The sequence below is a fragment of the Rheinheimera sp. 1928-s genome (assembly GCF_029269265.1).
In the GTDB taxonomy this organism is placed as follows: domain Bacteria; phylum Pseudomonadota; class Gammaproteobacteria; order Enterobacterales; family Alteromonadaceae; genus Pararheinheimera.
Window position 1 is genome coordinate 57,672 of record NZ_JARIXP010000006.1, and the last position, 115,343, is coordinate 173,014.

The 115,343-nt window shown below is 46.9% G+C and carries 93 protein-coding genes and 2 tRNA genes (2 of these 95 cut by a window edge); 74 read left to right on the forward strand and 21 right to left on the reverse strand.

All coding sequences use genetic code 11. The features are described 5' to 3' along the window. A protein-coding gene (gene metG, locus P3C17_RS16045) for a methionine--tRNA ligase (protein WP_300930382.1) crosses the window boundary here: on the reverse strand, positions 1 to 207 show its start. It extends 1,854 nt beyond the left edge of the window; only the first 207 of its 2,061 coding nucleotides appear in the window; its start codon is at positions 205 to 207; its stop codon lies beyond the left edge, outside the window. A gap of 144 nt (positions 208 to 351) precedes the next feature. Here metG and apbC point away from each other — a divergent pair, with 144 nt between their 5' ends. From apbC to P3C17_RS16075, 6 genes are all read left to right on the forward strand, one after another. Continuing rightward, the gene (apbC, locus tag P3C17_RS16050; RefSeq protein WP_300930501.1) at positions 352 to 1,443 is read left to right on the forward strand and encodes an iron-sulfur cluster carrier protein ApbC; all 1,092 of its coding nucleotides are present in this window, start codon (positions 352 to 354) and stop codon (positions 1,441 to 1,443) included. Between the two features lie 2 nt (positions 1,444 to 1,445). Beyond that, positions 1,446 to 2,036, forward strand: a complete 591-nt coding sequence (dcd, locus tag P3C17_RS16055; protein WP_300930383.1) for a dCTP deaminase — start codon at positions 1,446 to 1,448, stop codon at positions 2,034 to 2,036. Positions 2,037 to 2,377: 341 nt separating this feature from the next. Beyond that, positions 2,378 to 3,265: a DMT family transporter gene (locus P3C17_RS16060; RefSeq protein ID WP_300930384.1), complete on the forward strand. Its 888-nt coding sequence runs from the start codon at positions 2,378 to 2,380 to the stop codon at positions 3,263 to 3,265. 230 nt (positions 3,266 to 3,495) lie between these two features. After that, on the forward strand, positions 3,496 to 5,022 hold the full coding sequence (locus P3C17_RS16065; protein WP_300930385.1) for a DUF3300 domain-containing protein: 1,527 nt from the start codon (positions 3,496 to 3,498) through the stop codon (positions 5,020 to 5,022). Between the two features lie 78 nt (positions 5,023 to 5,100). Then, complete coding sequence (gene bla, locus P3C17_RS16070) at positions 5,101 to 6,027, forward strand: class A beta-lactamase, subclass A2 (RefSeq protein WP_300930386.1); 927 nt, start codon at positions 5,101 to 5,103, stop codon at positions 6,025 to 6,027. Positions 6,028 to 6,100: 73 nt separating this feature from the next. Further along, on the forward strand, positions 6,101 to 6,676 hold the full coding sequence (locus P3C17_RS16075; protein ID WP_300930387.1) for a glutathione S-transferase family protein: 576 nt from the start codon (positions 6,101 to 6,103) through the stop codon (positions 6,674 to 6,676). A gap of 35 nt (positions 6,677 to 6,711) precedes the next feature. Here P3C17_RS16075 and P3C17_RS16080 read toward each other — a convergent pair whose 3' ends face one another. Beyond that, positions 6,712 to 8,553: an ABC transporter ATP-binding protein gene (locus tag P3C17_RS16080; protein WP_300930388.1), complete on the reverse strand. Its 1,842-nt coding sequence runs from the start codon at positions 8,551 to 8,553 to the stop codon at positions 6,712 to 6,714. A 369-nt stretch (positions 8,554 to 8,922) separates the two neighbouring features. On the opposite strand from P3C17_RS16080, the gene P3C17_RS16085 reads away from it, so the two are divergent. After that, a complete protein-coding gene (locus P3C17_RS16085; RefSeq protein WP_300930389.1) occupies positions 8,923 to 9,552 on the forward strand; it encodes a hypothetical protein in 630 nt (209 codons plus the stop codon). A gap of 36 nt (positions 9,553 to 9,588) precedes the next feature. Here the strand turns inward: P3C17_RS16085 and P3C17_RS16090 are convergent, their stop codons facing one another. Genes P3C17_RS16090 through P3C17_RS16100 form a run of 3 tightly spaced genes read right to left on the reverse strand, consistent with a single transcriptional unit; the run spans position 9,589 to position 10,708 of the window. Continuing rightward, entirely contained in the window at positions 9,589 to 9,915 is a 327-nt protein-coding gene (locus P3C17_RS16090) for a hypothetical protein (RefSeq protein ID WP_300930390.1), read from the reverse strand. Further along, a complete protein-coding gene (locus tag P3C17_RS16095) occupies positions 9,912 to 10,403 on the reverse strand; it encodes a hypothetical protein (protein ID WP_233079877.1) in 492 nt (163 codons plus the stop codon). The genes P3C17_RS16090 and P3C17_RS16095 overlap by 4 nt, the downstream gene beginning before the upstream one ends. 2 nt (positions 10,404 to 10,405) lie before the next feature. Next, entirely contained in the window at positions 10,406 to 10,708 is a 303-nt protein-coding gene (locus P3C17_RS16100; RefSeq protein WP_300930391.1) for a hypothetical protein, read from the reverse strand. A gap of 511 nt (positions 10,709 to 11,219) precedes the next feature. On the opposite strand from P3C17_RS16100, the gene P3C17_RS16105 reads away from it, so the two are divergent. The 22 genes from P3C17_RS16105 (at position 11,220) to P3C17_RS16210 (ending at position 44,517) form a co-directional block, all read left to right on the forward strand. Then, a complete protein-coding gene (locus P3C17_RS16105) occupies positions 11,220 to 11,786 on the forward strand; it encodes a DUF4255 domain-containing protein (RefSeq protein WP_300930392.1) in 567 nt (188 codons plus the stop codon). Next, positions 11,783 to 12,616 carry a hypothetical protein gene (locus P3C17_RS16110; RefSeq protein ID WP_300930393.1) on the forward strand — a complete coding sequence of 278 codons (834 nt, stop codon included), beginning with the start codon at positions 11,783 to 11,785 and terminating at the stop codon, positions 12,614 to 12,616. Before P3C17_RS16105 ends, P3C17_RS16110 begins: the two co-directional genes overlap by 4 nt. 249 nt (positions 12,617 to 12,865) lie before the next feature. After that, positions 12,866 to 14,257 (forward strand): phage tail sheath C-terminal domain-containing protein, encoded by a 1,392-nt coding sequence (locus P3C17_RS16115; protein WP_300930394.1) that lies wholly within the window; start codon positions 12,866 to 12,868, stop codon positions 14,255 to 14,257. Between the two features lie 72 nt (positions 14,258 to 14,329). Further along, on the forward strand, positions 14,330 to 14,800 hold the full coding sequence (locus tag P3C17_RS16120) for a phage tail protein (protein WP_127023245.1): 471 nt from the start codon (positions 14,330 to 14,332) through the stop codon (positions 14,798 to 14,800). Beyond that, positions 14,793 to 15,251 carry a phage tail protein gene (locus P3C17_RS16125; RefSeq protein ID WP_300930395.1) on the forward strand — a complete coding sequence of 153 codons (459 nt, stop codon included), beginning with the start codon at positions 14,793 to 14,795 and terminating at the stop codon, positions 15,249 to 15,251. The genes P3C17_RS16120 and P3C17_RS16125 overlap by 8 nt, the downstream gene beginning before the upstream one ends. 47 nt (positions 15,252 to 15,298) lie before the next feature. Further along, the gene (locus P3C17_RS16130; RefSeq protein WP_300930396.1) at positions 15,299 to 15,466 is read left to right on the forward strand and encodes a DUF5908 family protein; all 168 of its coding nucleotides are present in this window, start codon (positions 15,299 to 15,301) and stop codon (positions 15,464 to 15,466) included. Positions 15,467 to 15,484: 18 nt separating this feature from the next. After that, positions 15,485 to 16,162, forward strand: coding sequence for a peptidoglycan-binding protein (locus P3C17_RS16135; protein ID WP_300930397.1), 678 nt, complete (start codon positions 15,485 to 15,487; stop codon positions 16,160 to 16,162). Next, a complete protein-coding gene (gene vgrG, locus P3C17_RS16140; protein WP_300930398.1) occupies positions 16,155 to 17,942 on the forward strand; it encodes a type VI secretion system tip protein VgrG in 1,788 nt (595 codons plus the stop codon). The genes P3C17_RS16135 and vgrG overlap by 8 nt, the downstream gene beginning before the upstream one ends. A 16-nt stretch (positions 17,943 to 17,958) precedes the next feature. After that, positions 17,959 to 18,258, forward strand: coding sequence for a PAAR domain-containing protein (locus P3C17_RS16145; RefSeq protein WP_300930399.1), 300 nt, complete (start codon positions 17,959 to 17,961; stop codon positions 18,256 to 18,258). A gap of 10 nt (positions 18,259 to 18,268) precedes the next feature. Continuing rightward, positions 18,269 to 18,688 (forward strand): GPW/gp25 family protein, encoded by a 420-nt coding sequence (locus P3C17_RS16150; protein ID WP_300930400.1) that lies wholly within the window; start codon positions 18,269 to 18,271, stop codon positions 18,686 to 18,688. Beyond that, complete coding sequence (locus P3C17_RS16155; protein ID WP_300930401.1) at positions 18,685 to 22,941, forward strand: hypothetical protein; 4,257 nt, start codon at positions 18,685 to 18,687, stop codon at positions 22,939 to 22,941. Before P3C17_RS16150 ends, P3C17_RS16155 begins: the two co-directional genes overlap by 4 nt. Beyond that, the gene (locus tag P3C17_RS16160; RefSeq protein WP_300930402.1) at positions 22,938 to 25,634 is read left to right on the forward strand and encodes a hypothetical protein; all 2,697 of its coding nucleotides are present in this window, start codon (positions 22,938 to 22,940) and stop codon (positions 25,632 to 25,634) included. Before P3C17_RS16155 ends, P3C17_RS16160 begins: the two co-directional genes overlap by 4 nt. Then, complete coding sequence (locus tag P3C17_RS16165) at positions 25,631 to 29,713, forward strand: contractile injection system tape measure protein (RefSeq protein WP_300930403.1); 4,083 nt, start codon at positions 25,631 to 25,633, stop codon at positions 29,711 to 29,713. Before P3C17_RS16160 ends, P3C17_RS16165 begins: the two co-directional genes overlap by 4 nt. Before the next feature lie 147 nt (positions 29,714 to 29,860). Further along, complete coding sequence (locus P3C17_RS16170; RefSeq protein ID WP_300930404.1) at positions 29,861 to 31,564, forward strand: hypothetical protein; 1,704 nt, start codon at positions 29,861 to 29,863, stop codon at positions 31,562 to 31,564. 27 nt (positions 31,565 to 31,591) lie between these two features. Beyond that, the gene (locus P3C17_RS16175; RefSeq protein ID WP_300930405.1) at positions 31,592 to 32,458 is read left to right on the forward strand and encodes a hypothetical protein; all 867 of its coding nucleotides are present in this window, start codon (positions 31,592 to 31,594) and stop codon (positions 32,456 to 32,458) included. A gap of 20 nt (positions 32,459 to 32,478) precedes the next feature. Then, positions 32,479 to 33,354 (forward strand): hypothetical protein, encoded by an 876-nt coding sequence (locus tag P3C17_RS16180; RefSeq protein WP_300930406.1) that lies wholly within the window; start codon positions 32,479 to 32,481, stop codon positions 33,352 to 33,354. Positions 33,355 to 33,358: 4 nt separating this feature from the next. Continuing rightward, a complete protein-coding gene (locus P3C17_RS16185; protein WP_300930407.1) occupies positions 33,359 to 34,714 on the forward strand; it encodes an ATP-binding protein in 1,356 nt (451 codons plus the stop codon). Between the two features lie 9 nt (positions 34,715 to 34,723). Beyond that, positions 34,724 to 35,833 (forward strand): hypothetical protein, encoded by a 1,110-nt coding sequence (locus P3C17_RS16190; protein ID WP_300930408.1) that lies wholly within the window; start codon positions 34,724 to 34,726, stop codon positions 35,831 to 35,833. A gap of 97 nt (positions 35,834 to 35,930) precedes the next feature. After that, complete coding sequence (locus tag P3C17_RS16195; RefSeq protein ID WP_300930409.1) at positions 35,931 to 39,443, forward strand: DUF4157 domain-containing protein; 3,513 nt, start codon at positions 35,931 to 35,933, stop codon at positions 39,441 to 39,443. Further along, positions 39,433 to 40,986 (forward strand): DUF4157 domain-containing protein, encoded by a 1,554-nt coding sequence (locus tag P3C17_RS16200; protein WP_300930410.1) that lies wholly within the window; start codon positions 39,433 to 39,435, stop codon positions 40,984 to 40,986. The genes P3C17_RS16195 and P3C17_RS16200 overlap by 11 nt, the downstream gene beginning before the upstream one ends. Positions 40,987 to 41,057: 71 nt before the next feature. Continuing rightward, on the forward strand, positions 41,058 to 42,227 hold the full coding sequence (locus P3C17_RS16205; protein ID WP_300930411.1) for a hypothetical protein: 1,170 nt from the start codon (positions 41,058 to 41,060) through the stop codon (positions 42,225 to 42,227). A 22-nt stretch (positions 42,228 to 42,249) separates the two neighbouring features. Beyond that, positions 42,250 to 44,517, forward strand: a complete 2,268-nt coding sequence (locus P3C17_RS16210; RefSeq protein ID WP_300930412.1) for a DUF4157 domain-containing protein — start codon at positions 42,250 to 42,252, stop codon at positions 44,515 to 44,517. A gap of 379 nt (positions 44,518 to 44,896) precedes the next feature. Here P3C17_RS16210 and P3C17_RS16215 read toward each other — a convergent pair whose 3' ends face one another. From P3C17_RS16215 to P3C17_RS16225, 3 genes are all read right to left on the reverse strand, one after another. Next, entirely contained in the window at positions 44,897 to 45,757 is an 861-nt protein-coding gene (locus P3C17_RS16215; RefSeq protein WP_300930413.1) for a hypothetical protein, read from the reverse strand. A gap of 458 nt (positions 45,758 to 46,215) precedes the next feature. Continuing rightward, a tRNA-Pro gene (locus tag P3C17_RS16220) sits at positions 46,216 to 46,292 on the reverse strand. 91 nt (positions 46,293 to 46,383) lie between these two features. Next, on the reverse strand, positions 46,384 to 47,319 hold the full coding sequence (locus P3C17_RS16225; protein ID WP_300930414.1) for a sodium-dependent bicarbonate transport family permease: 936 nt from the start codon (positions 47,317 to 47,319) through the stop codon (positions 46,384 to 46,386). Positions 47,320 to 47,415: 96 nt separating this feature from the next. Between P3C17_RS16225 and P3C17_RS16230 the strand changes: the two genes are divergently transcribed. Further along, the gene (locus P3C17_RS16230) at positions 47,416 to 48,390 is read left to right on the forward strand and encodes a LysR family transcriptional regulator (RefSeq protein ID WP_300930415.1); all 975 of its coding nucleotides are present in this window, start codon (positions 47,416 to 47,418) and stop codon (positions 48,388 to 48,390) included. A 55-nt stretch (positions 48,391 to 48,445) separates the two neighbouring features. On the opposite strand, the gene P3C17_RS16235 is transcribed toward P3C17_RS16230, so the two are convergent. Next, positions 48,446 to 49,429, reverse strand: a complete 984-nt coding sequence (locus P3C17_RS16235; RefSeq protein WP_300930416.1) for a catalase family peroxidase — start codon at positions 49,427 to 49,429, stop codon at positions 48,446 to 48,448. Positions 49,430 to 49,699: 270 nt separating this feature from the next. Here P3C17_RS16235 and P3C17_RS16240 point away from each other — a divergent pair, with 270 nt between their 5' ends. The 26 genes from P3C17_RS16240 (at position 49,700) to P3C17_RS16365 (ending at position 86,885) form a co-directional block, all read left to right on the forward strand. Continuing rightward, on the forward strand, positions 49,700 to 50,578 hold the full coding sequence (locus P3C17_RS16240; protein WP_300930417.1) for a DMT family transporter: 879 nt from the start codon (positions 49,700 to 49,702) through the stop codon (positions 50,576 to 50,578). A 153-nt stretch (positions 50,579 to 50,731) separates the two neighbouring features. Further along, positions 50,732 to 52,000, forward strand: a complete 1,269-nt coding sequence (locus P3C17_RS16245; RefSeq protein WP_300930418.1) for an endonuclease — start codon at positions 50,732 to 50,734, stop codon at positions 51,998 to 52,000. A 134-nt stretch (positions 52,001 to 52,134) separates the two neighbouring features. Then, positions 52,135 to 53,187 (forward strand): succinylglutamate desuccinylase, encoded by a 1,053-nt coding sequence (gene astE / locus P3C17_RS16250; RefSeq protein ID WP_300930419.1) that lies wholly within the window; start codon positions 52,135 to 52,137, stop codon positions 53,185 to 53,187. Between the two features lie 290 nt (positions 53,188 to 53,477). After that, entirely contained in the window at positions 53,478 to 54,662 is a 1,185-nt protein-coding gene (locus tag P3C17_RS16255) for a thiamine pyrophosphate-dependent dehydrogenase E1 component subunit alpha (RefSeq protein ID WP_300930420.1), read from the forward strand. Continuing rightward, on the forward strand, positions 54,662 to 55,639 hold the full coding sequence (locus P3C17_RS16260; RefSeq protein WP_300930421.1) for a transketolase C-terminal domain-containing protein: 978 nt from the start codon (positions 54,662 to 54,664) through the stop codon (positions 55,637 to 55,639). The genes P3C17_RS16255 and P3C17_RS16260 overlap by 1 nt, the downstream gene beginning before the upstream one ends. A gap of 10 nt (positions 55,640 to 55,649) precedes the next feature. Further along, entirely contained in the window at positions 55,650 to 57,209 is a 1,560-nt protein-coding gene (locus P3C17_RS16265) for a dihydrolipoyllysine-residue acetyltransferase (protein ID WP_300930422.1), read from the forward strand. Positions 57,210 to 57,315: 106 nt separating this feature from the next. Next, positions 57,316 to 59,142: a protein kinase gene (locus P3C17_RS16270; protein WP_300930423.1), complete on the forward strand. Its 1,827-nt coding sequence runs from the start codon at positions 57,316 to 57,318 to the stop codon at positions 59,140 to 59,142. 15 nt (positions 59,143 to 59,157) lie between these two features. Further along, positions 59,158 to 60,984, forward strand: a complete 1,827-nt coding sequence (locus tag P3C17_RS16275; protein WP_300930424.1) for a M1 family metallopeptidase — start codon at positions 59,158 to 59,160, stop codon at positions 60,982 to 60,984. Between the two features lie 69 nt (positions 60,985 to 61,053). Then, positions 61,054 to 61,734, forward strand: coding sequence for an SIMPL domain-containing protein (locus P3C17_RS16280; protein WP_300930425.1), 681 nt, complete (start codon positions 61,054 to 61,056; stop codon positions 61,732 to 61,734). A gap of 107 nt (positions 61,735 to 61,841) precedes the next feature. Continuing rightward, a complete protein-coding gene (locus P3C17_RS16285; RefSeq protein WP_233079909.1) occupies positions 61,842 to 62,315 on the forward strand; it encodes a GAF domain-containing protein in 474 nt (157 codons plus the stop codon). Next, positions 62,312 to 62,620 carry a hypothetical protein gene (locus P3C17_RS16290; protein ID WP_300930426.1) on the forward strand — a complete coding sequence of 103 codons (309 nt, stop codon included), beginning with the start codon at positions 62,312 to 62,314 and terminating at the stop codon, positions 62,618 to 62,620. The genes P3C17_RS16285 and P3C17_RS16290 overlap by 4 nt, the downstream gene beginning before the upstream one ends. Before the next feature lie 6 nt (positions 62,621 to 62,626). Then, complete coding sequence (gene proQ / locus P3C17_RS16295) at positions 62,627 to 63,349, forward strand: RNA chaperone ProQ (protein WP_300930427.1); 723 nt, start codon at positions 62,627 to 62,629, stop codon at positions 63,347 to 63,349. Positions 63,350 to 63,365: 16 nt separating this feature from the next. Next, positions 63,366 to 65,384, forward strand: a complete 2,019-nt coding sequence (gene prc / locus P3C17_RS16300; RefSeq protein ID WP_300930428.1) for a carboxy terminal-processing peptidase — start codon at positions 63,366 to 63,368, stop codon at positions 65,382 to 65,384. Between the two features lie 105 nt (positions 65,385 to 65,489). Beyond that, positions 65,490 to 66,980 carry a Na+/H+ antiporter NhaC gene (nhaC, locus tag P3C17_RS16305; protein WP_300930429.1) on the forward strand — a complete coding sequence of 497 codons (1,491 nt, stop codon included), beginning with the start codon at positions 65,490 to 65,492 and terminating at the stop codon, positions 66,978 to 66,980. A 186-nt stretch (positions 66,981 to 67,166) separates the two neighbouring features. Continuing rightward, positions 67,167 to 69,749 (forward strand): aminopeptidase N, encoded by a 2,583-nt coding sequence (gene pepN, locus P3C17_RS16310; protein ID WP_300930430.1) that lies wholly within the window; start codon positions 67,167 to 67,169, stop codon positions 69,747 to 69,749. Between the two features lies 1 nt (position 69,750). Beyond that, positions 69,751 to 69,972: a DUF2835 family protein gene (locus P3C17_RS16315; protein WP_300930431.1), complete on the forward strand. Its 222-nt coding sequence runs from the start codon at positions 69,751 to 69,753 to the stop codon at positions 69,970 to 69,972. A gap of 302 nt (positions 69,973 to 70,274) precedes the next feature. Continuing rightward, a complete protein-coding gene (locus P3C17_RS16320) occupies positions 70,275 to 72,425 on the forward strand; it encodes a DUF1302 domain-containing protein (protein ID WP_300930432.1) in 2,151 nt (716 codons plus the stop codon). A 20-nt stretch (positions 72,426 to 72,445) separates the two neighbouring features. After that, positions 72,446 to 73,807 (forward strand): DUF1329 domain-containing protein, encoded by a 1,362-nt coding sequence (locus tag P3C17_RS16325; protein WP_300930433.1) that lies wholly within the window; start codon positions 72,446 to 72,448, stop codon positions 73,805 to 73,807. A 76-nt stretch (positions 73,808 to 73,883) separates the two neighbouring features. Continuing rightward, positions 73,884 to 74,909, forward strand: coding sequence for a YCF48-related protein (locus tag P3C17_RS16330; protein ID WP_300930434.1), 1,026 nt, complete (start codon positions 73,884 to 73,886; stop codon positions 74,907 to 74,909). A gap of 1 nt (position 74,910) precedes the next feature. After that, on the forward strand, positions 74,911 to 77,229 hold the full coding sequence (locus tag P3C17_RS16335; protein ID WP_300930435.1) for an MMPL family transporter: 2,319 nt from the start codon (positions 74,911 to 74,913) through the stop codon (positions 77,227 to 77,229). A gap of 227 nt (positions 77,230 to 77,456) precedes the next feature. Beyond that, positions 77,457 to 82,292, forward strand: coding sequence for an NAD-glutamate dehydrogenase (locus P3C17_RS16340; protein WP_300930436.1), 4,836 nt, complete (start codon positions 77,457 to 77,459; stop codon positions 82,290 to 82,292). A gap of 101 nt (positions 82,293 to 82,393) precedes the next feature. Continuing rightward, positions 82,394 to 83,407, forward strand: a complete 1,014-nt coding sequence (gene pyrD, locus P3C17_RS16345) for a quinone-dependent dihydroorotate dehydrogenase (protein ID WP_300930437.1) — start codon at positions 82,394 to 82,396, stop codon at positions 83,405 to 83,407. A gap of 88 nt (positions 83,408 to 83,495) precedes the next feature. Further along, positions 83,496 to 84,035, forward strand: coding sequence for a cell division protein ZapC domain-containing protein (locus tag P3C17_RS16350; protein ID WP_300930438.1), 540 nt, complete (start codon positions 83,496 to 83,498; stop codon positions 84,033 to 84,035). 117 nt (positions 84,036 to 84,152) lie between these two features. Continuing rightward, a complete protein-coding gene (locus tag P3C17_RS16355) occupies positions 84,153 to 85,331 on the forward strand; it encodes a 1-acyl-sn-glycerol-3-phosphate acyltransferase (RefSeq protein WP_300930439.1) in 1,179 nt (392 codons plus the stop codon). Further along, positions 85,309 to 85,569 carry a DUF2960 domain-containing protein gene (locus tag P3C17_RS16360; protein WP_300930440.1) on the forward strand — a complete coding sequence of 87 codons (261 nt, stop codon included), beginning with the start codon at positions 85,309 to 85,311 and terminating at the stop codon, positions 85,567 to 85,569. The genes P3C17_RS16355 and P3C17_RS16360 overlap by 23 nt, the downstream gene beginning before the upstream one ends. Before the next feature lie 152 nt (positions 85,570 to 85,721). Then, positions 85,722 to 86,885, forward strand: a complete 1,164-nt coding sequence (locus P3C17_RS16365) for an acyltransferase (protein ID WP_300930441.1) — start codon at positions 85,722 to 85,724, stop codon at positions 86,883 to 86,885. A gap of 144 nt (positions 86,886 to 87,029) precedes the next feature. Here P3C17_RS16365 and P3C17_RS16370 read toward each other — a convergent pair whose 3' ends face one another. Beyond that, positions 87,030 to 87,458: a DUF192 domain-containing protein gene (locus tag P3C17_RS16370; RefSeq protein WP_300930442.1), complete on the reverse strand. Its 429-nt coding sequence runs from the start codon at positions 87,456 to 87,458 to the stop codon at positions 87,030 to 87,032. A gap of 100 nt (positions 87,459 to 87,558) precedes the next feature. Further along, complete coding sequence (ald, locus tag P3C17_RS16375; protein WP_233079927.1) at positions 87,559 to 88,680, reverse strand: alanine dehydrogenase; 1,122 nt, start codon at positions 88,678 to 88,680, stop codon at positions 87,559 to 87,561. Between the two features lie 135 nt (positions 88,681 to 88,815). On the opposite strand from ald, the gene lrp reads away from it, so the two are divergent. The 7 genes from lrp (at position 88,816) to P3C17_RS16415 (ending at position 96,084) form a co-directional block, all read left to right on the forward strand. Beyond that, on the forward strand, positions 88,816 to 89,301 hold the full coding sequence (gene lrp, locus P3C17_RS16380; protein ID WP_046521198.1) for a leucine-responsive transcriptional regulator Lrp: 486 nt from the start codon (positions 88,816 to 88,818) through the stop codon (positions 89,299 to 89,301). Positions 89,302 to 89,525: 224 nt separating this feature from the next. Beyond that, positions 89,526 to 92,189 (forward strand): DNA translocase FtsK 4TM domain-containing protein, encoded by a 2,664-nt coding sequence (locus P3C17_RS16390; protein ID WP_346015673.1) that lies wholly within the window; start codon positions 89,526 to 89,528, stop codon positions 92,187 to 92,189. 11 nt (positions 92,190 to 92,200) lie between these two features. Next, on the forward strand, positions 92,201 to 92,827 hold the full coding sequence (gene lolA, locus P3C17_RS16395) for an outer membrane lipoprotein chaperone LolA (RefSeq protein ID WP_300930443.1): 627 nt from the start codon (positions 92,201 to 92,203) through the stop codon (positions 92,825 to 92,827). Beyond that, entirely contained in the window at positions 92,824 to 94,149 is a 1,326-nt protein-coding gene (locus P3C17_RS16400; protein WP_300930444.1) for a replication-associated recombination protein A, read from the forward strand. Before lolA ends, P3C17_RS16400 begins: the two co-directional genes overlap by 4 nt. Next, positions 94,149 to 94,523, forward strand: a complete 375-nt coding sequence (gene crcB / locus P3C17_RS16405) for a fluoride efflux transporter CrcB (protein ID WP_233079931.1) — start codon at positions 94,149 to 94,151, stop codon at positions 94,521 to 94,523. Before P3C17_RS16400 ends, crcB begins: the two co-directional genes overlap by 1 nt. Positions 94,524 to 94,528: 5 nt before the next feature. Next, a complete protein-coding gene (serS, locus tag P3C17_RS16410; RefSeq protein ID WP_300930445.1) occupies positions 94,529 to 95,821 on the forward strand; it encodes a serine--tRNA ligase in 1,293 nt (430 codons plus the stop codon). Between the two features lie 65 nt (positions 95,822 to 95,886). Beyond that, positions 95,887 to 96,084 (forward strand): hypothetical protein, encoded by a 198-nt coding sequence (locus P3C17_RS16415; RefSeq protein ID WP_300930446.1) that lies wholly within the window; start codon positions 95,887 to 95,889, stop codon positions 96,082 to 96,084. A 29-nt stretch (positions 96,085 to 96,113) separates the two neighbouring features. On the opposite strand, the gene P3C17_RS16420 is transcribed toward P3C17_RS16415, so the two are convergent. The 5 genes from P3C17_RS16420 to P3C17_RS16440 form a co-directional block, all read right to left on the reverse strand. Further along, positions 96,114 to 96,449: a TusE/DsrC/DsvC family sulfur relay protein gene (locus tag P3C17_RS16420; protein ID WP_300930447.1), complete on the reverse strand. Its 336-nt coding sequence runs from the start codon at positions 96,447 to 96,449 to the stop codon at positions 96,114 to 96,116. Then, positions 96,449 to 96,700, reverse strand: coding sequence for a DsrH/TusB family sulfur metabolism protein (locus P3C17_RS16425; protein WP_300930448.1), 252 nt, complete (start codon positions 96,698 to 96,700; stop codon positions 96,449 to 96,451). The genes P3C17_RS16420 and P3C17_RS16425 overlap by 1 nt, the downstream gene beginning before the upstream one ends. Before the next feature lies 1 nt (position 96,701). Further along, on the reverse strand, positions 96,702 to 97,055 hold the full coding sequence (gene tusC / locus P3C17_RS16430; protein ID WP_300930449.1) for a sulfurtransferase complex subunit TusC: 354 nt from the start codon (positions 97,053 to 97,055) through the stop codon (positions 96,702 to 96,704). Next, positions 97,052 to 97,417 carry a sulfurtransferase complex subunit TusD gene (gene tusD, locus P3C17_RS16435; protein WP_300930450.1) on the reverse strand — a complete coding sequence of 122 codons (366 nt, stop codon included), beginning with the start codon at positions 97,415 to 97,417 and terminating at the stop codon, positions 97,052 to 97,054. The genes tusC and tusD overlap by 4 nt, the downstream gene beginning before the upstream one ends. Positions 97,418 to 97,517: 100 nt before the next feature. After that, on the reverse strand, positions 97,518 to 98,186 hold the full coding sequence (locus P3C17_RS16440; RefSeq protein WP_233079938.1) for a Bax inhibitor-1/YccA family protein: 669 nt from the start codon (positions 98,184 to 98,186) through the stop codon (positions 97,518 to 97,520). A 168-nt stretch (positions 98,187 to 98,354) separates the two neighbouring features. Between P3C17_RS16440 and P3C17_RS16445 the strand changes: the two genes are divergently transcribed. After that, positions 98,355 to 98,445, forward strand: a tRNA-Ser gene (locus P3C17_RS16445). A 117-nt stretch (positions 98,446 to 98,562) separates the two neighbouring features. Here P3C17_RS16445 and sppA read toward each other — a convergent pair. After that, positions 98,563 to 100,446 carry a signal peptide peptidase SppA gene (gene sppA, locus P3C17_RS16450; RefSeq protein WP_300930451.1) on the reverse strand — a complete coding sequence of 628 codons (1,884 nt, stop codon included), beginning with the start codon at positions 100,444 to 100,446 and terminating at the stop codon, positions 98,563 to 98,565. A 235-nt stretch (positions 100,447 to 100,681) separates the two neighbouring features. Here sppA and P3C17_RS16455 point away from each other — a divergent pair, with 235 nt between their 5' ends. The 4 genes from P3C17_RS16455 (at position 100,682) to P3C17_RS16470 (ending at position 106,491) form a co-directional block, all read left to right on the forward strand. Next, a complete protein-coding gene (locus tag P3C17_RS16455; protein ID WP_346015674.1) occupies positions 100,682 to 102,703 on the forward strand; it encodes an NADPH-dependent 2,4-dienoyl-CoA reductase in 2,022 nt (673 codons plus the stop codon). A gap of 393 nt (positions 102,704 to 103,096) precedes the next feature. Further along, the gene (glgC, locus tag P3C17_RS16460) at positions 103,097 to 104,329 is read left to right on the forward strand and encodes a glucose-1-phosphate adenylyltransferase (RefSeq protein ID WP_300930453.1); all 1,233 of its coding nucleotides are present in this window, start codon (positions 103,097 to 103,099) and stop codon (positions 104,327 to 104,329) included. Between the two features lie 55 nt (positions 104,330 to 104,384). Then, positions 104,385 to 105,788: a glycogen synthase gene (locus P3C17_RS16465; RefSeq protein ID WP_300930454.1), complete on the forward strand. Its 1,404-nt coding sequence runs from the start codon at positions 104,385 to 104,387 to the stop codon at positions 105,786 to 105,788. A gap of 142 nt (positions 105,789 to 105,930) precedes the next feature. Next, positions 105,931 to 106,491, forward strand: coding sequence for an NAD(P)H nitroreductase (locus P3C17_RS16470; protein ID WP_300930455.1), 561 nt, complete (start codon positions 105,931 to 105,933; stop codon positions 106,489 to 106,491). Between the two features lie 47 nt (positions 106,492 to 106,538). Here P3C17_RS16470 and P3C17_RS16475 read toward each other — a convergent pair whose 3' ends face one another. Then, complete coding sequence (locus P3C17_RS16475; RefSeq protein WP_300930456.1) at positions 106,539 to 107,582, reverse strand: MBL fold metallo-hydrolase; 1,044 nt, start codon at positions 107,580 to 107,582, stop codon at positions 106,539 to 106,541. Between the two features lie 162 nt (positions 107,583 to 107,744). Here P3C17_RS16475 and P3C17_RS16480 point away from each other — a divergent pair, with 162 nt between their 5' ends. Next, complete coding sequence (locus tag P3C17_RS16480; protein ID WP_300930457.1) at positions 107,745 to 108,359, forward strand: TetR/AcrR family transcriptional regulator; 615 nt, start codon at positions 107,745 to 107,747, stop codon at positions 108,357 to 108,359. 44 nt (positions 108,360 to 108,403) lie between these two features. On the opposite strand, the gene P3C17_RS16485 is transcribed toward P3C17_RS16480, so the two are convergent. After that, positions 108,404 to 108,763, reverse strand: coding sequence for a hypothetical protein (locus P3C17_RS16485; RefSeq protein WP_300930458.1), 360 nt, complete (start codon positions 108,761 to 108,763; stop codon positions 108,404 to 108,406). Between the two features lie 199 nt (positions 108,764 to 108,962). Beyond that, positions 108,963 to 110,363: an asparagine--tRNA ligase gene (asnS, locus tag P3C17_RS16490; RefSeq protein WP_300930459.1), complete on the reverse strand. Its 1,401-nt coding sequence runs from the start codon at positions 110,361 to 110,363 to the stop codon at positions 108,963 to 108,965. A 101-nt stretch (positions 110,364 to 110,464) separates the two neighbouring features. On the opposite strand from asnS, the gene P3C17_RS16495 reads away from it, so the two are divergent. Further along, a complete protein-coding gene (locus P3C17_RS16495; RefSeq protein WP_300930460.1) occupies positions 110,465 to 110,839 on the forward strand; it encodes a hypothetical protein in 375 nt (124 codons plus the stop codon). A 5-nt stretch (positions 110,840 to 110,844) separates the two neighbouring features. On the opposite strand, the gene bioA is transcribed toward P3C17_RS16495, so the two are convergent. Beyond that, positions 110,845 to 112,152: an adenosylmethionine--8-amino-7-oxononanoate transaminase gene (gene bioA / locus P3C17_RS16500; RefSeq protein WP_300930461.1), complete on the reverse strand. Its 1,308-nt coding sequence runs from the start codon at positions 112,150 to 112,152 to the stop codon at positions 110,845 to 110,847. 119 nt (positions 112,153 to 112,271) lie between these two features. Here bioA and bioB point away from each other — a divergent pair, with 119 nt between their 5' ends. The 4 genes in view from bioB to bioD are tightly spaced (at most 17 nt apart) and all read left to right on the forward strand, a layout consistent with a single transcriptional unit that may run on beyond the window. Next, a complete protein-coding gene (bioB, locus tag P3C17_RS16505) occupies positions 112,272 to 113,318 on the forward strand; it encodes a biotin synthase BioB (protein WP_300930462.1) in 1,047 nt (348 codons plus the stop codon). Between the two features lie 8 nt (positions 113,319 to 113,326). Beyond that, a complete protein-coding gene (locus P3C17_RS16510; RefSeq protein ID WP_300930463.1) occupies positions 113,327 to 114,478 on the forward strand; it encodes an 8-amino-7-oxononanoate synthase in 1,152 nt (383 codons plus the stop codon). Beyond that, positions 114,475 to 115,254 carry a methyltransferase domain-containing protein gene (locus P3C17_RS16515; RefSeq protein ID WP_300930464.1) on the forward strand — a complete coding sequence of 260 codons (780 nt, stop codon included), beginning with the start codon at positions 114,475 to 114,477 and terminating at the stop codon, positions 115,252 to 115,254. Before P3C17_RS16510 ends, P3C17_RS16515 begins: the two co-directional genes overlap by 4 nt. A gap of 17 nt (positions 115,255 to 115,271) precedes the next feature. Then, positions 115,272 to 115,343 carry the 5' portion of a dethiobiotin synthase gene (gene bioD, locus P3C17_RS16520; protein WP_300930465.1) on the forward strand. It continues 600 nt past the right edge of the window, so only the first 72 of its 672 coding nucleotides appear in the window; the start codon lies at positions 115,272 to 115,274; its stop codon lies beyond the right edge, outside the window.

A 115,343-nucleotide genomic window follows, 5' to 3' on the forward strand; every position in this document is an offset into this window, starting at 1 on the left:
CTCCGGGCTCATACCCAGCTGTTGGGCCTTGAGCATAATAGGGGTGCCATGAGCATCGTCTGCACATACGTAATAACACTGATGACCACGGGCTTTTTGGAAACGGGACCAGATATCAGTCTGAATATATTCCAGCATATGGCCTAAGTGAATGGGGCCATTGGCATAAGGTAAAGCACTGGTGATAAGAATTTTGCGTTGTGTCATCGATAACTCATAGATATATCACTGAAAAAAGTGGCTTAATGATACAATAGCGCGCGTTAAAGCGCACCAGTTCAAAAGCAGCAAAGTGCCGGATCGGTAGCAAAAAACAGAGTTTTTACCCTGTACAGCAGATTGAGTGACATGATGTGGTTTAAATGGTTTAAAAAAGCGGCAGAACAGCAATCAGCAGCAGATGATATGCCAGAAGCTTTAGCCAAAACTTTGGCTGAATTTCAAAGTAACGAATTTCCTATGCCGCTGGATAGCTTGATCCAGCAGGCCAGTTTTAACACTAAACAAAATAGCCTGAGCTTAACACTGAAGTTCCCATGGGCCTCTTTGGCTGATGAATTATTACCTGTACTTCAGCAGGTGCAGCCAGACCTCAGGCTTGAGTTAAACAGCGAAAATACGGCAGAACCGGCCTATCGCAACATCAAACAAGTGATTTTGGTGGCATCGGGTAAAGGTGGTGTCGGCAAAAGTACCACTGCTGTTAATCTGGCGGTGGCTTTAGGTTTAGAAGGCGCCAAAGTAGGGCTGTTAGATGCCGATATTTATGGTCCTTCTATTCCTACCATGCTGGGTTTAAAAGACGCCAAAGCTGAATCACCTGATGATAAGCATTTATTACCTAAAGAAGCCGCTGGTATTTATCTGCAATCGATAGGTTTTTTAGTTGACCCGGAAAAAGCCTCGGTCTGGCGTGGTCCTATGGCAAGCCAGGCGTTGTTGCAGCTATTAAACGAAACCTTGTGGCCTGATTTAGATTATTTAATTGTCGATATGCCACCAGGCACAGGCGATATTCAGTTGACGATGTCACAAAAATTGCCGGTGACAGGGGCTTTGATAGTGACAACACCGCAGGATGTGGCATTGGCCGATGCACAAAAAGCCATTGCTATGTTTCGCAGCGTGAATATTCCTGTGCTCGGACTGGTAGAGAACATGAGTTTTTACCAGTGCAGCCACTGCGGTGAAATCGATGATATTTTTGGTACCAACGGCGGCTTAGACTTAGCAGAACGCTATCAGGTGCCTGTGTTGGGGCAGTTACCCTTACAAAAACAAATACGCCAGTCCTGTGATGCCGGAACGCCACTAGTGCTGAACCCAGCCGAAAGCGGTACTGGTTTTTACCGGGCTATAGCACGACAACTGAGCTTTGCTTTATATTGGAACTCCCAACATCAGCAAGCGCAGCAACCCGAAATTATTTTTACGGATGATTAACCATGAGATTGTGTGACCGCGACATTGAAGCCTATATAGACGCAGGCAAGATCCAAATTACGCCACGGCCAACACCAGACATGATCAGCGGTGTCAGTGTGGATATTCGCTTAGGCCATAAATTCCGCACTTTTCGTGCTTATGCCGCTGCATTTATTGATTTAAGTGGTCCACGTGAAGAAGTGGACCATGCATTAAATTCAGTGATGAGTGATGAAATTGTACTGACGGACGATGAAGCCTTTTTTCTGCACCCGGGCGAATTGGCGTTGGCTATTACGCTCGAATCCGTCACTTTGCCTGCGGACATAGTCGGTTGGTTAGATGGCCGTTCTTCATTAGCCCGTTTGGGTTTAATGGTGCATGTGACGGCACACCGTATCGATCCGGGTTGGTCTGGCAATATAGTGCTGGAATTCTACAACAGTGGTCGTTTACCGCTGGCGCTTCGGCCTAATATGAAAATTGGTGCTTTGAATTTTGAAACCATGACTGGTGAAGCAGCACGTCCATACAACAAAAGACTGGACGCCAAGTATCAACAGCAGACAGGTGCTGTGGCAAGCCGTATCAGCCAGGATGATCATAGCTAAACGGCTTCATGGTTGTGGCATGGCTTGTATGTTAGACGGGCGCGGATAAACCGAGCCCCTACACTCAGGCCTAGCCACAACATCAACTACTTTGGAGTTGATGTTTTAGGTGCGGTGGAGTTTTAAGCCCAGAAATGAAAAAGCCCATACAAAAGTGGTATGGGCTGAAGCAATAAAGCAAAAATGAAGCGGGGTAATTATGCAATATATCTGCATAGCTTCGCAACCCGGCTTTTTTAGATTTTTTCATTTTTTTTGCGGTTTCACTGCATATTTAACTAAAAAACCAGAAAGTTTTTTCAATTCAAACTTTGATACCCCATGACTTACAGGAGTTTTTGATGCAGCCCGCCAGTTTTATCCGCCTGTTCAGTTTGGCCGCGATTTGGGGTTCCTCGTTTTTATTTATGCGTATTGCAGTCGGAACCTTAGGTCCGGCAGCCTTGATGACGGGCAGGGTATTGTTTGCTGCGTTGTTTTTAGGCTTGATGGGCTGGTTGCTTAAGAAACATCAGCTGGATTTAAAAAATAACTGGAAACATTTTTTTATTCTGGGCTTTTTTAACTCGGCGTTACCGTTTTTACTTTTTGCTTATGCCGCTCAAAGCTTAACGGCGTCAGTGTTGTCTGTGCTTAATGCGACAGCTCCTATCTGGGGCGCTTTGATTGGTATAGTGATTTTCCGGCAAGCTTTAACTCTGCGCATAGCGACTGGCTTAGTTCTTGGTATTAGCGGTGTTGCCATTTTGGTGGGTTTTGATCCTGTGGTGCTGGAACCTGGTGCTTTAGTTGCTGTGTTTTGTGCCGCGGGCGCTGCCTTTTGTTATGGCATTGCCACTCATTATACCCGGCTGGCAAAAACTGTGGCTCCCTACACCAATGCACATGGCAGCATGTGGACTTCCACTTTAATGCTGGCTCCGGTGATGCTGTTGTTTCCTGTACAAGCCGATATCAGCCTCCATGTAGCTCTGGCTGTGCTGGCGCTTGGTGTGATTTGTACTGGTGTGGCTTATTTATTGTATTTCCGTTTAGTTCAGGATGAAGGTGCTACTCCGGCCTTAACTGTCACCTTTTTAATCCCGGTATTTGGCGTATTCTGGGGCCATGTATTTTTAAATGAAGCTTTAGGCTGGCACACTTTTGTCGGTGTGGCCGTAGTGATCACAGGCACCTCATTAGTCACGGGTTTTAAACCTTCGGCTCTTTTCAGGGTCAAAGCTTCATAACCTGATAGTCAGTACAAGTCTGGAATCAGTTTTACATTGTTCGCCTGCATATAAAGAGGCAAACCTCATTCAGAAGCTGTTCAGGCTTTTATTGCTATAACTTCAGGCAAGCTGGTGATAAAAGCATCAGGCTAAAACGAGTTTTTAGAGTGTGGCGTCGGATCTCGCGACACTTTTATCCGTAGATCCGAATTGTGGTGGCCATGGTTGTAACGTGGCAGGAGCGTACTATGCATGCCTTGATGAAATGCTTACCTTTGCTTTCAGTGGCTTTATTTCCGGCCTTGTTGGTTGCTCCTGTTGCAGCACAACAAACCGCCAGTGCCGGCAGCACTGTGCAAAGTTTTAGTCAGGCTGAGCTGGACGCTATGCTGGCACCTATTGCTTTGTATCCGGACACTGTGTTGTCGCATGTCCTCATTGCGTCCACCTATCCGCTGGAAATTATTAAAGCCAATAGGTGGGTGGAAGAACACCCTGGTTACAGTGCAGAAAAAGCCCTGAACGAAGTGGAAGATATGGATTGGGATCCAAGTGTAAAAGCTTTGGTACCTTTCCCGCAGTTGCTTGAACGTATGAGCGATGATATCGACTGGACTCAACGTTTAGGCGATGCGTTTTTAGGTCAGGAAGCGCAAGTGATGACCAGTATCCAGACTCTACGCACCAAAGCTTATGCTTCTGGTAATCTGGATAAACAACAACATATTAAAGTGGTGAGGGAAGAAAAAACCATCATCATTGAATCAGCATCGCCGAAAGTGGTGTATCTGCCTTATTACGACCCACAAATTGTCTATGGACCTTGGTGGTGGCATAGCTATCCGCCTGTCTATTGGCATGTTCCGGTAGGTTATGCCGTGCATCGTGGTTTTTCCTGGGGCGTGGGTATTCATATTTCGCCGGGATTTTACTTTAGTAGTTTCCACTGGCCGCGCCGGCAAATAGTGGTGATCGATCATCGCCATCACTGGCGTGATCCTTACTACTATCGCAGTCATCAGATAGTGCATCATAAAAAGTCGCATCACTGGCGCCATAACCCGCATCACAGACGTGGTGTGAGCTATCACGCTGGCTATCAGCCAACCCGTGAGTTTAGCGGCAACCGTAGCTATCAGAACAGAGAACAGCAACGTGAATGGGCAGCTCAAACCCGTGAAAATAAAGGGTATGCGCCGGATCGCAAGTTTAATAGTGAAAAAGCTCAGCGATTTGATGAAAAAGAACGTAAGTTTGCTGCTGAACGCCCGACAGACAGGTCTGTAACTAAGGATAGAAATGGACCTCAGCCATTGGATCATGAGCAGCGCAGGCGTATGGAGTTGACTCGTGATAAAGCAGGCGAGCCGGTTTTTAATGCTGACAAAAGAGCGCAAAGGCAAGAAGTGCAACCTCGTGTTGACAGACCCTATAGCGGGGATATTAAACAAAGGCCTGAGTCTGCAGTGGTAAGAGAAAGAATTAAAGAGCAAGGCGGGCAGAGTGATGCTACGAGGAAAGATCGTGTGTACCAAGCTCCTCGTATTGAGCAACCACGCGCCGAGCAGCGCAGCTATCAGACACCTCGTGTCGAGCAACAGCGCATTGAACAGCGCAGTTACCAAGCACCTCGTGTTGAGCAACCACGTATTGAACAGCGTAGTTACCAGGCACCTCGTGTTGAGCAACCAAGGATGGAAAGGCCTCGCTCTGAACAAGCCAGACCCCAGGCTCGTGAAATGCGTAGTGCGGAAAACCGCAGACAAGTTGATTAGTTAGCCAAAGATAAGAATAAAAAGGCAGCTGCGGCTGCCTTTTCTATAATTAACATAAAACATAACAAGGATAGCCCTATGAACTTCATAGCAAAATCTGGTCTGAAGGTCACAGCTGTGCTGATGTTGACCCTGAGTTCATTTATAACATCTGCGCAATCTCCTTTGCTTAAAGAGCAAATTGAAACCATAGTGACCGGCAAAAAGGCCACTGTAGGGGTTGCGGTGTGGGGGCCTGATGATCTGGAACCTTTACTGGTCAATCCTTTTGAAAAATTCCCAATGCAAAGTGTATTCAAGCTGCATTTAGCCATGTTGGTTTTACATCAGGTGGATCAAGGCAAACTGCAATTAAGCCAGTCAGTGGCTGTAAAACGAGCTGAAGTATTACAAAATACCTGGGCTCCAATGATGAAAGACCATCAGGGCGACGAATTTACCGTCACAGTGGAGCAATTGCTGCAGTATTCAGTGTCACACAGCGACAACGTGGCCTGTGATCTGTTGTTTGAACTGGTAGGCGGGCCGCAAACTTTGCATGCTTATCTGCAGTCTTCTGGTATTCAGGAAATTGCTGTGGTAGCGAATGAAGCACAAATGCATGCGGACGATCAGGTTCAGTATCAAAACTGGACTTCAATGAAAGCTGCTGCTCAGGTACTGCAACTGTTTGAACAAAAAAAGTTGCTGTCTGAAACCTCGCAAGCCTTGTTGTGGAAATGGATGGTGGAAACCACCACAGGACCTCAGCGTTTAAAAGGCTTGTTGCCCGCAGATGTTGTCGTAGCGCATAAAACTGGTACCTCAGGTGTCAGAGTTGGAAAAACAGCGGCAACCAATGATATTKGTGTCATCATGCTGCCTGATGGACGGCCTTTGCTCGTAGCTGTTTTTGTGAAAGATTCAGCTGAGTCAGCCAGAACCAATGAAGCCATTATTGCTCAGGTCGCGCAAGCCGCTTATCAGTTTGAACTGAAAAAACTTTCAGCCCTAAGTCCAAATTAAGCCTTGATCAGGGCTATCGAAGCCACTTGTTATGGTTGTAAACTAAACTCCTGATCTGAAAATGGAGTAGGTTATGCAGTTATTAGGTTCTGTGGCTTCACCCTTTGTGCGTCGGTTACGTTTAGTCCTGGCTGGTCAGCCTTATCAGTTTATGGCTTTAAATATTTTTGAATCTGAAGGACGTTCTGTGCTGGTGAAACACAATCCGGCCCGCAAAGTACCTGTGCTGGTCGACGGTGAACAGGTTGTTTTTGATTCAGGTGTGATCTATCGCTATTTAGCACAAAAATTAAACCTAACGCCATTAAGCTGGGATCAGGAAAATAGTCTGACCACCATTAACGCTTGTACTGATTCATTAGTTGAGCTGTTACTTTGCACACGCTCTGGTTTTGATGTGAGTGAAGATAAGCTGTTTTTTAATCTGCAGCATGAGCGTATTCAGGCGACACTGGAAGCGCTGGAACAGCAAATCAAGGCAGGGCAGTTTGGACAGTGGGACTATACAGCTATGAGCTTGTATACCTTGGTCGACTGGATACTGTTCCGGGACTTAGTGGATTTAAAACCTTTTCCAGTGTTACTGCAGTTTAGAAGCGAACATTTAAAACAACCCATGGTAGCTGAAACCGACCCACGTTTAAGCTAAAACCCTGGGTCAGAGCCGAGGCTCTGACCCAGCCGTTATTCCACACCAATAAAACCACCGGTTTGATGCGCCCATAACTGAGCGTAAATACCCCCTTTGGCGATCAATTCCTGATGGCTACCTTGTTCAACAATACGGCCTTGATCCAGCACTATCAGTCTGTCCATCGCTGCAATAGTGGATAAACGGTGCGCTATAGCTATCACAGTTTTGCCTATCATTAACTGAGTCAGGCTGTGCTGAATAGCGGCTTCTACTTCTGAATCCAGTGCCGAAGTTGCCTCGTCCAGAATAAGGATAGGGGCGTTTTTCAGTAGCACACGGGCAATAGCAATACGCTGACGCTGACCGCCGGATAACTTCACTCCACGCTCACCGACCTGAGCATCATAACCACTGTTGCCTTTAGGATCGGTCAGTTCCTGAATAAAGGTATCAGCTTCAGCTAAACGCGCTGCCGCAATCATTTCTGCCTCGGTAGCGCCAGGGCGGCCATACAGAATGTTTTCCCTTACTGTGCGATGCAATAACGAGGTGTCCTGAGTCACCATAGCTATATGAGCTCGCAGGCTTTCCTGCGACACCGTTTTGATGTCCTGACCATCTATTAAAATCTGGCCTGAATTGACATCGTAAAAACGCAGCAGCAAGTTCACTAAGGTGGATTTACCTGCACCGGACCGGCCAACCAAACCTACTTTTTCACCTGGTTTAATCGACAATTCCAGACCATCAATGACAGGACCATGTTCGCCAGCCACTTTACCGTAGTTAAAGTTCAGTTGTTTAAACTCGATCTGCCCTTGTGGCACATGAATGGGTTTCGCATCAGCGATGTCGACTATCTGCTGAGGCTGCGACAAGGTTGCAATGCCATCAGCCACAGTACCAATATTTTCAAACAAGGCACTGACTTCCCACATGATCCACTGCGACATGCCATTTAAGCGCAGAGCCAGACTGACTGCGATAGCAATAGAACCTACTGTGACGGCGTTTACAGTCCACAGCCATATCGCCAGCGCAGCAATAGAAAACACCAGTAAATAGTTAAGGCCTTGTACACAAATATTCAGCCAGGTAGCCAGCCGCATTTGTTTATACACAGGGACCAGAAACAGCTGCATGCTGTCCCGGGCATATTGTGACTCCCGGCTGGTATGAGAAAACAGTTTGATTGTGCTGATATTGGTATAGCTGTCGACAATACGGCCTGTCATTTCTGAACGAGCGTCAGCTTGTTCTGTAGCCACTTGCTTCAAACGAGGCACAAAGTAAAACTGCAGGCCAGTGTAGATCACTAACCAAACCAGCATAGGCAGAACCAAACGCCAGTCTGCATCTGCAATCAGATACAACATGGCGCCAAAATACACCACCACATACACCATCACATCCAGCAGCTTGGTGGCTGTTTCACGCACGGCCAAAGCGGTTTGCATCACTTTAGTGGCAATACGGCCCGCAAATTCATTCTGGTAAAAGCCTAAACTTTGCTTCAGTAAATAGCGGTGTGCCAGCCAGCGGATAGACATAGGGTAGTTACCCAGAATGGTCTGGTGAATCAGCGCAGAATGTACAAAGACTAAACCAGGCAAGACCAGTAACATCACCACAGCCATAGTGATTAACGTGTCTTTTTCTTCTTGCCAGAAGGTTTCAGGGTTTTTATTGACCAGCCAGTCAACCAGCTGTCCCATATAACCGAATAAAGATACTTCCAGCGCGGCCAGTAAAGCGGTCGCTATAGACATCAGGATCAGAGGCAGCACCATACCTTTGCTGTAATGCAGACAAAATGCAAACAAACTTTTAGGAGGTTGTGTGGGCTCGTCATCAGGGAAAGGTTTGGTTAGTCGTTCAAAAAAGCCCAGCATAAAAATCCTCAGAGGCGACGAAAAAGGCCGTTATTGTACGTCAAAGTTTAAGCTACAGATGTAACTATTTGATGAAAACCGGATTTACAGCGGTGGCTTTTTCAACCTTGCAGTTTGCCGCTCGGGCTTTATAACGACTGAACAGATTATTTGTAGAAAATATATACAAAAAAATATGAAAAAACCAAAAGGCTTGATCTCACATGAACTCAGCAGCTTAGATTTACAATAAAACCCAATATAGGTAAATATCGAAAAATCTATAACTTAGCCTGTATTCTACTGGCTTGCAAAGGCACATAAGCTTTCTACACTCAAGGTACAGAGTACCCAAATACGGGTGTTGTCTCGTTTCAAAGGAGTGCTGAAATGGATGCCAAAGAAATACTTCTCTATATGAAGCAAGCGGAATTGCAATCTGAGTTCATTGTGGAAGCTGGCCATGAACTGGACAGAGCTATTAAACAATTACAGGACTGGTCTGAAGACTGGGACTGCCAACGTCGTGCGTGTGAAGATATGTACGACGCAGTGCACTTGATCCTGATCCACAGCTATCAGCTATCCAGAATTTTCTGGCCAGCTAAATGCTGCGGAGAATTAGGACTGGACATCTGTCACAGAGCTATGGCGTTGCGCAATGAAATTAACTTGCCTGATCTGAATCATCCCCTGCGTAATGAAGCCCTTTGGCGTCATGCAGATGAACTGGACCACTCTGTGCGCGATACAGGCTCGATGCGCCGTTATAATGCTCACCACTTAACCAGCTTCAATCAGGTGATCACCTGGATGGATAACGAAGCTATGTTTTGCTGGCTTGAACCTGCCAGTAAAACTTTTGTATTCCATACCGAAGAATTTGCTCTGAAGGAACTGGTGGAGGTCGTACATCAGGTTCAGCAGGAGATCCAGCATTACCTAAAAAAGCAGCAACAGCCCAACTTAAGTCTGGCAAAACGAGCTGCTTATCAGTATGAAAAACGGTGGGCTAATTGAGAGAGTGTGGCCAAATAGTGTTCCGACAAGTGCAGACTATTTAGTGATCTTGATAAAGCCATACCCTTGAACATTTTGTACTTTGTTCTGTTGTAAGCTTTGTGCAACTTCTGCCTGAAAATCTTCAATATACAGATGCAAGTCATCCTGAAACTGTTCATCAAGCTTGCTGCGTTCATTCGCTTCGCTGGTATGTTGCACATCAAAAGCCTGCATACAAAGTTTGTGTGCTCTTTGCTCCATCTGTTGCGACACTCTTTGCTCTATTTGACTGATGGTTAAGTTGCGGCAGGTTTTCTTATAAAAGAAAATTCCGCTGAGAAGCAACAGAGCTAGTGTGAGTAGCGATAATAATTCGATCATAAGAAAGCTCCTTTTCTGATAGCTACAATTTCCTTTGCAAACCAAAGTGCGGTAAAGGGTACAACAGAGATATTGATAGCAACTATCACATATTTATACATGACATAAAGCAAGTCGGTTTCAAAAATTAATCTGTCTGCGTAACGGATCAGTTGCATTGTGCATAAAGCTAACAAGCAGACCATGATATAGCGCGTTAGCTTGCTGGCAGGGAGGTCATGTACTACGTGAACTTTATAGATGCACCAGACGCATAGTATCTCAATCGCTGCCCACGTCACATACCAAAAGGAGGAACCTAACATTGCATTGTTGGTAGATACCGCCATGACAAAAGGTTGAATCAAGTCCATAAACAAGTTGCCTACAACCCAAACTGTTAAGGCAACCCTAGAAGAGATATCCAACTTGTAGACTACGGATACAATCAGTAATAAAAAACTACCAACCCAGAACAACTTATCTACAGTGTATCCGAATTCACCCACTGTTACTGTTCCTGGCCTTTATCTTTGTCCTTGTCACCGATAGGTGGCTCGTTACCAGAGCCGCTACCAAAAGTACCAATAGGTGGTTCGTTTCCAGAACCGCTACCTAATGTACCAATAGGTGGCTCGTTGCCAGAACCACTGCCTAATGTCTCAGCAGCAAATTTAGCTTTGGCCTCTTCTGACAAGGTTACGGTATCAGCTGTGGAAGGTGCTGCTACCGTTGTGGTTTTTGCCTGACTTACAGGAACCACCGGAGTAGCTGTTGCTGTTCCTGCTGTTGGGGTATTTAAATTGATTTGCATAACGGTTCCTTTTGGTTGTCACTAAATCAGAAAACAACTGTACACGAACTGTTTATTAAAAAGCCAATATTTTTTCACAAAAAATGCAATCACTGACTGCCTGATGTGATGGTGATTGAAAAGCTCCCCAACCATCAGTGAGAGGTACGCTTTGGATAGGCAAACGCTTCTTCTACGTTCAGTGAATGGCGGGGGGATTATCGCGGAAGCACTGAATAAACTCTCGGAATCCAATGGGGGAGCAGATCATACCGTAACATCTTATCGCTGTTACCTCTTTGATACTTATCTCTGAATCGATACGCCACTACTCTTAAATTCGCGATCACACAGCTATTTTGCGTCAGTGCTGAGAAAGCTTCAGCCATTTGAAAGGCGTAGTGCGAGGCAAAGAAATAGGTCAGCACTGTAGCCACTTAAGGTTATTCCACAGCATCGCAATAAGAATGTTTATGGAGTCATCAATGAAAGACTGGCCTCATACAGGAAGCGGATTTACAGGATAAATAACATGATTGGTGTTTCACTCGAATACATTCGAAAAGTACTGGATCAAAGCCTGATGACGCATTTTGGGATGGAGGCTAGTGTCGTTGTGCTAAATAATCTGGTTGATATGAATGGGAATTCACCGCAAAAAAATCAAAACAAACTGGTAGTCACTCTGGTCAATCTGGAATATGAGATCAATAAGCAGTTTTATGGAGGACAGCGGCAGGATGCAGGGCAAATAAGTCGTATCAATCCGGCAGTCTGCTTTAATCTCGATATCCTGGTTTCCGCAAATTTCGACGAATATAGCGAAGCACTGAAGTTTCTGACCGCTACTATTGGATTTTTTCAAGAAAACCTCTCTTTTACACGAGCCAATCATCCGGCTCTTCCTGAAGGGATCTCCACTCTGCAGTTTGAGATAGAAAATTCTCCTTCAGGCAAAACTCATAATTTATGGACGGCTTTGGGGGCGAAATATTTGCCTTCAATGATTTATAAAATCAGACATGTGAGCGTGCTATCCGGCCAAACTAAGGGCGCTTTCGCTGCAGTACAAGATACATCAGCTGTGGCACAGCCATGAATAAGCAATTATTTCAAATTCAGGTGTTGCACAGCTATTTTGCGGATGGCTTGTATCAACACTGCAAAGTACTCGCAGATAGCGACACAAAAAAACTGATGGATCGATACAAACTGCTGACCAGAATGAGCAATGGAATATTTAGTGTGTATATGACATGCCAGGACAGTGTGGCGGCTTTTGTCAACTACCTGAATGACCAGTTGCAGGGCGAGCCGCTGAGATTTCTATTGGCGGCTAATCAGGAACAGTTTGTATCTATTACTGATTTACCGCTCGATTGGTGTGGTCAGGTGGGTTTAAGTTCAAAACTTGCAATCGAGGAAAAAACACAGAGTGGGACACAACTTCAACTCAAAGCTGAATGGTCCAACAGTGCGGTTAGTCAGCAAAACGTCATTGGTGTGATCTGCATTTATCTGGACGATGTGTTGGTGATGGGGGGCAACACCATCCGCTATGTCATTGAGTTCAAGGCCAGAGCTATGCATTGGGTGTATTACCTGATCAATCGCAGCCAAACGAAATTAAATAACCCAATGATTTGTAATAAAGAACGTTATTTTTTCGATGGTCCTGAGTCTGTAGTTTTGTCGAATGGAGAAAAGGGGCTTAGTTTCAACTCAGGAGACAGGCTTTTTCCTTTGGAGCAGGTCCCCACTAAATTATTCGATTTAGTGGATTGGTTGCCAGCATCAATGCACACGGAATCTCAGCCTGTTGAACACTGTTTGATCCAAGGTTTACCTACACCCAATGCAGGGCAATTTTCAGTCAGACAGAAAGATACGAATAAGTATCTGTGCAGTGAAATGTATATTTATTTGTAGTGGGCGAGCGATACCAATTTAAACAAAAATTCTCATCTGAAAGAAAGGGCGATAAACAAAATGAGCACTACCTTTGCAACCCCAGGCGTATATATTAATGAGATTAATGGATTTCCTAATTCTGTAGTTCCAGTAGCTACCGCTGTCCCTGCATTTATTGGTTATACACCAAATGCAGAATACCAGGGTAAATCTTATTACAATAAACCTTTTAAGATCAGTTCCTTCGCTGAGTTTCAAGCGATTTTCATGCTGCCTAATCCACCACCACCTGCTGATCCTGCCAGGCAATACAGTCCACAGTATTATCTGGTTGCGCAAAAAACAGCACCTACCGGAGGTGAGTATTTGTCTTTGGGCGGACAGTATTATTCGATATTGCCAGACCCTAATACGATTTACTATTTGTACAACAGCATTCGTTTGTTTTATCAAAATGGCGGGGGCGATGCCTATATAGTTGCTGTGGGTTCTTATGGCCCGGCCAGCGGAAAACCAGTAACAGACCCGATGGTCAGTGTGATCAATCCGAATGTGCAATTAGCTGATTTGCAGCGTGGTTTGGCCTTGTTAACAAAAGAGCCTGAACCGACTATGTATATATGCCCTGAAGCGACGCTGTTGTCGCTAGACGACAATACCACCTTGATGGAAACCATGTTGTTGCAGGCAGAAACCATGCAAACAGCAGTCTGTATTTTTGATGTAATTGGCGGCGCAAATCCCGACCCAATTTTATACACCAATGACATCCAAAACTTCCGCAACAGCACTGGTAGTGCAGGTCTTAACTACGGCATCAGTTATTACCCCTTTATTGGCACTACGATTATGCAGTCCACTGATATCGATTTCACCAACTTGTTTGGTGGCGATACAAAGCAGCTTTCGGCCATTCTGAACCCACCATCAGCACCAAATCCGGTTGCGGCGCAAATTCTTGGCATGATCCAGACACCTCCAGCCAAGCCATTGTCAAACAGTCAGCTTCAGGCCGCCCTTTTGGTCGCAAGCCCAGTCTATGGTCAGATCATTAATCATGTGTTGACCGAGGCAAATATTCTGCCGCCAAGTGGCGCTATGGCAGGTGTGTACGCGGTGAATGATCAGGAGGCTGGCGTCTGGAATTCTCCTGCGAATACCTCAATTGTGGGTGCGGTGTCGTTACCCATACGTTTGAGTGACAGTGATCAGGAAAATCTGAACATTGACGCAGTTTCAGGAAAATCCATCAACGCCATCCGTTTCTTTAACGGCCAGGGCATATTGATTTGGGGCGCCAGAACACTGGATGGCAATAGCCAGGACTGGCGCTATATTTCCGTGCGCAGAACCATGACCTTTCTGGAGCAATCGATCAAGTTGGCCGCTCGTGCCTATGTCTTTTCACCCAATAACGCAAACACCTGGGCAGCGCTGCAAAGCATGATCAGTAGTTTTCTAACGGGAGTCTGGCAGGACGGTGGTTTACAAGGCGCTTCTCCGGCTGCCGCTTTTAGTGTCAGCGTCGGCTTGGGCACCACCATGACTGCAGATGATTTGCTGAATGGCTATATGCGGATATCAGTCAAGGTGGCTGTGGTTCATCCTGCTGAATTTATTGTTATTTCGTTTGAACAACAACAGGCCACATCCGGTTAATTTGGGCTTGGTAGCCTGTCAGTAATTCATTAAGCAGACCGTTTTTATTTTAATTTTAATCGAGGATTTATCATGGCTGATACAGGTGTAAAAGAAGGCTCAACCTGGCCAATGCCCAAATTTCGTTTCGACGTTGACTTCGGGACTGAGTTGACAGGGATCTCGTTCCAGGAAGTGTCCGGGATGGATAAAGAGGTTCAGGTTATCGAATACCGGGCCAGTAACAATCCGTTGTTCTCCACCATAAAAATGCCCGGCATTGTGAAATATGGCAACGTCACGATGAAACGCGGAATTTTTGTTGGGGACAATACGTTCTGGAACTGGATGTCGGAAATTACCATGAACACCATAGCGCGCCGCACTGTCATCATCAGGCTGCTGAATGAGGCGGGTAAGGTGACCATGCAATGGAGTTTAGCCAATGCCTGGCCGACAAAAATCACCAGCACTGACTTGAAGTCGGATGGCAATGAAGTGGCCGTAGATACGATAGAAATTGCTTATGAGTCTTTGACGATCACCAATACAAATAATGCTTGATTTAAAAACAGGTTTTTATTTTGGCTTAGCAATTTCCCGCAGCACTGGCAGCGATGTTGGCTTTCAGGAAGTTTCAGGTTTGAGTGCGGAAATTGGAGTTGAGGAGGTGGTGAGTGGGGGCGAGAATCGTTTTAAGTATCGGTTGCCCGGTATCACCACCTACCCAAATCTGGTTTTAAAACGGGGTATTGCATCGGAAGCATCACCGCTTATTAAGTGGTGTCAGCTTACCCTTGATTCAGGTCTTGCGAAGCCAATTAGTGTCAAAGATATTTCATTGAATTTGCTGAATGAAGATGGCGAGTCCTGCATGAGTTGGGATTTTGTCAGGGCCTACCCGATCAAATGGTCGGTAAGCGATTTGAAGGCGCAGGAAAGCAGCATTTTGATTGAGACCATTGAGTTGGCCTATCAATATTTTACGGTGAACGATAGCCGGAATAAAAAATGATTTACCGGTTCAGTGTTTTATAAAAATGAATTAGTGGGTGAATAGAAATGCCAGTAGAAATTCGTGAACTCATCATCAAAACCCATATCGCGAGCCATGCGGTACGGGAAGAAAAAAGCCGTGCTGTGGAACAATCAGTATTGAGTCAGAAAATCGTCCAGGATTGTTTAAAGAAGCTGAAAAAACAATCGCCAAAAACCAGTTTTGATCGGTAAACGGAGCTTGGTGCTTATATGAGCAATATGAAGATAGTGGCGTATAGCGATGGAACCTTTACGACTAAAGTGTCCAAAGGCGACTATGAAGTCATGCTCAATCCTGAAAAACTGCAATGGAACCGCAGCATTCAATACAACGAAGAAACCAGTATCGATAGCAGTGCTCCGGCTTCCAAATACAGCAAGACGTTAAGTGAAAAGTTGAGTTTCGATCTGGTGATCGACTGCACTGGAGTGGTTGATAGCAAAAGGGTGAATTTACCAAATGAAGTGAGCAAGCTATCAAAAGTGATTTACGACTATAACGGTGACATTCACCGCCCTAATTACGTCATTATTAATTGGGGAAGTGGCCTGGCCTTTAAATGTGTATTAACCAGCTTCAATTTGTCCTACACATTTTTTAAGCCCGATGGCACTCCGCTTAGAGCTAAGGTTTCGCTTGAATTCTCGTCGTCCATTGATGCGGCCACATTGGCGAAAAAAGATGATAAAAAATCCCCTGATATGAGCCATTTGGTCAGCCTTGTTGAGGGCGACAATTTGCCGCAAATCTCTAATCAGATTTACCTCTCGCCAAATTATTATCTGCAAATCGCACAGTTTAATGGCCTGAATAAGTTCAGACGTTTGCATCCCGGAGCGGTATTAACGGTGCCGCCGCTGAAAGCTGGAAATACGACAAATGCCTAATACAAAACCTGGTGGTGTAGTGACATGTAGCATCAAGACGGCTGGCTCCGCCATACCGGATGCCTACCAGGTGTATGCCATACATATTGAGCAGACGATTAACCGCATTGCAACGGCCACTATTTCCTTGTTGGACGGCGACGCCGCCAAAGAATCTTTTGTCATCAGCGCTTCGGCTGTTTTTGTGCCAGGCAACGAGATCAGTATCGAAGTGGGCTACGACAGTAAAAACACACTGCTCTTTAGCGGCATAGTCACGAAACAATCACTGCGCGTGGCCAACTCCAGCGGCCCCATACTTGAGATCGAATGCAAAGATAAAGCGGTAAAAATGACAGTCGGGCGCAAAAGCGCTGCCTTTAGCAAAACCAAGGACAGCGATGTGATCAGTACCCTGATCCAGGCTCAGTCGGGGTTAACTGCGTCGGTCACCGCCACTTCAAACCAATTACCCGAATTGGTGCAATATTATGTGACCGATTGGGACTTCATGTTGGCGCGCGCTGAAGTGAACAGCATGCTGGTCAGCACCATCAATAATAAAGTGACGGTGTTTAATCCTGTCACAGAGACCTCTTCTGTTCTGACGTTGACCTATGGCAACAATCTTTTTGAATTTAATGCTGACCTGAACGCCATCACTCAACTGGCACAGGTCACGGCGAGCGCCTGGGATTACCCCAATCAAAAATTAACCACAGCGCAGGCTGCCAATAATCTGGCAGGCCCGGGAAATTTAAGCAGTAAAACGCTCTCTGCGGTGGTGGGGTTGGCCAACTACGAGCTACAAACAACGGCTGCAGAGAGCACTGATGAACTCCAATGTTGGGCCAAAGCGCAGATGTTAAAAAGTGAATTGTCCAAAATAACAGGGGACGCCCGCTTTCAGGGAACCGCAGTTGTTGTGCCCGGAAATTATGTGACCTTGGCCGGTATGGGAGCTCGTTTTGATGGCGATCATTTCGTGTCTTCGGTGCGGCATGACATTTCTGATGGCAATTGGGCTACCGAAGTCAATATTGGCTTGTCGCAAGAATGGTTTGTGCAAGAACATGAAGTGGAAGCGCCTTCTGCGGCGGGGCTAGTTCCCGGCATTGCAGGCTTGTTTAACGCGACTGTCGTCAAAATAAACGCCGATCCGGATAGCGAATATCGAATTCTGGTTGAGGTTGCGTTGTTTAACGACAAAGGGGCAGGTTTATGGGCAAGGCTGGCCAATTTTTATTCCACCCAAGGGCAAGGCGCATTCTTTTTACCTGAAGTTGGCGACGAAGTCATTCTGGGTTTTTTAAATCAGGACCCGCGTTATCCGGTGATACTCGGCAGTGTTTACAGTCAAAAAAACAAGCCATATTCCGATTTTACTCCAAATGAAAAAAACAGCATGAAAGGCATAGTCACTAAAAGTGAGCTGCGCATCATGTTTGATGACGAAAACAAAATACTGACACTGACCACGCCGGGGCAAAACACCGTTGTGCTGGATGACAAAAATAAGCAGATCGAAGTGAAAGACGAGAATAGCAACTCACTGCTGATGACCTCGTCGGGTATCACCATCAAAAGTGATAAAGACATTAACTTACAGGCTGGGCAAAAGGTCAGTATCAAGGGCAATACCGGCATCGATATTCAAAGCTCAGGTGGCGATGTCAGCACGACAGGGAACAATATTAAGGAAACGGCCCAGCTGCAGTATACGGCAAAAGGCAATATGACAGCTCAGGTTCAAGGTGGCACAGAGTTAATACTGAAAGCCGCTATGGTCATGATTAATTGAGTATTAGGGAGAACCTATGCCACCTGCCGCCCGTTTAACTGATTTTCACACTTGCCCTATGGTGACTCCGGGATTGCCACCTATCCCTCATGTCGGAGGCCCTATAACCGGGCCTGGTGCACCTACAGTGCTGATTGGTAAATTGCCGGCTGCCAAAGTCGGTGATATGGCGGTTTGCGTTGGTCCACCGGATTCGATAGTGAAAGGGTCGTCCACTGTCATGATTAATAATATGCCTGCCGCCAGAATGGGGGACTCTACGGCGCATGGTGGTTCTATTGTGTTGGGTTGTTTTACCGTCATCATTGGAGGCTAAGTGATCAAGCATGAATGAAAGTAGCTTCTTAGGAACAGGCTGGTCGTTTCCACCTGTATTTGATAACGCGAATTACCAACTGCAGCTGAGTTCCGGCGAAAGCAATATAAATCAGTCGATTGACTTGCTGATGAAAACGCCACGAGGTAGCCGTAGTTTGATGCCCAATTACGGCTGCGATTTATGCCGTTACCTGTTTTGCCGTCTTGATGCGACCTTACAGGAAGAAATGATTCAATCGGTTAAAACAACTTTGTTGAATAGTGAACCGAGGATTAGCGTGGAGGATGTTGATATTTCGCTGTCTGAGGACGGGAGTATCGCGACTTTGTCCATTTCGTACAAAATCAAGCAAACGAATACACGCCACAACCATGTATTCCCATTCTCACTGCTTGAGGGCACTAACTTGCCGGTCAGCCAGTTATGAATGCAGATGCCATTGCGGAAAATCGCTGTAGTCAACTTGCCAGGGCGCTGGACCCCGGCAGTATCAAAGTTGATGGACGAAACAACCGTGATCGGCTGGCTTTTGTTGCCGCATTTTCTCAATTAATTTTGTATTACGATCAAAACAATCAACGAGCTGGTCATTGGCAGTCTTTTTTTATGAAAGACCCCTGCATTTTGCTCGCTGCGATCAGTAAAACGGATTACAGCTTTTATCATGCCGAATTCATGCTGTTAGAAGGGGGGAAGTTGAAATCACAAACCGGCGACGCTGACTATGTCAACCGGTTGATCCCCTTGCTGCAAACCCTGTTTGCAACCATTAATAAATGGTTTTACTTCATGGGGCTAAATGCAAGTGCCAAGACTGACAGCTTGCATCTTTTTCTAAAAAAAATGATAGAAGAAACACTAGCCTGCCAACTCTCCTCCATGCTCGCATTGCAGCAACGTATCTGTACTGCAACTAAGGGAATGGTTAATGCGCCTGACACCGCTTTTTATCGCAGCTTCGAGCCGGTTTGGTTCAACGGCCAAAACAGCCAGCGTGGTTTATCATTAACGGATGAAACAGACCCAGTTGCCATTGGATCACTGGCTAACAATTGCAGCCGCATTTTTCACAGCCTATTTGATGTCTTTGTGCAGGTTATTGAGCATGCGACACAGGCTTTTTATCAACAGGAAAATCAACCAACTCCTTACCCCGATACAGCCTTGCTAATGGCTTTTAGCCGGTTAATGGAAACGCAACAAGAGGTCATTAACCAGTTCAGCACAAAGCATCTCGATTTTTATTATGATCATATCCTGCAGCAATCTTTGCAGATCGCACAGGCCGATCAGGTATTTGTCTGCCTGAAACTGGCCGACAAAGCTCAGCCACTGAACCTGCCTGCCGGCACCTTATTCAAGGCGGGGAGCTATCCCGATCAGAGCGGGATAATGTTTGCCAATCCGGCCGACACTGAAATCAACCATGCCATGATTTCATCGGTGCAGACACTTTATTATGATCAAACCCATCCGGACGCCAGGGTTTTGTATCTGAACACCATAGCTAAGCCGGCTCAGGTTTCACGCAACCCGTTAGAGGAGATAGTCAGTTGGGATGGCTTTGGCAATAATGAAGGGCTGCCAGTGCAACAAGGCTTTGCTCTGGCATCTCCTCTATTGTTTTTGCAGGGGGGGCTGAGGACTATCAGTGTTACGTTAACCTTTCAAAGCGATTATTCTTTATCACCCTCTGCTGAGCTTGCCGATTTTATCCAGGCTTTCCCAAATAGCCAGTTTTACTTAAGCACAGAAAAAACCTGGTTTACGCTGAGCCATGGGGATATCAAGATCCTTCCTGCCCCTTGTGGTGTAGAGATAAAGATCACGCTGCCACCGGAAGCACCCTCCATAGTCGCTTTTACAAAAAGCCCGGATGGTTTTAGTAGTGCCTGGCCCATGCTCAAAATAACACTGAGTCCTTCGGTCGACTTAAGCCTGCCTCCCAGTCTGGCGAAGGTCAATATTCAGGTTCAGGTTGACCAGTTCAGTCATTTCTCATTAGCAAACACTAGTTCGCCATTACCCAATACCGGGTTGCAACAACTATTCGGCCCTGTGCCCGAAGTGGGGGACTGTTTTTATGTTGGCAGCAATGAGTGCTTCGCCAAGCCGATCAGCTCGCTTACGCTGAATATCAACTGGGATAAATTGCCGTCTAATTTTTCCGATTATTACGCTCAGTACAACCAGTATTTATTTACCCAGGGAACTGCGGAAATACTATCGCTGGCTGCAGCAGCAGTAACTGCAGCGACCACCGCGGTCGGTGATGTTAAAACAGCGGCAAAACAAGCCAAAGGAACATCCGCTGAAACTGCGGTCGCGGCAGCAAAGGATGCTGTGATAGCGGCACAGGCCGCAATGACCGCTGCAAGCACGGCAATAAAGGCAGCAAAGGTCGCAGCAGAAGCAGCATCTCAGCCTTTAGCCACTGCACAGGAAATAGCATCAGCAACGGCGGCAATAGCTTCAGCGTCAGTCGCTACGAATAATGCGTCAGTCGCAGCGAATAATGCATCAGTCGCGGCGAAAAATGCATCAGTTGCGGCAGTTGGAACAGTGTCGGCTGCGGCAGCAGTAAAAGCAGAAAGTACAGCAACGGCTTTAGCTACCGCGGCAGAGAATATAGCTATTGCAACAGCTGCATCAACATTTACGAATACATCATTTACAGGGCATTGGAGTTTACTGACATCAACTCATTGGCAAGTGCTGAACCCTGAAACTGGCGTCAGCCCGTTACCGCCAGTCAAGCCAGTGACGCGTCCATCTATTTTTGAACGAATAGTAAGGGTGATTGTAGGGTGGATTGCGTTGTTAAGCCCGATCCTTCCGCCATTCTTCCGTCGCCAGGTGCCGCTGAACATGCCAACCGGCGATTCGCCACAGCTGACTGAAGAGCCACAAATGGACTCGCCAGCGCCAACACAGATGGCATTCACTCCAGATGCTGTTTGTTTGTTTCAGCAGTCGTCTAGTCCGCCTGGTCTTAATCTGCAAAGCAGCAGCTTTACTTTTACATTCAACCCCATCTGCACCGCTATACCGCAGCTTGCACTGTCGCCATTGGCCGGGGTCACTGATGCGAACAATGGCTATCTGCGGTTTGATTTGGAAACACCTGATGATGCTTTTGGCAATAGCCTGTACGCCCAGGTGATTTCGTACATCAGTTTTAATAATGCGCAAGCGCTGATGATCAATAAAAGTAAAGCAAAACCTCTACCGATGCCAAACCCGCCTTACAGTCCAAAGCTGTCCAGCTTACTGGGCAGTTATACCGCCAGTGCAGTGACAGAAATTTCTCCAGAGCAGAACGCTGATCCTTTGGCCTATCCGCTGGAGCTTTACCACTATGGTTCGTTCAAGCCTTATCTTGCTTACGATGCGACGAACACTGCGCAAGCTTATGGTTTTTGCAATCTGACGCCGCAAGAGGCTGTTTCAGCGAAGCTGCCCCTGTTTGCAGGCGTTGGAGGGCAAGGTTGTTTGTATCTGTCACTCAGTGGGGTTGTTGCACCTTGCAGCTTAACCTTGTTTGCCGAAATAAGCGCGGATGACAATCAAGCCTCAATAGAGAATGGCAGCATTGGCTATTACTACTGGACAAATAACGGTTGGCAGCCAATTWAGGTGTTGCAAAACGATACCAACAACCTGACTTGTCCGGGCATTATCACCTTTGCTATTCCGTCATTGACGTCCGTCGATCTTCGGCTGACCGCTGCCGAACAGCAGCTTAGCGTGCTTCAGCAACTGAAGATCGAACAAGCGGAGATGAACCTGTCTTACCTTGCGTCACCCATCATGCCCAATGCTGATTTCTGGTTGGCGATAGCGACMAAACCCAATGGCAAGGCCATCAACATCAAATTTAGTTATTTGGATACTCAGGCAGTAAAGTTGACTCGCGTTTCAACAGTTGGCTTGCCTGCAGGTGAAATACCGCAAATCGATGCAAACAGCATTAGCGCTACGCAAAACAAATTGGCGCAAATTGCCAGCATTACGCAGCCATTTCCTTCATTTGGTGGATTGCCCGCTGAAAACAGAAACAGCTATGGCGGCTACAGCAGTTTTTATCGGCGTGTCAGTGAGCGGCTGAACAATAAAGACAGATGTGTCACACCCATCGACCTGGTGGATATGGCTCACAGCGCCTGCATGAATTTGTTTTATGCCAAAGCTATCACAGGAAAGGGTGGTGCTGTTCGCATTGGCTTAGTCAAAGGCTACTCCAATGCACAACTACCCAACGCGTTCAGGCCTGTGGTTGACGCTCTGGATCAGGCCGCAATAGTTCAGCATATTGCATGCCGAACCTCGGCCATGACGAAGCTCAGTGTATTTAACCTGAAACATCAGATCGTGAGGATTAGCACCACATTACTTATTGAGCCACAGGCCAATGCAAATGCAATGGAAAAGGCCATAAATCAGCAATTAAGAGTCTACTTATCACCTTGGATCCGCAGTGATTTACCGCAAAGAAGTCTGACGCAGGACATTAATCAATCTGAATTAATCCGATTTTTATCTGCTCAGGCTGGTGTGGTCTCAGTGTCAGGTTTAAGCCTGATGGTTTGTGTTGAAGTTGATAACGACGATGAGTCGGTATTGGTGTCACACCAGCAGCATGCAATAACACTGGTTACAGTTGCCGGAGGCCAGGCATGACGGGCGATGATAATTACATTATCGATGAACCGCTGCCCGATGCGCTTAATTTTGCAGTGCTGAAGCGGGACGGAATAAAACAACTGCAGACCTTGTCCGGAAAGGTGTGGACCAATTATAACGAGAGTGATCCGGGTATCACTATTCTCGATCAACTCTGTTACGCCCTGACTGAATTAGGCTATTGCGCACAATTTCCGATAGCCGATGTGCTGACACAAGCTGACGGAACTATTCATTTTCAGGATCAGTTCTTTGAGCCCCAAAATATTCTGACATCTACTCCTGTTACGCCCGATGACTATCGCAAACTGGTGCTGGCTCATGTGCCGCAAGTACGGGTAATTTATATTGAGCCAGAGTCTGTTTCCGTTCCTGCACCAGGGGGCGACAGCGGTCAAACCCTATACACGGGGCGCTACAAAAGTTATCTGAGTTTAAAGGATAGCTCCGGACAAACGGATGTCGATCAGATCATCAACGCTGTGCATGTCCTGCTGAACCAGCACCGCAATCTTGCCGAGTGGTTCCTGCGTCCTAAAAGTCTGACACCGGTAGAGCTCCAACTGGCAGGCACCGTGTGGCTCACTCCATCAGCGAATGCTGCGAAAGTAGAGAGCCTGATAGCGCAAGCTTTACTTAACTATGCGGCTCCTGCCGCAGTTCAATCCGGCTATAAAGAGCTTTTAGCCCAGGGTATTAACCCGGAAGATATTTTTAATGGACCCAAAACCTGTAACGGCTGGATCGCGGGAAAAGATGCGCTTAAAGCGCAATGCCTGAGTGTCAGTCTGTCTGACTTGACTGGCCTGATTGCTGGTATAGATGGCGTGTGGTACGTGGAAAGTCTGAGCTTTAGCGGCTATGCCAACACGAATGCCATTGCGATCAAAAAAACCGAACTGCCCAATTTCACGCTTTCTGACACATTCAAATTAGTGCGAAATGGCATACAGCTGAACACAGAGCCAAATCAGTCTGGCCAGCCGTATTTAGCTGCACTGAGCTCAAAGCATCAGGCTGCAAGTGTGGAGGCGAAAATTGATTTATTTCCCGAATTACCGCAGGGCAACTATCGCAACATTGAAGACTATTACTCTGTACAAAACACCTTCCCGGATGTTTATGGCATAGGCTATAACTCGCTTCAGTCCGATGCGGGTTCTGATGTGGGGAATTATCGGGTTGCGCAGTCGCGCCAGTTGAAAGGCTATCTGATGGCTTTTGATCAATTACTGGCCAACCAATTTTCTCAGGTTGCGCATATAGGCGATCTGTTTTCGTTCGGGACTCCTCACAGCAAACCAGAGCAGACCGGTTTACCCAACCCGGGCATTTACTACAAAAAATTCACCACCACATACCATTGTCAGCCGCTGTATGACATTCCTCAGGTTAAGCCATTGTTGCGGGGGCATGAGGCATTTCATGATCAGATCGATCCAACCAAACCGGGCGATCAGGTTGAAAATGAAGCCTGGAAAAAATACAAAAATTTTCAATTTAATGAATACATATACGGCTTGCGCCAACACATGGAAAACGAGTCGGAGGCAACAACCCGGCGGGATGCCATGTTGTCTCATCTGATGGCCCGTCACGGAGATGACGCGATTTTGTATGATGAGATGATCGAGACGTGCCAATGGTTTGGTAGCAAGCTCAAGACGCGCATTATCGTAAAAACCATCTGGCTGCAAAATTTTGAATTGTTGTCCTATAACCGCACTCGCGCCTTCAATGTGAGTGCGATCAACCTGTTACCTATGCCCGGTGATGCCTCTATTATCAATGGGCTCTGTATACATGAAGCCGCCAGCTCCAATACGGTTGATACTCAAGGCGGCAATGCGGCAAAACAACAGTGGTGGCACAGGCCTGTTTTTCCAACCCTGGATGGAGAAGTGGATCAGGCAAAGATTTTTTCCGAAGCCAGGTTAAAGCCCTCTGATTTTGAATACTTTTCGGCCTTTGAGCATAAAGCAGGTATTTTGCTCGGTCTGCCTGGGCGCTGGCGATCTCTTGCCGCAAAATTGTATGCCTTGCTTGATACCCCAGATTTCCACGACTGGTTAAACAGTTGCGAGCCAAGTTATCGCTTAGCTGATTCGGATATTTCGGTTATTCGTGGTCAAGGGCAAGATAAAAAACATCAATTGTTTGAGGGCAATCAATGCTTGATGGATATCGTCTGTTCTTCCGCTGCCACCGCAGAAGATTATCAACAGTACGCGGACCAATTGCTCTGGCTGTCCACTCAACGAAAAGGCTTTTTGCTGATTGAATCCATACTGCTGGTGGGCAACCCACAACCCCAGGTCGTAGCGCCGTATTTTTTATCAGCCAGCCTGATTTTTCCAGACTACGTGACGCTGATCCAGCAGCCAAAATTTCAGAACTTTATCGATACTTTGGTGAGTTTGCATTGGCCGGCATATGTCGAGATGCACTATGTACCGACCTCTTTTGATGCGATGAAGGGCATCATTTCAAACTATGTGGACTGGAAAAATAACAGGGATAACTGTAATTCCCTCCGTCATGTTTTGAGCCAAAAGAAAGCCGACGATCCGACTGTAGCTGTGACCAGAAAAGCAGCAAAGGCGGCCTTTGATCTGTGTAACGCGTCAAAAAGTGAACTCGCATCAAAGCTTGGCTTATCAGCGGGAAAAGTGGAGGCGGTACAAGCATGACAACCAGCCACCTGATAGCCCAATGCTGCTGGCAAACCGGCTTTGATCAAGAAGCCAAAGTTCAGGAGCTTCAGGATTTCATCAGCCTGTGGAGCAATACAGCGCTCACCGAACTGCTGGAGCAATGTTTCAATGAACTCTGTCCCACCACACAAACCTGGCGTATTACCAGCTTGGACCTGGATTTGGGAGATATTCTGTTCGACGATTTGGCGTACGAACTACCCAGACGATTAACTGCATGTGTACATAGAGCTTTGGGAAAAATGCTCGCTCATGAGCAAATTGCTGTGGCATCTCATGATGGCGGCACGTTGCAGATTATGGACCATGTTGAATCAATGCAAGACTTTGTGACCTGGTTTTTACAACATGGAACCGCGCCCTGGTGGTTTAGCGGCACTGAAAGTGCGTTGCAAATACTGGATCGACAACTGGAGCATAACCCCAGCGCAACCATCGATACCATCCGTTATTTGGGCCGTTCACAGAGAGTGCGGCAACGCCTTGTCTGGCAATTAGGTGAGGCCCGTATTCGTCGCATCATCCGGCTACTGGAACCCTGGCAGGGAGATTTCATCTGTATTTTTGCAGACGATCTTTTCACCCTGCAAGAGGAGCGGCACTTGCCAGCATCCGGTGCCGCTGCATTCAGGGAATCTGTCTGGCTGACTATTCTGAAACACCTGCTGGTGGATAGAGGCACTTTGTTTAACACCACCAGCTTTGTTCGCGCCAACCTTTGGCAAGTTGCGCAGCACTATCAAATCGATTACCAGAGGCTGCTTGATCAAATGTATCAGGCTGTAGCGGCACTTGAATCATTGGGAGCAGTCTCCCTGACTTTTTTCAACGCCATTAAAATGATTTACCGGCAGGATCACGGCACTAGTCTGACCGTAGTAGTTCAATCCGCGGAACCACCAGACCTTTGGCTCGCATTACAAAAGATGTTGCATTACGGACTCAGGCGACAGGCTGTTGGACCGGATACAGTGCAAGTGGACGAATTATTTTCAGTACTGGCCCACCAGGATGCTGCACGTATGGCCAAGCTGTTGCTCCTTGAAGGTCACTCAGTTAAAGCCCGGCAAGGCATATTGAAACATTTTTCTTTCACCGAATTGGCCTTGCTGGTGCAAGTCGCAGAACCACAACAGCATTCCTTTATTCTGGCGCACGTTCAGCAAACACAAGCACAGGTCAGAAAACAGAATTGGAACAAAGAAACGGTATGGCAAGTCGTACTGGCTTACCTTTTGACAGCGCGCAGCTCGAAATTTAATCGTCGCCAATTGGTTCATGAAACTTTGCTGGAGCTCTGCAAGTTACATGGGTTTGAATTGGCCGTGTTTTTAGATCTGTTAATTCATAGCGTACAAACAGAACATCCAAATCATCAACATTTTGAACTCTTGGGAATTTTCCAAGAGTTAAGACGTGAACAAAACAGACGGCATCGTGCTGCTGGCGTCAGAACATCCTATTGGCAGGCGGCTTTGCACTATCTGAAAACGGGAACTGATGGCGGTTATGGCATAGTGGCTGGGACGCAGGGTCAACTGATACTCGATAGCCTGAGTGGTGCAGGAGCTAAGCAATCACTCGTCATGCTGCTAGGTGCCGCAGAATTACACAGAACCAGCAATGAACTGCTTAGCCTGAGATTGCTCAGGTTGGTGGGGGCCGCCGATCTGTCTCTATTGATCGATCGGCTTGAACCTGAGGCGACAGAGTTTTGTGTATCACTGATCGACAGCCTGTTGTTTTGGCAAAAGAGAGCTGAATTGCCTGCCCTGGATGGTGTTGATCTGGCGTATCAGGTCCCAGCCTTGTTAATCCAGACGTTAGCTGGAGCGTCTAAGGCCAGACAGGGCGCTCAGAGTGGCTTTGACCTGGCTGTTTTTTGGCGTGACTTTGTTGCGCTAATGAAGCAAAAGTGTGGGGTAAATAGTTCTGCACTTTCTCAGCAGATTGCACAATGTCTGGTTCAGGATCTGTGTTGGTCTAACCAGAATGCAACACCTGCCCGGGGCTTCGTTCTAAAGCATGCCTCGGTTCATATTCCAATTCATATTCCAATACATAGTTCAATTCATAGCTCGATTCAGCATTTATCGAACTCATTATTGTCAGTTATACAAGCAGGGATAGGGGGAGCTGGTGCGGCCCCTTCTTCCCAACATTTATTGGCACAGCTCAAGACTGGCCATGATGTTTTCAGTGTTGTGCCGGACAATAACTGGAGTTCTGACGAACTCTTGTCTGCGCTGCGACATTGCTTAATCCCACAAGGTGCTGGCTCGGTTAGTCCTTTGTCAGAGGGACTTGACGCGGTGCCGCTGGCAGTACTCTGGCGACAACTGGAGCGAGAGGACAGGCATAGTATCTCTGACTGGCTGGAGCGCCAGCCGGATAAATATCTTCTGCTGAACATACTCAGCCACAAGAGTGATAGTCAGCCTATTGGCCACTGGCTTTCGAAGCAACTTCCTGACGAACTGAAACCAGCGAAAGACACTATTAAACACTGGGCCTTGCTGTGGCAGAAAGCAGGCTATTGGCAAGGTGCCAGCGCTGTGTTGGAGAAACATCTGGCCGAAATATTCTGGACTCTGAGCTTTGATGCCAGAGCACATCATCTATCGGCCAGTGAATTGCTTGTCAGAATGATCGCCAGTGCCTGTTTACGACTCAATGTACCTTTGTCTGACTGCGTTGAAAGCTTCAGACAACAAAAGCATCTTTTACAAAAAACGCATTGGAATAATGCCTACAGGCTATTGATTGACCGGACATCGAAAAAAGCAGAGCAGGGCCCAAAGTTATCCGTTCAGCCGGATAATTCAACTCCTGCAGAAGCACATAAAGACAAAGCCGGGGCCACTAACGATTTCAGTCAAGACTATCTGGCTGGGTATTTAAATCACCCAGCTTTTATTGACATCGCCCGTTGCATGTTACAGCAGGGGCACCCTCCTTCCTGGCTCAAGATTGCCCGGCCTATAGATTTGAGTCGGTTGTTATTTGACGTATTTACAGTCAACCCCAAACTGTTAAAGGCGCTGCTGGGTGACTTACAACATCAGCATGGGGTGATGTTTCGGCTGCTTAGTATTGTGCCATTTTCCTGGCTTATGGATGCGATGCGTGTCGCTGAGCCACAGCAACAGACTGGTATTTTGCTGCTGGATAAATTTCAGCGTTGTCTGCAGAGGCTTGAAATACCCAATTCAACCGCACGGCAGCGTGACGCATTGTTATTTCAGCTGGTTTTGAAACATTGGCTTAATAATGATTGGGGCGCATTAGCACCTGACAAATTCGTCAGCAATTTTTTATATCAGTTGATGCGTCAACAGCAGGTTGACATCGCTGTACTACAAACAGCTTTTGCTCCCCAACTGAAGTCATTAGCAAAACCTTTGCAGCTTGCAACGACAAAAGTGCTCAATAACACCGAAGTGCTCTCTGCTAAAAAATCGCCTCATGCCAATGCAGTCAATGACACGAAGAGCCTTGAGGCAAGATTGGCGGACGCCATCACAGCCGCTAAAAATCCAGTCGCCAACAGCAGTCCAATGCGAATAACCAATGCCGGTTTGGTCATTCTGCAAGGTTTTATCACTATGTTGTTTTCCCGGCTGGGGCTGGTTGAAAACGAGCAATTCGTCAGCCCCCTCGCTCAGCGACGTGCCGTGCATTACTTACAGTTTTTAGTAACAGGGCGCAGTGAAACGGCTGAACAGCACTTGGTGCTGAATAAATTGCTCTGCGGTTTAGCACTGCATGAGCCTGTAGAAGTCGGCATCGATATTTCTGCCGATGAGGCCGATCTTTGTCACGGCCTGCTGAATTCCGTGATCGGCTATTGGGAGGCAATAGGCAGTAGTTCGGTGGATGGATGCCGGGGGGATTGGTTAGTGAGAGAGGGGTCGTTAACGGATGCAAAGGATCATTGGGATTTGGTGGTGGACAGGCGAGCCTATGACGTGCTGTTGGCGCGAGCTCCTTTTTCATATTCCGTGATCAAATTGCCCTGGATGGAAAAAGCGATTTATGTGACATGGCCAACCTAACGGATGTCCGGCTGATGGAGCAATGAAACAACGTTATTAATGTTTGAATAATCGGATAAAAATGAGGAACTTATGAATACTTACAATGAAAACCTTCAACAGACTGTCGTCAATACCTTGTCGGCTCTGGCGCTTAATCAGTCCAATTTGGATTCATTAAAAACTGTGGCCGAATACACACTTTACTATGCGCAAGGAACGGAAATCAGCGCACGGGACAAATTGGAGGGGACAGAAGATGACGTTACCACCTGGCAAAACGTTAATAATCAAAGCTTGATCAACGCGAACCAGGTGTTCAATTTACTCACGTCGACTACAGAGGCAAATACCGATGTTGCTGTGAGCATCACCAATACGGCTACTGCAGCTGCCAACGTGCAGATCGCATCCAACGCCATTTCGGTACTGGCTTCAGATATAGGCGCCGCATTTAATATTGCAACTGCAGCCTTATACCAAACAGATGTGTACGAAAAAATCCAGAGCGCCAATAGCCTGATCAATGAAGTAGCGAATGAAGCAAAACGGATCTCAAAAAGTGCGATGAACGCTTCTGGCTCTACCTCTGAAATTACCATCAGCGAGGTTTTAGCTCAAACGACTGGTGTGAAATCGAAGATAGATAACTTGTTTACATCGACCCAGGCGGAATTGGATAAATTTGCCAAACTGGCCATAACAGAAAATGCACAAATAACCACAGCCAGTAAAGCGGAGCGGCAGGCCGAGGGAGAACTTGCTGACGCCAGAAGGGAAGTAACTGCCATTAATACTGCATACGACAACAGCAACAACCAACTCAATCAGTGCCTGAGTATCAGCGTGCTGTCAGGGTCTGAAATCACGGTATCTTTTGCGGCGCTGCCGTTACCAACTTTTTATTCGCCCCAAGCTGCTGGTGTGACCATTCCAGATGCTGAGCCTGTCTACTACTTAACGCTGGTGCCGGCGCAAAATCAGACTACTTTTTCGATTGACCAGGTGGAGCAATTATTTTCACAACGACCTAAGGGCGACAACAGCCTTTTTGTGAGTGTTACTCCGGATGCAAGTATCGATGCGACAGGTGTAGTGACGAGATCACCGACCAGTATACAGCTGAGCTCTGATGCGTTTGGCAATCCTGTTCAGGCCGGTTCAAGCTACGTTGCCTTTTTGTATATCGAGCTTTCCAAAGTATACAAACAGTACATCAATAATTATTCAGAGTTATTGTCTGCACCAAGCCAGCCCTTTACTCCGGCTACCACTTTGCCATTGGCGCAAAAGCTGGTGGTTACTCCAAATAGCACCCCGGATGCTGCTGGCGTGACCTGGTCGACTGCCAGTTTCACATTTACACCATTAGGTTCATCTGCAGATACTTCTACAGTGCAGCCAGATGCTACAGCCGCTTCCCCAGCTAAAGGCAAGGCGAAATCTKCTGCAGCGCAAGCAGAAGCAGCGGCTCCCGTAGCGCAAATTGCAGGGGCGTCCACATCGACCACAGCCGGATCTGCTTATGAATTCCGTTGTATTCTTGTTGAGCAAGGCGGAACGCCGGATCTCAATCTATTGCGTTGTCCTGAGAACCGGAATTTGCCTCCCATCTATTTTAATCAGTCCATTGCCGGGCAGGTTTCACCAGCGAATTACATCGCAGTGACAGCGTCATCACCCGGTGACTGTGAATTCAGTTTTCTGCCGAGTACAACTGACAACTTCGGCAACGTGATCAAGCCAAACACAATGTATCAACTTTACATACTGACAGTAGCCACAGGGGATCCCAGCGATCAGGCCCGGTATGGCAACGTATTGGCGAATACATTGCCAGCTATCACTGTCTGCACCCAAGCTCAACAATAAAACACCACGACTCTATGGAGAGTAAAAATGAATAACATGACTATTAATTCACTCGCAGTCGGCATTGTTTACAAAGAAAAAGCCACGCTCGACGGGCTGGCAATGCAAGTGGCCGAAGCCCAATACGAGGTCGATCAATACCAGGCTATTGTTGATGCTGAGACCGCCAAATCCATCCAGTTTAATGATTATTTAACTGCAGCTGAGGCCAATAAAACCGCCGCTTTGACCAACCTCAATCTGGCCATCGACATCGATTCCAGTGTTAAGGCCTTGTGCACCAGCACAGGGTTAGCACTGAAACAAACCGGAACTGCGACCGGAGAAATCAAGCGGGTGTCAGGCGAAATGGCGACGCTCATCAATAAATTGATTTTTACGGTTGAGCTGATAGACAGGTTTGGCCAACTGGTGAACAAGCAAAAATTAAGTAATCCACTGATACCTGATACTTTAATCAGTTTTATGGCGAAGGCGACTGCTGACGCTAACAATGCTGTAGCTCTTACGCTTGTAGCATTGCAAAGTTGTTATGTCGCCGAGGCGACTTCCTTACGATCTCAGCAGATCATCGCACTTGAAAACGATCAGGTGACAACGCTTAAAAGCACAATTGAACGGCAGGCACTGGTCTCCGGACTGCAGGATGTGACTGGTTTGGTTGTTGATGGCAACTTTATCGTTGGCTTTACACCAGATTGCACCGGTGTTTTAGCCTTGGTGCGTCAAGCGTACGACAAAGCGAGCGAAAAATATAACCAGGCTCTGGCTAACGTCAATATCGTAAATCAGCAACTGGCTTATGCTCAAAGTGCGTTGGCGACCGCAACCACCAGCCTGAATTCGTACAAAGCAGGCCTGGCGGCTGCAACAGCTGCAGCTTACGCAGCATAAAGGTATGGGATGGCTGGCTTATGCTGGCCTGCCTTACAACGGGAGGGGTAATCATGTCTAAAAAAGTGTTTTACAGCCATTGCTATCAGCAGACGGCCTGGCTGCCGATGCACCCTTTCACGCGCAGGCTGGCGCTGGGTGATCTGTGCCAACTGAGGCAGGGCCGCTTTCAGCCTTTGCTGAATATTGGCGATGCCCATTTAGTAGAAAATTTGCTGGTGAGCCGAGAGATCCCGCTGGATCAGAACGGCTGGGAATTAAGCAGTGGGGTAAAGCAACTGCTGTGCGAGACCCAGACTGAACAGGGAGGTGATAGTGAAGACTATTATTGGACCAGGCAGGTACTCGAATTCTCGCATACTGGCGATTTTATCTTTCATGCAAGGAAGCCAAAAGCAAGCCTGCTACTGAACTGGGCTCAAATCAAAGATGATCTGACCTTAAAGTTGACCCAGCTGCATTATGGCTTCAGACAGGTATATGTTATTACCGGCGTGGCAACAGCGGAAGACTGGGGTCTGGCCGTGGCGGGACAGGCCGATGCACGTCTGGAAATGTCGGCAGCACTTTGTGAAAGCAATAGCTTTAGCCTGCTCAGTCACAATTCGGCCAGAGCAGATAGGTGCGTGGGCATAGCCTGCTACGAAAAAACCAAGGACCAGGCTGCGTATTTTTTTAAGGCCAAAAAATTGGTGATGAGCGATGCGATGACTGACCGCTACCTGAGTCTGGTTGTTGAAAACAAAGCCGAACTGGGGGGAGGGGAAATAGCCAACTGGCTGCAGGCCGATTTGCTCGATTTAGTTAAAGTTAATGAACTGAATCTAACCACCAGCATAGGTTTTTTTAATTGGGTGGATATGTCGCTTGACGATGTAGCCCTGTTGAGTGATTAGCCTTATGCCGACGCCTGAACAAAATCTACAAGCGCTGTATCACGAGCTCGACTGGCTCAATGCCGTGATCCAGCAGGTGATTGCCAGCTATCTGAAACACGAGGGGCATGAAGGCAACTGGTTGGATATAGCACCGCCCGAACTGGTGCCCGAGCAGAGTGAATATGCTCGGCAGGCCCTGGACTGGCAGCTCGATACCTTTGAACGCCTGGCCTTAGCGCTGGCGTTGGCTCCTCATGTTCGGCCCGAATATCTGGATGTTTTTTTAAGTGTAAACGGCACTACTGATCGTAGCTTTAGCGAATTTGGCGGATACAGCGATAAAGCCTTCAGCGGCTTTTTACCTACAGGGCAGACGCTGGCATTTCTGCTGAGCGCCAACAACCCGGAGTTGCGGCTAGAGGCCATGCGCATTCTGGCGCCCAGCCATCGCTTTGCTGCAGAAATGGTGATTACACTGGAGCAATCGGATGACAAACTGCCGCTGTTATCCGGAGTATGGAGTTTGTCGCAGCAGTGGCTGCAGGTACTGTTGACCGGCGAAAAAATCCGCCCAGAGTTAAGCCCGGCTTTTCCCGCCAGCCCAATTGTCACCCCACTGACATGGAGTGATTTGGTGCTGGATCATCATGTGATGTCGCAAGTGCAGGAGATACGTGCCTGGATCACTCATGGCCACAGCCTGATGCGCGATTGGGGCCTGGCCCGTAAGGTCAAGCCAGGCTTTCGCGCTGTGTTTTACGGCCCTCCCGGCACTGGAAAAACCCTGACGGCGGCTTTGCTGGGCAAATCCACCGGGCGTGAGGTGTATCGGGTTGATTTGTCGATGATCGTATCGAAGTACATAGGCGAAACTGAGAAAAACCTCGGCAAGGTATTCGACGCAGCCAGTTACAAAGACTGGATTTTATTTTTTGACGAGGCGGATGCGTTGTTCGGCAAACGCACTGCTGCCACCAGCTCTAACGACCGGCATGCCAACCAGCAAACCGGTTATTTATTACAGCGTATTGAGGACTTTCCAGGCACCGTCATTCTAGCCACCAACCTCAAAGCGAACATGGACGAGGCTTTCACCCGCCGTTTCCAATCCATGATCCACTTTAAGATGCCGGGTGCAACGCAGCGATTACAACTCTGGCAAAAAGCCTTCGAGGGGGTGTGTGAGTTGGCCGAGGATATTGACCTGACTAAGCTCGCGCAAGATCACGAACTGGCGGGCGGCGCCATTATCAACGTACTGCGTTACTGTGCATTAAACGCGGTAAGCCGAGGTAAAAAACAGGTAGAGCGCGACGATCTGATCCAGGGCATTAAACGCGAATTTCGCAAAGACAACCTGACGGTGCAATTTAACTAGGGGCATAACATGGCTGAGTTTAAGGTTGAACACAAAAAACAGCAGTCCTCTGAACATGGCACAGTGAGCCAACGCAGGGGTACAACTGTGTTACCTGATCATCGTAGTCAGGTGAGTCAGGCTCATGCTTTAAACGATAATCGCATAACTCAGTTGGCACCAGACCTAACATCAATACCTACCAATACCGACCTGCCGCATCAGCTCAAAGCGGGTATTGAGTCTGGCATCAGCGAGGATGGACAAGCGCTACAGCGTGCAGACAGAGGCGAAAACGAGCATTTTAATTTTATGACCACTGCGAATCAGCCGATAGCGCAACTGGCGAAGTACACAAAAACCAAAGCCAAGTTTAAAAAAGCCAAAAAAGCTAAACCCAAGTTTACAAAAGCCAAAGTTACAGGTCTTACAGGAGGTCAGGATAGATACCCAGGGCATGATTCAATGGGCAATAAGAGGGCATTGATTGATGTTTTAAATCATAGAAAAACAAGTCTGGGCAAATCCTTGAGTCATCCCGAGGAAACCGCACACACCAGCTCAGTTAGCGCGGGCAAGCCGGAAACCGGACTTACCAACATCACTCCTACTATGATCCGGGGCACAGCCATTTGCCACAAAATTTCTGACAAGTCCATCAGAGAGAAAATTAATTCTCTGTTCAGCGCGGAAAAAATCAGCAATGACACAACAAACCTGGACTCGTATTTAATCAGCCTCGTGAATTACATCAATCCTGCGCATGCAACAGATGAAACCCCAACCGGGGGTAATTATGCCAAAGAAGCGAAGGATAAATATGATAATGCCCTCGCAGCCCGGATTAGTATGATCTTCGATACAGCAGGATCTGCTGCGCGACTGGCAAATGCTCATATTGTCGGCAAGAATGTGGCTAACAGCCCAGTCAACTTATTCTTGGGCGATAGCGTGACAAACTCATCGATTCAGGCCCATTTTGACCAGAATACCTATGACGCTGTTGTTGGAAGTGATCCACCCCCAACTCCTCGCTCAGCACGGGCCAAACCAATTAACGATTTGGTTAACACAAACTTCAGTGCGCTCGTCCTTCCGTCAACAAAAACCAAAAAGTCTGCTCGTCCTGGGGAGGGATAAGCAGGTGAAGGCAGGGCAAGTCTTAAATCTGGTTCAGAGCATTAAACGCGAATTTCGCAAAGACAACCTGACGGTGCAATTTAATTAGGGGCGTAACATGGCTGAGTTTAAGGTTGAACACAAAAAACAGCAGTCATCCGAACATGACACAGTGAGCCAACGCAAAGGCGAAACGGTGTTACCAGATAATCGTGGCCAGGTGAGTCAGACTCGTGTTTTAACAGATAATCGCACTGCACAGTTGGCGCCAGATCCTAAGCCAAAGCCCAACAATACCGGCCTGCCGAACCAGCTTAAAACAGGTATTGAGTCGCTGTCAGGTATGAGCATGGATCATGTCAAAGTGCACTATAACTCATCCCAACCCGCTCAACTCAACGCGCACGCCTATGCGCAGGGCAGCAATATTCATCTTGCGCCGGGGCAGGAAAAACATCTGCCGCACGAAGCCTGGCATGTGGTGCAACAGGCGCAGGGGCGGGTAAAGCCGACCATGCAGATGAAAAGCGGTACTTCCGTCAATGATGACAAAGGGTTAGAGCAGGAGGCGGATGTGATGGGCGGGAAAGCTATGAACTATGAGTTCTCACGCATTGATCATTCCTTGCCTGTTACATCCACGGCAGTGCATCAGAACCATCCTATCCAACGGGTAAAGCTTCCCATCAGTACACAATCAAAGGCGTTGATGTCACAAAAGATGGTAGACAACTTGACGTTTATCGAACGCGAGTTTGACCATCTTCCTCATCGTGTCGCCCTATTTATTATGCAGGCTGTCAGTGCTGTTCAGGCTAGCCCGCAAAGTATTTTGACCCATGTGTTGTCAATGGATAGAAGCACCATTACCAATGTTCTACACGGTCTTTGTGTACTCCCCCCACAACAACTCACTATCAACTACCCGCTCGTTTTCCAGGAAGCGGCAAAGCTTGGCCAATCAATTAAACCTGCGGCTCACATGCGAGCGCTGGAAGCTCCCAAAATAGAAGGCTTGTTCGGTTCTAAAGGTGTTGATGAGAAGGGTAAAACTGGGGATAGCGAACATCTGGATATGTTGACTGCGGCCTACCAATCAATGACCACGACGCAGGGCTTGACCTCGGGTAATGCCAAGTATGGAAGAAAATCCTATACTCGTGAGTTATTGCATCAAGTGGGTAACTTGGAAGAAGATCCGTTGACTTTAGTTAGTGCGATGAACGAGGTGCTAAATAGGCCTAAGAACATAAAAGGGTTTGAATCTAAAGTGCCGCCTTTGCTACAAAATCGAAAGATGTTTGCGGAGATGACAAAACAACTTGGACCTCAAGGCAATCAATTCCTGATCAACCTCGCTTTGTATAACTTTCGTACGGCAGAAGGTGGCCGGGTTAGAAAATCCACCCATTTGCTAAGAGGGGGGAGCGATGAATATGCCCGGCCGTTTGAATCCTCTCTGCCTTATTACGTGACTTATTTGATGCACGATATGGCACCCCACGCTAAAAAGGCGCCCCATAAACGTGCTACACCATCCAAGTTGATGCCAAAGGTCGATAGGGGATATGCCCCCACTACTCGGTTCACGGCTAGCTTTCCGTTGAAGATGGAGCACACACAGGGTAATCCGGCGGTGCTGCATAGTCCGCGGATTCCTGAAAGCCTCAGGCCGCAGAGAGATCGTCAAACCAAGTATCGGTTTTTACCGTCATTTGGCTTTGCCGAGCCGGCCTATACTACTTGGGATGCCAATGATCGAACGGAAACTGCCGGGACACGACTGTCCTTGGGGGCATATTCCTTGAATGCCGATTATTTGACAGAGTTAAAGCGACTTTTAGCGCGAATGAATGCAACGGATGCCCAAAATTACCAGAAATATGGTGGCGTTAGTGCAGGGCATGTGCAGTTTCTGCTTAGCAGGTTCAAGGCCAAAAATTACAGTCAATGGAATGATGGTGCGGCTCTAGCCATTCAATGGTCTTACCAATTATTGGGTGCAGCGTATCGCTTGGTTGCAAAAACCAAGTCGGAAGAAGTGCTGAACAATCCAAGCAGCAAGCACCTTTTTCATCTGCAAGGCTTTTTCGATTACATCCTGGGTAAGATTCATCAACGGGCGAACAAACTTGCATTTATCAAGCAAAGTCAGGGGAAGAGTAAGTCGTTGAGCCAACGCGATCTGTTTGATCACATATGGGTGATTGAATCGAGCCTGTGGGAGTTTGCATTTTTAGGATCTACCTGCTTGTCATTAGCAGAGATGACCGAGGTGTTGGAGAAGCAATTCCCCAGTTGGAAGGCATCAATGGACACCTCCCCGAAAGAAGGAGATGAGCATCCGTTGCAAGAGTCGGTGCAGGTTGGGAAGCACAACCAGGTAAGTCGTTCCTATTTTCCTTCCGGTACCGCCGCTGCCGATAACCTGCATAAGATACTACTCCAGGCGGGCTATTCCACGTATCCGTTCCGGGCAGACAAGAAAGCACTGTCTACGTTTACCCCATATTTCGAGTTTTACCAGAATTCGACATCATTCCTTAGTCCGGAAAGCGTGAAAGATGAGCAATTAACCGGTAAACGCAAAGGCGGACAGCTTTGGATTAATTTGTCGGACAGCCTGCATACCGATCTTTTAAATAGTGCAGACCTGAAAGAATCGGGGTTAAAAATTGCCAGGCAGATATTAGCCTTTGTAAAACATACACGTGAGAAGTTTAATGATCTTGATGCCCCAATCGCACTCGTGATCGACTATACGAAGTTTAGTGGCGATATGCCCAACAACCGTCTGTATCCGATTCTGATGCAAATTCAAAACTGGTTATCCAAGGCGCTTGGCAGCCAGCTTCATGCCATCCTGTTTTTACGCTCTAATTTGAAGTTCAACACAGGCTTGCTTGATCGCTACCAAAGCGGTGAAATTCTTGCCCACCAAAGCAATGCCCTTCATCTGGATAAACCGCTGAAAACCGGTGCCAAAGAGTCATTCAAACAAGGCGGGGCAGAGCAAAAAATTTGGAATTTGCATGGGGAATATATCCCCATGATGAAAAAAACCTATTTGCTGTCTGATGCCATCGCAACAGGGCGTTGGGATGAGTACACAACGCTTTTAGGAAAGCAAAGCGAGTCGTCAGAGATCGTCTCAATTCCTCATTCAGAAGATCTCGCCGGACTCAAGAAACAGGTTGGCGCCATGCAAGATCTCTCTCACTTGCAACAAGGGTTGCTCACCTGGATAGAAAGCCCTGGTAAAGCACTTTTCTTCAATCTCACTCAGGATATACGCCGCAAATCTATAAAACCTTATGTGGGTGCAAGTACGCGGACTGCAATTCATGCGCTATGGGAAAAACTCAAACAATATGATAAGAAATTTAGTCCGAAAGCCGCTGTGATGCATGAAAAGCTGAGAGAGGATGTGTGTCAAGCATATAGCGATACGTTAAAGAGCATGGGGACAATCGTCGGAGGGGTAGGGCAAGGCAAAAATAGTATTCCAAAGCACGAGCGAAATAAGAAGCAACTTCTTGGTAGTTATGCTTCGCGGCTAAGGGCGGCAGAAGAAAAACTGCGTGCTTTTCAGGGTGTATACCACGACGCCAGGGGAGGTAATGATGGTTGAGATGGTCTCTCAGAAAACGCATGAACAAGGCGGGCATGCTGAAAGAGTGCGGCAACGCGGGACGGTTTTGCAGGACAACCGTCCAGTGATGCAAGCGGGAAAGCTTGCCGATAATCGCACGACACAGTTGGCGCCAAAACCCAACAATACCGGTCTGCCAAATCAACTCAAAGCTGGTATCGAGTCACTGTCTGGAATGAGCATGGATCACGTAAAAGTGCATTACAACTCAGCCCAACCCGCTCAACTCAACGCGCACGCCTATGCGCAGGGCAGCAATATTCATCTTGCGCCGGGGCAGGAAAAACATCTGCCGCACGAGGCCTGGCATGTGGTGCAACAGGCGCAGGGGCGCGTAAAGCCGACCATGCAGATGAAAACCGGTGTCCCGGTTAATGATGATGCCGGGTTGGAGAAAGAAGCGGATGTGATGGGATCCAGGGCTTTAAAGCAAGGAGCCGCGCAGTTGCGCACTAGTGAAACAGTTGGCGCGCCTACACCACCATCAAATGAACAGATTAACAGCCCGATTCCAACCGTTATTCAAAACAAGGCGTCTTCAAACCAGACGGGGGTAGTACAGCTGTTGGTTGGCGCGGCACCGCCGATTGCGGGGCATGACGAAGTCTTACCAGGTGTTGTCAACAGTCGGGGAGCTGCTGCTGCAAAAATTGCGAAATATATAAATCTCAGGGCGAGGGAAACCGCTGCTGCTATTCCGCCTCTCCATGGCGCTCTGGCTGTACCGGCAGTGCATGAAAATGTGAGTGCGTTGGGCGCGCACAATGCCGGTAATTTGTATGTACGCAGCAATTACACCAACGGCGCAGGCCAGGCATCGATTCTTGAGGCGTGGGCCGAAATGACTGGTCTGGGTGGCGGCTACATTAAACGGGTTCGTATTACCGAAAATGCCGTGGTATTGATGGACAGAGTCATGAATGATCCTGCAGCTACCGCATTAAATACGGCGCTACAAGTGAACGCCGATGCAGGTCCAATCGCGGGAGCGGTTGGCAATCGCAGGTATGGTTCGGTACACGGGGTGGATCCAGGAGATACCAACTCGCTTGAGATCAGAAATGCTACCGACAGAGACGCTGATAACCTAACCAAGGTGATTGGAGAGGGCGCGCGTTTTGCCTGGTTGGCCGACGGATTGTCAAACAGGGGCAAGGGCAATACCAGTACTGGCGTTTTCAATGTTTCTATTACCATTCCCCAGGCAGGCACTTTCACCATGAATCCTACTTTTGAACAACTTTGGGGTTCCTGGGCTTCGGCTTTTGGAAGGTCATACATGAAAGATAAAAACGCAGCCAAGGCGCTGCTGAAAGCCCGGCTCAGCGCAAGATTAAGGTCGCCGATAGACACCGATGTGCAAGGCGTCGCACCGCTAGCCAGCGGTACAGCCGCAGGTGGGCAGGTTACATCTCTGTTGGGCAGAGGGGGCGGCATTATGCTTATTCCTACGATCGCAGGCGGGGTTGGTGGTGGAGACATAATCGCCGACCTTGACATGACCTGGACGGCAGATCATTGATCTTTTCTGCGCGTCAGCAAACCTAATGCAGATCATTTGCGACACTAAAAATTCGCTAATAGAGAAAAATAATGGCAGAAATAATGTTTCAGGAAAAACGGGCAGAGACACCGAATGCCCGCCAGCGTAAGCCAGTGGGAATCCTGCAAGATAATCGCAAAAGCGAATTAACACTGCAAAAGCAACAACTGGCTCCGCAGCAGCACAGCATAAACCTGCCGGATAAAGGGCAAACATTTTTGCCTGTGCCTGAATTCGGATCGCCCGCAAGGATAACCGCTGATGGCGTGGCACAGAGAGCAAAGATTTGGGAAGATTTTGACTCCTATCGGGGAGCGAATCTGGCCAGTCAGAATACTATCGGGGCTTATTCCACCAAGTATGAAATCCCACTCATGGTGACGAAAGTGGATGAGTACAGCCATGATGACCGTCAAATCGGTAAGGTGGATCGAGGTTACGCTTTGTATCAGCAGCGATTCGCGGCTGCGGTAACGGCGGCAGGCGCTGCTAATTGGAATGCAGTCGCAGGAATTTTGAAGAGCCTGGTGGTTAATATCAATGAAGCGCTTGATGGCGTTGCAAATGTGCCCACCGGTTATGCCGCTAATGACGGTGCCAATTGGGCTAATGTACAGACAGCGGTCGGTGCTGCCCATGGTGCGGTAAATGCTGGTGTTGCAGGCGTAGCGCCACAATCCCATTCGCCGGACGCTCGTGCAATTCGAACCATTAATTACTCCACGGCTGTTGGGGTTTTCCCCCCAACCTTGGTCAGATTGTTGCGAGATATTCACGCCGCCTGGAAGACCGGGCAAGTGATGGATCAACGCAGCCAGGCAGAGCGGGATGCCAGCGTTCTGACCGCAAATAACCCCGGTGCCTTGAGAAGTTGGCATATGAACACTTCAGCAACTCTTCCCGCTGCGCCTGGAGGAGTCACTCCTCCAAATGCCGTGGCTCTGGAAAATCACTATACCGCTACCTCTGGTGTGATGAATGCGTTGGGCGTCGCACCGCCTCCGGGCCCTGTTGGTTACGCCGAGTACACTGGCACTGGTATTCTGAATGACGCCCACAACAGCAAAATCATTCTCGATTACAAACGGGGCGATGTTTATCTTACGCTCACGCACTATCAACACTGGAGCAACATTGGCGCTGGTTTTAATACCCAAGGGCAGGTTCCCTGTGCAGCAGGTGCACACAGTCCCTGGTTCAAAATCGACATAAACGCTTAGTGCCTCCTATCTAGGGGAAATCATGGCTGAACTAACGAGTCAACACAGAGCACAGCAGGACACCCAAGCAGAAGCAGTTAGCCAACGCAAAGGCGCGGCTGTATTGCAGGACAATCGTGGTAAGGGGGCACAGACTCGCGCTTTACCGGATAATCGTACCGTGCAGTTGGCGCCAAAACCCAACAATACCGGTCTGCCAAATCAACTCAAAGCTGGTATCGAGTCACTGTCTGGAATGAGCATGGATCACGTAAAAGTGCATTACAACTCAGCCCAACCCGCTCAACTCAACGCGCACGCCTATGCGCAGGGCAGCAATATTCATCTTGCGCCGGGGCAGGAAAAACATCTGCCGCACGAAGCCTGGCATGTGGTGCAACAGGCGCAGGGGCGAGTGAAGCCGACGATACAGATGAAGGCTGGCGTGCCTGTTAACGATGATGTTGGATTGGAGCGGGAAGCGGATGTGATGGGGAGAAAGGCGCTGGCACCAACCGCCCAGCTTAGAGGCGAGCCACAAGGCAAATTCACGCCTGTTATCGCAGGACCCATCCAGCGCTACAAACAGGTTGGAACTGACGACTATAACTTGGTAGGCGAAAGCGACAGTGACCAGTTCTTCAAAACGCAATCGGTAGAACCCAAGGCCATCAGGCAGAAGGACAAAGGATACAAAATGGCTCACGAGATCAAACGCACTGATGCACGGCAGGGTCTACTGATTTCTGAAGACAATACGCTGGCGATTAATGACACGCAGGATCATGCTAAAGAGTTCTATGCAGCGGCCGGGATTGTGGAAAGTTCAAACAAGGCGCTCAAAACGGCGGGCAGCAGAGTTCACCTGCATAAGAGTGGTGAACTCAAGTTGCAATATTCATCTGTTTCCTTGAGTAAGGTGATTGCAGAACCAGCCCAGAAAGAGGAAAACGCGGCGGTCGCGGAGTTTGCAAACCTGATCAGTCACATCTGCATCGATATGGCCTCCGGTGTCATGGGCAGCGCATCGCACGAGGCGGTCTTCCAGCAACCCGGCACCATGAAGCAAACAGTTCTGAATGTCACATCGAAGAGTGATGGGGGGGATCCGATGATCAATACCCTAGGATCGGAACTGATCAGTTTACCGGAGAAAGTTGATACCGACGTCGTTCGCGCCAATGTGCTGAGCAAATCAAGCCCCGAATTGGCAGGAGAAGCGTATGGCAAGTATGCCCACACTAAAAAAGGTAAGAAAAAGGCCCGTGCACTTGGCATCAACGAGGCTGCTCACCCCGAAGTAGGGGAAGGCTACGCAACCTACTCTCTTGCCGCATCGAGGGACAAGCAGATCGATTTCCTGAAAACGGGTCAGTCCCGTGAGGTTTTGCAAAGCATCTGGGGTTATCACTATGCGGCTGTAGTGGCGCGGAGTAAAGAGGGGTCTGAATCGGTGACCCTCGAGAATTACAACCGTACCGATGATGTTTTCACGTTGCTGGCGAAGATCATAGAGCGTCAAGTGAATGGAAATGCCGGTAAATTCCAGGACATTTTGAATGAGGTGCGACCAAACAAGGAAGACGCTAGGCATGAGATTAGCAACAAACTCGCGCGCGTGCTGGCAGTCGCTCGCAACATTTCCATGGACAAGGCGAATAATGCCGTCATGAAGATTCTCAAATCCTACAACGCCAGCAACAGTTGGTTTTTCAAAATGCAGGGCAAGCGGAAAGGGMAGAGCTTCCACAAGCAACAGGCAGCAAGCGACGCCTTTGTGAATCCACTGACGTTGCGGGTGCGTCCACGGGATACAGTTCGCGAAGCCTTGCGAGGCTCCCTGGTTGAATGGATTCGGGCCATCCCCAAAGTGCCAACCTCACTCGGCGGACTGAAGGCATTCGAAGGTTGGGCTGAGGAGGTCAAAACAAATTCCAACGCCATCATGCATGCTGAAACCGTCAAACAGATAAAAGACGCAGCGAATCTGGCCAGTATCAACGTGATCACTGCAGGCATCAGGCGCTCTCTCTTATCAATGATTACCGAGTGCGCCACCACGGGCAGCCCTATTCTTGACAAGGCCATGGAGCGATTCGAAGCGGTTGGCTCGGTCAAAAAGAAGGCTGCGTTCGTGGTAACCCAGGCCCAAAGTTGCCACTGGGGCATTGAGGAACAAATCCAGGGGCTAAGTATTTTCGATACCACACATTACATGACCTATGCAACGGCTCAAAGCCGCGTCGTGGACGCTATGAGGTATGCAGAGGCGCTGGCGGCGTATTGCCTGACCAGGCGACATCAGAAGTGATCAATGGAGGAATGGCAAGGATATCCACAACGAAACGAGAACCCAGTAAGTGGGGGACAGGCATACCTGAAATTAAAGCAAGGAGAATGGGGTCAGGTCTAATGTGATGACTAGCCTCCCGTGCTGAATTAGGATGAGGTGACGAAACCAAAAGAGGCCCAAGCTGTCGTTTCCTTTCTTCAGCACCATCAAACGCTAGTACCTTATGTTATTTCGGGGCCTGAGCTGTTTCCAACGCGTGCGACTATTTGCCAAGTAAGGCTTAGCCTTGTCAGAATCCATTTTCTTTTGTCCTATGTTTTGGATGCGTCGCCTTCTTTCGCCTATGTCTAGCTGTCGTTAAGGCTCACAGTCTTGGCGCACAAAATGGAGTTTTCACCTATTGGCTGGTCAGTCTGCGGCCTTGGCCTATGTGAGTGATGCGGTTTTCTGGCTGCGATTGCTCTGATAGTGGCGAATCTGGTCCGAAATGCTCCAGCTCATTTTCGAGCATAAACAGTTTCAATTCCTGGCAGATGGAAAACGCCAGCTCTTCCTGCAGCGATATGTCGTAGCAATTATTGCGATCAAATTGTTTCGACCAACGTATTTGATTGTGTTCAAGATCAAGCAGGTGAACGGAAGTTCTGACGCGTTGTGAATCGAGCCGAACGAATCCTTCAAACAGATGTTTGGCCGCTGCGTTGGACGCTTTTTTCGACTCGTTGCTCTGACGAACCTTGAAGTCATCTTCTGAGTGTTGGATTAAGGTAATACTGTTAAATGCCAGAAATAACTGATGCAGCAGTTCCTCATGTAAGCCTAAAGCAAAGCACTGTCCCTTGGTGCATTCTGAAATAGCCCTGATCGGTCTGAAAAGCAGCGTATCATCGGGGTATATATTGGCATCTGACGATCGCCTGAAAACAGGCATATAGCTACCCAGAGGAATAGATATTTCAATCTCGGAAGGCACTGCGGCGTAGTAGTCTTTGAGTTTTTCCCGCAAGCGACCCACCTGGACCCGAACAGCAGGATCTTCTGTGGTCGAATAAGTTGCTACATTGCGWTCAAAAACCTCAATGCCGATAGCGTATTCGCTGGTGTTGCGGCTGTTGCCACAAATTGCGCTCTCAACCAGAAAATGCAACAAACGGCACATGCGTGGTGCATRAACAAATTTATCGCTCGCCAAAACAGCTTTACAGGCTGCCTGAGACTCTGCCGGGGAGATCGGAGTTTGAAAGTTTTGTTTCTTCAAGGTTGATCCCTTTCTATTCACTTGGTGTCTGGTCGTAAATAAGCCACCACGTTTTTGATCCCGTCAGTAATTGATAGTTGGAGTCAGAATATGATTACGGCGCAGATCTAACCTTCAAACTCATCCAGTTTTAACTAAAAGATGAAATCCCTATTTTGGAGACCTAATTAAAGATTACCTCCTGTATTTGTCAACCGAAAATTGAAATTTTTTCTACTATTATCGGAACTGAGCTTTGATACTTTGCCTTAGAAGATCTGCGGCTGATCCTGGCCCTTGCATGTAGATTAAATAGCAGTTTTTTTACAAGGAAAGGGGATATGCGTCAGGTATCTATCAAAGCGGGTGACATGTTACAGCAGAAGCAAAGTTGCTCTCGGAATGACAGTACATTGGGGCGATTAAAATCGGAGAATTTCAGGCATAAAAAAACCTGCTGTAAAAGCAGGTTAATTTAGTGGTCGGTACGAGAGGATTCGAACCTCCGACCCCTTCACCCCCAGCGAAGTGCGCTACCAAGCTGCGCTACGTACCGACGTTGGGCCTTATACTACTGCTTTAACTCACAAATGCAATGCCCCTTGGTGTGACTGCGTTTTTTTTGTTCGCTTTAACAGAGCCTTAGGTTATTTTCCAACCGCCAATTCCACCCAATGCTGATACACAGGGATGGCCAAAAGTACATTGACCGGAAAGGTAATGCCTAAGGATGCCAGCATGGCCAGGCCAATATTGGCGTCAGGTATGCTGGCGCGTACTGCAGCAGGTGCTGCTATGTAAGAAGCACTGGCGGCTAAAGTGGTGAGCACCAGCAATGTGCCAGCAGGTACATCCAACATTAAACCAAAAGCTAAACCTAATGCTCCCAAAGCAAAGGGAGAAATTGCTGCAAATAGCATTAAGCGCCAGTGTTGCAGCGGCAGCGGGTTACAGACTTTGGCTGTGCACAGGCCCATTTCCAGTAAAAACAGCGCCAGCATGGTTTTAAAACCACCAATAAGGGCAGGAGCTATAGGCTCTAAGCCTTCAGGTCCATACAGATAACCAATCAATACGCCGCCACCGAGCAACAGCACACCCCGGCTGGTTAAGGCTTCGCGCCAGATATGAGCTTGCTTACCCTGGCCTTTTAATGCGCCATACAAACCTAACATAATGACAATGGCCRGTAACTCCAGCATCACCAGATATAAAGTGGTTTCGGGTAACAAAGGCATGCCGGATTTTTCCGCCAGCGCCAACACCACTGCAAAAGTACCGGCGCTGACAGAGCCATAATGGGCGGCAATACTGACAGAGTCTGAATTATTCAGTTGCACCAGATAACGTAACAGCGGGTAACACAAAAGCGGAATAATTAAACCTAAAGCCCCTACAGCCAACAGATCGGGCACCATACCGCTATGGGCCTGGCCATGCAGCGCCATACCGCCTTTCAGGCCCAGCACCAGCATCAGCAAAATAGATAAGGTTTCGTAAATAGACTGAGGAACTTTTAAATCTGACTTTAATAAGCCAGCCACAAGGCCAAAAGCAAAAAACGCAATCACAATATCCGGCATAACCCAACTCCGTAGCTGTTATTGGCTGGCGATTGTGCCTGCCTTTGGGTATATTGGATAATTAATTGTTTGGTAGTTAAGTATTGATAATTATCTATGGATGTGCGGCATTTAAGTTTCAGATTACTGCAGGTTTATGTTCAGGTTGTGAGGCTGGCGTCAGTATCAGCTGCTGCGCGACTATTGCATTTAACCCAGCCGACTGTGTCCTTACAGCTGAAAAAGCTGGCGGATGAAGTAGGGCAACCTTTGCTGGAATACCGGGAAGGAAAAGTGCATACCACTTATATTGGCGATGCGTTGTTTCAGGCGGCGTCCGATGTATTAAGCCGCTTTGATGACTTTTCTTCTTTATTGGAAGAGGCCAAAGGCGGGCGCAGCGGCACTTTGAGTTTAGGCATAGTCACCACAGCTAAATATGTCATGCCCATTATTCTGGGGGCTTTTGATAAAACTAACCCCAAAATTGAAGTGACCTTAAACGTAGGTAACAGGGCGCATATTCTGAACCGATTTGCCCATCAGGATGACGATTTATATCTGTTTAGTCAGCCACCAAGCGGTGAGCAGGTGCAGGCTTGTCGTATTATAAAAAACCCGCTGCAACTGATAGCGCCAGCGGATCATTGGGCATCCCGTTATTGTGCAGAAGGCGGTGAACTTGATTTTGCAGCACTTAAAAACGAGCGCTTTTTAATGCGTGAACCAGGCTCTGCCACCCGTATGCAATTTGAATCCTGGTTAAGCAGTCAGGGCGTCGAATTGTCTAAAACTATGCAAATTGAAAGCAACGAAGCTATCCGACTCAGTGTTGCCAGTGGTCTCGGCCTTGCGGTGTTATCTGCTTATACCTTGGGCCAAAGCAGTGAGCAGTTTAAGGTGCTGAAGGTGAAAGGTTTTCCGCTGAATAGCCATTGGTATCTGGTGGCGCGTAAAGACAAAAGACTGAGCGCTTCAGCACGACGTTTGATCCAGTTTATTGCACTACATCTGACTGATTGCATTGAAGCGCAGTGGGTGGTGGAGGACATAACGCAATTGCCCTCACATTTCTTTTTGCCGACTGAATAAATCAGGTCAGAGAGCAATGAAACATCTGGCCTGACTTGATGGCTCAATAGATCACTTACTGCAGTCTGCGACCAAAACTGACCGAGTAAGCTACGGGACGGGTTTGCAGCACAGGATCTGCTGTTGCTGTTATGCCTTTGGGGAGCAACAGAGGATTAAACATTTGTTTGTCCCATGCAGCAGTGTCTGCAGGCAAAGCATCCAATTTAATGGTGCCGAGTTCAATCACGCGTCTGTCGTCCGGCCAGGTTTTGCTGCCATCAAGCAGAGGGTCGCCATCATTGGGTAACTGAGCCTGCAGGCTAAATTCCACTGGTGTTTTCACCACCCGTTGTTTGATTTCCTCCATCAAAAAGTCTGGCGCCATTTTTTTTGCAGCGTCATCCGTCAAAAATTTAGTTCCTGCTTTTGGCACTATACGGTAGCGGAAATGCTGTTGTGTGCCTTTGTCATTTTCAAAAATAAAGCTGTTTACACCAAAAAACGCCTGATTGGCGAAACTCACGGGGGCTGGCTTAGGTGTTTGTACATAAACTAAGGCGGCGGGGTGACTTTGTAAAAACTGTTCCAATTTGCTTGGCTTGTTGGTATCAGTTGCATTGGTTTTTATGGCGGTTAACAGCTCAAGGAACTCTTGCGGTGTAGCCACAGGAAAACCATTGTAAGAAATGCAGACAATGTCGGTTGAAGTTTGATCCGGTAATGCAAAGCGTATGGCCATACCATTAGGTCTGGCATGAGGATCGGTGTCCGGTAAATTAGGTACTCCTGTGGCGTTGGAAAAACGCACTGTAACTGGCACAGTCTGACTAAAATGAGCCGCTGTACTGTAGTTTTTTGCATCTGCTGACGGAGTAAAGCTGCCCGAGACAATAGCGCCCTTGGCATGATTCGATCGGAAGCCTTTATGTGGGCCTTGTGCGAGCTCTGTTAGTGTATCGACAAGTTTCACCGCTACATTGCCGTTATCTTGAGCTTGAATTTGCATACAGCTAAAAGCAATCAGGCTCAGAGTTCCTAATGTTAAACCTTTAGTCATGACCTTAACCTTTTGAGTAAAACGAACCTGCCGCGGTCTTTGCTCTCTGCAAGCACTACTAAAGCCAGGCTGTTGGTTCTGCTGATAATAATGAGTAGTTGAGGAAACTCATTCAAACAGCACTGCCGCTGCCGCAAACTGCAACGTCTGTTGAACCACGATGAATTTCGGTTTCAGTATGGCCAGAATTTTTATGCCTCGCCATTTTCTGATTGCTTCGCATAAAAAGCCGCTGCATTATGCTGACTTCAGAATTTTACGGATGTCTGTATGTCTTTATGGATTCTTTTTACGCTGCTGGCTGCTTTTATGCAGGCGATGCGTAACGCTTTGCAAAAACAATTGAGTAAAGACGTACCAGTGATGGGCGTAACCTTAGCCCGATTTATTTATGCCGGGCCTTTAGCGCTACTGTATTTAATAGGGCTTTACCAATGGCAGGATTACGCCATCCCCCAGTTTAATTTCTGGTTTGTGTTTTATGTGCTGGCGGCATCCGCGATGCAAATTCTGGCAACAGCTTTGATGGTGGTGTTATTCAGGCTAAAAAACTATGCGATTGGGGTAGGTCTTGCCAAAAGCGAGGCTATTTTGGCCGCTATTGTTGGGGTAATGTTTTTTGGTACCTACATCAGTCCTTTAGGTTGGGTTGGGGTCTTTATTGGTGGTGTCGCGGTGTTTTTGCTCACCGGAGCTACCAGCATTCGTTCTTTATCCGCCAAAACTCTGGCCTTAGGTTTGGGCAGTGGTTTGGCTTTTGCGCTGACCTCCTTGTGGGTACGCGAAGCCAGTCTGACTCTGGGATTGCCTTTTTTGCCTGCAGCAGCCTGGGTACTGTTTTTTGTCATCAGCACTCAAACACTGGTGTTGCTGGTTTATCTGGCTCTGAACGACAAAACCACCTTAGTTAAACTATGGCAAAGGCCACAACTGACTCTGGCCACCAGTTTTACCAGTTGTTTAGGATCTCTGGGCTGGTTTACGGCGATGAGCCTGCAAGCTGTGGCTTATGTAAAAACACTGGGGCAGGTTGAAATACTTTTTACTTTACTGATTTCGGTGCTGGTATTAAAAGAAAAATTAAAACGTCAGGATCTGCTGGGCCTGGTGTTGATTGTGCTGGCTGCTGTGCTGGTGATGTGGGCTTAGTGCTCTAATGATCAAAAAGTAAACATTTTGTGTTGAATTTAAGCAATTTGTCATATACCTGAGCTAATCTTGTGTGCTCTGACGGAGAAGCAGAGCCAATTTGGGGGCAGGAAGCAGATCCTCACACCATAACAAGAACTCACAGGATTACTAATGAAACAGATCACAACCTTATCACTGCTTGCTGCAGCGTTTTATTGCAGCAGCAGTTTTGCCAGTTTGCTTATCACCGAAGTACTGTACGACGCCCCCAATAATGACAACACTGAAGAGTTTGTTGAGCTTTACAACAACAGCTGCACAGCCATTAATCTGCAAGGCTATAGCCTGCAGGATAACGGTGGCAGTTTTAATTTATCCGGCACTGTAGCGCCACGCAGCTATTTTCTGGTGGCAAAAAATACGGCGGCTATGCAAGCCTTGTACGGTGTCACGCCGCACTTATCGGGTTTGACTCTGGCTTTTGGCAATAGCGGTGACTACGTCAGGCTGAGAAACGGCAGCACAGAAATTGATGCGGTCGGCTGGGAAAATGGCTTATCCGGTTGGTCTATTAATGCTGTGGATAAATCCATTAGCCGAAATAAAACCACAGATAATAATGGTGTGTCTGATTGGGTTGTCTCGGGCAATTATGGCAATCCTGGTAGTGGTGTCTTTACTGCAACCTGCAGCGGAGGCGGTGGCACAGGCCCTGTGATCAATCAGCCCACCTATTATGCGGCTGCTGCGGGGAAAACAGGCAGTGAACTGAAAACAGCACTGAACTCAATTTTACGTGGCCATGTGCGGTTAACTTACAGTCAGGTGTGGGATGCGCTGTCTTACACAGACGAAGATCCGAACAACACCAATAATGTGATTTTGTTGTATGCGGGACGCTCTCAGGCCAAGACGTTCAGGGCTGGTCAAACCAATTCACTGGATGCCTGGAATCGTGAGCATGTATGGGCCAAAAGCCATGGTTTCCCCAGCGAAAGCCAATATGCTTATACCGATATCCATCATTTACGGCCTGCAGATGTATCCATTAACTCCAGCCGTGGCAATAAAGACTTTGATATAGGTGGTACACCCTTAACTGAAGCGCCGGAAAATAAAACCGACAGCGACAGCTTCGAGCCCCGTAATGCGGTTAAAGGCGATGTCGCCCGTATGATGTTTTATATGGATGTGCGCTATGAGGGAGGTGATGAAACGGGCACGCCTAACCTGATTTTACGTAACTTTGCACCTACCGGCAGTTCAGCGCCTGAAATGGGCAAACTCTGTGTATTACTGCAATGGCATATCCAGGATCCGGTGGATAGTTTTGAAATTCGTCGTAATAACCGTATTTACGAATGGCAACAAAACCGCAATCCCTTTATCGACAACCCACAATGGGCTCAGTCAATTTATGGCGCCAGCTGCGGTTTGTAATAGCTGACTGTTATTTCACGTCAAAATTCGTTTCAAGCTGCTTTTCAGAGGAAAAGCAGCTTGGACTGTTTCAGGCCACAAGCTAGAATGAGGCAACTTAAAAAAGCGTTTAAGCGCTAGCCTATGGAGCATCTATGAAGCCTGAAGAGTTGTTGCAGCAATTGCAACAAGCCGCTGATTTTTTAAAACTTACCTTAGCCCATCCTGATTTTTTACCTTTTGCCAGCTACCAGCTTGAAAACGGCACAGATATTCAAATCTGGGATACAGGAGTGATCTATTGCCAGCCAAAGCAATCCGGCCAGCAAGACATAGTGTTATCAAGCGGTGTGCACGGCAACGAAACTGCGCCTGTTGAGCTGTGTTCAGAGCTTTTAAATGACGTTTTGGCAGGTAAGTTGCTGCTGACAGAGCGTGTGTTGTTTTTATTTGGAAATCCACCAGCAATGAACGCAGGTGTACGGGAAATTCAGGATAACTTAAACCGCTTATTTTCAGGCCATCACAGTAAAGAGCCTGGTGTACAAAGCGCTGAGCGCGAGCGTGCGAAAAAGTTAGAAACTTATGTGCTGAAATTTTTTGAAGATGCGCCGCAAGGTTTACGTGAGCGTAAGCTTTATGACTTGCATACCGCTATTCGTGGTTCACGTTTTGAGAAGTTTGTGGTCTATCCGTTTTTGCATGGCAAAAATTGGAGTAAAAACCAGTTTGAATTTTTAAAGGCCTGTGGCGCAAACACTGTGCTTCTGATGCAAACACCAGCCAGTACTTTTAGTTATTTTGCCGCTCAAAGCTGCAATGCGCATGGTTTTACCATTGAACTTGGCAAGGCAAGACCTTTTGGCCAAAACGATATGAGCCGATTTGCCGATGCAGCAGCGGCATTCCGAGCCCTGATCTCAGGCGGCGAACTTGCCACAACTGAGTTTAATGAAGCTGACTTTAATCTCTATGAAGTGCGCCGTTCTATCGATAAAACTACAGAAGCCTTCACGCTGCATTTTGCCGATAACATTGAAAACTTCACTACCTTTGGTGTAGGTACTCTTCTTGCGAGTGATGAGGGCGTTGAATACAAGGTAGAAGTGGAGGGGGAAGCCATTATTTTCCCTAACCCTAAAGTGGCTATTGGACAGCGTGCTATGTTGATGGTGAAACCTGTTTCAGTGACAGGCAAAGTGAGTTAATCCACAGCTCAATAGCCTTACAGAGTACAAAATATCTGACAGCTGGCCAGGCTTTAGTGCATGGACCAGCTGTTTTTATTTGTGCCTCTGGTTGCAATGCAGTTTACGTAAAGGTAAAGTTGCGGCCGAAAAATAGAAGAAAATAGCGATACTGATTAAAACACGTAAAACAAAAAATAATGGTCAGGGCAAACGGGGAAACGCAATTCATTTACCAAGAGTGGTCACCAAGCCACCGTATTGCGCCGATGTTTGCCACCGTCTGACGGATACAACCAAAAGAGACACCTATGACTAACCCCAATAACGCAACCATCTCTACAGTGCACACAGCTGAGTTTACCAGCGGTCACGCGTTACAAATTCCTACGCTGCGTATCCTGCAGGATGACGGCTCTATCTACCCTGGTGCTGAAGTACCGCAGCTCGACAAAGCCACTGCCCTTAAAATGTACGACAGCATGCAGTTTATCCGCATACTGGACGAACGTATGTTGGCGGCTCAGCGTCAGGGCCGTATCAGTTTTTATATGCAGTGTTTAGGCGAAGAAGCCGCTACTGTCGGCAGTGCTGCTGCACTGGATGATAAAGACATGATTATGGCGCAGTACCGTGAACAAGGCGCTTTGCGTTATCGTGGTTTTAGTCTGGAACAGTTTATGAATCAGCTGTTTTCCAACGAAAAAGACTTAGGTAAAGGCCGTCAGATGCCTGTGCATTACGGCAGCAAAGACATTTACTACATGACGATTTCCTCACCGCTGGGCACACAAATTCCTCAGGCCAGTGGTTACGCTTATGCACAAAAGTTACGCGGACTGAAAAACACCACCATTTGTTATTTTGGTGAAGGTGCAGCGTCCGAAGGTGACTTCCACGCTGGTTTAAATATGGCGGCTGTGCATAAAGCGCCGGTGATTTTCTTCTGTCGTAACAACGGTTATGCCATTTCAACCCCAGCTAACGAGCAGTTTAAAGGTGATGGTATTGCCTGTCGTGGCGTGGGTTATGGCATGAAAGCTATTCGTGTGGACGGTGCAGATATTCTGGCGGTATACAAAGCCACCCAAATGGCCCGTGACTACGCCTTGGAGCACGAAGAGCCTATTTTAATTGAATCTATCGCTTACCGTTTAGGTGCGCATTCTTCTTCTGATGACCCAAGTGGCTATCGCTCCAAAGAAGAAGAAGAGCTGTGGCGTAAAAACGATCCGATTTCCCGTTACCGTTTATGGCTGGTGAAACAAGGCTGGCTGAATGAAGACGAAGACAAAGCCAAGTCGGATGCGCTGCGCCAGGAAATTCTGGATGCGTTAAAAGTAGCAGAAAAAGTGGCCAAGCCTGGGATCGAACATCTGATGAGTGATGTATACGAAACACCAATTCCACTTTTAAATGAACAATTAGAAGAATTAAAAGCACATATCAGAAAGTACCCGGATGCCTATCCGGTGACGGCGGGGAGATTTGAATAATGGCTAAGATGAATATGTTACAGGCGATCAACAACGCCTTAGATTTAGCCATGGCCAAAGATGATGGTGTTGTTTGTTTTGGTGAAGACGTCGGCCACTTTGGTGGTGTATTCCGTGCGACCAGCAAGTTGCAGGAAAAATACGGCAAAGCCCGTTGTTTCAACACACCTTTAACTGAGCAAGGTATTGCTGGTTTTGCCAACGGTATGGCAGCCCAAGGCATGAAACCAGTGGCTGAAATTCAGTTTGCTGATTATATTTTCCCGGCCTTTGACCAGATTGTGAATGAAACGGCCAAGTTCCGTTACCGCTCAGGCAACGAGTTTAATGTCGGTGGTTTAGTGTTCCGTACGCCATACGGTGGTGGTATTGCTGGTGGTCATTACCACAGCCAGTCGCCTGAAGCTTATTTTGCCCATACACCGGGTTTAAAAATCGTAGTACCACGCGACCCGGCACAAGCCAAAGGTTTGTTGCTGGCTGCTATTAACTGCCCGGATCCGGTGATTTTCTTTGAACCTAAGAAACTATACCGCGCTTCTGTCGGCGAAGTATCAGAAGACTATTACGAAATTCCATTGGGCAAAGCCGAAGTGCTGCAACAGGGCAAAGACGTTACTGTGTTAGCCTGGGGCGCGCAGATGGAAATTATCCAAAAAGCTGTGGATATGGCCCAGGCCGAAGGCATTTCCTGTGAAGTGATAGACCTTCGCAGTATTCAGCCTTGGGATGTTGACACAGTGGCAGAGTCGGTGATGAAAACCGGCCGTTTAGTCATTAACCATGAAGCGCCATTAACGGGTGGTTTTGCGGCTGAAATTGCCTCAACCATTCAGAAAAAATGCTTCCTGCATCTGGAAAGCCCGATTGAACGGGTTTGTGGTCTGGATATTCCGTACCCGCTGGCATTGGAAAAAGAATATGTGCCCGATCATCTGAAAACTTACGAAGCCATTAAACGCTCGGTTAATTTCTAAGGATAGCCAGATGAAAAAAGATTTTATTCTGCCGGATATTGGCGAAGGTATAGTCGAGTGTGAAATCGTAGAATGGCTGGTGAAAGAAGGTGATCGTATCGCCGAAGATCAGCCGGTTTGTGATGTGATGACCGACAAAGCTTTAGTACAAATTCCTGCTGTGTACGACGGTGTGGTCACCAAACTCTATTACGCCAAAGGCGATATAGCCAAAGTGCATGCGCCTTTGTTTGAAATGGATACAGAGGGTGCCGCACCAGCTGCTACACCTGTGTCTGCTCCGGCTCAAACTCCTGCTGCTGTGGCTACTGGCAAACAGCTGGAAGACTTTATTCTGCCTGATATAGGTGAAGGTATTGTTGAGTGTGAAATTGTTGAGTGGCTGATCAAAGAAGGTGATGTATTGGCTGAAGACCAGCCGGTTTGTGATGTAATGACCGACAAAGCTTTAGTGCAGATTCCTGCTAAATATGCCGGTAAAGTGGTCAAATTGCATTACGCCAAAGGCGAGATTGCCAAAGTACATAGCCCGCTGTTTCAGCAGGAAATTGCTGGTACTTCGACCTCTGCTCCGGCAGTTGTTGCAGTGTCAGTCGCAACACCTGTGTGTGCTGCTAAAGCAGCCTCTGTGGCCGCAGCCTCAACTGCGGCTCCTGCAGGCAATGGCAAAGCCTTAGCCAGTCCGGCCGTGCGTCGTTTAGCCCGCGAATTAAGTATCGACTTATCTTTAGTACCGGGTTCTGGCGACAAAGGCCGGGTGTATAAAGACGATGTCAAAGCTTATGCTAATGGTGGAGCTACTTCTGGTGTAGCCAAAGCTGCTGCAGCACCAGTCAAGACCGCTACTGTTGCAACCAGTACTGGCGGCAGTCGTGTTGAGCCAATCAAAGGCATTAAGGCGGCGATGGCGCGTCAGATGCAGGATTCGGTATCGACTATTCCGCATTTTACCTACTGTGAAGAAATTGATTTAACAGAGCTGATTGCACTTCGTGGTCAGCTGAAAGATCAATACGCCAAGCAGGGTATTAAACTGACGCTGATGCCGTTTTTTATGAAAGCTATGTCGCTGGCCATTAAGCAGTTCCCTATTATGAACAGTCAGGTGAATAGCGACTGCTCTGAACTGACGTATTTTGATGATCACAATATTGGTATAGCGGTCGACTCCAAAGTGGGTTTACTGGTGCCAAATATCAAAGGTTGTCAGAACAAGTCGATAGTGCAAATTGCCCAGGAGCTGACGAAACTGACTGACGCTGCCCGTGAAGGCCGTGTTAGCCCGGCTGAGCTCAAAGGTGGCACTATCACCATCTCCAACATTGGCGCTATTGGCGGCACTGTGGCGACTCCTATTATCAATAAGCCGGAAGTGGCGATCGTCGCGCTGGGTAAAACTCAGCTGTTACCACGTTTTAATGCCAAAGGTGAAGTAGAAGGCCGCTCTCTGATGCAAATCAGCTGGTCTGGTGATCACCGCGTGATAGACGGTGGCACCATAGCCCGTTTCACTAACCTGTGGAAAAGCTATCTGGAACAGCCATCATCCATGTTGCTGTCTATGGTCTAAGCCATTGACGAATAGCTGGTAATTGGCATCGTTCTTTGTTACAAAACCCGGATGATCGAAAGTAATCCGGGTTTTTCGTTTTTAAGGGTATTACGACGGGTAATGCATGGATAAACATCAGCTTCGTAACTTTTATATCCCCGAAGAGCAGTCGGTTTACCTGCTCAACGCTAACGATGCTAAAAAGCTTAAAGATTGGGTGGCGCTTTGTATCTCTGAACTGGAGAAACTGGGTTACCGTCAGATTGAGCTGGTGGGTAAGGGCGCTTATGGTTTTGTCTTTGCAGGCCTGGATCAAAAGCAGCAGGATGTGGTGTTTAAATTCTCCCGCATTAATTTACCGCCTCATATTCAGGAGCGTCTGGCCGACGAAGGTTATATGTTGTCACAGGCCGCTCATCCGAATGTGCCGCCGTTTTTTACCTATCAGTTGGTTAAAAAGCAGGGCATTTTAATGATGGGCCGCGCCAAAGGCGTGGATCTGGAACAATACAGCCTGAAACATGGCCGCGTGCCGGTTCGTTTATTACTAGATATTGCCACTCAGTTAGCCAGTCTGTTATTAGCGCTGCGTCAGCATAAGAAAGACGGTGAAATAGCGCCTATAGTGCATGGCGATATTAAACCGTCGAATATTGTCTACGACGAAAACACCAATCAAATCAGTCTGGTGGATTGGGGCTCTTCGGTGTTCGCCCAGCTTGATAGTGAAGGTCATTACATTGGTACCAACGTGATGCAACTGATGTCGTCGGATTTACAGACGTCCAACGCCCGTTTAGGTGATGTGTATTTTATTGGTCCAGAGCAGCGCTCTGGTGCTTTATCCAGCCCACGCTTTGATGAGCAGGGTGTGGCCAGCACTTTGTATGCCTTGGCGTCCGGTCAGTCCTGTCGTTTTGGCCGCAAGGCGATCCCAGCACGTAGCTTAGCTTTGCCGATGGAATTTGCCACCATGCTCGACAGTATGCTGTCTGATGATTTGTTACTGCGTCAGCAGGCAGGCGATTATTTCTTAAAATCTATGCCACGCTTACATCATCTGGTTACTCCTGACTTGCCAATTTTAAGCACAGAGTCAGTCTTACCGGTCTGGATCAGCGATAAAGCGCAGGAACTGGATACTGTGGTCTATTCGTCGCGTAAATCCTTTTTGCGGGAGCACAGCGACGAAGAAGGCATTCAGTACATTGACGATGTGCAGCTGGAACGCTATTACAAAAACTATCTCGAGGGCATGGGCGAAACTGAAAAAGCTTTTGTCGCTGCCGTCAGTCGTTTAGGCCGTTATCCTGTGGTCGGCGGTATTGCTATTCATTGGCAAAGCAGCGGTGTCTATATCGATTCCAGTCTGAATCTGTTTGACGAGCGCCTGCAAAAAGCTTTTGCTGTAGCGGTGAACAACGTGGTGCAACTGGCACGCTGTATCGGCAAAGTGGGTATTTTTAAAGCCTGTTTATTTGATGCGCGCCAGACTATCCATATTGCACGGGATAACACAGATTTTCCTTTTGTGGTGCCACAAGGTACAGCGCTAAAATATGAGCTGGGCCAAAGCCAGCTGGACGACAGTAGCGCGCAGCACAGTTATTTTGAAGATGGTAAAGATCCCGACGAACAACTGGTGTTGCCAGACAGCATTATGGATGACTTAGCCGCACTGAATTTAATTCGTCATACCGGCTGCATTATTTTTGAAGTCACGCCTTTGTATATGAAAATACATAATTATTACCGGCTGCTGGAACCTGCTGCTGAAGCTGAATTTGCCGCTTTGCTGCAGAGTATTTTGGCAAAAGTGTCTTTAATTAGCGGCGAAGGCGTCGGTGGTTTTATGAAATTGCCCCACAAAGATACCCGGCATTTCAGTCACCAGAGCCAGCAGGAACTTTGTTATTATCCTGCCAATCCTATGAATTACAGTAAAAATTAGTTTCGGAGAAAGAAAATGCGTGTTGTGCTGCTGTTGCTGGTTTTATTTTGCGCCAGGGTTCAGGCGACGGATCCTCATAGTTTCAGCAACTTTACTTTAGTCAGCCACCCGGAGCTGAAGCTTGATTTAACGGCTGATTTTGATAAGCAGCAACTACAGGGTTTTGTTGAGCTGAAACTGGACTGGCACCATCCGGACACAAGGCAACTGGTGTTGGATAGCCGTGACCTGAGCATTGAAAAAGTAGTGGGGCAATCTGTCGAAGGCCGTTGGCACAGACTGAGCCATAGTTTTGGTGACAAATCTCCTCATCATGGGCAAGCGTTGTTGATTGAATTCCCGGCACAGTTTCCTATTGTGCGTATTTATTATCACACCAGCCCACAAGCTTCAGGCCTACAGTGGCTGACTAAAGAGCAAAGCAGCGAAAAACAGCAGCCTTTTATGTACAGCCAATCGCAGTCTATTCACGCCCGCAGCTGGATCCCATTGCAAGACACGCCTGCAGTGCGGTTGAATTATCAGGCTCGTATTCGCACACCTAAGCAGTTGTTAGCGGTCATGGGAGCGGATAATAGTGCGAATACCGAAAAAGACGGCGATTACTTTTTCCGTATGCCTCAGGCTATTCCTGCTTATCTGATCGCCCTGGCGATAGGGGATTTAGAATTTAAAGCCATGTCAGACCGCACAGGCGTTTACGCCGAAAAAGTCTGGCTGGATAAAGCTGTGGCTGAATTTTCTGATACTGAGCAAATGATGCAAGTCGCGACAGCCATGTACGGCGACTACCCGTGGGGTCGTTATGATTTGCTGATATTACCGGCCAGTTTTCCTTTTGGCGGTATGGAGAATCCGCGTTTATCTTTTATTACGCCGACAGTGATAGCGGGTGATAAAAGTCTGGTCAGTTTAATTGCCCATGAGCTGGCGCATTCCTGGTCTGGTAATTTAGTCACCAACGGCAGTTGGCATGAACTCTGGCTCAACGAAGGTTTTACCAACTATGTTGAAAACCGCATTATGGAACAAGTTTTTGGGCCAGAACGTGCTTTATTGGAACGCCAGCTGTCGGTTCAGGATTTGGAAAATGATTTGCTGCAGCTCGATGCCAAAGATACCTTGCTGATCACCGATTACACAGGCCGTGATCCGGATGAGGCCTTTACTCAGGTGCCTTACGTCAAAGGCATGTTGTTCCTGCAATTTTTAGAGCAACGTTTTGGCCGTGTGCTGTTTGATCCTTTCCTGAAAAACTATTTCCAGACCTTTGCTTTTCAAAGTATGGACACTGAAAAGTTCTTGCGATATATGCGTAAAACCTTGCTGAATGACCCGGATATTGTCTCTATGGGCGAAGTTCTGGAATGGCTGTATCAACCCGGCCTGGCCAGTACTTTTGTTGAACCTTCGTCTGATGCCTTTAAACAAGTGGATCAACAACTGGCTTTATGGCAAAAAAGCGGCAATCTGACCGAATTACAGACAAACAGTTGGAGTATTCACCATTGGTTACATTTTATTGGTCAGTTGGCTGCTACTGTCGACGCAGCTCAGTTGAAGCAACTGGACGAGGCTTTTCATTTAAGCCAAAGTCAGAATGCTGAAGTGACAACGGCCTGGTTTAAAGTGACGCTGGCGAAAAACTATCAGGCAGTGTTGCCAGCGCTGGAGCAGTTTTTAATAAAAGTAGGGCGGCGTAAATTTGTGGTGCCTTTGTATCAGCAGCTCAGTCAGAACCCTGAATATTTAGAATGGGCTAAAAATCTGTATCAGAAAGCAAGGCCGGGTTATCACCCTTTAACTCAGTCTGCTGTTGATAAGGTATTGAAGCTGAATTGAATTTTAAGTGGCCGTTCAGCTTGGCCGGGTAGTCTGTACTGAACAGATAGTGTTTAACAGGATTAAAAAATGAAAACGAAATTAGTAGCTCTTATGGTCTGTTGTCTGAGTTGTGTCGCTTTGGCTGATACAAAAGCAGTCAAAACCGTCACCGTATCAGGCTCAGCTATCATGCAGGCTAAACCTGACGCTGTGCGTTTAACCATGCAAATTCAGCAGACCTCAGAAAAAGTCAGTGACGCCAAACAAAAAGTAGATGAGCAGGTGGCTGCATTAACCACAGCTTTGCGTAAGCTGGGCGTAAAAGACGAGCAACTGAACAATGCGCCTTTGCGTATTCAGCAGGACTATCAGCACGACCCTGAACGCAAATTGCCACAACGTTATCAGGTCAGCCGTGACATCGTGGTGTCGTTAAATGATTTATCGCTGTATAGCACTGTGTTGCAACAGGCAGCAGATTTAGGGGTGACTCAGATGAATCAGGCTGAATTTTTAGTCAGCGAGTCTGATCAGTTGTATCAAAAAGCGCTGCAACAGGCTTTTGCTCATGCCAAAACCAAAGCATCTTTATTGGCTCAGGCCAATGGCTTAAAGCTGGGTTCAGCACAAAAAATCAATGAACAAGGTTATGCTCCGGCACCTGTCATGAAGATGGCAAGAGCCATGACTGACAGTGCTGAAGTCAGCTTTGGCCAGACCGATATCAGAGCAGAAGTGTCAGTTGAGTTTGAAATGAACAGTCATTGATTGTTTATTAAACAAAAGGGGTTAAATCTTTTTGTGGCAGAGGTTTAAATTTAGCGACAAAACAAGTAATGTAGGGACCTTCGTAGTAATGGTAGAACCTATATTTCATGCGTGAGCAAAAACCAGAATTTTATCAGCTGCTGCAACAGCAAGCTCAGTCTCTGATCGAAGACGAAACAGACCTGATTGCTAACATGGCAAATCTGAGTGCGTTGCTCTTTAATGAAATGCCTGATCTGAATTGGTCAGGCTTTTATATTTTAAGGGACGATGTTTTAGTGCTGGGGCCTTTTCAGGGCAAAGTAGCTTGTGTGCGTATACCAGTGGGCAAGGGCGTCTGTGGCACTGCGGTGGCAACAGGTGACATTCAGTTGGTCAAAGATGTGCACGAGTTTCCTGGTCATATTGCCTGTGACGCAGCCAGTAACTCAGAAATTGTGTTACCAGTGCGCCATAATGGCAAGATTATCGCTGTGCTGGATATCGACAGTCCAAGTCTGGCCCGTTTTGATCTGGACGACCAGCAAGGTCTGGCCGGATTAGTTCAGCTGTTTGAGCAGCATTTGGCCCGGACTTTATGAAAGATTTAGTTAATATTCAGGATTATTTATTCCAGGTTGCCGATGTAGGTGACTGGGAAGGCGAAGAAGAGGTCGTCGCCGATCGCATCAACGCTATTTACCATGCAGTCTGGCGCCGTTTTCCAGATGATATTTTAGCAGCCGAAATAGATCATTTACTTCTCGCGATTTGGAACGAACTACGAGGTAGTTTAGTTTTATTAGAAGCAGATGAAGATGAACTGGTCGACTGGGCTATCTGTTACGTTAATAACCAATTAGAAGAAGGCATTAAGTTAAACGATGCCGCTGATGAAGAAGAGTAATTTTGCATGACAACCCCAACTGAACAAATTCAAGCTCAACCCGCAGGCAAAGATGTGAAACAAATCCTCGCCGAACTTAGCGAAAAGTTTCCTCTGTGTTTTAGCCAAAGCGGCGAAGCTAAACCTCTGAAAATTGGTATTTTTCAGGACTTAGCCCAGCGGTTGTCTGAAGAAGATGGCATCAGCAAAACGCAAATTCGTCATGCCTTACGTTTGTATACGTCCAGCTGGCGTTATCTCGCCGGTGTCAAAGTGGGCGTTGCCCGCGTTGATTTGGATGGTCTTGCAGGTGAACTGATTGATGAGCAGCAAGCCGCTCATGCAGCTGAAACCCTAGAGCAAAGCAAAGCCAAAGCAGCTGAAGTGCGCAAAACGAAAGCTGCAGCAGAACGTGCTAAACAAAAAGAGCTGCAGAAAGACCAGCCAAAAACTCAAACTTCCGACAAACCTGCTTACAAAAAATCTCAGCCAAACAAGGCCACAGTTGCAGCAAAAGCAGCCAGACTTCACTCTAAGCCTCAAGCCACAGAAAAAGTGGTTTCAGAGCAACCAGTTGAACTTATTGCATTAAATACAGCCACATTAAAGGTTGGCAGTACTGTGCAGTTAAAAGTTGGCTTAAAACCTGTGCCGGCCACTGTGCTTGAAGTAGTTAAAAATGATGTTGTGGTGCAGCTTGCCTCAGGTATGGTGATTAAGACCCAAGGGGATAAGCTGTTCCAGGCTTAACAAAGATGAGTGTTCAATGAAAAAAATTTCCAGCTTAGCGGCGTTTTTTCTGGTGATCGGCAGCAGTGTGGCTGCGCCGGTTATTTCTCCTGTGCCAAACTTGGTGCAGGAACCACAGCATGCAACAGCCAGTAAACGAGTGACCAATTACTTTACCCGAGAGCATTATTTAGGCTTACGCATTGACGACGAGTTATCGTCAAAAGTCTTTGACCGCTACCTGAAAAGTCTGGATTTTTTCCGTAACGTTTTACTCAAGTCAGACGTAGACGGCTTTGAAAAATATCGTAACGAATTTGATAACGGTCTGGCGAAAGGCCAGTTTGATTTTGCCTATCAAATGTTTAATTTAAGTTTGACCCGCCGTTTAGAGCGTTTTGATTACGCCATCAGTCTGCTGGACAAACCTTTTGATTTCACTCAAAAAGACAGCTACGAGTTTGAGCGTGAAGACGCGCCTTGGGCTGCTGATGTCGCTCAGTTGAATGAGCTATGGCGTCAGAAGGTGAAATTTGATGCGCTGAACCTGAAGTTAGCGGGTAAAACAGCAGAAGAGACGACAAAACTGCTGAAAAAACGCTACGAGAACGCGAAAAAACGTTTATTACAAACCGAAAGTGAAGATGTGTTTCAGATTGTGATGAACTCTTACGCACGCAGCATTGAAGCTCATACCTCCTATTTATCGCCACGCAACGCTGAACGTTTCCAGCAGGAAATGAATCTGTCGCTGGAAGGTATAGGCGCAGTGCTGCAAAGTGATGATGACTTTACTGTCATTATGAGTCTGGTGCCGGGTGGCCCTGCTGATATGACGAAAAAGATCAAACCTAAAGATAAAATCATTGGTGTGGCTCAGGGTGAAGAAGAATTTGTTGATGTGGTCGGCTGGCGTCTTGATGATGTAGTGGATCTGATCAAAGGCCCGAAAGGTTCCACTGTGCGTTTACAGGTGTTAGTGGGCGGCGATGCATCCAAAGGAGTTCCTACTCAAATTTCTATAGTGCGGGATAAAATCCGTTTAGAAGACAGAGCCGCAAAAGCTGAAGTACTAGAGCCTAAACTGAGTCCTTTGGGTAAAAAGATTGGTGTGATTAATATTCCAAGCTTTTACAACAACCTGACCGAAGATGTGAAAAAAGAGATTGCCAGCTTAAAGCAGCAGAATGTGGACGGTATTATCGTCGACTTGCGTGGCAACGGCGGTGGTTCTTTACCTGAAGCTGTGTCTTTAACAGGTTTGTTTATAGAAAAAGGCCCTGTGGTACAAATCCGTGAATCGGGCAACCGTATCGGTATCAGTCAGGATCAGGATGGCAGCGTATTTTATAACGGCCCTTTAACTGTGATGGTTGACAGATACAGTGCTTCTGCCTCTGAAATTTTTGCTGCAGCTTTACAGGATTATGGCCGTGCTTTGATTGTCGGTGAACATACCTTTGGTAAAGGTACTGTGCAGCAGCACCGTACTTTAGGCCGTGTCTACGATATGTTTGAAGAGTCGTTAGGTTCTGTGCAATTTACTATAGCTAAGTTTTATCGTATCGACGGTGGCAGTACTCAGCATAAAGGCGTGACTCCTGATATTTTGTTCCCGTCGCCTATAGAACCGGGTGAGTGGGGCGAAAGCAAAGAAGAAAACGCCTTGCCTTGGGATAGTATTCCTCCGGCTCAGTATGCGTCTTCTGATGAAATTAAAAAGGCTTTACCTGTATTGCAGAAAAAACATCAGGAGCGTTTCAGCAAAGAAACTGAATACAAATACCTGATGGACGATATCGCTTTGTATACCAAAGAAAAAGATGAAAAAACTATTTCATTAAACGAGCAGGAACGTCTGAAGAAAAAAGACGAGAACACAGCCCGTGATTTACAACGCGTGAATGAACGTTTAGCACGATTGAAGTTACCAGCTGTGAAAAATCTGGATGATTTACCTGAAGTGCTGGAAAAGCTGGATCCATTGTTGGAAGAAACAGCGCAGATCACTGCAGACATGCTAAGTCTGGGTCATCTGGCAAAACGCGCCAATTAAAATAAAACGAAGGGGTCAGAGTGATTGGTTGCAAGCAACCCATGACTCTGGCCCTTTGCTCATTACAACAGAAACTGGCTAAAGCCAGTCGTGAAGAGAAGCACCATGGAACAACAACCTGCACCACGCCTTATTAAAGCCCCCAGTTTTTTAGATGCCAGCATACCGCTTATTGTTTTAGTCGTTTTACTCAGTCTGTCCGTTTACCTCTATGGCAGCGATTCTTCTTATGGTGCCAATCAAATCGCTTTGTTTGTAGCAGCTTTTGTCGGTGTTGTGATAGGCCTGAAGAATGGTTATGGTTGGGCTGACATTGAACAAGCTATGGTCAAAGGCATTTCCTTGTCTTTAGGTGCCTTGTTAATACTGTTTTCTGTAGGGGCATTAATTGGCACCTGGTTGTTAGCTGGTACTGTGCCTTCACTGATTTATTATGGTTTGCAGTTGTTAGACCCATCCTGGTTTTATGCGGCCAGTTGTTTATTGTGCGCCGTAGTGGCCATCAGTATTGGTAGCAGCTGGACTACAGCGGCGACCATAGGTGTGGCCCTGATTGGTGTAGCTGCGGGCCTGGGGATGTCACCAGCAGTCACAGCAGGTGCTATAGTTTCAGGCGCGTATTTTGGCGATAAAATGTCTCCTGTCAGTGAAACCACCAACCTGGCTCCCGCTGTTGCAGGTTCAAACTTATTTGACCATATCCGCCATATGACCTGGACTACTGTGCCCAGTCTGATCCTGGCTTTGATTATTTTTGCCGTGATGGGATTCAACGCTGATGCAGCTGCCGATGACTCTCAAATCCGTGCTATCAGTGATTCTTTACAACAACATTTTAATATCAGCCCCCTAATGTTAGTGCCTTTACTGGTATTGATGGCGATGGCTGTGAAAAAAGTACCGGCTTTTCCAACTGTGTTTATCGGCGCTTTGTTAGGTGGCGTCTGGGCTGTGTTATTCCAGCCGGAGTTGGTGGCTAAAATGGCAGATCCGGCATTAAATGCTTTTCTTGCTACTTTAAAAGTGGTCTGGAGCACCTTGCATGGTGGTTTTGTGATTGAAACCCAAAATGCGCAGTTGGATAAACTGTTGAATGGTGGTGGTATGGTAAAAATGCTGAACACCTGCTGGCTGATATTTTCGGCCATGATGTTTGGTGCTGTGCTGGAGCATGTAGGTTTATTGCGTAAGTTTGTTGAAGCTATTTTGCATAAAGCGCACAGCACGGGCTCCTTAATTACCAGCACTATTGCTACTTGTATTGCGACTAATATTTTAACTGCCGATCAGTATATGGCGATTGTGATGCCAGGCCGGATGTTTAAAGAAGAGTATGAGCGTCGTGGTTTAGCGCCGGTGAATTTGTCCCGCACCTTAGAAGACGGTGGTACTATTACCAGTCCATTAATTCCGTGGAATACTTGTGGTGCTTATATGCACGGCGTATTAAATGTGAATCCGCTGGATTACGCTATGTATGCATTTTTTAACTTGATTAATCCGGTTCTGGCTGTGATCTATGCTTACATGGGCATTAAGGTATTAAAACTGACACCTCCGGACACGCCAATTACAGCGGCCGTTCAAGGTAAATAATAGAAAAGGCCAGTTCAGACTGGCCTTTGTTTTATTCGCCGCCATCCATGGCGCTCACCCTCCCGGGCCAACGCTTCGCGTCGTTAAAAATTGCTCCGGGTAATTTTTTATGTACAGGATGTACGGTACGTCGGAAATGCAGGAGCACAATTTTCGACGTTAACATTAACAAAAAGAGAGTTTGTGATGAGCCAGGTATCAAGCCGTCAGGCAAAGAAGCTAAGTGACTACAAAGCCCCAGAATTTACTATTACCGACGTGGAGCTGAGTTTTGAGTTAAACCCTGAAGCGACATTGCTGACTGCGGTATACCAGCTGCAATCTACCAGTGGTCAGGCTGCGACTTTAATTCTGGATGGACAAGAACTGAAGTTGTTGTCTGTGTCATTAGATGGACAGTTACTAAATGCTGATTGTTATCAGGTTACTGCTGAACAGTTGATCCTGCCTGACATGCCAGCCAAAGCACAACTCGAACTTAAAATTGAGTTAAATCCAAAAGCCAATACGGCGCTGGAAGGTTTGTATTTATCCAATGGAGCCTACTGCACCCAGTGTGAAGCGGAGGGCTTTCGCCGTATCAGTTATTACCTTGACCGACCTGACGTGTTAGCCCGTTTTACCACTCATATTATTGCTGATGATAAAAGCTATCCGGCGCTATTGAGTAACGGTAATCTGGTCAGCTCAACTTTGTTGCCTGACGGTCGTCGGCATGTGACTTGGGTGGACCCATTTCCAAAACCAAGTTATTTATTTGCTTTAGTCGCAGGGGATTTTGATTGCTTAAAAGGCAGTTACACCACGTGCTCTGGCCGCGAAGTAGCGCTGGAATTTTATGTTGATAAAGGCAATAAAAACCGCGCTCAGTTTGCGTTGGAATCGCTGCAACGCGCTATGTTGTGGGACGAACAGACCTTTGGCCTGGAGTACGATCTTGACATCTACATGGTGGTAGCGGTCGACTTCTTTAATATGGGCGCGATGGAAAATAAAGGCTTAAATGTCTTTAACAGCAAATACGTATTGGCCGATCAGGAGTCTGCCACAGACACCGACTTTTTTAACATCGAATCTATTATTGGTCATGAGTATTTCCACAACTGGACAGGCAACAGAGTGACCTGCCGTGACTGGTTTCAGCTGAGTTTAAAAGAAGGCTTAACGGTATTTCGGGATCAGCAATTCAGCGCTGATATGGGCTCAGCTACCTTAAATCGGATTGATGCGGTGAAAACCATCAGAACCGCTCAGTTTGCTGAAGATGCCGGCCCTATGGCCCATCCTATCCGGCCACAGCAAGTGCTGGAAATGAATAACTTCTATACAGTCACAGTGTACGACAAAGGCGCTGAAGTCATTCGTATGCTGCATACCTTGTTGGGGCAGGACGGCTTCAGAAAAGGGATGGATTTATACTTTAAACGTCACGACGGTCAGGCGGTTACCTGCGATGATTTTGTCAATGCCATGCAGGATGCCAATAAACGTGATTTAACGCTGTTCAGACGTTGGTATCAGCAATCCGGCACGCCTGAACTGAAAGTTCATAGCCAGTTTGATGCAAAAAAACGTGAATTTAAGCTTTTAATGCAACAGCATACGCCAGCCACCGCTGATCAGGCCGAAAAAGAGCCTCTGCTGCTGCCTGTTCGCGTTGAGTTGCTGGTGGAAGGGGTGAGTCTGCCTTATTTGCTGGAAATGACACAACAGCAGCAGGAGTTTAGTTTTGCCGTTAGTCAAAAACCCGTGCCTGTGTTATTAGCCGACTTTTCTGCGCCGGTAAAATTGCAGTATCAATACAGCATGGATGAGCTGCTGCAAATAGCCCGCGTTGCCAAAGATGGGGTTGCGCGTTGGGATGCCATACAGCAGCTGTGGCAAATTCAGGTGAAAGCCGCTATTGAAGCAAAAAGCTCTGGAGCTGAGTATCAACTGCCTGCTGCTTTGTTTGAGTTTTATCGGCAGCTGTTGGTCAAGCCTCTGGATGATTTAGCCTTTACTGCTGAATTACTCACAGTGCCAGCTTATGACATGGTGGCGGAGCAGTTTGATGAAATACCGGTTCAGGATCTGGTGTGGGCGCTGCAAAGTTTTCAGCAGCAACTGGCGACTGAGCTGAAAGATCAGTGGCAACTCTGTTATCAATCGTTGCAATCAGAAGCCTATCAGTATCAACAGCAGCAGGTTGCGAAGCGCGCTTTGCGTTCAGTCTGTTTGCATTATCTGGCTTTTGTTGCTGGTAAGGATGAATTATTACGTCAGCAATACAACAACTCAGACAATATGACCGATCAATTGGCTGTGCTGCGCGCCTGCCGCAGTGCCTCGCATCCGTTATTTGCAGAATTGATGAGTGCCTTTGAGCTGCGTTGGAATAAAGATGTATTGGTGCTGGATAAATGGTTTAGCTTATCGGCGTCTTACCCTCAGCCATCCGTATTTGCCACAGTGCAGCAACTGACTGCACATCCACAATTTAGCTGGCAGAACCCGAATCGAGTGCGGGCTGTGTTTGGCGCTTTTTATCAGCAAAACCCTGCTATGTTTCACTCTGAAGATGGGCAGGGTTATCAGCTGTTGGCCGATGTGGTACTGAAAATGGACGCAATTAATCCTCAGGTTGCATCGCGTTTAGTCACTCCGCTGTTATCGTGGAAACGCTATCAAAGTTCGCGCCAGCTGCAGTTAAAGTCGGTGTTACAGACTATGCTGAACAAAGAGTTGAGTAACGATTTGTATGAGAAAGTGAGTAAGAGCTTAAGCTGATATGCGAAAGTACAAATTCAGACTGTTGCTGGATGTTGATCAATGTCTGGCTTTTTATCAGGGCTTGTACACCGACGTGGTGGTGCAGGCCGACAATGGCCAGACAGTACAACTGCCACTTCGGTATTTCCGGCCTTACATCAGCCATGCCGGAGTAAATGCGCGTTTTGTATTAACCTTAACCGAACAGGGTAAGTTCAGCAGTTTAGAAAAAATAAATTAGAGTTATTACTTAAAACGCTAACTTAAAACAAAACAGGCAAAATCTGCCACTTTAGCTATTATTTTCATTCAGTTAGATGATCTTCACTCAACTGGTCAAACCGGATTGGGTGCAACTGGGGTGGTTTAGGCAGTGCAAAGGGAAAAAACTGAATAAAAATCAACAGATTTGACTGTTCGCAAGCCTTGCGCCACGATCAAAATGATGTAATGATTTCTTCGATACAAGCTGACCTCCGAGCAGTTGGTTGGCTCAAAATAAAAAATAACAAAATACCTGCAGGGACAGGGGGGAGATAACGAATGAATACTAAGCCAGGTGCCTTCGTCAGAAGTACTTTAGCTCTGGGTGTTGCTTCTGCATTATTGGCCTTGTCGGCCACCAGTGCTCAGGCAGCCACCTTTGATTTCGGTGATGTAGAAGTTGTATTTGACTCTACATTTTCTTATGGCGCCAGCTGGCGCGCAGAAGATCGTAATTGGGACACCATCAGTAAGGTCAACCACCCACGATTCGATTGGACAAATTACAGCGCATTTACCAATCCGATTTACACAAGTTCGCAAATTTGGGCTCAGCCTGGTGCATATTCCAGTAATGGTGATGCGGGTAACCTGAATTATGACAAGGGAGATATGTTCTCCGAAGTGTTCCGTGGTACTCATGAGTTGTCTATCGCCAAAGGTGATTTTGGCTTTTTTGGTCGTTTCACCTATTTCTACGATTCAGCCTTAATGGACGACGAGGGTGCTTACACTAACCCTCTGTCAGGCAACAAAGTTGACCCTTGTGCGGATGATGACGCCCGTGATTTAGCCTGCCGTGATATCCGTTTATTAGATGCTTATGTCTATGGCAACTTTGCCTTAAACGATGGTGCAAACCCATTGTCTATTCGAGTGGGTAATCAGGTGCTTAGCTGGGGTGAAAGTACCTTCATTCCTCACGGTATTAACATCACTCCAGTGGACGTGGGCGTGTTACGTAGTCCCGGTGCTGACTTAAAAGAAGCTTTTATTCCTGTAGGTATGGCATGGGCTTCTTTAGGTTTAACTGAAAATCTGACCGCTGAAGTGTTTTATCAATACGAGTGGAAAAATAGTTACCTGCCAGTACCTGGTTCTTATTTCTCTACCAACGATTTTGCTGGGGAAGGTGGTTACAACCAGAATATCCAACTAGGTTTTGCGGGTAACCCGGATATCGATCTGGACTTCCTGGTGTCTGAGATGAATCTGTTGTCACAGAATGCAGGGGCTTTACTTGGCGCATTGGCCAATCCGGCTGCACCGGCTTCAGCCAAAACAGCTGCTATAAACGCTATGCTGGCGTACTCCACAAAAGTAACGTTACGACCACAAGGCTCTGCCGGTGAAATTGAACCTGAAGACGGTGGTCAATACGGTCTTAAGCTTGAATACTTTTCGTCAGAGCTGAATGATACTGAGTTTGCTGTTTACCATATGAACTACCATAGCCGTACTCCGTTGATTTCTGGTATAGCTTCAGATTTTGGCTCTAAAGATCCGGTGACTGGCGCCCCACGACTGGAAGGCGTAGTGCAGTCATTACAGTATCTGGCTGCAAACGTAGGTGGTATCACTAAAGACAATATCGGCAATATGGATGTGTTCTCCAAGGGCCTTATCGAGTATCCGGAAGATATTAAGCTGTATGGTTTCAGTTTTAACACCACAGTAGGTGGTACTTCTGTTGCTGGTGAATTGTCCTACCGTCAGGATGAGCCTCTGCAAATCGATGACGTGGAAATTCTGTACGCTGGTATGCCAGAGCAGTTAGCTAACGCAGGTTTGCGTGGTGAACTGGAAGGCATCAGTCAAATCGGCCGTTTTGATGGTAACAAAGTAGGACCAGGCGAATTTGCTCAGGGCTACATTCTGTCAGACACCACTCAGGCTCAAATCACAGTGACTCACTTGTTTGGTCCTATGTGGATCGCTGATAACTTCACTATGTTAGCTGAGGTCGGTGGTATCAAAATTAACGATATGCCGGATCAGTCTGTATTACGCTTAAATGGTCCAAATACAGACCGTAGTGGCGGTCCTTTAATTGGTACCATCAATGGTGGTCCGCTGGTGAATAAAGACGGTGTACACACAGCCTTATCTAATGGCGCTGAAACTAACCCTTTCCCAACAGCATCAGCCTGGGGTTACCGTTTATTAGCTAAAGCGGATTTCAATGACGTGTTTGCTGGTGTCAATATGTCGCATCGTGTGGTGTTTGCCCACGACGTGAATGGTATTACACCTGATCCACTGTTTATGTTCTCCAAAGATAAAAAGTCAGTGGGTTACACTGTAGCTTTTGATTATCTGAACCGCTGGTCTTCTGAGTTATCTTACAATGCCTTCTGGGGTGGTGTAGGTACTACCAACAATACAGCTGACCGTGATTTTGTATCTTTTAACATTAAATACTCTATTTAAGGGACGAGGCGAGAACCATTATGAAAAAACTCACCCTGATTGCATCTACTATTGCGCTAGTCGTTAGCTGTGGTGCTATTGCGAAGTTAACTCCGGATCAGGTCGCCCGTTTGGGTGCTGATTTAACGCCGCTGGGCGCGGAAAAAGCAGGTAATGCAGATGGCAGTATTCCAGCATGGGAAGGTGGTATTACTGCTGCTCCTGCTGGTTATAAACCTGGTGATCACCACCCGGATCCATTTGCTGGCGATAAAGTACTGTTCACTATTGATAAATCAAATCTGGCTCAATACAAAAACATGTTAAGTCCAGGTCAGATCAAACTGTTTGAAGCCTACCCAGACAGTTACAAAATGAATGTATATCAAAGCCGCCGTACTGCGTCTTACCCACAGTATGTTTATGATGCAACAAAGAAAATTGCAGCAAACGCAGAACTGGTTGAAGGTGGTAACGGTATTATTAACGCGGCCATTGGTATTCCTTTCCCAATTCCTGCTAACGGTTTAGAAGCCATCTGGAACCATATTTTACGTTTCCGTGGTGTAGCAGCCAGCCGTAACGGTGGCCAGGTTGCACCTACTGCTTCAGGTGACTACGTCACTATCGGCTTTGATGAACAAATTATGTTCAAATACTCAGCGCCGGATGCCACAGTAGATGCTTTGCAGAAAGAAAATATCCTGTTCCGTTTCAAGCAAGCTGTAACCACTCCAGCTCGTCTGGCCGGTACTGCATTGTTGGTTCATGAGACTATGGACCAGGTCAAAACTCCTCGTCAGGCCTGGACTTACAACACAGGACAACGTCGGGTACGTCGTGCGCCAAACGTGGCTTATGATGCACCAGGTACAGCCTCTGATGGTTTGCGTACCACAGATGACTTCGATATGTTCAACGGTTCACCAAACCGTTACGACTGGAAGTTAGTGGGTAAACAAGAGCTGTTTATCCCTTACAACAGTTACAAACTGCACAGCAAAGACGTGAAATATAAGGATCTGGTAAAGCCAGGCCACATCAATCCGGAATACGTGCGCTGGGAAAAACACCGTGTTTGGGTAGTTGAAGCGAATCTGAAAAGCGGTACCAGCCATGTCTACGGTAAACGTGTATTCTTTATCGACGAAGACAGCTGGCAAGTACACGTAGCTGACTTGTATGACAACAGAGGCGAGTTATACCGTGTTGCCGTGGCTCATGGTCTGAACTACTACGAAGTACCAACCCACTGGAGTACGCTGGAAGTTTTCCACGATCTGAATACCCGTCGTTATATAGCGATTGGTTTAGACAACGAAGACAAGATGTATGATTTCTCTGTGCCGTTAACAGACAATGACTTTACTCCAGCGGCTCTGCGCCGTGAAGGTACCCGTTAATCTGTAAGCAGTAGTTAAACGGTTGGCTTGATGCCAACCGTTTTTGTTTTTAAATTGATGCTGAGTGAAAACTCTAATGATGGTTAAACTTTTATCCTCTGTTGCGGCTTTGCTGCTGACAACCCAAATTCACGCTGAGTCTGCAGTGTCGCCAACGCCATCTTATATGATGCCTTTGGCAGAAAAATCTGTGCTGACCGATTTAATCCGCGTTAACGATCAGCTGTATGTTGCGGTAGGCGATCGTGGTCATCTGCTGCTCAGTAAAGACAGCACCCACTGGACACAAATTCAAACCCCCGTACAAAGCCTGTTTACCTCAGTGTATTTTTCTGATGACAAACACGGCTGGGCAGTGGGGCATGATGCGACTATTATTGCTACCCAAGATGGTGGTCAAAGCTGGCAGTTGCAGCAATTTAAGCCAGAAACAGACAAACCTCTGTTTGATATTTTATTTGCTGATGCCAGCAATGGCATAGCTCTCGGTGCTTATGGCATGTTTTACCGCACCACAGACGGCGGTAGAACCTGGTCGGATGAATTTCATCTGGAGTTGGTGGGCGCTGAAGATCAGGAGTATTTAAAAGAGCTGCAGGAAACAGACCCTGATGCTTATTCGGATGAACGTGCATCAGTATTGCCACATTTTAATCGCATTTATCAGCACAATAATGTGTTGTATTTGATTGGCGAAGCAGGCTTTTTTGCCACCAGTTCAGATTTTGGCAAAAGCTGGACCCGTCATCCGGAGTTTTATAATGGTTCTTTGTTTGGCTTAGCTATGACCGCAAAAAACACCCTGATAGCGGCTGGTTTACGTGGCCATGTGTTCAGAAGTACTGACTTGGGCCAAAGCTGGCAGGAAGTGCAACATAACCAAACCGCCACATTAAACAGTGTGCTGACTGATGCCGCCGACCATGTTTATTTGACGGGTAATGCCGGTACTTTGTTGGTCAGTCGCGACGATGGTGTCAGTTTTGAGCCTTTAAAGACAGAAGACAGTAAAGCCATTTTAAATGCCGTTGCAGTCAAGGAACAGCTGGTGTTAGTGACCGAAGCTGGAATTAGAACCTTAGCACTTAAGAAGCCGGAATAACATGAGTCTGAATCGAATTGTAACCAGTTGCGAGACGGTATTGTTCCGCCATCGTATGGCTGTCATCGTACTTTTTGTACTCGCCACTTTGTTTTTATTATTTAAAGCCACACAAATTAAACTGGATGCGGCTTTTACCAAAAATATCCCGCTGCAACACGAATATATGCAGACTTATATGCAACACGCCAAAGATTTTGGCGGTGCAAATAATATTCTGGTGTCAGTCTGTGATGCCAAAGGCGATATTTTTAATCCGGATTTTTTTGCATCCTTTAAAAAAATCCATGATCAAATTTATTACCTGCCAGGAGTAGACCGTAGTCTGGTCAAATCTCTGTACAGCCCCAGCACACGTTTTGTTGAAGTCGTTGAAGATGGCTTTGCCGGTGGCCCTGTTATTCCTGCGGAATTTGCGCCTACAGCAGAAGGTTTGGCAGTGGTCAAATCCAATGTCGAAAAAGCAGGTATTGTCGGTCGTATGGTGGCGGACGATTTCAGTTGCGCTATGGTGACAGCACAACTGTTAGAAGTAGACCCTGATACCCAACAAAAACTCGATACCATTAAATTTGCGGCAGAGCTTGAGCAGCAAGTGCGTGCTCAGTACCAGAATGAAAACCTGAGTGTGCATATCATAGGTTTTGCCAAAATGGTGGGGGATGTCGCAGATGGTGCTAAAGGCGTATTGGCCTTTTTCGCCGTTGCCATCGTTATCACCGCCATTATGGTGTATTTGTTCAGCGGCTCAGTGATGTTGACGTTGTTACCTATATCTTGCTCACTGATCGCAGTGATTTGGCAAATGGGTACCCTGACTGTCTTAGGCTTTGGTATTGATCCTATGTCGATACTGGTGCCATTTCTTGTATTTGCGATAGGCGTCAGTCATGGCGTGCAGATGATCAATGCCACAGGTAAAAACGTGGCTTTGGGTATGGATGCAAAAACTGCAGCTCAGGCTAGTTTCCGTAAGCTGTTGATCCCAGGCGGTATCGCACTGCTATCCGACACAGTAGGTTTTTTAACTCTGTTGATTATTGAAATAGGTGTGATTCGTGAGCTGGCCATCACGGCAAGCTTAGGTGTGGGTATCATTATCCTGACCAACCTTATTTTATTGCCTGTACTGATGTCCTATGTGAAATTCAGCGACAAGTACAAGCAGAAAGTGCAGACCCCTCATCCACGTATTGAAAAGTTCTGGTACAGCTTATCGGCTTTTGCGACGCCTAAATATGCGTTGATCATCTTGTTGGCTACAGCTGCGCTCTTTGCTTTAGGCTGGCAGCAAAGTTCTTACCTGAAAATAGGCGATTTGCATCCGGGCGCTCCGGCCTTGCATGAAGATTCAGTCTATAACCAGGATACCTTCCTGATCACAGACCGTTACGCCATTTCTGTGGATTACATTAATGTGATGGTAGAAACACCGGCCAACGGCTGTACTTTTCACGATGTGATGAACAGGGTGGATCAGTTCCAGTGGCAAATGGAAAATGTGCCGGGCGTGCAGTCAGCTGTATCGCTGGCATCCGTATCCAAGACCATCAATGCGGCTTACAACGAAGGCAATGTGAAGTGGAGAATCTTGCCACGTACTACTGAAAGCCTGGTGCAGTCGTCCAGCCGGGTAGAAACCAGCACAGGTTTACTGAACAGTGATTGTTCTGTAATGCCGGTGATCCTGTTCTTAAACGACCATAAAGCCGAAACCATAGAAACTGTGGTCGCTGCTGCGAAAAAAGCAGGCGCCGAACTCAGCACAGATGAGGTGAAGTTTAAGTTAGCTTCAGGCCCTGTTGGTGTCATGGCGGCCACCAATGAAGCGGTAGCTGCAGCTCAGACGCCTATGATGTGGTATGTCTATGGTGCCGTGATAGTGCTGTGTTTAATCAGCTTCCGCTCTGTTAAAGCCACTGTTGCCGTTATAGTGCCGCTTTATGTGGTGTCGGTGCTGGCCACGGCGCTAATGACTAAACTGGAAATAGGTTTAACTGTGTCTACTTTACCCGTTATCGCACTTGGCGTAGGTATAGGTGTCGACTACGGTATTTATATCCTGTCGAACATGACGCAATTGCTGCGTAATGGCACACCACTGCGTCAGGCGTATTTTACTGCGTTAAAAGAGACGGGCAGTGCAGTGTTGTTTACGGGTATTACCTTAGCCATCGGCGTCAGCACCTGGGTATTTTCAGCGCTGAAATTCCAGGTGGATATGGGCATATTGCTGACCTTTATGTTTTTAGTGAACATGCTAGGTGCAATTTTGGTATTACCAGCCCTTGCAGCCTTTTTCTGGCGAAAAAATAACTAGTCAAAAAACTGCATGTTTAAACAAGAAAATGGCCGTAAGGCCATTTTCTATTTACAGCGGATGAATAACTTGTCAAATCAGCTATTTTTATTCTGGTACAACCAGTAACAAAGACATAAATAAAGCTCGAAAAGCCCGTCAATACTCAATAAACTTCGCACCTGACACGCTCTGTATGTAAGTAAACCCGGTATCAACAGGCCGAGGTTTCAAAAAAGGATACAAAAATGGCACTGATAGACGGTCAACCTTCTGTACTACTACAAAATGTAAGTAAGCTTATTCGTTCTAAAGTCAAAGATCAGGTCGAGCTGGTCGAAAAATTTGCCCACACTTTGTATGGCAATATGTCCCATGAAGATTTGTTTGGTCGTAACGACAGCGATCTGTATGGCGCAGCATTGAGCTTATGGCAAAGTTTTAACGGTCATACCGAGGGCAAAGCACTGATCCGGGTATTTAACCCTGAAATTGCAAAACACGGCTGGGAATCCAAACACACTATCGTAGAAATAGTGGTGAAAGACAGCCCGTTTTTAGTGGACTCTGTTCGTATGGCGTTAACACGCCAGTCTATTACCACTCACTTGTTATTGCATTATCCATTACAAACGCTCCGTAACGATAAAAACGACATCACGGACTTTTTTAAATTGGGCACTGTAGAGCAAGCCAGCACAGAACAGACTGTGTTCCATATCGAAATTGATCGAATGACAGACAAAGCTGCCGTTGAGGCTCTTACTTCTGAATTGCAATCTGTGATGGAAGATGTATCTCTCGCTGTGCAGGACTGGAAACCTATCCGTGCAAAACTGCTGCAGGTGATTGCAGATTTGCCAAAACAAGCGTCAGTGAATGCAACTGAACTTGAGCAAGCCGTCGAATTCTTAAACTGGATGGCCAAAGATAACTTCACCTTGCTGGGCTATCGTGAATACCGTATCAAAGCGGTGGAAGGCGATCATAAAATTGAAAGCGTCAACGACAGCGCTTTAGGTTTAATGCGCCGTTCTACCTCACGCGATTTGATGTTGTCTGATTTACCAGAGCAGGCGCGCAAACAAGCTTTAAATGCTTCGTTGCTGATCCTGACCAAAACCAATAATAAATCCCGTGTACACCGTCCTGCCTATATCGATTACGTCGGTATTAAACGTTTTGATGACAAAGGCCAGGTGATTGGCGAAGATCGTTTTATTGGTTTGTATTCATCTTCTTTATACAACAACAGCGCCGCTGACATTCCTTTACTGAAAAACAAGCTGGCGAAAGTGATGGCGAAGTCTGGTTTTGCTCATGGCACTCACGCCTACAAAGCCTTGCTGAATATTCTGGAAACTTATCCACGTGATGAGCTGATCCAGGCAACCACAGATGAGCTTTTAGATGTGTCGACCGGCGTACTGCAAATGCAGGAACGTGACATGACACGTTTATTTGTGCGCAAAGACGCTTTTGGCCGTTTTGTCTCCGCTATGGTGTATGTGCCCCGTGAGCGATACAACACGCAGCTGCGTAAAGTCACGCAACAAATTCTGGCGCAGTCTTTGGGCAGTACTGAAGCCGTAGAATTCACTACGTACTTCTCCGAATCTGTGTTGGCACGTACCCATTATTTCGTTCGGATCAACGATAACAATATCGAGTTTAATGTGAAAGAAATTGAACGCAATTTAGTCGAAGCGGCCCGTACCTGGGAAGACAAACTTGAAGCGGCATTGGTAGGCCATTATGGCGAAGCGCGTGGCCGTGAGTTAGGCCGCAAGTACCTCAATGCGTTCCCATCGTCTTACAAAGACGAAATGTTGCCAAATGATGCCTTGGTCGACATTGAAAAAATTGAGTCGTTAAACGACGAACACCGTCTGGATATGCTGTTTTACCGTCCACAGGAAGAGCGTAACGACAGTAAAGCCGTGCGTCTGAACCTGTTCCACAAAGATCACCCAATCCATTTATCTGATGTATTGCCAATACTGGAAAACTTTGGGTTACGTGTGATAGGTGAAACCCCTTATGCGGTGCGTTGCCCGGATGGCTCAGTCAGCTGGATTTTAAACTTTGCGATGGAAGTCAACGGCGCTATGCCAACAGACTTTGAACAAGCGCAGTTATCTTTCCAGGATTCTTTTGCCAAAGTGTGGAAAGGCGATCTGGAAGACGATGGTTTTAACCGTCTGATTTTAGGCGCAGGTTTAACAGGCCGTGAAGCCTCGTTATTACGTGCTTATGCTAAATACAAACGTCAGATCGGCGGCACGTTCAGTCAGTCTTACGTAGAAAACGCTTTTGCCCGTTATCCAAAACTGGCGCATTTGTTAGTGCAGCTGTTTAACACCAAGTTTGATCCAGAAAACACTGGTGACGCTGCTGCTATCGACGCTATTGAAAAGCAGTTAAATGAGCAACTGGACAGCGTAGTCAACCTGGATGATGACCGTATCATCCGCCGTTTTGTTGCCATGATGTCGGCTACTTTACGTACCAACTACTTCCAGCCAAATGCTCAAGGCCAGCAGAAGAGCTACATCTCCTTTAAGGTGAAGTCGTCTTTAGTGCCGGATATGCCATTGCCGGTGCCAGCTTTTGAGATTTTTGTCTACTCGCCACGCGTTGAAGGTGTGCATTTACGTGGTGGTAAAGTGGCCCGTGGTGGTCTGCGTTGGTCAGACCGTCGTGAAGACTTCCGTACAGAAGTCTTAGGTTTGGTCAAAGCTCAGCAAGTGAAAAATACCGTGATAGTGCCAGTAGGTGCGAAGGGTGGTTTCGTTTGTAAAAAGTTACCAGAAACCGGTGGCCGTGAAGCCTTCTTAAACGAAGGTAAAGAATGTTACCGCACCTTTATCCGTGGTTTACTGGATATCACAGATAACATAGTGCAGGGCCAGATAGTTCCGCCTAAATCTGTCGTACGTTTAGATGAAGATGACCCGTATTTAGTAGTAGCAGCCGATAAAGGCACCGCCACTTTCTCTGATATTGCCAACGCGATTTCTGCTGAATATAACCACTGGTTAGGTGACGCTTTTGCCTCAGGCGGCTCAAACGGTTATGACCACAAAGGTATGGGTATTACAGCCCGCGGTGGTTGGGAGTCGGTGAAACGTCACTTCCGTGAAGTAGGTATTGACTGCCAGACCACAGATTTCACTTGTGTCGGTATAGGTGATATGGCTGGTGACGTATTTGGTAACGGCATGCTGTTATCAAAACATATCCGTCTGCAGGTTGCATTTAACCATATGCACATTTTTGTTGACCCGAATCCAGATGCAGCAAAAACCTTTGTTGAACGTGAGCGTATGTTCAATCTGCCAACTTCTACCTGGGATGACTTTGATAAGTCATTGATCTCCGAAGGTGGTGGTTTGTTTATGCGCAGCGCTAAGTCCATCAAGCTGACGCCACAAATTCAGCAGATGTTAGGTACAACAGCAGTTAGCCTGACACCAAACGAATTTATCCGTGCCGCGTTGATGATGGACGTGGATCTGATTTGGAACGGTGGTATAGGTACTTACGTTAAAGCCACTGATGAAACTCATGCTGAAGTCGGTGACCGTGGTTCAGAAGCGGTTCGCGTCAACGGTAAAGAAGTGAAAGCTAAAGTTATAGGTGAGGGTGGTAACTTAGGAACTACTCAACGTGGCCGTATTGAATATGCAAACAACGGTGGCCGCATTAACACTGACTTTATCGATAACGTCGGCGGCGTAGACTGTTCAGATAACGAAGTAAACATCAAAATCCTGTTAAACGCTCTGGTAGCCAGCGGTGATATGACGCTGAAGCAACGTAACGAGTTGTTAGCTGCTATGACCACTGATGTGGCTGATATCGTTATTAACGACTGTTACCGTCAAACCCAGAGTATTTCTGTCTCTTCAGTGCTGGGCGCTGAGCAGATGAAGGAATACACCCGCTTTATCCATGCGTTGGAAAAAGACGGCAAGTTAAACCGTGAACTGGAGTTTTTACCTTCAGACGACGCCTTGGCTGAACGTACCGCCAAAGGCCAGGGTTTAACCCGTCCTGAGCTGGCCATTCTGACCGCTTACGGCAAAATGGTAATGAAAGAGTGGTTGGTACTGCCGGAAATTTATGAAAACAGTTACTTCAAACGTCATCTGTTTACTGCATTCCCGAAAGTGCTGCAGCAAAGTTATGCCAAAGAGATGGAAACTCACCCGTTAAAGGCTGAGATCATCGCTACTAAACTGGCTAACCTGATGGTCAACGATATGGGCGCTAACTTCGCCCAGCGTATGATGGAAGAAACAGGTTCTTCTGTTGCTGAAGTGGCCGTTTGTTACACCATAGCCCGCGATTTGTTTGACGTGGAAGCCGTATGGAACAAGTTGGAAGAGTTAGATAACGTCATTCCTGCAGCACTGCAGATTAAGTTATTCCACCAGTTGCGCCGTACTATGCGCCGCACTACACGTTGGTTCTTACGTCATCGTAATAAAGCGCTGGATATTCAGCAGACGATAGATTTCTTCAAACCTGCTTTTGTTGAAATCAGCAATAACCTGCAAAAAGTACTGGCACCGGCCGAAGCTGAACAACTGGCAGCTAACGAGCAAGCCTTTATTGAACAAGGTGTGCCTGCTGACGTAGCCCGTTATTTAGCTCAACTGAGTACTTGTTTCTCTGTGATGGATATTGCCCAGGTGGCAGACGCTGAGAAAAATTCTCTGCTGTTAAGCGCGGAAATTTACTTCAAGCTGGGCGATCGTTTGGATCTGCACTGGTTCCTGGAGCAAATTACTCAGCAACCTGTGGCGAACCATTGGCAGGCTCTGGCCCGGGCTTCGTACCGCGAAGAGTTGGACTGGCAACAACGTGCTTTATCTGCAGTCGTCATACGCGGTTGTGCAGGGGCTTGTGATGCAGAAGCAGTGATCGGCAGTTGGATCACTGAACATGAACCTGTGCTGGCGCGCTGGCGTTTAATGCTGGCGGAGTTCAAAACCACGAAGAGCCATGAGTTTGCTAAATTCTCAGTGGCACTGCGTGAACTGATGTTACTCAGCCACCACTGTGACCCTGTGAAATAATTCAGGTTCCAGCTAGAATACACCGGCTCTTTTTAGAGCCGGTGCTTTTTAAAGCACACTAAGATTTTACTTTTCCCCTTTACTGACAAAAGCAGGTTGTTATGTTCTATTCACTGGCACGTTCTTTAATGTTTTGTACAGATGCTGAGTTTTCACATCACCTGGCCCTTGGCAGTTTAAAGCACTTAAAAAACACCCCGGCAGCTTTGCTGTGGCGTCAGGATTTGCCGAAAAAACCTGTGACAGTAGCTGGTATTCATTTTGATAACCCTGTGGGTTTAGCTGCGGGTTTGGATAAAAATGCCGATTGCATCGACGCTTTTGGTCAGATGGGTTTTGGTTTTATTGAAGTGGGCACGGTCACACCACGGCCTCAGGTGGGGAATGACAAACCACGTTTATTCCGTTTACCTGAAGCCAACGCCATTATTAACCGCATGGGCTTTAATAACAAAGGTGTGGATTATCTGGTTGAGAATGTAAAGAAATCGAGCTACAAAGGTGTACTTGGCATTAATATAGGCAAAAACAAAGACACACCCAACGAGCAGGGCAAAGACGACTACATAGCTTGTATGCGTAAGGTTTATGCTCACGCCAGCTATATTACAGTCAATATTTCTTCACCTAATACGCCGGGTTTACGGGATCTGCAATTTGGTGATGCGTTATTTGATTTGTTGCAGGCGGTGAAAAACGAGCAGTTGGATCTACAAGCGCAGCAAGATAAATACGTGCCGGTTTTTGTAAAAATAGCACCTGATATGGATGAAGTCGCAGTGCAGCAAGTGGCAGAAACTTTGCTTCGCAGCAAAATGGACGGGGTGATTGCCACCAACACCACCTTGGATAAAAGTGCAGTGCAACACCTGAAATATGGCAATGAAATGGGCGGTTTAAGTGGTTTGCCAGTGCAACAAAAGAGCACAGAGATTATCCGTCAGTTCCGCGCAGCCTTAGGCCCACAGATGCCGATTATTGGCGTAGGTGGCATAGATTCAGCCAAAGCGGCACAGGAAAAAATGGACGCAGGTGCCAACCTGGTTCAGGTGTATTCTAATTTTATTTATAAAGGCCCAAGCTTGATCAAAGAGATCGTGGAGAGCCTGAAATAAGGCATATGCCGATCAATTTTGGATCCCTGAATCTTAGTCCAAAATAATCTTTAACAGCGTATAAAAACAGGTGTAGAAAGGCAACATCTTGAATTCACAAGGATTGAGTATGTTGTCTTTATGCCCTGACTGGTGCTGGCAGTATTGCGATGAGCAAGACCGTTTGCTGTTGCAGTTATCAAACAGCCACCATATTCAAACGGCCTTTAGCGCCAAAGAGCTGAACGTTAAACCAGAACAGCAAAGCTTGAGTATGGAACAAGCCCAGCTATTAATGGATTTTGCGGAAGCTTTGGAAGGTTTATTGCCTGACAGCGACTTGCTGACAGTCGCAGCCCAAGCCGTTGCTGCCTTGAGTTTTGTCAAAGCCCCAGTGCAAAAAAGTCACCTGTTTAACTTTTCCAGCATAGAAAGCCGCACCGACTTAAAAAGTATCGCCAAGCTTGAAGGTTTAAGCCGAGCTAAAGTGGTGCTGGTCGCCAAAGCTGACCCTATGGTGGATTGTCTGCTACTCGAGCCTATGGAGCTGTTAAATGGCAAGCAGTTAGTTGCTGGCCAACTGGTTCGGGTGCAACAAAACCGCCTGATGCCGGTGCAATTCGCTCCGCTTTATGCCCTGACGGCCTGATCTAAAGAAAAGCGCTTAATAATTCAACAACTGCTAAGTGATCAGTCCAGATTGCTCTGGTGATCCGTCTGGCAACAGGTAGAATAGGGAACATTTTCAACCTGGGGTTTAAAAGCTGTGCTAAATCAAACGGATCCTTTCAAGGATATTCGCCCTTATTTTGACCATGAAGTACCACAAGCGATTAGTCGTTTATTGGACGACGCCGATTTTTTGCATGCGATTTTAAATTACCGCCTGGCCAGCTGGCCTAAAACTATCCGATATTTGTTTACGCCTGTGTTGCGCTTGTTACTGGCACGCAAAGCAAAAGGCTTGCGCACTGTTTCTGACGTGCAGCATATGGTGGCTGACTTTTTACAACAAAGCCTGCAGAAAAGCTCGGCCGGTGTCAGTGTCAGCGGCCTTGAACATTTGGATCCAAAAAAATCTTATTTATTTATCTCGAACCATAGAGATATCGCTATGGATCCGGCGTTGCTGAACTGGTGCTTGCATCAAAAGGGCATGGACACAGTACGTATTGCCATTGGCGATAACTTGCTGAAAATGCCATGTGCGACCGAGCTGATGAAACTGAATAAAAGCTTTATTGTAAAGCGCTCTATTAAAGCACCACGCGAAATGCTTAAAGCCCTGAGTCATTTGTCGGCTTATATCAAAGATTCTCTTGAGACCGGCCACTCCATCTGGATAGCGCAAAAAGAAGGCCGGGCTAAAGATGGTTTGGATCAAACCGATGAAGCCATCTTAAAAATGTTTAATATTGAAGGTAAAAAACGCGGTATGGATTTTGCGACTTATATGCAGTCGTTAAATATTGTGCCTGTGTGTTTATCTTATGAATTTGACCCTTTAGATCAGGCAAAAGCCAACGAGCTTTATCAACTGGCCAGCACGGGCGACTATAAAAAATCTGAAATGGAAGATATTCAAAGCATAGTGCAGGGCATAGTGGGTCAAAAAGGCCGGGTGCATGTGCATTTTGGCGAGGCCATTCAGGCTATCTTTCAGGACCCTGCCGCTTTAGCTGCGGAGATTGACCGTCAAATTTGGGCCGGTTATAGGCTATATCCGGTGAATTATTTAGCAGCACAAATGGATGTGGAACTAGACCCTGGTGAAGACAGTCTGTGGTATCAAACCAAAATGGCTTCTTTGCCTGAAGAGTTAAGGCCCTATGTGCAGCAAATGTATGCAGCACCGGCACTGAAACAACAGCAGACCTTACAGCAGCAAGAGCAGTTGGCTGCACAACACAAGGAGCTGGAAGATGGCGCGACATATCAGTTATAAATTCAAAGGCGAGTGGAAAAAGATCCCCTTCAGCTACGACAAATACGCCGATAGCTATGAGGCCGTAGCAGCAGCCGAAGGCATAGACCTCACTGCGTTTCGTAAAATGGAGCAGCAAGTCGCCATGACCGCCAAGGGCACAGGTGCGCTCAAGGACTATCGCAAAAACGCCTTTGTTAAAATGGGCTTTAGCGAAATTCTGCTGCTGCGGGATGATCAGGAGCCTTTTAATCTCTGAGTATTTGCCTGTTCATAGCGTTTCTTGCAGGGCGGCTTTTATCACGTAGCATGTCATGGTTGTTATTACCAGACTAAGCCATCATGCTGTCTGATAATTAGCCTCCAGATATCAACAGCCTCTTCTCATCCACCCAAGGGATAAGCACTAACATGGATAGTTCTGTTTCTGATAAAAATCGCCTTAACGGCTTGGACACGCTGCGTGTCATCGCTATTATCATAGTGCTGATTTATCACTATAAGGTCGTTGTCAGCCCTGAAAATCTGTTTGGTTTTATTAGTTCAGTGGGCTGGACAGGGGTTGATCTGTTTTTTGTATTGAGTGGCTATTTGATTGGTAACCAGATCCTGTCGGCCTTTTCCAAAGGGCAGGATTTTTCACTCAAACTTTTTTACATTCGCCGTTTTCTGCGCACTCTGCCTAATTATTATTTTGTGCTGGCGCTTTATTTCATTTTTCCTGTGGCGCTCGGCGGCACTGCGACTGCATCGCTCTGGTCATTTTTAACTTTTACTCAAAATCTGGGATTAGGGCCGGGAGAAACTTTTACTCATTCCTGGTCGCTCTGTATTGAAGAACAGTTTTATTTAATTTTTCCAATTATTGCATTAGCCATCGCCTATAGCCGACGTTCTATTGGCCTCGCCTGGGCAGTTCTTATTGGTGCTATGTTGCTGGCTATGTTTCTGCGTGGATTTAACTGGTATGCACATGGCGAAGAGAACATCTCCGGTCGATCTTTTATGGAGCATATTTATTACTCAAGCTTTACCCGCTTTGATGAATTACTGCCCGGTGTGGCCATTGCTTTATTGAAAAACTTTCATCCCACTGTGTATGCAGCACTATTGCGCAAAGGTAATCTACTATTGTTCGCTGGACTGGCGAGTGTGGCAGTGATGTTTTATGTATTTCAGAACTATGAGTACATCAGAGGCTTCGGTCGCACATTCCAGGTGGTGACCTTTGGTTATTCATTGTTGGCAATCAGCTTTGCTATTCTTGTACTCGCAGCTCTGAGCCCGCACTCCTGGCTGAACCGCATACGAATTCCCGGCGCCACATACATTGCACTTTGGTCCTATGCAATTTATTTGATCCACAAACCCTTATTTCAAGTTCTAAAAGCTCCACTGACAGAATATGGCATTGATGTTAATGGTAGTTTGGGTGTGACCATTATTATGGCTGTGAGTATTTTTTGTGGCTGGGCGCTCTACTTTTTTGTAGAAACCCCCTTTATGAAAGTGCGGGAGCGGTTTTATCCGTCCAATAGCCGAAGCTCTTCCTTTACTCATCAACAGAGGGCTTAATCCTCTCAAGCAGATTTTTTCCTGCTGTAGATCTGCCTGATGTAGATGTTGTTATGCCGATTCGCGGCGATTACAACACTACATTAGTGTCGAATGCCACATAGACTTGTGTCGAATTCCAGATAGATTGATGGCCGGTGCAAATTAATCACATTTCTTACCGCAGCGAACAATCTTAGTGCCTGCAGCTAACCCCTGGGCTTTAAACCAGCCTTGTGGCATTTCTAAGGCGCCTATGGCTGGGCCCTTGGATTTTTTACCTTTTTCATCATAAGGGTACAAGAACTGTATTGGTTCTATGGTCCAGTCTGCTTTGATATAGGCGATATCCAAAGGCACTTTGGTATTACGCATCCAGAAGGATAAAATTCGTTCTTCTTCGTATATAAACAACATGCCGTTTTCTACTTTGTCGCGATACATCAGGCCGCGGGCGCGTTGCTCTGTGGTTAAGGCCAGTTCTACTTCTAATTCAAGATGACCTACTTTGATCCATTCTTTTTCAAATTGGATTTCCTCAACAGCGGCTACAGAAAAACTTAAAGCAAAAACAGCTGATAACAGATAGTTCATGATCAAAAACCTTGCAGAATGAAGCCGAAAGACTAACGGAAATTACAAGGAAAAAAAAGGGCGACCTTAAGGCCGCCCTGATCAAGGGGTACTAAATAGATTAAACTGCAGCTAACACTTGCTTAGGTTCAACAAATGGCAGGTTTAATGCGTCTGCTACGTGTTTGTTCACCACGTGGCCATTAATTACGTTTAAGCCGTTTAACAGGTGCGCATCGTCCAGCAGTGCCTGTTTGTAGCCTTTGTTGGCTAAACGGATGATAAACGGCAGAGTGGCATTGTTCAGTGCAAAAGTAGAAGTCAGTGGCACTGCGCCTGGCATGTTGGCCACACAGTAGTGCACTACGTCATCCACAATGTAGGTTGGATCAGCGTGCGTAGTGGCTTTAGAAGTCTCTACACAACCGCCCTGGTCGATAGCCACGTCAACAATGGCTGAACCTGGCTTCATACGTTTGATATGATCTGCAGTCACCAGTTTAGGAGCAGCAGCACCAGGAATTAACACACCACCAATGACTAAGTCAGCAGATAACACATGTTTTTCCAACGCATCTACAGTGGAGTACACAGTTTTGACTGCGCCGTTGAACTGGGCATCGATACGACGTAATACGTCTACGCTGCGGTCCAGTACGACCACGTCAGCACCCATACCCACAGCCATCTGAGCTGCGTTGGTACCCACCATACCACCACCGATAATGACTACTTTGGCAGGTTCAACACCTGGTACGCCGCCTAATAACATACCGCGACCGGCACATGACTTCTCTAAAGCACGGGCACCCGCCTGAATAGACATACGGCCAGCAACTTCAGACATAGGAGCTAATAAAGGCAAGCCACCACGGTTGTCTGTGACTGTTTCGTAGGCGATACAAATAGCTTTTGATTTGATCAGGTCTTCAGTTTGTGGCAAATCCGGAGCTAAGTGCAGGTAAGTGAACAGGATTTGGCCTTCACGCAGCATAGCGCGCTCCACTGCCTGAGGCTCTTTTACTTTCACAATCATGTCTGCTTTAGCAAAAACTTCAGCAGCAGTCGTTAATACTGTGGCACCAGCAGCCTGATAAGCGTCGTCACCAAAACCAATGCCGCTCCCTGCATTGTGTTCAACAAAAACAGTGTGGCCAAGAGCCGTCAGCTCACGCACGCTGGCAGGGGTCATACCGACGCGGTATTCGTGGTTTTTAATCTCTTTAGGTACGCCAATAATCATGATATTCCGCCTGTGTAGGGTTGAGTAAAATTTTTGCCTAGTATAGTTACTGATTTGTAGTTTTACCTGTTGTTTTTTTTATAAAGTGCAGTTATAAATCCTGTTATAAATTCAAAAGTGAAATTTTTATCTGCTATGTACGAAACCAGTAAAAGTGTGAAAAAACTAGACCGCATTGACCGTAAAATTCTGACTGAATTACAACATGATGGTCGTATTGCCAATGTGGAATTGGCCAAAAGGGTAGGGTTGAGTGCGACTCCTTGTCTGGAGCGGGTGCGTAAATTAGAAGCTGAGGGTTATATTCTGGGCTATACAGCGCAGGTTGACCCGAATAAAGTAGGTTCCGCGTTACTGGTTTTTGTTGAAATCACCTTAAGTAAAACCTCGCCTGAAGACTTTGACGAGTTCAGCAAAGCCGTACAGAAGCTACATGAAATACAGGAGTGCCATTTAGTGTCCGGCAGTTTCGACTTTTTATTAAAAACCCGGGTGGCCAATATGGCGGCTTATCGCGAACTGTTAGGTGAAACCCTATTACGTTTACCCAGCGTACGGGAAAGTCGTACTTATGTAGTGATGGAAGAAGTGAAACAAACTACGTTTGTTGCGGTCAATTGATGCAGGCGCCTTCAATAGGGCTATACGTCAAAGACACAGGGTAACCCTAAAGGCATTAAGGACGAAGGGGTTTTGTACAGCCAGTGTTCAGGCGTTAAAGTTTATATAAGCCTTAGTCGTTGAAGTTGTGGTCAATAAGGCTGTAGCTTCAGGTGATACGGCTATAAAGGGGTGCATCAGAGTTGTCTCTCTGGTATCTTAAGTAGGTAGAATTCTTAGAATAAATGGGACTTGTTGTGTTGAGTGAAGCCAGAAGGTTACGAGCCAAATTATTGTTTTCTTTAAACGGAATGCAGCGTTTATCCGAAGTAGGGTTAATCCTCAGCTTTGGTTTTGCTGCCTTTATGTTATTGGCTTTAATGTCATTCGACCCGGCCGACCCAAGCTGGTCTCAGGCAGGTTATCAAACCGCTGTGCATAATTACGCAGGGCCTAAAGGCGCCTGGATTGCCGATATCTTGTTATTTACCTTTGGCTGGATAGCTTATTTAGTACCGCCACTGGTAGCCTTCGCTGGTTATTTGTTAACTCGCCGCGCTAAAGCAATGATGGAGATGGACTTTCTGATCCTCGGGTTGCGCCTGATAGGTTTAGTCTTAACTATCCTTTGTGCCAGCGCCATCAGCAGCATTAACTTTAATGATATTTTCTATTTTTCATCCGGCGGTGTAGTGGGTGATGTAGTCACTTCTATGCTGATGCCAAACTTTAATTTTATTGGCACCATACTGTTACTGCTCTGTGGTCTATCCACAGGTTTAACTTTGGCTACAGGTATTTCCTGGGTCACAGTGGCAGATGAGCTGGGCGCTTTAACGATACGTTTGCTGGTGGCGTTGTATCAGGCGCCAACCCGTTTAGGCCATTACCTGGCGGAGCGTTCAGCGGCTAAAGCGGCATCGCCTTTATCGTTTCAAACCGAATCAACAGTACCGCAACAGCGTCGTGAACCAGAAATGGACACTGACATGTCCAAACTAACTCACACAGAACCTGCTGTAGCACCAGAAGTCATTCGATTAAGCCCGGTTCGTAATGAAGGTTTTCAGGCTGCTTTTGTCGCACCTGAAGAAGAACAAATTCCATTACCTGAAATTGAAGAAGTGCAAACTCAACCAAGCCGGGCTTATTTCCCTGGAACAGAACGGGTAGAACCTTTGCCTTTTGCGCCTTTGGATGAAAAAACCGAAGCTGTGGCTTTTGTTAGTGTCGATACACTGGCTGACGACGATTTAAGTTTTTCTGCTGTGGACGATGCCTATTACCCAGAGCAATTGCAGCATCTGGAACAAAGTTTTGCCGAAGTAGAACGTCAGGCTGTAACTCAACCAGTGGTGATCGACGAAGCAGAAGAAGAAGATGACACGCCGGATGCTGCTCATTTCAGTCCGGATGATTTACCTTCTTTAGCTTTATTAGACAGACCAGACAAGGCCACCAACCCTATAGATCCTGCTGATTTAGAACGGGTATCCCGTTTAGTGGAAACCAAGCTGCTGGATTTTGGAGTCGATGCCAAAGTGGTGGCTGTATTGCCTGGTCCTGTAGTCACCCGTTTTGAGCTGGATTTAGCACCAGGTGTCAAGGTTAGTAAAATTACCGGCTTATCCAAAGATTTAGCCCGTTCTTTATCTGCTATCAGCGTGCGGGTGGTGGAAGTGATCCCTGGTAAATCTTATATAGGTTTAGAGCTGCCAAACCAGTTCCGCGAAATAGTGCGTTTGTCTGAAGTGATAGGTGACGATATCTTTATTCAGTCAAAATCGCCTTTAACTATGGTGCTAGGTAAAGACATCGCTGGTAAATCCGTAGTGGCCGATTTAGGCCGTATGCCGCACTTGCTGGTGGCTGGTACCACGGGTTCAGGTAAATCGGTGGGCGTGAACGTGATGATTTGTAGTTTGCTGTATAAGTCCACGCCTGAAGATGTGCGCTTTTTAATGATTGACCCCAAGATGTTGGAATTGTCTGTGTATGAGGGCATTCCGCATTTGTTAACTGAAGTCGTTACCGATATGAAAGAAGCGGCCAATGGCCTGCGCTGGTGTGTTGGTGAGATGGAGCGTCGTTATAAGCTGATGTCGGCACTAGGGGTGCGTAACTTAAAAGGCTACAACCAGAAAATTCAGGATGCTATTGCCGCAGGTACACCAATTCGTGACCCGATTTGGAAGCCTAGCGACAATATGATGACGATGCCACCTGAGCTTGAGAAGTTGCCTTCTATCGTTGTCGTTATCGACGAATTCGCTGACATGATGATGATAGTGGGTAAAAAGGTAGAAGAGCTGATTGCCCGTATAGCGCAAAAAGCACGTGCTGCTGGTATCCACCTGATTTTAGCTACTCAGCGTCCATCTGTGGATGTGATCACTGGTTTAATTAAAGCCAATATTCCAACCCGTATGGCGTTTCAGGTGTCGTCAAAAATTGACTCCAGAACCATTTTGGATCAGCAGGGCGCTGAAAGCTTGTTAGGTCAGGGCGATATGTTGTATCTGCCGCCAGGTTCTGGTGTACCCACCCGTGTGCATGGTGCTTTTGTCGATGACCATGAAGTCCATGCTGTGGTGTCGGACTGGAAACGTCGCGGTAAACCGAATTACATTTCAGAAATTTTAAATGGTGAACCATCGGAAGATAGCTTGCTGCCAGGTGAAACTATGGAAAATGATGAAGGTGAGTCTGATCCACTCTTTGATCAGGCTGTGGCTTTTGTTACCGAAAGCCGTAAAGCTTCGGTTTCAGGTGTACAAAGACGCTTCCGTATTGGCTATAATCGCGCCGCGCGTTTAGTGGAACAAATGGAAATGAGCGGTATCGTCAGTGGTGCAGGCCACAACGGGAACCGTGAAGTATTAGCGCCTCCTCCTCCTAAAGTATTTTAACTAAGGTGTATATGAAAAAAACTGTAGCAAATAAAGCTGTTGCCCTGGTGTTATCTCTGATGTTGCCTGCTTTTATGGCAGTGGCGGATCAAGCAGATGCTTTACAAAACAAGTTAGCGCGTTTAACCAGCTTTCAGGCCAGTTTTGATCAAACCGTCGTCGATGCCAGCAATAAGCTGATCCAGCAGGGCGAAGGCCTGTTGTCGCTGAAGCAGCCATCTTTGTTTCGTTTTGAAACTCAAACACCAGAGCCTAACCTCTTTATCGGTGATGGCAAAACGCTGTGGTTTTATGCTGAAGTGTTAGATCAGGTCAGTATTTATGATGCCAAAGAACAAGTGCAGAAAACCCCTTTTGTGTTGTTGACTTCACACGATCCTAAATTGTGGGCTCAATACAATGTGACAGGTGCAGACGAGCAGTTTGATATCACGCCTAAAGATCCAAGCAATGCAGTGAAAAAACTCAGCCTGAAATTTTCTGGCTTAGCCTTGTCGCAAATGGTGGTCGTGGACAACAATGGCCAGAACAGCACTTTTGAATTTAATCTGGTGCAATACAATACGCCGCTGGCATCAGAGCTGTTCCAGTTTGCTATTCCGGCTACAGCTGAAGTGGATGATCAACGCGTCAAGTGAACAACCTCGGCTTTGAATTCCACGACGATATAAGGCCTCTGGCAGCGCTGCTGAGGCCAACGCAGTTATCGGATTATGTTGGGCAGCAGCAAGTGCTGGGGCCTGGTACACCGCTGCGTAAGGCAATAGAAGCTGGGCGCATCTCCTCGCTCATTTTATGGGGCCCTCCAGGCACAGGCAAAACCACTTTGGCAGAGCTTATCGCCATTTATGCCAAAGCAGCCATTGCCCGTTTATCTGCTGTGACTGCTGGTGTCAAAGAAATACGTGAAGAAATTCAGGCGGCCAAACAACGTTTAGCGCAAAATCAGCGCACTTTGTTGTTTGTCGATGAAGTGCACCGCTTTAACAAAGCCCAGCAAGATGCGTTTTTACCTCATATAGAAGATGGCACTATTATTTTTATTGGTGCCACTACAGAAAACCCGGCTTTTGCACTGAATAACGCTATGTTATCCCGCGCCCGTGTCTGCATTTTAAAAAAACTGACCGCAGAGGATCTGACCTTAGTCACAGAACGTGCTGTGGCGCATTACCAGCAACATGGCCAGCAGGTTCAGATAAGCCTTGAGGCGCAATCCTTATTACTGCAACTAGCTGATGGTGATGCCAGACGTTTATTAAACCTGTTTGAACAAGCCGTTGAAACTGCGCAGCAGGGCACAGCTCTCACTGAATTAACGGCTGATTTATTCCGTCAGTTGGTGCCACGGCAACTGCCGGGTTTTGATCAGCAAGGTGATATTTTTTACGACTTAATTTCTGCCTTTCATAAATCGGTGCGTGGCTCAAACCCTGATGCGGCTTTGTATTGGTATTGCCGTATTTTAGAAGGAGGTGGCGACCCTTTGTATGTGGCTCGACGATTACTCGCTATCGCCAGTGAAGATATAGGCAATGCTGACCCACGCGCTTTAACCATTGGCTTGGATGCCTGGGATACCTTTGCCCGTGTGGGTCCGGCCGAAGGTGAGCGGGCTATAGCTCAGGCTGCTGTCTATATGGCGTTAGCGCCAAAATCCAATGCGGTGTATAGCGCTTTTAACCAGATGCGCCAATATGTGCAGCAACACCCTTCTTATGAAGTACCGGATCATTTGCGTAATGCGCCGACTGCTTTGGCTAAACAACAGGGTTTTGGTAAGGCGTATCGATATGCGCATAACGAGCCTGGCGCTTATGCGGCAGGTGAAGTGTATTTGCCAGCAGAGATGGCAGGCATGAAGTTTTACACGCCTTCCGATCGTGGCTTAGAGAAACAACTGCAGGACAAAATGGCGTATTTAGCCATGCTGGACCAACAAGCAAAAGGACAGGATTAATGCATGCGTACCTGGCAGTGGCTATTGGTGGCGCTTTAGGTGCCTGTTGCCGTTTTGGATTAGGCGAATTTATCCTGCATCTTTTTGGTAAATCATTCCCTTTTGCCACTTTGCTGGTTAATATTCTCGGGTCTTTTGTATTAGGTCTGCTTTATGGCCTGTTTTTAGCCGAACATCTGACGGTTGATCCGTGGAAAACCTTGATCGGCGTAGGTTTTTTAGGTGCCTTTACTACCTTTTCGACTTTTTCACTCGACACTGTTTTACTGCTGCAACAAGGCGATTTGGTGAAAGCCGGCCTGAATGTTGTGCTGAACGTGCTGATTTGTTTAACACTCGCCTGGCTGGGTTTAAAGCTGGGCTCAATGAAGTAATCACTATGTTAGATGCAAAATTTTTAAGAGCCGAATTAGCTCAAACTGCCCAACGTTTAGCGGACCGTGGTTTTCAGCTGGACGTTACTACGCTAGAGACGCTGGAAGCACAGCGCCGTGAGTTGCAAATGGCGACTCAGGATTTACAGAATTCACGTAATACCAAATCCAAAGCCATAGGTCAGGCCAAAGCCCGTGGTGAAGACATTACACCATTATTAGCTGAAGTGGATGGTTTAGGTGCACAGCTGGAAGAGGCCAAGCAGAAGCTAGATGCCGTATTAGCGCAGTGGGATGCTATTGTTAGCGCTATTCCAAACGTGCCGCATGAGTCTGTACCTGCAGGTAAAGATGAAACAGGCAATGTGATGGTTCGGCAGTGGGGTGAAGCCCGTGCTTTTGAATTTGAACCTAAAGATCATGTGGCTTTAGGCGAAGCGCTGGATAAAGGCCTGGATTTTGAAAATGCAGTAAAAATTGCCGGTTCACGTTTTGTGGTGATGCGCGGCCAAATTGCCCGTCTGCACCGTGCTTTAAGCCAGTTTATGCTGGACTTACACACAGAGCAGCACGGCTATACCGAATTGTATGTGCCTTATCTGGTCAATGCGGCTTCCTTGTACGGCACTGGCCAGTTGCCAAAGTTTGGTGCGGATTTATTTCATACTAAACCAGCCACAGAAGAGGGCGTGGGGATGTCGTTGATCCCAACGGCTGAAGTGCCAGTCACTAACCTGGCTCGTGATTGCATTTTTGAACTGACGGAATTGCCACAAAAATACACTGCGCATACGCCGTGTTTTCGCAGCGAAGCAGGCTCTTATGGCCGTGATACCCGTGGTTTAATCCGTCAGCATCAGTTTGATAAAGTTGAATTAGTGCAGTTAGTGCACCCGGATCAGTCCTTTGCTGCGCTGGAAGAATTAACAGGTCATGCCGAGAAAGTATTGCAGCTGTTAGGTTTACCTTACCGGACTATGTTGCTTTGTACTGGTGATATGGGGTTTGGTTCAACCAAAACCTACGATTTGGAAGTCTGGCTACCGGCACAAAATACCTACCGTGAAATTTCTTCTTGCTCAAGCATGGGTGATTTCCAGGCTCGTCGTATGCAAGCCCGGTTCCGTCCTGGTGAAGGCAAAAAACCAGAACTGTTGCATACCTTAAATGGCTCAGGGTTGGCTGTGGGTCGCACGTTAGTAGCTATTCTGGAGAATTACCAGCAAGCTGATGGTTCTATTCAGATCCCAGCCGTGTTGCAGCCTTATATGGGTGGTAAAACGGAAATCCGCTGTTAATATCTGAACTCTGTGTTCTTTTTGTAAGGAGCAGCTTTTCTGCTCCTTTGTACTGGGTAAAGCTGATGTCATTAATCAAAGAACAACAACAAAATTCCAAGAAGACTCCGATCCCCCGTCATGTGGTTGTGCGTAAAACCAGGCCGAATCCGGTAAAGACCATGTTGCGCTGGGTCTATTGGCTGATATTGATTGGTGTGATTGCAGTGGTGGTGATCACCAGTTTTGAAGCCGGAATGGGCATGTACAAAGGGTTGAATTAACAGCCCTTTGTTTTTCTAAGCCCTTTGGTTCAGAGACACTTTGCCGGTTTTGGCAAACCGGCAATACGGGTGGCTTGTTTAGCCGGACCTTCCGGAAACAAAAGAAATAAATATTTACTGTTGCCTTTATCTGCCCCCAGTTTTTCTCCCATGCTTTTCACCAGTAAACGTATGGCAGGAGAGGTTTGATACTCCTGGTAAAAAGCACGGACAAAATTTACCACTTCCCAATGCGCGTCTGTCATTTGGATTTGCTCTAAACGGGCGAATTCCTCTGCCAGTTGTGGCGTCCATAAGGTTAAATCAGCCAGGTAACCGTGTTTATCCAAAGGATAGTTTTGGCTATTTAAAATCAATTCAGTCATCAGAGTTGTTGTTCCGCTTGCAGCACTAATTCAAGCCACTGGCTGTCATTCAGTGCGGTAAAAGGTTCGGAGATAACCAGACCGCGTACAGCTGCATCAGTGACAAGGCAATACACAGCACAAGGCAGCTGGTTAAGCTGATTGGTTTTCATTAAATACGCCGCCTCTTGCCTCAATAAAACTTTGTCTTCTGCAGTGACAAGACTCAGAACATCCGAAAGTTGGTGATGACTTAAATCAAATAGTCTCATATCAGGCCTTAATCACATGCTGCTGCGTATATAGCAACTGGCTTAGCTCGTTGCCTTCCAATGGCTGAAGGTCCAGCATAAGCTCATTGGTTTCCAATTTACGTTGCCGTAAGGATTCCGCGCAGATATACAGCTGCTCAATATCGTACAGCTCAAACAGTTTAAAACTGCGTCTGAAGTCTTTGACCATTAAACCTGCGCTGTCATCAGCTTTTAGCAACTGATACACAGCGTCATCGCTAAATATAACGCTGACCTGATGGTCTACCGCTGCCAAGGCGAAGATTAAATCCAGGCTCTCTCTGGCTTCGATGCCTTGCAAAGGTAACTTGGTCACTAACACTGCTATCTTCATGAAAATTGCACCAGTTTATCTGTATTCGCTAAACGCATCGCAAACTCGGCTAAACCAGCAGCTGTATAACCATGTGCTGGCTTTACCTCATCAGAGCAGACGCCGCGTTTTTCAGCTGCTGTGATACAAAACAGCAAGGGAATTTGATGCTGGAGGCAAAACTGCTGAAGCCTGGCTGAAAGCTTAGGTTCATCTGAAGGCAAATCAATCAAAGCCGATGCTGCATAAACCGCATCCCGATATAAAAACACCAAATCTACACTATGGCCTGCCACAACAGCCTGCTGCATAAAACGCAAGGCGCTAACAAAACTTTGGCCTTGTAATACCGGGCCTTCAATCAGAACGGCAAAACTGGTCATGTGTCTAGATCCCGCAAAAAAATTGTCTAAATCAGGCTAAAAAAATGCCCCGCATGTGGCGGGGCATTTTACTGCAACATCAGCTTATCTCAAGCCTTAATTAATCATCGCTGCCCATGATACCCAGTAACTGCAGTAACGAAGTGAACAGGTTAAAGATGTTCAGGTACAAACCCACTGTAGCGCGAATGTAGTTAGTTTCCCCGCCGTTGACGATACGACTGGTATCAAACAGAATTAAACCAGACATAATCATCACTACAGCTGCGTTAATCGCCAGGTGCAGGGCAGGGATCTGGAAGAACATATTGGCTAAGCCAGCGACTATCACCACAATCAAACCTACAAACAAGAAGCTGCCCATAAAGTTAAAATCTTTACGTGAGCTTAAAGCGTAAGCAGACAAGGAGAAAAATACGACTGCTGTTAAGCCTAAAGCTTGCATAATCAGCTCGGGGCCGTTTGCTGTCGCTGCGAAACGATTCAGCAAAGGGCCAATAGATGCGCCTAAACAGCCCGTTAAAGCAAATACCCAGAAAATGCCACTGGCGCTGTCTGCTTTTTTCTGTACGACAAAAATTAAACCAAAAGCCACCAGGGTAAATACCAGACCCAGGCCAAAACCAAAGTTCATCGCCATGGAAATACCGGCAGTGACAGCGCTGAATGCTAAAGTCATGGCCAGCAGGAAGTAGGTATTACGTAGTACTTTGTTGACTTCAACGCTATGGCCGATATGGCCAGCTTGCGTGTTTTGGTTGTAGGACATTGCTGTTCTCTCCATTCAATAGTTACTTTTCTGACTTTATCTTACTTGGGAAGTTCCCAAAGTGCCAGCAGTTATCTTTATAAAACAATTCAATCATTTACCTTGTTTTATCAAAGTATAAAAAAATGCTTTTCTTTCGCAACTGATCTGATTATCATACGCGGCGCCGGAGGGGTGGCAGAGCGGTTTAATGCACCGGTCTTGAAAACCGGCGAAGGTTAATAGCCTTCCGAGAGTTCGAATCTCTCCCCCTCCGCCATTATTCCAGGAACCCGTATCAGCGAAAGTTGATACGGGTTTTACGTTTTAGTGGATCTGTTTTTTTACAAGCAATGAAAAAAGCCGCACAAGGCGGCTTAGTTCGAATACACAGCTGTTAATTCACCGCAGTACAACTCATACAGACTGAGTAGATACCTTTTGGATCGTTAAACTGTTCCAGTACTTTAAAGTCCTGATTAATTTGCGTCACGATGTTTTTCAACAGCGGGCTAAACGCCGACTCTTTTGCATCAGGTAACAGCGCTTGTACTGTGCTTGAGGCGAACATATCACGCAGCAACTGTTCGGTAGGAGTTAATTCCTGTTCCATCACTTTAATGTCGTATTGCGTTAAACCCGCTTTTTCAGCTGCAGCAGCAATAGCGTCATCAAAGGTGCCCAGTTTATCTACTAAACCGAATTCCAGTGCTTTGGTACCAGTCCAGACCCGGCCCTGAGCTACTTTATCCACAGCTTCTTTGCTCATGCCACGGTTTTCAGACACCATGCCGATGAAGTCGTCATAGCCTTTGTTGATCATCAGTTGGAAAATACCTGACATATCCGGTGTTAAACCTTTAAACAAAGGTAAACCTGAACTTAAACCTGCCAGCTCTGAAGTGCCTACGCCGTCAATGTTTAAACCCAAGACTGGCATTGCATTTTCCAGAGTGTGAAACAAACCGAAGATGCCAATAGAGCCCGTGATCGTAGTAGGAGAGGCCCAGATTTCGTTGGCTGGAGCCGCTATCCAATAACCACCTGAAGCAGCTACTGCACCCATAGAGGCAATCACAGGCTTACCTGCAGCTTTTAACAGTTTGATTTCCTGACCTATGATTTCAGAAGCAAAAGCGCTGCCGCCGCCGCTGTCGATACGTAAGACTACAGCTTTCACCTTTTCATCAAAACGGGCACGACGTAATAAAGCAGCTGTGGTATCACCGCCTATAGTACCGGCTTTCGCCGAACCATCGATAATAGTGCCACGAGCCACAACCACAGCGACTTTTTCGGTCAGTGGGTTATCGTAGTGAACTGGAGGCAATACTACATCCTGATAATCTTTAAACTGAACCTGATTAAAGCTGTGTTTTTCGTTTTCACCCACCAAAGCAATCAGATCCTGACGAAATTCTTCACGGCTTTTGATGCTATCGACCAACTTTGCATCCAGAGCATATTGCGTCATATCGCCATTCACTGCCTGTAACTTCTGATACAAACCAACGATAGTTTCATCGAAGTTATCGACGGCAAAGCCACGACGCTCAGCCACTTGCTGTTTATAGCTGGCCCATAATTCGTCCAACCAGGCTTTGTTGGCTTCTTTGGCTTCATCTGACATGGTATCGCGGGTAAAAGGCTCTACTGCAGATTTATAAGTACCAACTTTAAATACGTGAGTGGTGATTTTTAATTTTTCTAATGCAGATTTGTAATACATAGGGTAGCTGCCAAAACCTTCCAGCAGCACCGTACCCATAGGGTTTAAGTTGATGCTGTCGGCATATGAGGCAAGAAAATACTGGTTTTGGCTGTAATAATCGCCTGTTGCCATTATTTTTTTACCCGCGGCTTTAAAGTCCTGTAATGCAGAACCTACCATAGATAATTTATCCATAGAGCCTCTGCCAAAAGAAGACAGGTCCAGCACTATGGCTTTAATACGTTCATCTTTTTTAGCGGCCTGAATGGTTTTCACCAGATCCGTCACTAAAATTTCTGGATCTTCTTCCTGAGAACCCATACCTTCATTTAATACCTGATCCAGAGGATCGATATAACGTTTTTCTTCGACCAGATCTCCAGACAAGTTCAGAATTAAAGCGGCGCTGTCAGGGATCTTCACTTTATCGTCACTGCTGAAAATGGATACCAGTATAAGGATAAACAAAATGGCAAAAATAAGATTAAAAGTGATGTGGCGAACCAGACTGATAGCGCGCCAAATGCCACCAAAAAAGCGTCTTAAGATCCCAGGTTTTTTCTCAGACATATGATGTACCTATAGTTTCGGCAAAATAGTAAAGAGCTATGCTAACGAATTTAGGGCTAAAGCTCAGGGTCGAATTTGTAAGTAAATGTTTATTTACCCTTATTACCTGAAGCTACCGCGTCGTTCACTGCACTCCTGTGGCTTCGCTGCATCATCAATTACTTTGTGTATCTCTTGCGATAAATCAGCAAAACGGCTACATTCTTGCTATTCAACAGGTACGACCAGAGAGATTATTGTGGCATATCCGCATTTATTGGCCCCACTGGATTTGGGCTTCACTCAGTTAAAAAACCGCGTCATTATGGGGTCTATGCATACAGGCCTGGAAGAAGAGAAAAACGGTTTTGACAAGCTGGCTGCGTTTTATGCAGAACGGGCTAAAGGTGGAGTAGGCTTAATTATCACTGGAGGCATCAGTCCGAATTTTCGCGGCAATCTGGTGCCTTTTGGTAGTCAGCTGACCTGGTGGTGGCAAGCTGGTAAACATAAAAAAGTTACTGAAGCTGTACATCAGCACGGCGGCAAAATTTGTATTCAACTGCTGCACGCAGGCCGTTATGGATATCATCCTTTTAGTGTGGCACCAAGTAGAGTGCAATCACCTATTACTCCCTTTAAACCTAAAGCTTTGTCTGACAGCCAAATTCGCAGCACTATCGCTGACTTTGCTCACTCCGCCAAACTGGCGAAAAAAGCAGGCTATGACGGTGTTGAAATTATGGGTTCAGAAGGGTACTTACTGAATCAGTTTTTATGTAGTAGGACCAATCAGCGCACAGACCAATGGGGCGGCAGTTTTGAAAACCGTTGTCGTTTTGTGCTGGAAATCTTAAAAGCCGTACGTGAAGCTTGCGGTAAAGATTTTATTATTATTTATCGCTTGTCGATGCTGGATTTAGTTGAAGATGGCAATAGCTTTGAAGAAGTCATTGCATTGGCAGCTTCTGCCGCAGCAGCGGGTGCCACTATGCTTAACACAGGTATTGGCTGGCATGAAGCCCGTGTGCCAACCATTGGCACTATGGTTCCTCGTGCTGCTTTTAGCTGGGTGACAGAGCAAGTTCGCAAACATGCCAGCATTCCTGTGATTGCAACCAACCGAATTAACGACCCGCAGGTGGCTGAAACTATTCTCGAATCAGGACAGGCGGATATGGTCTGTATGGCGCGGCCATTTTTGGCCGATGCTGATTTTGTGAATAAAGCAGCAGCCAATCAGGCGCATTTAATTAATACCTGTATTGCCTGTAATCAGGCTTGCCTTGATCATGTATTTCAGAAAAAGCGCGCCAGCTGTTTAGTCAACCCACGGGCGTGTTACGAGACCGAATTGAATTTTGAGACCGCAACGGCGAAGAAAAAAATTGCTGTAGTAGGGGCAGGACCAGCAGGTTTAGCCTTTAGTGTTTATGCGTCGTCCCGTGGTCATGAAGTGACTTTGTTTGACCGTGGCAGTGAAATTGGTGGGCAGTTTAATTACGCCAAACAAATACCGGGTAAAGAAGAGTTTTATCAGACGCTGCGTTATTTTGCTGAAATGCTGAAAGTAAACAAGGTGAATGTGCAGCTGAATTCTGAGCAAACGGCAGAGAGCTTGTCCGCTGGTGGTTATGACCATGTGGTGTTATCCAGCGGTATCAAAGCCCGTCAGTTAGATATTCCGGGTTTTGATCATCCTAAAGTATTAAGTTATTTGGATGTGCTGAAACATCATAAGCCTGTGGGTCAGAATGTGGCTGTGATAGGGGCCGGTGGTATTGGTTTTGATGTGTCTGAATATTTAACAGAGCCACATTCATTGACTTTGCAACCAGACGCCTGGTTAAAAGACTGGGGCATAGATAAAGACTATCAAAGCCGTGGGGCTTTGTTGGCTGACGCGCCAGCGCAACCTTCAGAACGTAAAGTATTTTTGTTGCAACGCAAAACCAGCAAAGTAGGGGCTGGTCTTGGTAAAACCACAGGCTGGATCCATCGCAGCTCGTTAAAGAAAAAAGGTGTGGAGATGATGTCCGGTGTTAGTTACACCAAAGTAGATGATGCCGGGCTTTGGATCACTATTAATGGTCAGGAACGTTGCCTTGCAGTAGATAACGTCATTATCTGCGCCGGACAGGAGCCTGAACGCAGTTTGCAGCAGCAACTGCTGGACGCTGGTCAACAAGTGCATTTGATAGGTGGTGCGGACGTTGCTGCTGAACTGGATGCCAAGCGTGCTATCCGTCAAGGTGCTGAACTGGCAGCCCGTTTGTAATACAGAGTGGTTAAAACTTCCACCTGAGCAACTTCGGGTGGAAGCCTGTTTATTCAGGTTTTACTCCGTTCTGATCCTGCGCCTGAAATATATTTTTCTAACTTTCACTTGCTAAGCCTACCTAATTCCCGCTATTACTCAGAGCGGGAATGCATTCGTATGCATAAAATGCGTGTTCAATCCTGGTGCAGCGCGACAATGCTGCACCAAAATGGAAATTTGTCATACGTATGTCATCTGTTGTTCCTAAATTTAATGTCCTCAGAGGCATTGATTCATCTGGAAAACAATAATTTTTCAGGCTGCTGCCTCTTGTGGTATCAGCTTTGCTTTGAGAAAAACAGAATAAAAAATAACAGTTAAATTGTCGGGTTTATCAACAGGGAGACTTATATGTCTGGTGTACTTACCATGATTTTAGCGGGGGGCGAAGGGACCAGACTGGCACCTTTGACTGGAGTCAGAGCCAAACCGGCTGTGCCCTTTGGTGGCAATTACAGGATTATCGATTTTGTGCTGAATAACTTTGTGAATTCAGATTTATTGCAGATTTTTGTGATCACTCAGTTTAAATCTCATTCACTGATGAAACATTTAAGCCGCGCCTGGCGGGTGACTGGCTTAACCAACAGATTTATCGACCCTATTCCGGCTCAGATGCAAACAGGCAAACACTGGTATCTGGGCACAGCAGATGCGGTGTATCAGAATATTCATCTGATCCATGGTATTGACCCGGAAGAGGTTTGTGTATTCGGTGGCGACCATATCTACAAAATGGATGTGCGGCAAATGCTGAATTTCCATCGTCAGAATAATGCGTTACTGACGGTCGCAGCTATTCCTGTGCCTGTGTCTCAGGCGCATGAGTTTGGCGTGATTGAAGTCGACAGCACAGGAAAAATGATAGGTTTTGAAGAAAAACCTAAATCGAATCCTAAAACTATTCCGGGGCGGCCTGATTATGTGCTGGCGTCTATGGGCAACTATATTTTTGACGCTAAAACCTTAGTTGAAGTATTAAACGAAGACGCGGCGCAAATTGATTCAAAGCACGATTTCGGCCATAACATTATTCCGAAGATGTATCCGGCTGGTAATGTTTATGTCTATGACTTTTCGACGAACATGATCCGCGGTGAACAAGAAGATTCCAAAGGCTACTGGCGTGATGTCGGAACACTGGACTCGTATTATGAAGCCAACATGGACTTAATTTCAGTGCAGCCGCCCTTGGATTTATACAATAAATACTGGCCGCTACGCAGTTATACACCGCCGATGCCACCTGCCAAGTTTGTGCACGATGAAGCCAACAGAACAGGGCAGGCGATAAGTTCTATGGTCGCCTCTGGTTGTATCGTCAGTGGTGCTATCGTCTATCAGTCTATATTGGGATATAACACTGTAGTGCATAGTCATGCTTACATTGAAAAAAGTGTATTGATGGGGAATAACGATATAGGACGGGGTTGTCGTATACGTCGTGCTATTATCGACAAAGATGTGAAAATAGCACCTAATACCATTATTGGTGAAGATCCGGTGCTGGATCGTCAGCGTTTCCATGTGTCGGCTGATGGTGTTGTGGTGATCCCAAAAGGGGCAATGGTAGGATTTGACTGATACTGGGGTCGTAAAGGCCGCAGATCAAACAGCGGCCTTTAGTGGGAAATGATCAATGCGCGTGTTGTTTTTATGCAGTGAATTTGAAGGTGTGATCAAAACCGGTGGTCTGGCAGATGCCAGCCGGGGTTTGGCTACAGAGATGCAAAAGCTAGGGCATGAAGTCAGAGTGTTGCTGCCTCGTTATGGCAGCCTGTACTCTGTGCCTGTAGAAGAAAACTGGCAGTCCGTTTATTTTGCTTTGGGTGGACAAGCCCAGGGCTGTGCAGTGCGTACAGTGTTAAATTCAGAAGTGCCACTGGCCCTGATTGAACATCATGATTATTTTGGTCGTCCACGGCCTTATGATGATGGGCAACATGGCTATCCTGATAACGCACTACGTTTTGCGTTTTTCTGCAAAGCCGCGTTGCAGTTTTGTGTAGATACAGGCTGGGTGCCTGATCTAATTCATGGGCACGATTGGCAAACTGGTATAGCGGCTTATTATTTAAAGCAGTTTTATCAGCAGGCTTTGCCCGGTACTAAAATGCTGTTTACCATTCACAACGGCGCTTATCAGCAAGCTTTGTCTGCTGCTGACCGGGCTCAGACTGAAGTCGATCCGTCTACTGCGATGGCAGGTTCGAGTATGCTGGCTTTGGGTTTGGCCTATGCAGATAAAGTAAATACCGTCAGTAAAGGCTACGCCACAGAGTTATTGACTGAACCCGCTGCAAACGGTTTAGCCGCCTTATATCAGGCCCGGGGGACGGATTTCTCCGGTATTCTCAATGGCTGCGATTATGAGCAGTGGGATCCGGCGACCGATCTGTACCTGACGGCTCAATACAGCCACACTAAACTCAAAGGCAAACTGGCCTGCAAAACTGAACTGAAACAGCGTTACGGTCTTGAACAAAATACAGCACCACTTTTTGTGCTGGTGAGTCGGGTGACAGAACAAAAAGGTTTTGCCTATTTATTACCCGCATTAGAGCAATGGTTGGGTGACGCCGACGCGCAAGTGCTGATGATGGGCACTGGTGATCAGGCTTATATTGGCCGTTTGCAGGCTTTGAATGATAAATTTCCGGGGCGTTTTGTCTTTGTTGAAGGCTTTAATGAAGCTTTATCTCATCAATTGGAAGCTGCAGGCGATTTTTTTCTGATGCCGTCTTTGTTTGAGCCTTGTGGCTTAAATCAAATTTACAGCTTACGTTATGGCACTGTACCTTTGGTGCGTTTAACGGGCGGCTTAAAAGACACAGTACGGGATTTAACGGACAGTGAGCCAACGGGCATAGGTTTTGTTGAACCTACAGCACAGGCGTTACTGGAAGCGTTAAACAGAGCTTTACAGTTGTATCAACAACCTGCATGGTACAAAGAAGTGCAGCAAAGGGGTATGCAACAGCGTTTTGGTTGGGCAGAATCAGCAGTGCAGTATCAGGTGTTGTATCAACAGCTTCAGGCCTGATTGGAGGGCAACTCAGGGATTTCGGCCAGACCTTGAGCAAACAACAAGGTTCTGTGTAAAAGCTGTTGTATGGACAAAATAAAGTTTGGTAGCCTTAAGCGAAGTTTGTGGCTTTATATGAGCTAAATCAAAGGGTTTTATTATGGATGCTGTTACGTTATTAACGACCCGCTATTCTTCTGCACGTTTAACCGATCCCGCACCCAGTGGCGAAGCTCTGGCTATTATTAAACAAGCGGCCTTACAGGTACCTGATCATGGTCATTTAAGGCCCTGGCGTTTTGTGGTGGTCAATGGCCGCAAATCGCTGGAGAAATTAGGCGATATTTTTGCAGAAGCAGCACTGGAAGAAGATCCCTCCGTTGCTAACGAGATAATAGAACGGGCCCGTCAGTTGCCTTTGCGGGCTCCTATGGTGATTGTTTGTATCGCCAAATGTGTCAATCATCCGAAAGTGCCTTTGGCTGAGCAAACCCAATCGGCAGCTTGCGCCGTCATGGCGATGCAACAAGCCGCTTTTGCTTTAGGTTTTGGTGGCATATGGCGCACTGGTGCTTACACCCAGTATGAGTTTGTAAAGCAGGCCTTTGAGCTGGGGGAAGACGATGAAATTGTCGGTTTCCTGTATTTAGGTACCTGTGCGCAAGAGGTTGCAGCCAAAGCACCTTTGGCTGTCGAAGAGTTTTTTAGCGATTATAACTAAGGTTGCCTGTCAGCCGCTTTAGATAAAAGATACAAAGCGGCTTGTTTTCACTCGGCTCTGAGCACTTCTTCCAATTGTGTTTCGGCGCTTTGCTTTAGCTCCATCCACCAGCGTTTTTGATAGTCTCGTTTTGTCAGTTGATCAAGGTAAATTCCCTGACCAAACACAGGCGTCAGTAAAGACACCTGATAAGCTCTGGCAGCTATCTCTAACCGCTCCAGTGGCTCATACCAGTTATGCATGGCCAAATCAAAACTGCTGTTATGGACAGGCATCATGTGTTTGCCGCGTAAATCCAAATGAGCACGCAGAGATTGTTCAGGCAACATATGAATATCAGCCCACAGCTCGTTATAAGCTCCGGTTTCCATCAATGTCAGATCAAAAGGCCCTAACTTTTCTCCTATGGTTTTAAAACCAGCGAAATAACCGCTGTCGCCGCTGAAAAACAGATTAAATTCATCATTACGTATCGCCCAGGACGCCCATAAGGTTTTATTTTTGTCGCTCAGACCACGGCCGGAAAAGTGCTGAGCAGGGGTCGCTGTAAGCGTGACGCCATGCAGAGTTGTGTCCTGCCACCAATCCAAAACGATGATTTTCTGTTTTGGGATCCCCCAATTTATTAAATGTTGATCGACTCCAAGCGGTACAATAAAACGTTCGGTTCTGGCATTCAGCGCCAACACACTGTGCTTATCCAGATGATCGTAGTGATCATGTGATAAAACAATAGCGGCTAAAGAGGGGACTTCGGACWGTTGCAGCGGCAGTTGATGGAAACGTTTGGGACCAGCCCATTGCACAGGAGAAGCACGCTCTGAGAAGACCGGATCGGTCAACCAGTAATGGCCGTTTAGTTGCAGTAGTACAGTGGAATGATTGATTTTATACAACACAGCTTGTGCTGTGGCTTCAGGTGACAACTTAAGCTGTTGTATGGGCAATGGCTGAGCAGGGCTACGTTCTTTATTGGTATTTGTCAGGTACTGCCAGATAATTTGCGGCAGTTTGGCAAAACCGGCGTCGTTCGCGCCGGAACTATTGATAAAGCGCTGATCTTTGTTGGTTGCAGATAAATAGGATGTCATAGCAGCTCCGGTTATAAGTAACAAAACGACAGCAAGACTGTGGCGGCGTAAGCTCATCAGTTGGCCTTTAATAAGTAAACTACACTGTGCAGTTTACTTATTCTGCTTCAAAAGTAAACTGTTGAGTGTAATAATGTCGAAAATTTTTTGGACATTGTTGCGATGACTCAAATAAAGCCAAAATTGACCCGTTCTGAGCAGAAAAAGCAGGATGTGTTACGTGCCGCTATTCAGGAATTTCGTATGTTTGGTTTTGCCGGCGCCAGTATGGACAGAATTGCTGAGTTGGCAGGAGCGTCGAAACGTACTGTGTACAATCATTTTGTCAGTAAAGAGCTGTTGTTTGATCTGGCAACTACTGAGTTATGGCGCACCAGCAAGTCAGCTGCGAATGTAGCTTTTGACCCATCACAAAAAGCAGAACTGCAATTACTGAAAATATGTCAGCAATGCCTTGCTGTGTATCAGCAACAGGATTTCATTGAGTTGGCCCGTGTGGTCATGGCGGAATATATTCGCAGCCCTGAAAAGGCTCAGGCGGCGATGTTGAGGATGGCGAGTCAGGAAGGGGGTCTGGAACTCTGGCTGTCTCAGGCACAGCAACATGCTGTATTGGTTATTCCTGATATCCAGGTTGCTGCAACTCAGTTCTGGGGTATGTTTAAAGCCTTTGCATTCTGGCCCAGAGTATTTAACCTGGGTATAGAAAGCCAAATAGATGAAGCTGTGTTGTTAAGTTCTATCCGGATGTTTGTCAGTTTTTACAGTGTAAAGTGAAGCGGTAAAGGATGTGTGCCTTTACCGCCAAATCCCGGGTGAGTTTAGAAACCTGTTTCAAAAAATGCCGGGGCCTGAACTGTCTCCCAGGTGCCGTCTGTATATAAAATTGTCGCCTTGCCCATATGTGTTTGGTATGGCGTTATCGGCTTCAGACAAAATTGCTGGGCAGTGGTGCAGCCAGCTGTCGCCTCAGACCACAATATGGAAGACACAGGTTTCGTCATACCTGTTACACGCCATACCGCATTATTTGGATTGTAATCCATAGTGTATTCCATCAGATAGCAGGTATCTGGCTGCCATTCATCGTAGGCCGGAGAGTCGATATAGCATTCCATATGTGCGGCAGAAACCGGTAATACCACAACACCAAATACTGTTGCCAGGAGTTTTTTCATCATTATTTCCTTTATTTTGTATATCCAACTTGGTTGTTGCCAAAATGGCAAAATTAGTTAATCAATTGTTTGTTTTTGTGTCAACAAGAGAATGAGTAAAAAAGGAACAAAATGATTATTTAAGGAACAAGCTGGCTATGTGAGCAAAAAAAGCAATAAAAAAGGGCCTCATTGGAGGCCCTTGGTAACGGATAAAAATAACTTAGAAATCAGCATTTCCCGGCGTACGAGGGAAGGCGATGACGTCACGCACGTTGCCCACACCTGTCACGTAAGACACCAGACGCTCAAACCCTAAACCAAAACCAGCATGAGGTACTGTGCCGTAACGGCGCAGATCACGATACCAGCTGTAGTCTTCTTTATTCAGCCTCATCTGATCCATACGTGCATCCAGCTGCTCTAAACGCTCTTCACGTTGGCTGCCACCGATGATTTCGCCAATACCAGGCGCCAGAATATCCATAGCAGCCACAGTTTTGCCGTCTTCATTCATCCGCATGTAAAAGGCTTTGATGTCTTTTGGATAGTTTTGCAGAATGACAGGAGCGCCTACATGCACTTCAGCTAAGTAGCGTTCATGCTCAGACTGCAGATCCACACCCCACTCGACAGGGTAATCAAATTTCTTACCACAGTTTTTCAGGATCTCAACCGCGTCTGTGTAATCCATCCGAACAAAACTTGAATCGATCATGTTCTGCAGGCGACTTACCGCATTTTCGTCCACACGTTCAGCAAAAAACGCCATATCATCTGCACGTTCTGCCAGAACTGCTTTAAACACAAACTTCAGCATGTCTTCAGCCAGCTGCGCCACGTCTTTTAATTCGGCGTAAGCCACTTCTGGTTCAATCATCCAGAATTCGGCTAAGTGACGGGTAGTGTTTGAGTTTTCAGCACGGAACGTTGGGCCAAAGGTGTACACCTTAGACAAAGCACAGGCATAGGTTTCAACGTTCAGCTGGCCTGATACCGTCAGGAAGGTTTCTTTGCCGAAAAAGTCCTGTTTGTAGTCAATAGCACCTTTGTCGTCACGTGGCAGGTTTTCCATATCCAGCGTACTGACACGGAACATTTCACCAGCGCCTTCAGCATCAGCACCAGTAATGATAGGTGTGCTGATCCAGTAGAAACCACGTTCGTGGAAGAAACGGTGAATGGCCTGAGCTAAACAGTGACGTACACGGGTGATAGCGCCCACCATATTAGTACGGGCACGTAAATGTGCCTGTTCACGCAGGTATTCCATGCTGTGGCGTTTTGGTGCCATAGGGTAGGTGTCCGGATTTTCAACCCAACCAACTACTTCAACAGAGGAAGCCTGAATTTCAAAGGCCTGACCCTGACCTTCAGACTTGGCAATAGTACCAGTCACAATGACAGAGCACGCTGTGGTCAGACGTTTAATTTCGTTTTCGTAATTATTCAAATCAGCCGGAGCAACGGCCTGAACTGCATCAAAGCAGCTGCCGTCGTGCACGGCTAAAAATGAAATCCCGGCTTTGGAATCACGTTTAGTGCGGATCCACCCTTTAACTGTGACTGTATCGCCAACCTGATACTGGCCAGACAGCACATCTTTGATTACTGCATGCGTCATGCAACCTGCTCCAACTTACTTAAGAAACTGTAAAAACCCAAAAGCAGACATCATACTGAGGCAAAGACTGAACACAAGTAAAAATTGTGAGGAATTCCAAAATGAGCGCTTCAGAGCCCGATCTTAAGCCAAAAGAGCGTCGTAAAGGTGCCGATTGGCTGATGTTACTGTTGGCTATGCTGAATTTGGGCGCCTGGTTTTTACTGATCATGGGCTTGGCTCTGGCACATTTGGCCAAACCAGAATTTAACAGTGGTTTGGTGCAGTACTGGGGCATTCCCATTGAACAGGAATGGGATAAAGAACTGGTGCTGAAACTGGAAGTGTTAGTACGCTGGTGTCTGGTGTTTACTGCCGCCACTTTAGTGCTGCATCAGTTTCGCAACAGACGCCGTGACGATGGCTGGCGCCTAAACTTGTTTTTTCTGCTGTTTTTAAGCGCCGTGGTGTTATTTGTATTTTCGACTATTGATTAGACGCTTCAGGCTCCGGGTAAAGCCTGGATATCCTTCTGCTGCGCCTGATGGCTCAAAAGGCAAAGTGCAGAGGTCAATTTAGCAAGTTGGGCAGGGCTGATAATATAAGGCGGCATTAAATACAGCAGTTTGCCAAAAGGCCGGATCCAGACACCCAGTTCAATAAAAGCTTTTTGCATAGCGGCCACATCAACATTCTGTTTCATTTCGACCACACCAATAGCACCCAATACCCGCACATCAGCGACAAAAGGTGAAAGACGGCAGGGCGCTAGTTCCAATTTTAACTGCTGTTCTATAGCTGCGACTTGTGCTGGCCACTGGTTTTGTTGCACCAGTTGCAGGCTTTTCAGCGCTACGGCACAAGCCAGCGGATTGGCCATATAAGTAGGGCCGTGCATTAACGCAGGCACAGCACCTTGAGCTATACCATCTGCGACTTTATCGTTGCACAATGTGGCAGCAAGCGTCAGATAACCGCCTGTTAAGGCTTTACCTAAACAGATAATATCCGGGCTTATGTTTGCGTGCTGACAGGCAAACAATTTTCCGGTACGACCAAAACCTGTGGCTATTTCATCGGCAATCAACAGCACCTGATACTGATCGCATAGCCTTCGCGCTAGTTTTAGATAATCCGGATGATAAAAACGCATTCCCCCGGCACCTTGCAATATGGGTTCCAGAATAAAAGCGGCTAATTGCTGATGATGCTGTTCAAATAACGCGGTCAAAGCTGCCTCATCTTCAGCTAAAAAGTCGCCGCCAAACTGGCTTTTCGGCGCTTGGGCAAATAACTGCGGGATGATTTGATCTTTAAACATCGAATGCATGCCATCCACCGGATCGCACACCGACATAGCAGCAAAGGTATCGCCGTGATAACCCTTTTGAATGGTCAGTAACCGGCTTTTCTCCGGATGGCCTAACCCCAGCCAGTATTGCAGCGCCATTTTTATGGCCACTTCGACGGATATAGAGCCACTGTCGGCAAAAAAGACTTTGGTTAAACCCTGTGGCACCATCTCCAGCAATAACATGGCCAAGTCCACAGCAGGCTGGTGGGTGATACCGCCGAACATCACATGGCTCATTTTTTGGCTTTGCGCCACCAGAGCCTGATTCAGCTCCGGATGATTGTAGCCATGAATAGCCGCCCACCAAGACGAAGTACCATCAACCAAAGTTCTGCCATCTTCCAGCCTCAGCTCGCAGCCATGGGCACTCACTACAGGATAGACAGGCAAAGGTTTACTTAAAGAGGTGTATGGATGCCAGATATGCTGACGGTCAAACTCAAGATTAATGCTCATAAAATAGCCTGTAGTAAACTTTGCGAACTGGTTGGCGTTGACATGGCGCTAAGGGCCGATAGACTAACGGAAAATTTAAAAGACCACAATTTGTCTGTGGCTTGTCTTCGAGGAATTTTATGTCTGCAGTTTTACCACTTCGTCACGACTGGACTCTGGCTGAAGTAAATGCCTTATTTGCTTTACCTTTTAATGACTTAGTCTTTCAGGCGCAAACGGTGCATCGTCAGTTTTTTAAACCCAACGAAGTGCAGATCAGTACTTTGTTGTCGATTAAAACTGGTGCCTGTGCTGAAGACTGCAAATATTGCCCGCAAAGCGGCCATTACAATACAGGCCTTGAGCGTGAACGTTTGCTGGAAGTGGAAAAAGTGTTAACTCAGGCCAAAGCCGCGAAAGATAAAGGTGCCAGTCGTTTTTGTATGGGCGCAGCCTGGAGCAATCCAAAGCAGCGGGATATGCCGTTTCTGATGGAAATGGTCAAAGGCGTCAAAGAAATGGGTTTAGAAACCTGTATGACGCTGGGTAAACTTGATGCAGGTCAGGCGCAGGAGCTAAAACAGGCCGGTTTAGATTATTACAACCATAACCTGGATACCTCACCTGAGTTTTACGGTGAAATTATCACCACCCGTACTTATCAGGACAGATTAGACACGCTGCAGCATGTGCGTGATGCCGGTATGAAAGTTTGTTGCGGTGGTATTGTCGGGATGGGCGAGTCGGCGAACGATCGTTCCGCACTTTTAATGCAACTGGCGAATTTGCCAGAGCATCCACAAAGTGTGCCTATTAATATGCTGGTGAAAGTGCAGGGCACACCGATGGAAAATGTCGAAGACTTAGATGGCTTTGAGTTTATCCGCACTATTGCAGTCGCCCGTATCATGATGCCACAAAGTCATGTGCGTTTATCCGCTGGCCGTTCCCGCATGAACGAGCAAATGCAGGCGCTGTGCTTTTTATCAGGTGCTAACTCGATCTTTTACGGCGATAAGTTACTGACCACAGAAAACCCTGAGGCTGATGCGGATATGTTGTTATTCGCCAAGCTGGGTATCAATCCAGAACAGCGTCACGATGTATCAGACGAAGCCCACGAAGCGGCCTTAGCCGATGCCATTAAAGAGCAAAATACACCTTCATTGTTCCATAGCGCGGTGTAAGTGTAGTGATGGACAGGTTACAGCGCTTTGCGCAGCAAATTTCAGAGCGCAAAGTAGCTGGCTTGTATCGGCAGCATCCGGCTATTGATTCGTATCAGGGCCGTTTGCTGCAAAATAAGCAGGGCGCTTATCTTAATTTCTCCGGTAATGACTATCTGGGGTTAGCCACTGAACCACAGCTTATAAAAGCCCTGGCTGAAGGTGCTGAACGTTTTGGCGTCGGCAGTTCAGGTTCACCTTTGGTGACCGGGTTTCATTATGCGCACCGTGCTTTGTCTGATGCACTGTGCGACTGGCTGGGTGTGGACGATGTATTGTTATTTTCCTCAGGTTTTGCCGCCAATCAGGTGATGCTGCAGCATTTAGCCGATAAAACTGACCATCTGCTGTTGGATAAACTCTGTCACGCCTCGTTGATTGATGCAGCGATAAACGCTGACGCTGGCTATAAACGTTTTCCGCATCAGGATTTAGCCGCACTTGACATGCTGTTACAACGTTACCCGTCAGCTTTGGTGGTGACTGAAGGTGTGTTTAGTATGGATGGCGACAGCCCGGATTTAACTGCCCTATCTGCGCTTTGTAAAAGCAACAAAGCGGATTTATTGCTGGACGATGCTCATGCTCTGGGCGTGCTTGGTAACGAAGGAAAAGGCAGTTGGGATGCGCAGGGGCTTGAGTCCAGCGATATGCTCTGTCTGATGGCGAACTTTGGTAAAGCCTTAGCAGGTCAGGGCGCCTTTTTAGCAGGTTCAGCCACAGTGATTGATTATCTACGCCAGTTTGCACGGCATTATATTTACAGCACTGCGTTATCACCTGCTTTGTGCTGGGCGATGAGAACCTCCGTTGAATTAAGCCGCAGCCAGCAGTGGCGCAGAGACAAACTGAATGACAATATTCAGTTGTTTAAAACTCTGGCCGCTGGTGCTGGTTTGACTTTATTGCCATCCAACACTGCCATACAGCCGCTGATTATTGGCGATTCGGACAAAGCCATGCTGGTAAGCTCATCATTGAAAAAACAAGGCATTTGGTTAAGTGCCATACGGCCTCCGACAGTGCCGCAGGGTAGCGCCAGGTTACGCATTACTTTATCTGCTTTGCATCAGAGCGACGATATTCACTTTTTAGTACAAAAGCTGGAGCAATTGATATGAATGCTTTGGCATTGACGGACGACATTGCCCGTCATTTTGGTCGTGCCCGTGAGAGTTATGAACAGGCCGCACGTTTACAGCGGCTGGTTGCAGCTAAAGCTTTGACTTTATTAAAGCCAACAGATGGATTGTTGCTGGATTTAGGTTCCGGCCCTGGCTGGTTTCATCCCAAGCTAAAACAGCACTGCGCTGATTTAATAGCTCTGGATTTAAGTTTTGACATGCTGCAAAAAAGCAGGGCCTCGCAACAGGCCACCCTAGTGTTTCAGGCTGATGCTCAGTCTTTACCTGTCGCGAGTGAAAGCATAAACCGGGTCTTTTCCAGCCTGATGTTGCAATGGTGCGAACAACCACAGCTGGTGCTGCGAGAAATCAACCGTGTGTTAAAGCCTGGTGGTTCAGCAGTTATCAGTACCTTGCTCGATGGCACCTTGCAGGAATTTAAACAAGCCTGGGCGCAGGTCGACGGTCATCAGCATATCAATCAGTTTTTGTCTTTGGATTTTTATCAGCAGCTTGAGCTTCAACATCCGGAATTGGGCTTAACCTTGCAGACTGAACTGGTGCAATTGGACTATCCGGATGTACTGGCTTTAGCAAGGGAACTGAAAGATTTAGGCGCCAATACCGTGACCCATGGTCGTAATAAAGCCTTAACCGGCAAACAACGCTGGCAAAAAGTGCAGCAGGCTTATCCATCCCGTTGCATCGACGGAAGCATCAGTGCCAGTTATCAGGTGTTGTATCTGGTTCTTAGTAAACAAAGCATTGAGTAGAAAGAGAAGAATAAAAAATGCAGACAGTCTTTATCACAGGCACAGACACTGATGCAGGCAAAACTTATGTGGCGGTAGCCTTGCTACAA

Coding starts and splice junctions, on each gene's coding strand:
- apbC (WP_300930501.1), top strand. CDS start 352: ATGTGGTTTAAATGGTTTAAAAAAGCGGCAGAACAGCAATCAGCAGCA.
- dcd (WP_300930383.1), top strand. CDS start 1,446: ATGAGATTGTGTGACCGCGACATTGAAGCCTATATAGACGCAGGCAAG.
- P3C17_RS16060 (WP_300930384.1), top strand. CDS start 2,378: ATGCAGCCCGCCAGTTTTATCCGCCTGTTCAGTTTGGCCGCGATTTGG.
- P3C17_RS16065 (WP_300930385.1), top strand. CDS start 3,496: ATGCATGCCTTGATGAAATGCTTACCTTTGCTTTCAGTGGCTTTATTT.
- P3C17_RS16075 (WP_300930387.1), top strand. CDS start 6,101: ATGCAGTTATTAGGTTCTGTGGCTTCACCCTTTGTGCGTCGGTTACGT.
- P3C17_RS16080 (WP_300930388.1), bottom strand. CDS start 8,553: ATGCTGGGCTTTTTTGAACGACTAACCAAACCTTTCCCTGATGACGAG.
- P3C17_RS16085 (WP_300930389.1), top strand. CDS start 8,923: ATGGATGCCAAAGAAATACTTCTCTATATGAAGCAAGCGGAATTGCAA.
- P3C17_RS16090 (WP_300930390.1), bottom strand. CDS start 9,915: ATGATCGAATTATTATCGCTACTCACACTAGCTCTGTTGCTTCTCAGC.
- P3C17_RS16100 (WP_300930391.1), bottom strand. CDS start 10,708: ATGCAAATCAATTTAAATACCCCAACAGCAGGAACAGCAACAGCTACT.
- P3C17_RS16105 (WP_300930392.1), top strand. CDS start 11,220: ATGATTGGTGTTTCACTCGAATACATTCGAAAAGTACTGGATCAAAGC.
- P3C17_RS16110 (WP_300930393.1), top strand. CDS start 11,783: ATGAATAAGCAATTATTTCAAATTCAGGTGTTGCACAGCTATTTTGCG.
- P3C17_RS16115 (WP_300930394.1), top strand. CDS start 12,866: ATGCTGCCTAATCCACCACCACCTGCTGATCCTGCCAGGCAATACAGT.
- P3C17_RS16120 (WP_127023245.1), top strand. CDS start 14,330: ATGGCTGATACAGGTGTAAAAGAAGGCTCAACCTGGCCAATGCCCAAA.
- P3C17_RS16125 (WP_300930395.1), top strand. CDS start 14,793: ATGCTTGATTTAAAAACAGGTTTTTATTTTGGCTTAGCAATTTCCCGC.
- P3C17_RS16130 (WP_300930396.1), top strand. CDS start 15,299: ATGCCAGTAGAAATTCGTGAACTCATCATCAAAACCCATATCGCGAGC.
- P3C17_RS16135 (WP_300930397.1), top strand. CDS start 15,485: ATGAGCAATATGAAGATAGTGGCGTATAGCGATGGAACCTTTACGACT.
- vgrG (WP_300930398.1), top strand. CDS start 16,155: ATGCCTAATACAAAACCTGGTGGTGTAGTGACATGTAGCATCAAGACG.
- P3C17_RS16145 (WP_300930399.1), top strand. CDS start 17,959: ATGCCACCTGCCGCCCGTTTAACTGATTTTCACACTTGCCCTATGGTG.
- P3C17_RS16150 (WP_300930400.1), top strand. CDS start 18,269: ATGAATGAAAGTAGCTTCTTAGGAACAGGCTGGTCGTTTCCACCTGTA.
- P3C17_RS16160 (WP_300930402.1), top strand. CDS start 22,938: ATGACGGGCGATGATAATTACATTATCGATGAACCGCTGCCCGATGCG.
- P3C17_RS16165 (WP_300930403.1), top strand. CDS start 25,631: ATGACAACCAGCCACCTGATAGCCCAATGCTGCTGGCAAACCGGCTTT.
- P3C17_RS16175 (WP_300930405.1), top strand. CDS start 31,592: ATGAATAACATGACTATTAATTCACTCGCAGTCGGCATTGTTTACAAA.
- P3C17_RS16180 (WP_300930406.1), top strand. CDS start 32,479: ATGCTGGCCTGCCTTACAACGGGAGGGGTAATCATGTCTAAAAAAGTG.
- P3C17_RS16185 (WP_300930407.1), top strand. CDS start 33,359: ATGCCGACGCCTGAACAAAATCTACAAGCGCTGTATCACGAGCTCGAC.
- P3C17_RS16190 (WP_300930408.1), top strand. CDS start 34,724: ATGGCTGAGTTTAAGGTTGAACACAAAAAACAGCAGTCCTCTGAACAT.
- P3C17_RS16195 (WP_300930409.1), top strand. CDS start 35,931: ATGGCTGAGTTTAAGGTTGAACACAAAAAACAGCAGTCATCCGAACAT.
- P3C17_RS16200 (WP_300930410.1), top strand. CDS start 39,433: ATGATGGTTGAGATGGTCTCTCAGAAAACGCATGAACAAGGCGGGCAT.
- P3C17_RS16205 (WP_300930411.1), top strand. CDS start 41,058: ATGGCAGAAATAATGTTTCAGGAAAAACGGGCAGAGACACCGAATGCC.
- P3C17_RS16230 (WP_300930415.1), top strand. CDS start 47,416: ATGGATGTGCGGCATTTAAGTTTCAGATTACTGCAGGTTTATGTTCAG.
- P3C17_RS16235 (WP_300930416.1), bottom strand. CDS start 49,429: ATGACTAAAGGTTTAACATTAGGAACTCTGAGCCTGATTGCTTTTAGC.
- P3C17_RS16240 (WP_300930417.1), top strand. CDS start 49,700: ATGTCTTTATGGATTCTTTTTACGCTGCTGGCTGCTTTTATGCAGGCG.
- P3C17_RS16245 (WP_300930418.1), top strand. CDS start 50,732: ATGAAACAGATCACAACCTTATCACTGCTTGCTGCAGCGTTTTATTGC.
- astE (WP_300930419.1), top strand. CDS start 52,135: ATGAAGCCTGAAGAGTTGTTGCAGCAATTGCAACAAGCCGCTGATTTT.
- P3C17_RS16255 (WP_300930420.1), top strand. CDS start 53,478: ATGACTAACCCCAATAACGCAACCATCTCTACAGTGCACACAGCTGAG.
- P3C17_RS16260 (WP_300930421.1), top strand. CDS start 54,662: ATGGCTAAGATGAATATGTTACAGGCGATCAACAACGCCTTAGATTTA.
- P3C17_RS16265 (WP_300930422.1), top strand. CDS start 55,650: ATGAAAAAAGATTTTATTCTGCCGGATATTGGCGAAGGTATAGTCGAG.
- P3C17_RS16270 (WP_300930423.1), top strand. CDS start 57,316: ATGGATAAACATCAGCTTCGTAACTTTTATATCCCCGAAGAGCAGTCG.
- P3C17_RS16275 (WP_300930424.1), top strand. CDS start 59,158: ATGCGTGTTGTGCTGCTGTTGCTGGTTTTATTTTGCGCCAGGGTTCAG.
- P3C17_RS16280 (WP_300930425.1), top strand. CDS start 61,054: ATGAAAACGAAATTAGTAGCTCTTATGGTCTGTTGTCTGAGTTGTGTC.
- P3C17_RS16285 (WP_233079909.1), top strand. CDS start 61,842: ATGCGTGAGCAAAAACCAGAATTTTATCAGCTGCTGCAACAGCAAGCT.
- P3C17_RS16290 (WP_300930426.1), top strand. CDS start 62,312: ATGAAAGATTTAGTTAATATTCAGGATTATTTATTCCAGGTTGCCGAT.
- proQ (WP_300930427.1), top strand. CDS start 62,627: ATGACAACCCCAACTGAACAAATTCAAGCTCAACCCGCAGGCAAAGAT.
- prc (WP_300930428.1), top strand. CDS start 63,366: ATGAAAAAAATTTCCAGCTTAGCGGCGTTTTTTCTGGTGATCGGCAGC.
- nhaC (WP_300930429.1), top strand. CDS start 65,490: ATGGAACAACAACCTGCACCACGCCTTATTAAAGCCCCCAGTTTTTTA.
- pepN (WP_300930430.1), top strand. CDS start 67,167: ATGAGCCAGGTATCAAGCCGTCAGGCAAAGAAGCTAAGTGACTACAAA.
- P3C17_RS16315 (WP_300930431.1), top strand. CDS start 69,751: ATGCGAAAGTACAAATTCAGACTGTTGCTGGATGTTGATCAATGTCTG.
- P3C17_RS16320 (WP_300930432.1), top strand. CDS start 70,275: ATGAATACTAAGCCAGGTGCCTTCGTCAGAAGTACTTTAGCTCTGGGT.
- P3C17_RS16325 (WP_300930433.1), top strand. CDS start 72,446: ATGAAAAAACTCACCCTGATTGCATCTACTATTGCGCTAGTCGTTAGC.
- P3C17_RS16330 (WP_300930434.1), top strand. CDS start 73,884: ATGATGGTTAAACTTTTATCCTCTGTTGCGGCTTTGCTGCTGACAACC.
- P3C17_RS16335 (WP_300930435.1), top strand. CDS start 74,911: ATGAGTCTGAATCGAATTGTAACCAGTTGCGAGACGGTATTGTTCCGC.
- P3C17_RS16340 (WP_300930436.1), top strand. CDS start 77,457: ATGGCACTGATAGACGGTCAACCTTCTGTACTACTACAAAATGTAAGT.
- pyrD (WP_300930437.1), top strand. CDS start 82,394: ATGTTCTATTCACTGGCACGTTCTTTAATGTTTTGTACAGATGCTGAG.
- P3C17_RS16360 (WP_300930440.1), top strand. CDS start 85,309: ATGGCGCGACATATCAGTTATAAATTCAAAGGCGAGTGGAAAAAGATC.
- P3C17_RS16365 (WP_300930441.1), top strand. CDS start 85,722: ATGGATAGTTCTGTTTCTGATAAAAATCGCCTTAACGGCTTGGACACG.
- P3C17_RS16370 (WP_300930442.1), bottom strand. CDS start 87,458: ATGAACTATCTGTTATCAGCTGTTTTTGCTTTAAGTTTTTCTGTAGCC.
- ald (WP_233079927.1), bottom strand. CDS start 88,680: ATGATTATTGGCGTACCTAAAGAGATTAAAAACCACGAATACCGCGTC.
- lrp (WP_046521198.1), top strand. CDS start 88,816: ATGTACGAAACCAGTAAAAGTGTGAAAAAACTAGACCGCATTGACCGT.
- P3C17_RS16390 (WP_346015673.1), top strand. CDS start 89,526: ATGGGACTTGTTGTGTTGAGTGAAGCCAGAAGGTTACGAGCCAAATTA.
- lolA (WP_300930443.1), top strand. CDS start 92,201: ATGAAAAAAACTGTAGCAAATAAAGCTGTTGCCCTGGTGTTATCTCTG.
- crcB (WP_233079931.1), top strand. CDS start 94,149: ATGCATGCGTACCTGGCAGTGGCTATTGGTGGCGCTTTAGGTGCCTGT.
- serS (WP_300930445.1), top strand. CDS start 94,529: ATGTTAGATGCAAAATTTTTAAGAGCCGAATTAGCTCAAACTGCCCAA.
- P3C17_RS16415 (WP_300930446.1), top strand. CDS start 95,887: ATGTCATTAATCAAAGAACAACAACAAAATTCCAAGAAGACTCCGATC.
- P3C17_RS16420 (WP_300930447.1), bottom strand. CDS start 96,449: ATGACTGAATTGATTTTAAATAGCCAAAACTATCCTTTGGATAAACAC.
- P3C17_RS16425 (WP_300930448.1), bottom strand. CDS start 96,700: ATGAGACTATTTGATTTAAGTCATCACCAACTTTCGGATGTTCTGAGT.
- tusC (WP_300930449.1), bottom strand. CDS start 97,055: ATGAAGATAGCAGTGTTAGTGACCAAGTTACCTTTGCAAGGCATCGAA.
- tusD (WP_300930450.1), bottom strand. CDS start 97,417: ATGACCAGTTTTGCCGTTCTGATTGAAGGCCCGGTATTACAAGGCCAA.
- P3C17_RS16440 (WP_233079938.1), bottom strand. CDS start 98,186: ATGTCCTACAACCAAAACACGCAAGCTGGCCATATCGGCCATAGCGTT.
- sppA (WP_300930451.1), bottom strand. CDS start 100,446: ATGTCTGAGAAAAAACCTGGGATCTTAAGACGCTTTTTTGGTGGCATT.
- glgC (WP_300930453.1), top strand. CDS start 103,097: ATGTCTGGTGTACTTACCATGATTTTAGCGGGGGGCGAAGGGACCAGA.
- P3C17_RS16465 (WP_300930454.1), top strand. CDS start 104,385: ATGCGCGTGTTGTTTTTATGCAGTGAATTTGAAGGTGTGATCAAAACC.
- P3C17_RS16470 (WP_300930455.1), top strand. CDS start 105,931: ATGGATGCTGTTACGTTATTAACGACCCGCTATTCTTCTGCACGTTTA.
- P3C17_RS16480 (WP_300930457.1), top strand. CDS start 107,745: ATGACTCAAATAAAGCCAAAATTGACCCGTTCTGAGCAGAAAAAGCAG.
- P3C17_RS16485 (WP_300930458.1), bottom strand. CDS start 108,763: ATGATGAAAAAACTCCTGGCAACAGTATTTGGTGTTGTGGTATTACCG.
- asnS (WP_300930459.1), bottom strand. CDS start 110,363: ATGACGCATGCAGTAATCAAAGATGTGCTGTCTGGCCAGTATCAGGTT.
- P3C17_RS16495 (WP_300930460.1), top strand. CDS start 110,465: ATGAGCGCTTCAGAGCCCGATCTTAAGCCAAAAGAGCGTCGTAAAGGT.
- bioA (WP_300930461.1), bottom strand. CDS start 112,152: ATGAGCATTAATCTTGAGTTTGACCGTCAGCATATCTGGCATCCATAC.
- bioB (WP_300930462.1), top strand. CDS start 112,272: ATGTCTGCAGTTTTACCACTTCGTCACGACTGGACTCTGGCTGAAGTA.
- P3C17_RS16510 (WP_300930463.1), top strand. CDS start 113,327: ATGGACAGGTTACAGCGCTTTGCGCAGCAAATTTCAGAGCGCAAAGTA.
- P3C17_RS16515 (WP_300930464.1), top strand. CDS start 114,475: ATGAATGCTTTGGCATTGACGGACGACATTGCCCGTCATTTTGGTCGT.